Genomic DNA, 87,008 nt, shown 5'->3' on the forward strand with positions numbered 1-87,008 from the left:
ACTTGACTTGAACGATTTGAAAAATTCAGAAAAACTTCTCATGGTATGTCCTCCCGTATATACACACGATAAAGGCTGAAACAGCCTTTTAGTAAGCAGTTCTATGTTACGAAAACGAAATACACACAGCCCACACCCATCGAATTATTGTTAGTTTGATTAATAACATAAATGACAATATGATGTCAAGCATTATTTTGTTATTGTGAAGAGCGTTACTATTATGTAACATACAACAGCAATAGCATGTTGCCTATACATAACATTGATGTGAAGATATATTATCAGTAATACATTTGTAACATATGTATTTTTATAATTATTTATCAAAGCGATTATTACATTACTTTGCTGTATTATCTATGATAAATTTAGTTGCTTTTGGTGAATAATCATTGTGAATGTCAGATCATGCCTTTGGCAGGCTTAGAATGATTCTGTATTCAGGTTGATTTTTGTAATATTGACGGACTTACCTGCCGTATGTTATAATTATTCTAAGCGAGGGCGATGGATTCATGAATAAAGTGGTTTGGGCGGCGATGTTGATATTGCTATTATCTGCGATATTCCCTTCATGGGTGTGTGCGGCAGACCCGTCTTTCACCCAGCAAGACAGAGAAAGGCTGACACGCGTCGAAGTCCGGGTTGATGAAGGGTTAAAGGCTACCAATCAACGCATAGATGACACATCTAAGGCTACCAATCAGCGCATGGATGACGGTTTCAATGCATTAAATCGTCAGATGAACGACGGATTTAACGCCTTAAATCATCGGATGAACGACTTAAACACAAGAATGAGTGACCTATACGGGCTGATGTATGTACTGATAGGCGGAATGCTTACTTTAGTTGGTTTTGTCTTATGGGACAGACGTACCACGCTTGCCCCTGTTATTAGAACAAACAGAGAACTGCAAGAGAGGGGAGATAAGATCGAAAAGGTATTAAAGGAACTCGCCCTAAAAGACCCCAATATGGCCGAGACAATAAAACACATCGGCCTTTAGCGGTAACTATTTATGGCAGGAAGTAGTGTTAAATACCTGTTAGAAAATAGTTAGTCCGGTGTTGATTAATAATATTGCCCATAATCATGTAAAAGATTCACATAAAAACACTTGATAAAATGCCCCTCAGTCATGTATCCTTTATGACGATGGCAGCGTGTTTTCAGCGATTGCAGCGGCAGCGGCTGGCTTGAGATGCAGTTTGCCGGGGGTGCAGTTTGGGCATTGGGCAGGATGCACCGTTTTGGCATAAGGAAGAAGGGGATGTCATACTCTAAACGATGAATACACTGATAAGGTTGACGATTTTTTTCGTTTTATTTATCGCCATATCGGTGCTGGCTGGGTATGCGACATTCGCACTCCTGACAACTAGTAAGAGTATTGAGGTACCTGATTTGAAATCAAAAAGTCTTATAGAAGCAAACGAGGCGTTAAACGGCGTTAAGCTCTACTTAAGGGTTGAAGGCGAGGACTATGACCATTCAGTACCAGCCGGTCATATACTCAGACAAAATATCCCGACCGGTAATAAGATAAAAGAGGGCCGTACTATCTCAGTCCTGATGAGCAAGGGGCCGCGCTATCAGTTCATGGGCGACCTGAGGGGAATTCCACTGGGCAAGGCTGAAGACACAGTGGCCCAAAGCAAGGTAAAGATAAACAAGGTCATAGAGGTACACTCTGACACCATAGGGCCGGGCATTGTAATATCACAGAGGCCAGGGCCGGAGGAAAAAAGCGGCAACGACATTACACTGATTGTAAGTAAAGGGACAGTTGCCACAACTTACTATTGTCCTAATTTTATTGGGAAAAACCCAGGGCAGGCTGAACAACTGGCCGCTTCTCTGGGCCTTAAAATAGACGCCGCAGGCGCAGAAGGACGCATTACCAGCCAATCCCCCGCCCCTGGTACAATCGTAAAACAGGGTGAACGAATCCATGTGGTGATGCTTGCCCCTGAAAATCAAACAGAGCAGCCAGAACAAAAGGAGCAATAACTATGATATTGACAGCGCCGTCTATATTGTCGGCAAATTTTTTGGAACTTGGCAGAGAGATAAAAGACACCGAAGAGGCCGGGGCAGATTACTTTCATATTGACGTTATGGACGGCAGTTTTGTTCCCAATATCACAATCGGGTATTTTATTGTTGAACAGGTAAAGAAGGCCGCCACGCTGCCGCTTGATGTACATTTGATGATTGAACGGCCAGACAGATATGTAAAGAATTTTATTGACGCCGGTGCAGATATTCTCACCATTCATTACGAAGCAGACAGACATCTTAACAGCACGGTCAATCTTATCAAATCTCTTGGGGCAAAGGCCGGGGTCTCCATAAATCCATCCACACCCGTCTCAGCGCTTGAGGACATTGTCTGCGACGCTGATCTCATCCTGGTAATGTCTGTAAATCCTGGATTTGGCGGGCAGCGTTTTATTCCCCATTCGCTGGAGAAAATCGCTGCACTGAAGGCCATGTTAACGCAAAAAGGTCTCACCTCTGTGAAGATTGAAGTAGACGGCGGCGTAACGGTTGATAATGTCGCACATGTTGCCAATGCAGGCGCCGGTATGGTAGTCATGGGCTCTGCCTTTTACAATTCAAAAAACTACAAGGAAACAATTAAGGCAGTCAGGGAAAAGACGATATAACACTATGGACACTCAGACTCTCATAGCAAAGGCACAGTACCAGAGCGGTAAATCCAACTACGCCGGGGCAGCCAAAACACTAAGGGCCGCACTAAAAACCGTTTCAAAGGCCGCTGACCCTCATCTCTATATCCAATGCCTTACATCACTAGCAGATACGCAGCGAATGACAGGAAATTTTAAAACTGCCGCAGACAATTACAGCAAGGCCGCAGAAGCGGCGCATGGGGCATCAACAGAGGACGCCGCCCTAGATGCCAAACTTGGCAGGGCACTCTCACTGCGCGCACTTGGTAATTGGCAGGCAGCGCTCAACGACATAACACAGATAAAAGCTCGTTACACGGACTTAGGCGACCACGCCGGCGCTGCCTTCAGCACATGGGCGCTTGCCGGTGTCCTTCGCGTAAAAGGCGATATAAACGGTGCGATAGAGGCGTTTACATTGTCAGAGGGACAGTTTACCGCCCTCGATGACACCTCTGGGGTTGGATACTGCCAGTGTGGACTAGGCGGGGCATACCGCATGAAGGGTCTGTATGACGAATCGCTTCAATGCTATACCAATGCTGGCACAATATTCTCAAAGATTAATGACCGCTTTGGCACGGCATATTCTCACTGCGGCATAGGCAATGCCCTGCGCATGAAAGGTCAGTATGCCGGGGCGTACACTCATCTTAAGACAGCCCTTGATATGTATGCCAGGATTGGCGATACGGTGAGTTCTGCATACACGCTCTGGAGCATAGGGATGTTGAAGCTGATGGTATCAGAGGTGGTCAGCGGCGATAGTTTTTTCAAGGCAGCCGCGGCACGCTTTAATAAGACGCTGGATGTACGCGGGTTGGTATATGCCGACCTCGGCACATGTCAGGCCAGATACTTATACAGACATATGGGGCAGTATAAGCTGCCGCTTCAGAGGGCAATCAAAGCAGCAGAGGGGTATTCTTTTCAGTTAGAGGGCTGCCATGCCCTTAAACTCCGCGCTATTATTATGGAGTCCGGCTCTGCCGATTGTTATAATACACTTGGGATTGCCGAATTACAGGGAAAGACAATACCATTAAACATACCCTGAATTTTAATTCGGGAATTTTACGGGTATTTAAATTCGGGGAAATTGGGGAATATTAACTTGGGCGTACTAAATATACCAAACACGCTGACACTGTTACGAATAGTGGCAATACCGTTTTTTGTCTCTACGCTGATTTACAGGCGGTATGAAATAGCCCTGGCGATATTCATCCTGGCCTCTGTCACAGACGCCCTTGATGGTCTGATTGCACGTGTGACAAAAAAACAGACTAAGCTGGGGCAATTCCTTGACCCGCTGGCCGATAAAATCCTGGTAATAACATCATTCATAATGTTTTCTATATATGAATGGGTCCCCGCGTGGCTGACAATTTCCATAATAAGCCGTGACCTGATTGTAGTTGTGGGCTGGATGTTGTTTTACATGATACACCATGTGATATTCATTAAACCAAGCATACTGGGGAAATCTGCCATAGCCGCACAGATGATACTGCTGGCTTATATCTTATTAAGAATAAACTTTCCCGGGCTGCTGCCAGACCAGACAGTGCTTATTTGGATTACGACACTGCTGACAGTTGCCTCAGGGCTAAACTACATAATAAAGGGGCTTATGTACACTGATGGTTAAAAAAAATGGAAACACAATAGAGGCAGTCTCAGAAGGCTCACTGGCGTATGAGGCCGGGGTCAGACCAGCAGATGAGCTGATCTCTATAAACGGGCACTCTATCGCAGATGAAATAGACCTCCTGTTCTATTCAAACGAACAGGAATTCTCCATGCTGTTAAGCAGACGTGGAAAGCTGTATGAAAGGACAATAAATAAGGTCGGCGGCAACTATTTGGGCATAGAGCTCAAGCCTTTTAAGATAACGACATGCAGGAACCGCTGCACATTTTGTTTTGTCAATCAACTCCCAAAAGGGCTGAGAAAGACCCTCTATATCAAAGACGAAGACTACCGCATGTCCTTTCTCTATGGAAGCTATATTACGCTTACAAATTTGAGCGATGCCGACAAACAGCGCATCGTTGAACAAAGGCTCAGTCCACTTTATATATCAGTTCATTCCACAAACGAAGAAATCCGAAAAAAGCTGCTTGGCAGCCCAAAGGCCGGTGAGATATTAAAGGAAATCCAGTTTTTAATAAAACACAAGATAAAACTGCACGCACAGATAGTCCTCTGCCCCGGTTTTAACGACGGCAGCGACCTTGAACACACCATAACAGACCTAAGAAAGTTCTATCCATACCTGTCATCGATAGCCGTTGTGCCCGTTGGCTTAACCGCCCATGGGAATAAAAAGATGACCCCCGTGACTAAAGAAGACGCCCTGTCTGCTATTGCAACAATTGAGGCGTTTCAGAAGAAATTCATGAAAAAATATGGAGAGCAGATAGTCTATGGCGCCGATGAGCTGTACTTAAAAGGTGAACACCCCTTCCCTCCCCTGAAAGACTACGGCGAGCTGCATCAAAAAGAAAACGGCGTGGGGCTGGTGCCGGAGTTTTTACACAGGGCAGAGAGGTTTAAGAAACTTAAGCGCATACCCAAAACCCCCATATCGCTGTTTACCGGGATGTCCTTCTATCCATATCTTAAGCAATTTGCAAACAAACTGAACAAAAAGACCGGCATGGACTTAAGGGTATTCCCAGTAGAAAATCTGTTTTTCGGCACAACTGTAACCGTAACCGGGCTCTTGACAGGCAGGGACATTATGCGTACCTTCATGGGGCAGATAAGACCGGAGGAGGTATTATTTATCCCCGATGTAACCCTGCGTGACGGTCAGAATATGTTCCTTGATGACACTACGACGGATTTCATAGGGGAGGCCCTCGATGTAAAGATAAAAATAATAGAGTCTTCGTTTGAAGGTCTAATAAAGGCTATAGAGGAGCTGGATTAATGATTACGTCAAAGACCAAACTGGCCGGGCTGATAGGCAATCCCGTAGGGCACAGCCTGTCTCCTGCCATGCACAATGCGGGGTTTAAGCACTTGTTTAAGCAGGGGGGGCTGGACTGCCGCTATTTCGCCCTCCCAGTTGCCCCTGAGAGGCTTGGAGATGCAATCCGCGGGATTTCCGCATTGAACTTTCTTGGCGCGAATATTACAATTCCATACAAGGAAAAGGCGCTCCCATTCCTTGATGACATCCACGAAGAGGCAAGGTTTATCGGGGCAGTAAATACAATAGTAAACGATAACGGCAAACTTATAGGCCATAATACGGATGGACGGGGATTTATGAAATCCATGGAAGAGGCAGGCGTAAGCTTAAAAGACAAGAGGGTATTGATGTCCGGGGCTGGAGGCGCAGCGCGTGCTATCACATATTACATAGCAAAAGAAGCGCGTTCATTAAGGATTTTTGATCCCGATACGCCAAAACTAAACGCCCTTGTGCGGGACTTAAAAAAAGTAAACCCTGAAGTCCACGCCAAAAACTCAGTCAATCCCTCCCAAGTCTCAGACATATTTATAAACGCCACTCCGCTAGGGCTTAGCCAGGGCGACCAACTTCCTATCGATAAAACGTTCTTAAAAGAAGGTCTTATAGTTTGCGACGTTATTTACAAAGACACACCCCTTCTTATCGAGGCAAAAAGACTTGGCTGCACCACCGTAAACGGCCTGGGTATGCTTTTTTGGCAGGGTGTGTTGGCGTTTGAACTTTGGACACACGCGGCTGCCCCTGTTGAGATTATGCGGGAGGCCCTCATGACCGAATATAACCGCATATGATATTTATCATGGTATTATCTCATACGAACTGATAGTATAGATTAAAAGAAAATAATACTACGGAGGTATGACAGGATGGATAGTTATGTAAAGAATTTTATAATTGCAAGCGTTGTGTATTTAGGTCTGTCGTCGTTGTTTGGCATAATGATGATGGCAGCCCCCGCCCATTTGACATTGAAATTTGTCCATTCGCACCTGATGTTGTTAGGCTGGGTAACGATGATGATATACGGCGTGGGGTATCATGTGCTGCCAAGATTTGCCGGGCGCCTGATAAAAAGCCGCAAGGCAGCAGAGGCGCAGTTCTGGCTTGCAAACATAGGGCTAATCGGGATGGTAATATGCTACACAATCTCCACATACAGCGGGGCAGAGGGCGGGCTAAGGATACTTGGCGCTGTGTTTGGCCTTATGGAGGCAGCATCGATAATGCTGTTTGTATATAATATGCTGGCAACGCTGGTTCCGAAACCTGAGCATCCGGCCTGATTATTCATTCAACAGGCTCTTAATGACAGAACAGGCCTAGTCCGTCAAGGTCTTTTATGACGAACAGGCCTTTATTCTCTGATATAAGGCCAAGCCTCTTAAATTTGCTGATAGTACGAATAGATGTCTCAACCGTAGTGCCGGCCATGTCAGCTATGTCCTGCTTCGTCAGTTTGAAATCAATATGAAGGGCATCGGGTGAGGATTTAAGCGCAAGTTTTAGTAATAGTGAGGCAATCCGGCTCTCAACACGCTCAAGGGCGATATTTTTTAGTGTATCGTGTGAATTTCTCATCCTGTCACCAAGCATAGATGCAATCGAAAACATTACACTAGGAAACCTGTCAATGATCTTAAGAAGGTCCTTGCGTGCAATCTTAAACACAGTTGATGATTCCATTGCTACGGCATTGGCTGGATAGGGAAATCCTTTAAAGGCAGCAACCGCCCCGAATAGCTCATTTGGTTGAATGATTTCAAGAATGAGTTCCTTGCCGTCCTGCGACTGTCTGGTGATCTTTACCTTACCCGTTGAGACGATATAAAGCCAGTCAGAGCGGTCACCCTCAGAAAACACCATATCCTTCTTACTGTGTGTTACACTTTGGAAATAAGGTTTTATCTCCTCAATGTCTTCGTCACTAAGGACGCTGAAAAAATCGACATCTTTAAGATTCATAGCAACCAGTTCAACTGCGAGGTGTACTACTAGTCACGACTGTTGTAAGAGCACTTCTTACACAATAACACATACAGGGCATTAAGTGACTCAAGTGAATCCCTGAGTACATTGTATAAATCATCACTCATCTCAAGCCCGTGTGTCTGGACATTAGCCAGCAGCGCCTCCCAGTCGCCTTGTTTCCAAACACCATCATGTTCCAGGATAAAATCTAATATTTCATGGCTCAATATCGGGATAATCTTGTCTACATTGGCGTCAACAGGAAGGGCTGATACGTATAGTTTTTTCAGCGACTCAAGCAGCGCGCCGACATACCGTGTTATGTCTGTTGAAAATGGTACGCCGCGCCGTTTTATATCAATCAGCAAATCTACCCAGCCGTCCTGGTCCCAGACGCCTTTTCGTGCTATGACAAAGCTGACCAGCTTATCAAGTAAGAACCCGATGTCTTTGTTTATCATCTCACATGTTTCATTAAAGAATCTGTACCGGTTCTTTCCGCATTCTTTGGCGCGGTACATCGCCGTATCTGCCTCTTTTAACAGCGTTTTCAACGAATCGCCATCGGCAGGATATATTGATATGCCTATACTGACACCCAAAGAACAGTTAGTCGAGTTAATATAAAACGGCTTTCCAACAGAAAGAATTATCTTTGTGGCTACATCACAGGCATCATTAGGATCTTTAATCCCTGTAAGCATTATTATGAACTCATCGTCCCCGAGGCGTGCTACCGTATCAGATTCTCTTATACAGTCTCTCAGCCTGCTGGCCACATCAACCAGCAGTTGGTCTCCGACTTCATGGCCCATAGTCTCGTTTATACTGGCAAAAGCGTTTATATCTATCATCATAAGGGCCATAGACTGCTGGCTTCGCTTTGCCTGCTTCAGGGCCTGCTCAAACCGGTCAAAAAACAGCGAGCGGTTGGGAAGACCGGTCAATGTATCATAAAATGCCGACACGTGCAGGTCTTTCTCAGTTCGATGCTTATACAGCGCCATTTCTATATTGGAGTGCAGCTCTTTACTATTAAACGGTTTTAGGACATAACCATAGGGTTGTGTTATCCTTGCCCGATCTAAAATGGCCTTGTCTGAATGAGCGGTAAGGTAGACTATTGGAACGCTCATTCGCTTTTGTATCTCACCAGCGGCTTCAATGCCGTCCATTCGTCCCTGAAGCCTGATATCCATAAGGATTAAGTCCGGCTCAGTTGTCATCGCGCTTTCTATGGCGTCCTCTCCAGAAAACTCATGAGCGACTACGACATACCCCACACTCTCAAGTATATCCTGAATGTAAGCAGCAGTCAGCCCCTCATCCTCTACTATCATTATTTTATTCTTAGGCATCTGTCCTCACTGCTTCTACTATACCCTATCTACAGCCTTTAGAGCAATCACGATTTCATAAATCTCAAAATATATCTCGTCCCATCTGCCCTGTCTATTTCTATTGTACCCCTGAGCTGCTTAGTCAGGATTGTTACCACCTTCAGGCCCAGGCTCCTGGTCTTGCCTATCTCTATGCCTTCAGGCATCCCCACGCCGTTGTCACCTACGATTAGCTCAAGCTCATCTGAATCTGTTAACACGCGAAGCTCAATTGTAATCTCTCCACCGTCTCTGCCAGTAAAGGCATACTTAATAATATTTGTAAACAGCTCGTTTATTATCAATCCGCATGGTATTGCAGTCCCTATCCCAACATGTACGTCCGCCACATTCAAATTAATGCCTATCTTACTCTTATCAACAGTGAAAAATATAAACAGGTCTTTGACAAGACTATGTATATATTCTTTAATATTAATCTCAGAGAGCTTTTCTGTTTTATAAAGCCTTTCATGCACCAACGCAATCGACTGTATCCTGCTCTGGGTATCCCTGAGGGCTTCTTTGGATTTTTCATCGCTGAGATAGCTGAGCTGAAGCCCCACAAGCCCGGCTATTACCTGAAGGTTGTTCTTGACGCGATGGTGCAGCTCCCTCAGGAGCAGCTCCTGTTCGGCAACAGATTTCTTTAACTGCTCATCCATCTCTTTGCGCTTGGTAATATCTGTGATGACGCCAAAAGACCCTGTGCGGTTTCCTTGCGCATCAATAAAGGGGACAGCAGAGACATATATATGGACTTTACTGCCATTCTTATGACGGAGGACATTTTCCAGCCGGTCACCTTCCCCTTCCGCCAGTTTTACATCTACACTATGTCTTGCTGCAGCCTTCGACTCATCGTCCACAAACTCAAGAAACGACACCCCTACTATCTCCTCAACCGTATAGCCAATCATATCCGCCACCGCCCTATTAACAAGCGTTGTAATGTTATTCTTATCGACAAGCCACACACCCTCCTGAGAAAGCTCTATCAGTTGGCGATATTTCTTTTCACTGTCTTGAAGTGTTTGCTCCAACACCGTCATCTTTTCTATAGTTCCCCTTAACTCACTGGTTTTGTCCTCAACTATGGCCTTGATTCTCTGCGCTTGCCTTGACATATAAAATATAATACTGCAAACCAAACCCACAATTATAAAAGTGCCAACCGCAAATGAAAGTGGTACAAACCCACGCCTTTTATGAAAATAACCCCTGACTGGTGTGGCCTTGATCTCGAGAGTTCGCCCTGCCATATCTATTGTCTTTACGAAGCTCCGTTTAGAAAGCTCAACAATACCTTTAGGGTTGTGGCGGTAAACCAGGCCCTCACCCACTGGCAGCATCTTGTCACTTATCTCAAATACCACTTGCTCTTTTAAATCAGTGTTGGCATCCTTACGCAGAAAACTCTTGTCAATAATGCCTTTATATCTAAATACACCAAGAGTAAAACCCCTTAAGTTTTGGCGTCTGTCCTGCAGTGTCTCAGGCTGCCCATAGTAAACCGGCATGAATAACAAAAATGACTTGACGTCTTTTTCTTGTTCCTGCACAAGCACAACCGGAGCGGTAGCCGTCAACGCCCCTGTATCGCGTGCCTGTTCGAGGGACTTTAACCTCACAGGATTAGAGGCGAGATCAAAACCTATTGCCTTTAGTACATTGTCTTTGGGATAACCATAATAAACAGGAAAGTATTCGTCTCTCACATTGACGGGAATTTGTGCATCCCCTGACTTTTCGTAGATATAAAAATCCCCTGCCGCCATGACGCCATCCTGTCTGGCTCTGCGTTCAAATTCTGTTTTTTGAGAATACGGCACACGCGGAATCCACTCAATGGCATACTGAGAGCTGTGCCCCTGCGTGATACCCTGCACAAAGTCAGAAAATTGTGTAGCGCTTACATTTTCAATAGAACGGTAAAAAGCGGCCAGGTCGGTTACCATATCAAAGTTCTCATCAAATCGTTTTTCGATAATACCTGCGTGTGTATCGAAGGCGTGCCTGAATTGTAGGAGATTTTGCTCATCCACCTTATAAACAACCGCATGATAAACCGTGAAAGCCGCACCGGTGCTTACCAGTGCTATTAACAACAGGGTAACCCACAGTTGATTTAGTTGTTTCGTATTCATTTTGCAGCAGGCTCAGTCACTTCTGATCTTTTAAACCTCAAAATAAATCTCGTTCCCCCTCCCCTGTCTATTTCTACTGTGCCCCTGAGCTGCTTACTCAGGATTGTTACCACCTTCAGACCAAGGCTCTTGGTTTTGCCTATATCTATGCCTTCAGGCATCCCAACGCCGTTGTCCCCAATGATTAGCTCAAGCATGTCAAGCCCTGTCTCACTAAGCCTGATTGAAATCTCGCCTCTGTCTCTGCCTTTAAAGGCATATTTAATAATATTTGTAAACAGCTCGTTTATTATTAATCCACAAGGAATCGCAGTGTCTATACCAACGTGGATGTCCGGCACTTCAAAATTAACATTAATCTTATCTCTGTCAACTGTGAAAAATATAAACAGGTCTTTGACAAGACTGTATATATATTCTTTGATATTGACCTGTGAGAGTTTTTCTGTGTTATAGAGTTTTTCATGTACCAGCGAAATAGATTGTATCCTGCTTTGCGTGTCTTTAAGTATGTTTTTATAGCCTTCGTCTGAGACGTGGCTTATTTGAAGCCCCACTAGTCCGGCTATTATCTGCAGGTTGTTTTTTACGCGGTGATGCAGTTCCCGAAGGAGCAGCTCCTGTTCTGAGATGGCCTCCATTAATTTTTCCTCTGTCTGCTTTCGCTTAGTAATATCTGATATAACGGCAAAAGACCCCGTGTAATTTCCTTGTTCGTCAGTAAGGGCAACCGTTGATATGGATACATATACAGAGCTGCCATCCTTGTGCAAAAGCGTAGTTTCCAGACGGTCTGCCTTCCCTGCCCCTTGTTCGTAATTTACAACGTTAGCCGCTCTTTCTTTGGCGTCATCGGCCATAAACGCTGCAAACCGCACACCTGTCATCTCCCCGACTGTAAACCCCAGCATATCGGCAACTGCATGGTTCACGTATGTGGTAACACCAACTTTATTAACAACCCATATGCCCTCCTGTGAAAGCTCTACGAGCTGACGGTATTTTGTTTCACTTTCATGCAGGGATTTGTCCGCTAATACCAGTTTATCTACCGTTGTTTGTAACTCCTGAGTTCTTTTCTTTACTTCAAGCTCAAGCCCTTCATTTATTGATTTTATCGACTTTTCGTATTCAGCACGCCTTTTTAAATCCAACGCCATACGTGAAATAAGTATGAGGACAAGAAAGATTACGGTCACTATCAATATCGCGTAGAGGCAGTTAAAGATGATTTTATTATATACTTTTGTCAATCCGGCAAGCATGTATATATGCCAATCGTCATCTTTTTCATGAGCAGTTTCTAAAAGGTATTTTTCATGCTTATCTGTCAACCGAAGGATTACAAGGGTTAAATTATCCTTAGTCTTTGTGTCAATTATTGGCAGGGGGGGTAAAGGCTCTGAAGCATACTGATTGGCTTCTTTAATCTGCTGCCTGATTTGCTCCGGCAATTTTCTGATAGTGTTAAACCTGTATCTTTCGTGGTTTGAGGCAAAGATCACACTGTTGTTATCTGTCAGCAGCATTATCCCGTCCATTATCCCGTCAAGATTAGGGTCATCGTCCTGAAAAATATCCAAAAAATATTTGATCGCTACTACGCCGACAATATCTCCACCACCAGACCTGACTGGATAAGACGTATAATATCCTGGGGTGTTTTGTGTAACGCCGATAGTAATATATACGTCTGGCTTCCCTTTAAGGGCATTCCTGAAGTATTCCCTGAATCCATAGTTCTTGCCAAGAAAACTTTTGGGGGATTTATAGTTGCTTGAGGCTATTGTAAGCCCATCTTTATTCAATACATAGGTTACGTTGGCCCCTATTGAGTCATTAAATTCCAATAGGTAGTCATTCATATTATTGTCTTCAGCCGGATGCATTAAAAATCCGGCTATTATAGGATTTTGAGATAATATTTTAGCATGAACGTTGTAGTAGCCTGTTTTAGCTGTCACATATCGATCGAATAACATTAAACGTTCCATTGTCGATTTGTGTAAGGCCTGGATTTCTACATCCTCTGTCCTAACATAGGTAATCCCTGCTGTTAGCAGGCAAACCGCTGCATAGGCAAGGGCAACACGAAGACTAAAAAATCGTCTATTGGTATTTTTCATTTACAGTGTATTTTACCGCCTTATGCTTGACATAATGTACAATATCTACAGTAAAATGTCAATACGTATGACGCCGATGCCAGATAATGCTGCCAGATAATTTTATATGAGATTACTCGAATATATCCTTAAGATTAACCTGAAGTCCTTCGATGATTTTAGAGCTAACCGTGCCTTCAATTACTGCAATTGAGTGCAGTTTGTACTTGGCGTCTTCGATGGTCAATATCCGAATCTCCTTAAGTTCCGGCATGACTATCCAGTACTCCGGCACCCTGTATTTCTCGTAGACTGCCATCTTTACTTCTGTATCCCGTTCATAACTCCAGGGAGATACTATCTCACATACCATATCCGGCACTCCGCGTACCCAGCCCCTGACAATTCCCATGTTCTCTTTTCTGATAAACAATATGTCGGGCTGAAACCGGTTGATTCCTTCTTCAAAGATAACGTCAAAAGGAGAATAATAAACTCGTCCTAACCCTTTCGTTTTAACATAATGGTGAATAATATAATTCAGATTACTGCTGGTCATCTGATGTTTATCAAACGGGCTTGGCCCCACGACTTCCTCCCCATTAATTATCTCCGTTAAGTCTACATCTCTTTCTAACGTGTCCATTGCACTAGTATATCACAAGTCATGCGGCTGCGTCGATGTTGGTGGGCAGGGCAAACACACAGGTGAGCGCTGAACTTATCAGTCCTTAAACAATTCCTTTATCAAAGAATCTCTATCACACTTAAGACCTTCTGCAAGATCACGAAGTATGTTTCCCAAGGTGCCTATCTTTAAGGGTGAGTGGACGGGAATGGTTATATGATGCTCTATTGTTCCATGTGTCAGTGTCAACCGAATGTGACTGCCGCTTTGTCTTGTTATCTTATATCCATATTTTCTTAGAAGCACCGCAAGATCTCTACCAGATAAATCCCTTGGAATCTTAGGCATAGGAAAACACTTCCTCAATAACCATGTGTAACCTGATTATTTTTGGGGTTTCTTCTTCAGTGTTGAAATGACATCGAATAGCGTCTTTTATGTTTATTTTTAGATCATCTAAGTTGTTGGCTTCTGTAATTATAGAGTGATTAAGGGCATGAGCACAAAAGCCGCCTTCGATATCCTTCTCCACAATAAATATAATTTCATTCATAGCTTCCTCCAGTGACTATTATTGTCCCAATGATAATCTAACATATTTGGGTGGGATTAAACATATCGGGGAAATCACAGGGCATTTTCAGCGTATTTCTTCAAATGCTTTTGCCCTGTATTGGTGGAGACTCAGGCAGATTAGTCGAATATATCCTTAAGATTAACTTGAAGTCCTTCGATGACTTTAGAGCTAACCGTGCCTTCACCTTCGGCATAGGAATATGTCTTATACTTGCCTTCTTCTATAGCTAAGACTTCGATGATTTTGAGTTCCGGGATGGCTACCCAATACTCCGGTACACCGTATTTCTCATATATTTCCTTCTTTGTCGCAGTATCCAGCCGGTATGTCCCCTGCGAGACTATCTCACATACCATATCCGGTACGCCTCGAACATAGTCCTGAAATATGACCATGTTGTCCTTCCTGATAAACAGTATGTCGGGTTGAAAGCGGTTAATCCCTTCTTCAAAGATAACCTCAAGTGGAGAGTAAAACACATCGCCTAAGTCGTTATTTTTGACATGAGATAAGACTATCCATAGTATTCTTTGGCTGATTTTCTGATGTTTTCCAAACGGGCTTGGCCCCACGACTTCCTCCCCATTAATTATCTGCGTTAAGTCAAAATCTCTCTCTAACGTGTCCATACATTATTGTATCACGGGCTATGAGACTTTGTCGATGCGTGTTGCACTTGACGCCTTAATAGTGATAGAATCACTGCAACTGAACAATTGCGGGAGGTATTTTTATTTGGAATTATACAAACTAACTATAGTGGAGGCGTTAGGGCTTATTTCAAAGCATGAGCTAACCCCGACAGACCTCTTAGAATCAGTTTTTAACCGAATAACGGCGCTTGATACCAGCGTCAAGGCATACGTAACCGTCACAAAGGATATCGCAGCGGAGCAGGCTGGGCGGCTTTCGATGCTCAACCGCACCCCCCTCTATGGCATCCCGATGGCCATTAAAGACAACATGTGTATCAAGGGTGTGCGTACAACTTGCTCTTCGAAAATACTTGAGAATTTCATCCCGCCTTATGAAAGTACCGTAACGGGTAAACTTCAGGAGGCAGGATATTGCCTGACCGGCAAGACCAATCTTGATGAGTTTGCTATGGGCTCCTCCACAGAAAACTCCGGGTTTTTTACAACGAAAAACCCGTGGGACTTAAGCCGTGCCCCCGGAGGAAGCAGCGGCGGTTCGGCAGCAGTCGTGGCGGCTGATATGTGCGTGGCGGCAATTGGTTCGGACACCGGCGGTTCAATCCGACAGCCAGCGTCATTTTGCGGCGTCGTAGGGCTTAAACCCACATACGGCCTTGTATCAAGATTCGGTCTCGTGGCCTTTGCCTCATCACTTGACCAGATTGGCCCAATCACTAAGACTGTAGAAGACGCGGCAATCGTGTTAAATGTCATAGCAGGCGGCGACAGGAGAGACTCCACATCTGCCCATATCGCAATCCCGGACTACACGGCCTCCTTGTCCAGCGATTTAAAGGGAATGAAGATAGGCATCCCCGAGGAATACTTTATTGACGGCATGGACAAAGAAGTAGAGACGGCAGTAAGGGCTGCAATATCTGAGATAGAGCGGCTTGGCGCCGAGGTCATATCTATAAAACTGCCCCATACGGCTTATGCAGTGGCCGCTTACTATATCATCGCCACAAGTGAGGCAAGCTCTAATCTGGCACGTTATGACGGCGTTAAGTATGGCCTGCGTGTCAGCGGCAGCGACCTTATCGATACATATATGGAGACGCGTGCCAAGGGGTTTGGGCAGGAGGTCAAACGGCGGATAATGCTGGGGACATATGCCCTGTCCTCCGGCTATTACGACGCATATTACAAGAAGGCACAGCAGGTACGCACGCTTATAAAGAGGGACTTTGATGAGGCGTTTAAAGTAGTCGATGTCATCGCCACGCCGACATCACCGACAACGGCCTTTAAGATTGGTGAAAAGGCTGATGACCCGCTCCAGATGTACCTCAGTGATATATTCACCATATCAGTAAACCTCGCAGGCATACCTGCAATATCCATCCCGTGCGGTTTCGACTCCGGGGGGCTGCCAGTCGGCCTTCAACTGATAGGCAGACACTTTGGTGAGGCTGAGATTTTAAAGGCCGCCCACGCCTATGAACGCGCTGCGGGCTGGTATCAAAGGAGGCCATCCATATGAAAATTGATACCACTACGTATGAAACGGTCATAGGGCTTGAGATTCATGCCCAGATGAAGACACAATCAAAGATGTTCTGCGGCTGCCCGACACAATTCGGGGCAGACCCCAATACGCAGACCTGCCCAGTATGTATAGGGATGCCCGGAGTACTGCCGGTTATAAACAAACTGGCACTTGAGTTTACTATAAAAACGGGGCTTGCCCTGGGGTGCCGCATATCGCCGTTTAGTCGCTTTGCCCGCAAGAACTATTTTTATCCTGATTTGCCCAAGGGCTATCAGATAAGCCAGTATGAGCTTCCAATCTGTGAAGGCGGCTTTGTTATGCTCAATGTAGACGGTAATGTGAGGCGCATCAATCTGACAAGGATTCACATGGAAGAGGACGCGGGGAAAAACATCCACGAGGGGGCGGGCAGCTTTAGCTTTGTTGACCTGAACCGCGCCGGGGTGCCGCTGATGGAGATAGTGTCAGAGCCAGACATCAGGACGCCAAAAGAGGCGGCTGCATATGTGCGAAAACTCAGGACGATACTAAGATACCTCGATGTTTGTGACGGCAATATGGAGGAAGGCTCTCTGCGCTGCGATGCCAATATCTCAATCAGGCCGCAGGGCACAGAGGCGCTTGGCGTAAAGACAGAGATAAAAAATATCAACTCCTTTAAGTTCATAGAAAAGGCACTTGAGTACGAGATAGAACGCCAGAGGCACGTACTTAGTGAAGGTGGGCGCATTATTCAGGAAACACGGCTCTGGAATACATCGGCGGGCATTACAGAGTCCATGCGCTCAAAAGAAGAGGCGCACGACTACAGATATTTCCCTGAGCCTGACCTCGTACCACTGATTGTAGATGAGTCATGGACAGCAGAGATAAGAAAAGAAATACCGGAGCTGCCCGATGACAAGATTCTAAAATTCACAGGCGAATATAAACTACCCGCCTATGACGCCGACTTGCTGGCATCTGAAAAACAAACGGCACAGTGGTTTGAAGAGGCTGTCAGCCTGGGCGCTAACGCCAAAGACGTCAGCAACTGGATGATGGGCGAGCTGATGAGACTGTTAAACGAAAAGGCTGTATCTATTGAAAAATCCACGCTCAAACCTGCACATCTTTGTGAGCTGATAAAACTGGTATCAGACGGTACGATAAATTTAAAAACCGCAAAGACCGTCTTTGAGGACATGTTTAATACAGGTAAGACGGCAGCAGCACTGGTAAAGGAAAAAGGCCTCGTGCAGATTTCTGATGTCGGCGAACTTGAAAAGACCGTTGCGGCAGTCATTGCAGAAAACCCCGGGGAGATGTCAAGGTACAAGGCCGGTGAGACAAAGCTGACAGGGTTTTTCGTTGGCGAGGTGATGAAAAAGACAAAGGGAAAGGCTAATCCAAAGGCCGTCAACGAGATATTAAGAAGGTTAATGGGATGATTGATGTTATTAATTATAACAGTGGAGAATTACTTGATATAGTTACACCGGAAGGTGAGATTATCGGGCAGGCCAGACGAAGCGAGGCACACGGCAATAATAAATTGCTCCATCGCGTAGTACATGTGTTCGTATTTGATACTGGGGGAAGGCTCCTGCTTCAGAAGCGTTCGATGAAAAAGGATGTAGCCCCTGGCAAGTGGGATACCTCTGTCGGCGGACACGTTGACCAGGGGGAGACTATTGAATCGGCAGTACTGCGGGAGATGGAGGAGGAACTGGGTATCACAATGCCAGTTCCAGAGTGGGGAAGCGAGGGGCCGCCTTGCAGCTGTGCAGCGCCGCGCTTCATGTATAAGTATATTCACTCAAACAATATCGAATCTGAGCTTGTGCATTCATACTCCTACATACACAACGCTGAGATTAGATTTAACACTGAGGAGATAGACGCAGTCCGGTTCTGGGAACTGTCAGAGATAAAAGAGACACTTGGCAAAGGCATACTAAGCGATAACTTTGAACACGAGTTCGCTAATTATCTAAGCTGGTCAGGGAAATAACCTCCAGATGCGAAGACTGCTTGTCCTGTGTGCTGTGCTCATCTGCCTTTACCTCTTGCACTATCGTGGCAAGGACAAGGCGCCCGAAGATACCCCAAATGAGCAGCCCTCTCAGGTGCAGCAGCAGCCGCCCCCGACACAACAACAACGCCCGCCCCAGCTCATCTCAAACTTAAGTGACTCAACACTCGACAAACTAAGACAACAGCAGTTGGCACAGATTAACAAGTCCCGAACCTCTCACGGTCTGTCGTCTGTTAGTCTTGATGACAAGGCATCAAAGGCAGCCCAACGCCACTGTGAGGCAATGGTTGCAGGGGATTTCTTTGGACATACCGGGCTGAACGGTGCACGCCCATTTCACCGTTATAATCTGGATGAGGGCGGCGATGGTCATGTCGCTGAGAACATCTGTCTCTTTAAGAGTTCTCAAGCCCATACCACCGACGATAAGACTATGGCTGAACTAGCAGCAAAGGGACACGGCATGTTCATGGCCGAGGTGCCGCCAGAGGACGGCCACCGTCAAAATATTCTTGAAAAATGGCACAACTACGTGGGGCTTGGCGTATCTGTCAAAGGCGGCAGCTATACGTACTGTGAAGAGTTTTTGGACAAATATATAGATATATCAGGCCCGCTGTCAAAGACAATTCCATATGGGCAGAAAATCGAGTTCACCGGTGCAGTCATAAGCCCGGGTGAGTTTGGCCTATACATGATTGCCGTAACATATGACGCGGCGTTAGTCCCACCAGCAAAACCCCAACCCTCATCATACAAAGACGCTGGTGCGCAAAAGGCTGCCGTCCTGCCCCCCTGGGATTTCAACAAAGACGGCAGGCGGTACGACAAAAGGAGCGGCAAATTTTCCATATCTATGAAAATGGAGAAAAAGGGATACTACTACGTTGTATTCTACTTAAAAGAAAACCCGTCGTCTATACCATATGAAGGCGCAAGGTCAAACTCATCAGCAGCCGTATCCACGAATGACGGCTTTGTCGGCGGCGCACAGGTTATCAGGGTAATTTAGGGCTCGTAATACAATAATGTTAGCATCCTATTTATTATGATACACTCAAAATTATTCAAACAATAGAGGAGGTTTCATGATATACTTTATTGATGAAAGCGGTACCGATGACGATTCATCTCGTATGGTGTTAGCAGCTATTGCTATATCTGAAGATAAGTTATGGGATTTTATTGTAGAAATAATTAGCCATAAAAAAGATATATTAGGTATGACAACGTTAAACGAGTGGGAACCAAAAGGAAATAACCTTTTAAAGCCAAAAAAGTTCAAGCTGGCAAAACAATGAGACAATATTGATGATGCGTTGCGTATAAGCTTATTGAAGAGTGGTTATGAGAAAAATAAGCTTAAATCGCCAACTCCTCTTTCAAGAAATGAGCTGACAGCAATAGGCCAGGCCTCTCTTTTATATGTTAAAAAAGTATTGGATACTTGTAAAAGTTTTGATATTAAAGTATTTGCTTCTATAGTTCCTAAGACTGTTAAACATACACAAGGGACATTACTAAGAAAAGACTATTCTTATCTATTTCAAAGATTTAATTTATACCTTAATGAAAAAAATGAAAAAGGAATCATTGTTTTTGATATGATTGAGAATCAACAGCATAAAAGGTTAATTGGTAATATGAGAAGATATTTTACAGAAACATATAGTGGGCAACGTAGAAGTCGGAATATAATTCCTGAACCTTTCTTTGTATCTTCTGACCTTACAACTGCGACTCAGGTAGTTGATATAATTGCATACATACTAAATAAAGGTTTAAACAAAAGAAAAACAGAACATTTAATAAGAAAAAAAGAATCTCCCTCTCAAAATATTTATTTATATTTACCGGAGACAACACGAGAAGAATTACATGATTTTGGAGACAAAGTGTTAGCGCTTCAGTTTGAATGTACTGCGCCTGATAGTAAAAAACAACAAAGAAAACATAATGGCATAATATACATGCCAGACCTTAGCACCAGATACGAAAAAAAGGGACTAAACGCTGACGACATATAAAAAAAGACTACGCTATTACTCTTTCGAGCCGGATTCCCGTATATAGCGAAGCCTCCGATTATTTATAACAGTTTTTATTAGATAATGTCAATATAATTTTTTGTGGACTAAAAAATATTTTACAATACAACACCTACCTCTAAACCATGATATTTGGATAAAACGATGGGGCTTACATCTGCATTTTAGCTTGAACAGCTGGAATCATCCTGAGCCTGTCGAAGAATGACAGCAAATTTCATGGTTATAATGGTCATAAGTGTAAGTCAAGCCCCACATTAATGAAGCGGTTGAGCCTTACTGCTGTCAGCTCCCCTGCCGCCTTTTCTTAGTATAAGCACCAGCGGCAATATACATAACATGATTATAAACGACACAAACGCCACATCGTTAAAAGAAAGCATGGCAGACTGCTTTAACAACTGGGCATACATCAACCCCTCAGCCGCTCGCGTTGAAAGATAATCTCCAATATATCCTTTAGATACAATGGCTTGTGATAGTTTTTGTGAAGCTATCTGGTAATTTAAATCAAACGGGTTCAAGTGTTCTACAAGCTGAACCTGCCGCACCTGTGCGCGGCTTACAAGCATAGTCGTGGCAAAGGCAATCCCCATGCTTCCACCAACGTTTCTCACAAGGTTATTAATACCGGCAGCGTTTCCAATCTCCTCTTTTTTAATGTGGGACATCGATATTGTCATAAGCGGGATCATCAAAAACCCCATCCCTACGCCAAGCAGCATTCGCGTTATGAGGACGCTCTGAAAGTCACTGTAGAGATTCAGTTTTGATATAGTATATATGGCCAAAGCGCCCATAAGTATCCCAAAGGTAAGCGGATAGCGCGGGTCTGTCTTTTGAATCAGCACGCCTGTTACAGGCATCACTAAGACCGTCACTATGCCCCCAAGCCCGATGACCATTCCCGCAAGCGTAGCAGTATATCCCATCAGCGTTTGCAGATACAAGGGCAGCATAACTATGCTTGACATAAGATTGAAAAATGAGAAAAACATGACCACAGTACCAGCGCTAAACGACGGGTCTTTAAATATCCTCAGATTGACAACAGGCTGCTCTGAAAAAAACTCCACAATTACAAATAGCACCAGAGAAACCACTGCAACGACAAAAAAGCTCAGGATAAAATACGACGAAAACCAGTCCTCACGCTGACCCTTTTCAATTACCAGTTGGAGCGACCCCAACCCAACGATAAGCAGGGCAAGCCCAACATAATCTATCCTCATCTTTGTCTTTTGTACGTAAGGAGGGTCCTTGATAACTATCATATTCATAAAGATAGAGAATATCCCAATAGGAATGTTTATAAAGAATATCCACTGCCACGACCAGTTATCAGAAATCCAACCGCCTAAAAGCGGGCCAATAATCGGCCCGAACAATATGCCAATCCCAAATACGGCCATCGCCATGCCGTGCTGCTTTTTTGGGAAACTCTCAAGCAAGATGGCCTGCGACAGCGGCTGCAAGCCCCCGCCCCCTACCCCTTGCAAAATCCTGAAAAATATCAGGCTCTCAAGGCTCCATGCTATACCGCAAAGAAAAGAACTCGCCGTAAACACCGCTATCGAGAGCATAAGATAGTTCTTCCTGCCAAGCAGCCTGCTCAACCATCCCGTCATCGGAATAACAATCGCGTTTGAAACAAGATAAGAGGTCAATATCCACGTTACCTCATCCACGCCCGCTGAGAATGTCCCCCTGATGTGGTCAAGGGACACCATTACGATTGTCGTGTCAACTATCTCAATAAACGTAGGCAGTATTACACTAAAGGCGATAAGCCACTTGTTCATAGGGTATTATTCCACAAACACAGTAGGCACGACAGACATCCCCACCCTTAAGACGTTTGCCTTTTCCGTAGTGTTGTCAAGGACGATTTTTACGGGTATGCGCTGGACTACCTTTACGTAGTGACCGCTGGCGTTTTCGGGGGGAAATAGGGAAAACACGGTACCGGTGCCGGACATGATGCTGTCAACCTTTGCAGAAAGTATCCTCCCAGGGTATGCATCTACCTTGATTTCAACGCGCTGACCGGGTCTGATTTTCGACAGTTGTGTCTCCTTGTAATTTGCTACTACCCATAGGTCATCAAGGGCTACAATTGCCATAAGCGGCTGCCCTGCCTGAATGCGGTTACCCACTTCAACGCTCTTTTTGCTTACATTGCCGCTTGAGGCTGCGTATATTTTCGTATACCCAATGTTCAGATTGGCGGCTTCCAGCATCGCCTCTTTTTGTTTTATCGCGGCAAGCTGTGACACTCGCATTGAATCGGCCTGTTTTATAACGGAGCCCTGGGTAATGATTGAAAGTTCTACCTGTTTAAGCTGCTCTTGCGCAGACTTTTTAGCCGCAGTGTGGACGTTATAATTAGTTTGCGCCTTTTCGAGTTTCTCTTTTGATATTGCATCGTTTTTGAAAAGGCTTTCAGCGCGTTTGAGGTCAAGGAGCGCCTGAGCAAGGTTTGCATTAGCAAGCTCGACATTTGCCTTAGCTGCCGCGGTCTTGGCGTGGAATTCGTTAAGCGCCCGTGAGGCTGCCTCAAGGCGTGAGCCTGCTTCGTTGAGCCTCGATGTTTCAGCGCTCAGTGCGGCCTCTGCCTCTTTTACTCTTATGGCAAAGTCTGAAGGGTCAAGCTCGGCAAGCAGCTCTCCCTCTTTTACAAACTGATTGTCTTTTACATAGACGGCCTTTACCGTGCCCGCCACCTTAGCAGACACAGAGTAAATAGAACCCTCAACAAATGCATCATCTGTTGAGATATGCACGGCCATATACTTAAAGTACGACAGTGTAATAAACGCCCCAATAATTATGACAACAACAAAGACCGCTATGGCGATTTTCTTTTTATGATTGTTTGAGTTATTTTCCATATATCTCCGTAATTACATTTCAGTGTTACTTAAACTGTTCCTTTAAGTCTGCACCGCTTGAGTAGAGAAGCCCTGCATAGGCACGCCTCTGTTCGTAAAGTGCACTTAAGTAATTCACCTGCGTATGCGTTAAGAGCGTGATAGCATCCATAACGTCAGTGGCGGTGCCCTGTCCGTGTTCGTAGCGCGTTTTGTTTATTTTTAAGTTTTCCTCCGCCTGGGCAATTGAATCTTTTGCAACGAGGAGTTTCTCTGCGGCAATTTTCAGAGTCAGATAGTAGCGTTCAACCTCAAGCGCGATGTTGTCTATTAATTTTTTTCTCTCCTCTGATAGCCTTTCTTTCTTATATCTTAACTTTAATAAATCTGCCTTGGTAGAACCCCCACTAAAGAGATTTATCTTTGCACCAAGGACAACAGACCAGTTACCCTCATAGACCTGGTAGTCGTTCTCTATATAGTTATAGCCGCCCTGGGCGTAAAACGTGGGGAGATATTCTGCATATTTTATCCTCTCCTGAAGTATCAATCTCTGAAGTTCGTGGTCAAGAATCTTTATCTCAGGACGCACCCTTTCTGCCAATTCCAGAAACTGTGAGATTTCAAGCTGTGCCGGGACTGCCTCAACCGGTTCAGCAATACGGACATCTGCCATCAACGGCCTGAGCAGTATATTGTTCAACTTAGATGCTGAAATCATACGAAGGTTTTTGACAGATAAGAGGCGCTGCTTCACATCAGCAAGGCGCACCTCGGCCTGCAGCAGGTCGTTTTTTGTTATAGCGCCATCCTTATATAGTTCATGTGCCACTTTAAGATGCAGCCCAATTCTCTTGATTTCTAATTGAGCTACTTCAATAAATTTATCGTACTCAAGCACCTCATAGCATCCCAGAATGAACTCCAGGGCTGTCAGATTTTTTATTCGTTCATAGTCAAGCTTTGTGGCCTCAAGCGACTCAAGTGAAGCCTTATAGCTGCTGCTATTAGCGCCGAAATTAAAAAGTATATTTTTAATATTTACACCGTAAGCAATTGACGTTTGGTTAGCCATTGGTACACGCTGGGTACTAAACTTTACCATTGGCTTGTGTTGGAGAAAAGTCTCTGCAATTTCAGCATTTATCGTAGGAAAGAGTACAGCCATTGCAGCTTCTGCTTCTTTCTCTGATATATTTATGTTCTGGGCTGCAATCTTCATGACACGGCTTTCAGAAGTTGCAATAGCAAGTCCTTCAGAGATGGTTAAAACACTGCCCTCTGGCATCTCATCGGCATAGCCCCAAACACCAAATAAAACCACAATTGCCGCAGCAGCACAGCAGAGCCAGTTTAAACGAGGCAATATTTTCAGCATATCTTCAGCACCACTATCATACCCAATCCCCCTGATTTGTGCAAGGGGAAGTATAGTTGGGAAAGCAGTGATGTCAATCTAAAAAAATCCCTGTTTTAATGGCTGCACATGCCAGCGCGTCGGCACGTTCATTCTCTGGGTTGCCGTTGTGACCGCGTATCCAATTGAAAGTGACTATGTGTTCTTTACACAAGGCAGATAGTTTTTCCCACAAGTCTATGTTTTTAACCTTGGCCCTGGCACTGGTTATCCAGTTATTGGCCTGCCAGTTTTTAAGCCATCCCTTTGTCATAGCGTTTACGATCAACTGTGAGTCTGTATAAACTGAGACCTCACATCTGGTCTTTAACTCACTTAATCCGGCGATAACTGCCGAAAGCTCCATACGGTTATTTGTAGTCAAGCGCGATGCCCCAGAGAGTTCCTTTCTTTTTGTGGCTGTCATCATGACAACACCATAGCCTCCTGGGCCTGGATTGCCGCTACATGCGCCGTCTGTATACATCGTAACTTTCGGGGGGGTACTCAATTTGCCACCGCCTCTATATCCATAAGTGCAACAGAAAGGCCGCCCGCATCAACCCTGACTAGTTCACCGCCCAGACTTTCGCATATGAGTCTGTTATATCTCTGATTGTTTGGATTAATCTCATAGCCCGGGACATGGACAAGGAGTATCTTTGTCTTTAGATGGAGACGGCGAAGCCTTTGAGCTGTTTTCAGCGTAACGGAGAGATATTTTGCGTCCTCGACACCGGCACGTTGCGGGTAGCCATCGGTAATAATATATAGTTCCTGATTGACACTGCCTGTGCGCGAGAAATAGCTGTATACGAAATCAAGAAGTTCAGCCGTGTGGGTCATGCCCACAGGTTTTAATGTGAGGACATCAAGGGGGGCGATCTTCTCAATCTTTTCGTTAAAGGAGATGAACTCCACCTTATCGTCCTGGCTGTTGCGGTAATAGTGAAACGACAGGCAGGCCTTCTTTGCAAATTGCAGTTTACCGCCCTGCTCCATCGATGTGCTTGAGTCGATGGCAACGAGGATGTCTGCCCTTTCCCTGGAGTGTCTCTTTAGATTTACCACATCATCTTCCCGAATAATCACATCATCGTGGTGAACCTTTTGCCTTATAATACCGCGGCGCGTAGTTTCCGGTATGTGTATTGCAGCCATTGAGCGTGCCTTTTCTGTAAGAAATGATTTCTTTTTGCGCTTTTGTGCCTTAGTTCTTTTTAACCCCTTTTTCATCTCGAAATAGTAGTTTTTCCCGACATAATGAAGGAGTTCCTTCTTTTTTATCTTTATCCTGCCCTCGGATTTATACGAAAATCTCACAAATACATCCCTAAAATAGTCGCTGAGTTGTTCGTCTGTGAGGTCTTTAAGGCATTCTAAATCGACTAGATCACCGGGACTATTTTCAACCAGATAAAACGGGTCCTCAAAATCTTTGTTATCAAAAGGAAACACCGGCGGGTTAAACGGCACATAGAGGTTCTTCGGCGTAGGGTCAATTTTTGCCTTAGCCATGTCTATAAACTCCTCCTCGGAGTCAAATTCCTCATCGAGCATCATACCGAATATCGCAGGTGGCAGAAAGCAGCTCAACTTGTCATACTGAAACACGCCCGTACACCACGCCCTTATGTCAGTCATTAACATGGGGGCAGTCTCACACTCCGCATGTCACGGCATAGGCATCAAGGTATGCCTTAATGGTCTCCGGTCTGCTGTCATCCTCCGAAAGATATGCCACAATATCATCTATTAACTGCATATCCATATTCAAAAATGCCGTGTCTGCGTCTTTATAATTATCAATAACGGCAAAGGCAGTTTCTATAGCAGGCACCCTCTGTTTTATAAACTCAACGACTGAAGGAAAATCCTTCGACAACATTTCATTTATCTCATCAAAGGATTCCTCATCCCCCTGACCGGCTATCTCCGTATGAAGACCTTCTTTTACATCACAAAATGATACCGTAGTGCGTCCTTCGATAAACGCTGAGACACAGGCTATTCGTGCAGCCCGAATAGAGGAACGAGGCCCCAGATAAACAGCAATATTGTTCAATTCCCGAATTGTACTAACGATAAACTCAAGAAATAGTTTAGGTAATCTAACCCCCAGACCATTCTTAGCAAGCTCCTTTTGCACTATCAGAATCTCATCCCCAAACCCTACCCTGCCAACGGGGATACCTACGAGGCGGTTAGCCACTGCCTTGTGAATCCTGAAGTCATTTGTATTATTTGTCGTTGATACAAAAAGCAAATCCACTGGGAATGTCATCCTGCTGTTAGACGGAGTAAAACGCCTCTCCTGAAGGGCTTGGATAAGGGCATATTGCGCCTCGTTGTTCATAAGCCCAAGTTCATCGACAAATAGGACACCACCCGACGCCTGGGCAATCTTCCCACCCTCAAGCACACGCGGGTCAAAGGGGTCGCCTATTTCGGCAAATCGTAACAGATGGTACATGCCTAATATTTTCTCCGGTTCAATGTCCTCGTTACCCTGAAGCCGGGCAAACCCGCTTCCTTCAGTAATATATATCCTCTCGATGGGTATCAGTTTAGCCGGGCTTGCCGCATACTTATGCCTGCACACCGGACAGACGTTGTCTAATGCCGAATGGTCGTTCTCAACGATATAGTTGTACAGATGGATGGAGTTTTCCCTTACCGGACATCCCACATTCGTATAAACAGGATGTGTAAGATAGTACCCCTGTAAGACAGTAAACACGGCGTTACTCAGATGGGTCTTACCAACGCCGAAATCACCCTTTATGAGAGCCCCGCTGCCTGTTGCAAGCACTTCAACAAGACGGCGTTTCACATGCCCCAGACCGAATATCAGGGGAAAGGCGTCCTCATCAGTGGCAACCATCTCCCTGATTCTATGAATAAAACGCCCGCTGACACTGAGTGTACAGGGGGGCATCTCATATAAATCTATAAGATGTTTATTTTCTCTTTGCATCGCAGCTCACCGTTTTTTATACAGATATTATTGGTAATAATAGTTACAACTGGTTTGGATTATAACATTTTTGGTCTTAAATTACCAGCATACCTTAAACGGCAGCAAAGTGTAAATGCACTTGCTGTCATAGGGTATAAAAAGGCGTAGTTGATACTTTTCATAACTACTTATAAATGTTGACAAAAAAGAATGTTTTGGTATGAGCTAATAATTGCTTATTGATTTTATCCTAATTGTTATGGTATCTCACGTACACTATACGATTTGTTTCCTTTTGTCTATTGGCAATGTTTATTAATGTTTGAGATTGATGTTTGATGATGTTTGATAAGGTATGGTATGAAAAATGGCTTACGGTGCCAAAATAGAAAGGTTATCTTACCGCTTAGGAAGAAGCAGTCACACGTAGTGTATCACTTGCGACATTGCAGAACAGGGATGAGACAAGGAAGCTTAGACCTTACCGTAGCCATAGTTATTGTCTTTACAATCGCCATGAATTGGAAGTTTTTTTGCAGAAAGTGAGAGCCGACTGATGACGCACTCTTTAGACGCTACGGAATCATTTTCTCTTGGTTATACCACTAAAGTTTTCACGTATGGTCGAATCATTCACGCGGATTGTTTCGAGTGGCTTTCCCGTCTGCCTGAAAACTCGCTTCATGCTGTTGTTACAGACCCTCCTTATGGGGTTCGAGAATATGATGCTAACGAACTTGAAAAGCGCTCTAAAGGTAAAGGAGGGGTCTGGAGAATACCCCCCACTTTTGATGGTTCGGTACGTGCTCCGTTACCACGCTTCACAGCCCTTGACGCCAAAGACCGCAAACGGCTGTCTAAGTTTTTTTCTGAATGGTCACGTCTAACCGTCCATGCACTTAGACCTGGTGGTCATGTAATAATTGCTACAAATGCCTTTATTGCAGCGTTGCTCTATGAAGCTCTTGTGGAAGGTGGACTTGAATTTCGAGGTCAATTAATTCGCCAAGTCCGCACACTTCGTGGCGGTGACCGTCCGAAGAATGCAGAAGAAGAGTTTCCCGACGTGTCGTCGATGCCGCGTGGTTGTTATGAGCCGTGGGGTTTGTTTCGTAAGCCTTTGCCGGAAAAAATGACCGTTAGTGAATGTCTTCGTCAGTTTCAAACGGGAGGATTACGCCGCTCACCAAATGGGAACCCTTTTGAAGATATAATTCCGAGTGAACGCACCCCACGATTGGAGCGCGATATAGCCGATCACCCCAGCTTGAAACCACAGTCTTTTATGCGGCAAGTTGTTTACGCATCGTTGCCTTTGGGTGAAGGCATACTTGCTGACCCGTTTATGGGTTCTGGTTCTACCATTGCCGCAGCAGAAGCAATAGGACTTTACGCCATAGGTGTTGAAAGATATTTGGACTATTTTAATATAGCGTCTAAAGCCATTCCTGAACTAGCATCGCTCAATAAGCATCTGACAAAAACTCCGTTACTCGCTGACGTAACAAACAGGTCTGAACAGCTCAGTTTATACATGTAACGTTTAAGAGAGAGGTAAAGTTTAATTGATATGCTTTAATTCCGCGATTCGGCACAAAAACTGCGAATGAGCCCTCCGGTTGCAGAAGATGAAGCTAAGGCGTGTCAAGCCGTGCCATTGCAAGCCAATGGCTTTAATCAGAAAGCTCAAATTCCATTTGGGTTGAAGACCGAGCATATTCGAACAGCGATGCAAGACTTTCTCGATTTTCTCACTTTTGTAAATACAGCGTTGCATTCAAAACAAATCCCACGCCTCGAATCCTATTGGAAGATAATTTACCAATTCCTGATTCTACTTCTTTTGCGGAATACATTGCCGTTCATTGAAAAATTTAGACATATTAAGGGTCTCACAATAGAACCAACTTGAAGAATGAGGGCTCTGCCCTCAAACTCCCGGCAGGGAACTTGTCCCCTGCACCCCATCTATGGGGCTTCGCCCCTTTGAATCTTATGAGACCGTTAATATGTCAAATGGGAAGCCTACGGCAACTTCTAAAACAATAACAATTATAGATATTGACATATAATATTATATGTGTTATCATATCTCTATGTCACCTGTGGGTATCCCACGCAAACAATCATTATACATCGAGGAGGTCATGCCATGACATTTTATTTTATCACAAGGGTCAGAGACAGGTGGATTCCCGGCTCAATCTCAGCCTCAAGCGCCGACGATGCCAGGCTCAGTATCGAAAACACTAAATATCCTGTCGTCGTCATAGAAAATTTCTCATCAAATTAAGCATCATCAAATTAAGCATCAATGAGGAGGTGTAGCTCTTGTATAAAATAACCTGTAAACGATGCAGGAACATCGTTACTACGTGGAATAACAGAGGCGGCAGAGGGAGCTGCTTTTGTCGCTGCGGCTCACCGCTCTACTACGCCGATGCAGTGCGTGCGGACTTACCTTAGCCCAATTACATGCTCAACAAAGTAGTACGGCCTCTCTCCCGGACTGTAATCATTTAGCGCACGTTTAAAGGCATCTGCGGCGTCAGGGGTGGCAAGTGACTGAAGGGTTTGCCTCACCCCTGAAGTTTCTAAGTAATCGCACACGGCTCCGACGTATTCCATCAGCAGGTCTCTCATGTGGTCGTGGTTGAGTTTCTTTGCCTTTTCGTTTAACACCACGCTTATGGATTCAATGGCGTGATAGATAACCCGCAGGGCTGCCCTTACCTCCTTTATTGCCCTCGGGTCATAGACAGAGACAGACGGTACGACAATCCCCCTGCCCTCTAATTCCCTCAGTATTACGCCGGTATATATGTCGAGAAAGTCCATCAGGACAGATGAGCTAAACGGGGTGTTTTCGTCATCAATATAACGCCATACGAATTCAATATGTGCCGCTGCGGCCCTGTCTTCAATAATATTAGAGGCAATCGTGCTGTAGGGGTCAGCGTTGTACGAAGTATGTTCGTCTGACATGATTATTTATCTCCTGATGGCGCTGCGGCCATAAGCTGCCGCCCAAGGCCCGCTAAGAATTTATTCTTATACTCGCCTTTTTTTGACTTTGAGGTCTCAAGTACATCTATCATAATATTATTTTTAAGAAATAATACCCTTGAGGCGAATAGCCCATTTGGAGTTGGCGGAAAATCCCAGCGCAGCTTCTTTACGCTTGATACAAAGACTTGATAACCGTCAGAAGCGGCAACCTTATCATAACGATTTTTCTTGATAGCCAGGACATAATCGTCGTAATTTTTCTGTGCCTTCTCGCGTGATTTATACATTGTAATCTTTATAGTGATTTTATAGTATTTATCCACATCCTCATATGTTCTCATGCTCCAGTTAAAGGACTCCCCGCAAAATTTCAACTTGCAGTCATCCATTGCTGAAGGAGTGATATTGTCTATAATGGGATTAAAATCAATCATTTCGTAGGCACGTTGAGTACCTGATGCAATAATAGGCGTTATATCGGCCTTTTGTTCCGTATAATCGAAATATGGCACATAATTAAAGACAAAGGACGATAACACTGTAAACATCACAAAAGATGTTGCGATGAATATGAGCCTCTGCCGCTTCATCGGACATACTCCTTTGCCGGTCCGAAATTCGGGTCAACTGCCAGCGCCTTCCTGAAATAGACCAGTGCCTCTTCACGTCTGCCAGCGTTCATCAACGATAATCCCATTCCATAGTATGAGGCAGGGCTGTCTGGGTCAAGCTCTGATGCCTTTGCAAAGTACAATGACGCCTCGTGTGCCTTGTTCTTGTTAAGCAGGATAAAACCGGCGTTAACGTATGGTTTTTCGAATGACGGTTTTATTGCAATAGATTTCTTGTAATTACTGAGGGCCTCATCCTCATTTCCTTTAGCCAAATATGCAGAGCCTAAGTTGAAATATGCTATGAAGTTATCCTGAGTCACACTTGCCGCACGGCTAAACAGACTGATGTCATCCCGCCAGTGCGCCGTCTGCCTTATTGATAAAAATGATAAACAGGTACAGGTTGTTAATATAACTGCCACATTTATATATAGAATAATCCCGCGCCCGGCAGTCTTCTGAAGCCCGTCACCAGCAGCCTGGCTGATAATGATAAATATACCGATTAACGGTAAATACGCATACCTGTCTGCCATAGCCTGATACCCCACCTGAGCAAGCCCGGCAACCGGCATAAGCACAATCAAATACCAAAACCACCCGACAAAAAAATATGGCGCCCGTTTTATCAATATAATTGAAGCCGCTGACACACCGGTTATAAACGCAGCGGCAAGTATGCCATGAGCCATGTTAACCGTATCGTGAACTATGTAAATAGGAGACAACGACAGCGGAACAAGTGTTTTATACAGGTACATAACATAAGAGATAAAGGCATTACTGAGCCTCTCTGTAAATGGAAGCACATTAAAAAACTCGTCCACATTCCACGCCCTCTGCACCCGGTAAGTAAAAATCCCTGCAGCAACAGAAAGCAGAAATAACGGGATTTTCTCCATTTGCTTATTAATCTTTCTTTTTAACGGCCAGTAATCAATAAGCACTAACACTACCGGCAGCACTATGGCAATAGGTTTAGACAACAACGAGGCGCTAAAACAAACAATAACAGATATATACTTCCAAACCGACGGTTTTTTCACATAATACACATAACACCACATCGTGCTTAACCAGAAAAATGCGCTCAACAGCCCCTTTCTCTCTGATACCCACGCCACCGCCTCCACGTGAAGCGGGTGGACTGAAAACAGCGCGGCAACAAAGGCGCTCCGCCACGGCAACCCCGTCATCAGCTCAAGCACAATAAACACTAAGACCGTATTCGCAGCGTGAATCAGGACATTTGTCATGTGATGACCGGCAGGTTTAAGGCCGTACAGGGTAATGTCCAGCATGTGAGAAAGCCACGCCAGAGGCATTACGGCAGTTCCGGTATAGGGGGTGGTAAAGGCCCATGTGACGCTTTTTCTTGTCAGACCATCGCGCACATAGGGGTTTTCTGTGATGAAAAGATTGTCGTCATAATTTACAAAGTTAAATGTCCTCACCTGAGAAAACATGGCAAGCGTCATAAGAAATAATGCGGTTGAAATTACAATTGACCTGGCCATTACGGAATATCAGGTTCCATCTTTGGATTTTGTTCCAGATATGCCTTAATCTCCTCTATGAAGTCATCGCCGTAGCGGTCAATTTTATACTGCCCGACGCCGGCAATATTCAACAACTGATTAATTGATGTCGGATAGTGCCTGCACATCTCATGAAGGGTCCTGTCAGAAAATACAATAAACGGGGCAACATTCTGCTCATCGGCAAGTCTGCGCCGCAGCGCGCGCAGGCACTCAAACAGCGCCTTGTCATAATCTTCAAATTGACTGCCCGCCTCGGTGCGGGATACCTTTTTAATAACCTCTGCCTTTATCTCCGGGCGCATGTTCGCCATAACGGTCTCATTGTCAAATAAGACATTTGTCCCATGTTGCGTAAGTTTGATAACAGGATATTTATCGCCTTCCTGAACGAGGAGCTCCTGGACAATCAGCTCATCAAAAATCGCGCGCCAGTAGTCTTTGTCCTTGTGCTTACCTGCCCCAAAGGTCTTTACCTTGTCGTGTTTAAGCTCCAGCACGCGCTTTGTCCCTTTGCCAAGCACAACATCTGTGACATGGAGGCGCCCATAGCGCTGGCCTGTCCTCGATACGGCAGACATGACAATCTGAGCGTCCTCTGTAATATCCCGCAGTTCATATGCACCTACGCATACGTCGCATGTGCCGCAGTTTTGCGGTTCATATTTCTCGCCTAAGTAGTCAAGCAGCTGCCTCCTCCTGCATATATTCACAGAGGCATAGCGAATCATTCTGGTGAGTTTTGCCTCCGCAGTGGCGCGCTCCTGTTCTTCCTCTATTTTATCAATAAAAAATCTGATCTTAAACGCATCCCCTGCAGAGTAATAAAGCACACACTCGGAGGGTTCACCGTCACGCCCTGCCCTGCCCGTCTCCTGATAATACCCCTCTATGTTTTTTGGCAGGTCGGCGTGTATCACAAACCGCACGTTTGATTTATCTATCCCCATGCCGAAGGCGATTGTGGCTGCTATTACGCTGACCTCGTCCTTACTGAAGGCATTTTGATTTTTGGTTCTCTCCTCGGCTGATAATCCGGCATGGTAAGGTAAGGCGCGAACACCGTTTTTCGTTAGATAATTTGACAATGTAACAGTAGAATCCCGCGTAGCCCGATATATTATGCCAGGACTTGAGGCGTGTTCCCTTATGAATTTCATGACCTGCTTTTCTATATCTATTTTTTTCTCCACGCGATAGAACAAGTTCCTTCTATCAAACGACGCCCGCACTACATACGGGTCGCGCAGCCCCAGTTTCCTTATTATATCCTCCTGCACCTGGGCCGTTGCCGTTGCCGTAAATGCCGCTATTGGAACCTCTCTAAAATTCATGGCAATCGATGACAGGCTCAAATAATCAGGCCTGAAATCATGCCCCCATTCAGAGATACAGTGTGCCTCGTCAATGGCAAATAAGGCGATGGGAACTGCCCGCAGGGTTTCATAGAAATGTGTCATCGCAAACCTCTCCGGCGCTATATACAAAAGCTCAAGGCTGTGGGCATGAATCCTCCTGTAAATAGAGTAAACCTCATCTACAGACAGGGAACTATTGAGATAAGCCGCAGAAAAACCGTTTTCCATCGCCGCATCCACCTGGTCTTTCATCAGAGAGATTAATGGGCTTATGACAACCACTGTCCCATTCAACAGCTTTGAGGGCAGTTGGTAACACAGGGATTTCCCCCCGCCTGTGGGCATCACCGCAAAGACATCCTTCTTTTGAAGGATATTCTTTATGATTGCCTCCTGATTTTCACGAAAATCATGGAATCCAAAATGCTCTCTTAATACGTTTCTCACACTGTTAGTTCCTTTTTACAAGTCATAGACCAAAGTGTCACAAGTCTATACTATAATATTATCAATCAACCTCAATATTATCAATCAGCCTCGTGCTGCCTATCTTGAGCGCCACTGCGATTAACACCCGCTGCCCTTCGGTTATTCCGCCAGTTTTTATCTCATCAAGCGTATTGGGGTCATAGGCCGAGGCATATTGAATCTCTGTAAGGGTCTTCATTTCTGAAAGTGATTCTTTAAGTATTTGGGCAATTGCATTTGTCTTCAGTGAGTTATCATTTACGGATTTCGCGGCCTCAGTTAATGCCTTATAGATGAGCGGGGCCTCAAGGCGCTCCTCTGTTGACAGGTAGGCGTTTCTTGAACTCATTGCAAGACCGTCATGCTCTCTTATAGTTGGGCATAGCACGATTTCCAAATCAAGATTCAGGTCGGCTGTCATTTTCTTTATCACCACGCACTGCTGGTAGTCCTTAAGGCCAAAATACGCCCTTGTCGGCATAACCGCATTAAAGAGTTTTAACACCACAGTTGCCACACCTGCAAAATGACCGGGCCTGAACTGGCCGCAGAGTTTCTCTGACAGACCCCTGACCTCTACATATGTCTTATATCCATCGGGATAGACGCTGTCAACTCCGGGCAAAAACACCGCGTCCACTGAAAGACCGCTGAGTTTCTCTATGTCCCCGTCATAGTCTCTGGGGTAGCGGTTGAAGTCTTCGCCCGCTGAAAATTGTGTGGGGTTTACGAATATGCTCACTACGGTAACGTCGTTTGCTTTAACAGAGTCTCTGACTATACTTAAGTGTCCATCATGAAGGGCGCCCATAGTGGGTACAAAACCTATAGTCTTGCCTGAGAGCTTGCAGCCCTTTGAGAATTGTTGCATCTCAGAAATCGTGCGGATTAGCTGCATAGTCTATTTATAATCCGAATTCAGGCCAATCTTTTCCTGATTACCGACTATGACCAACCGGTAGTTAGTATTGCTGAGCAGATATTTTTGTGCCGCACGCCTTACGTCTTCTTTTGTTATGGCATTTATAATACCAGGGTATTTCTTGTCAAAATCAGTGCCGAGGCCATAGAACTCAACCTGTGCCATGAACATAGAAATCTTATCCATCGTATCAAGTTTACGCGGGAAACTGCCTGTTAAATAAGCCTTTGCCCCGCTTAGTTCCTCGTCTGTGACCACACCTTCTTTCATATTTTTTATCTGTTTTAGTATCTCTTCAACAGCAACATTGGTAAACTCATTTTTAGTCTGAATGACGACCTGAAAATCCCCGGCATATTTAAATGAGGCAAAGTGGCTGTGAATATCATAGGCCAGCCCAAGGTTGTCACGTATTGACTTGACCATTCTGGAGGCAAACCCACCGCCGCCGAGGATATAGTTCATCACAGCGACGGAGTAAAAGTCAGGGTTATCTCTTTTTATTCCCGCACCACCAAGTATAATATTTGCCTGCTGCGTGTCTCTGTTAATGAGGACGGCCTTTTTAGCGACGTGTTTTGGCAGCTCTGCAACTGCCCTCTTTTTCACCGGCTTGTTTGACCAACCTGCCCGTTCTGATAAATATTTGTCAATCAGTGCCATCAGTTCCTCATAACTAATATCCCCTGCTACAGATAAAATGCTCCCTGAAGGGACATAGAAGTCGCTGTGAAAGTTTACTAAATCGTCCCGTTTTATCATATCTATTGTCTCAGGGGCTCCCTCGCTTACACGCCCGTAGGGGAATTTACCAAACACCTCGCTAAGAAATGCCTTATTAGCGGTATACGCCGGGGATTCCTCTTTATGCATAATGCCGCCCTTTACGAGTTCTTTCTTCTGCCTTAGCTCTGCCTCTGTGAATGCTGGGTTTAAGACACAGTCTGCCAGGATTTCAAACATAGCGTGGAGGTCTTTCCTGAGTACTGAAAGGCCAACTGCCGTATAGTCAGAGGTCAAGGTCGCCTCTATCGAAGCCCCGGTGAATTCTATCTCTTCGTGGATTTCCTTTGATGTCCTTTTCTTAGTGCCTTCGGTGAGCATCTGCGCGGTCAGATTCGCAAGCCCCGCCAGACGTGTTGGCTCATCAAGTTTCGAGGCATTTATTAACAGCGACATCCTCACAACCGGAAGGTTATGCCTCTGCGCATAAAGTACAACAAGCCCGTTAGGCATTACCACCCTGCGCATGTCTATGGCAAAGGCGTTGACAGAAAACAGGGATACCGTAACCGCCAAAAGTGCTGCCAGTGCTATTATTTTAATTCTGCCGATTGTCAATTTTACCTCCGTAGTCATAGTTATTCTTCTGGTATCAATATGCCAACTGTCGAATTCTGGGGGGTGAAGTACTTTTTTGCCACTGCCTGTACGTCTGCAGGGGTCACTTTTGCCACACCATCGAGGTATTTGTCCTTAAGGCGCCAGCTGCCAAGTAACTCGAACATGCCGAGGAGTTCGCCCTGAAAGAACAGAGAATCCTGTCCCATGACAAATGTTGCCTCTATCTGATTTTTTGCCTTTTTTACTTCTCGCTCCGTTGGCGGCGCTGCTGTAATCCCCTCTATCTCCTTAAACATAGCTGTCTCAAGTTTGTTTATGTCGGCAGCTGGCGTCCCCCCCCAATAAAATAAATAAGCGTCTTTGTGTATTCCGCTATAATTGGCGAAGGCGTTTATGGCCAGCTTTTCCTTCTTTACTATTGACTGATAGAGCCTGCCGCTTTTGCCTGAGAATATCTGCGACAACACGTCAAGGGCATAGGCGTCAGTATGGGGAACAGACGGGACGTGGTATGCGATGATGATTAAGGGCAGTTTAGCCTGTTTTTTTACAGTCAGACGCCTTTGTTCTTTTTGAACCGGCTCAGTAGGCACAGAAAGCGCCTTAACCGGAGCAGACGGTATACCCCCGAAGTGTTTGGTTACCAATTTCATTATTTCATCGGAATTTACGTCTCCTGTAACTACTATGACGGCATTGTTTGGCGCATAGTATGTCTTATAGTATCTCATCAGGTCTTCCCTGCTTAATGAGGCAATATCCCCCATCCAGCCAATCACAGGATTGTGATAGGGATGAGTGGTGAATGCCTTTGCCGTTACCTGCTCTAAGAGAAAGTCCTCGGGGTCGTCTTCTATTCTCATCCTGCGCTCTTCCATCACAACCTTCTTTTCTGATTCCACATCTTCGGACTTCAGAAACAGATTTATCATCCTGTCTGCCTCCATCTCCACTGACAGATTTATCCTGTCCGATGCAAGGTTTTGATAATAGACCGTAAAGTCTCTCGTAGTACCGGCATTGTCCACGCCGCCATTTTTCTGCACAAGGTTTGAGAAGACCTTTGAGCCATACTTTTGCGTACCCTTAAACATCATATGTTCAAGAAAATGGCTCAACCCCGTCTTTCCCTGTGTCTCGTTTATTGACCCTACGTTGTACCAAATCTGAAAGGATGCAACCGGTGCCTTATGGTCCTCTGATATCAATACCTTAAGACCGTTGTTAAGCCGGTAGTCTTTTATGCCTGATACAGCCTGAGAACTATCCTTCTGAACGGTTACCGGCTGTGTACACGACGCCGGTACAAGCACACATATTAGTATCAATAAGATTCTCTTCATTACCTTACTCCTTTTCCCCGTTTATGGCGTTTTCCACCATTATTAGATTCTCCTGCTCAAGTATCTCAACCTTCACCTTTGCCACACGCGTATGAACCATCTCAAGAATGGTTATCTTCATCCCATCAAGCTCAATTATTTCACCGCCTTCGGGGATTTTCTGCAAATGCGTCACAACAAACCCGCCCAGCGTGTCGTACTGCGGTGACTCAGGGATTTCAATGTTAAAGTCTTCCTTTAAGTCCCTGATATTTATCGAGGCATAGATGATATAAACACCCAGGCCTATGCTTATAACAGGCCTTTCTGTGTCGTGTTCGTCCCTGATTTCACCAACGATTTCCTCAAGCAGGTCTTCTATTGTCACAATCCCCGTTACCGTGCCGTGTTCGTTTACTGCAATGGCCATGTGTGTGTGTTTTTTCTGCATTTCGCTCAATAAATGGCTTATCATCATCGTCTCCGGCACGTAAAAAGGCGGTCTCAGGACTTTCCTGATAATTATCTCCCTGTTTTGAGTGAGCAGCTTAAACACGTCCTTTGCGTGAAGGATTCCCTTTATGTTGTTTAACTCCTTGTTATAGACGGGATAGCGTGAGTACTGTTCCTCGGAAATCAGCCGAAGCACATCCTCAAGCGGCTCGTCTAATGAAATGGTAACAACACGGCCAGTTGGAACCATAACCTCTTTGACAGATATATCGGTAAACTCAAACACGCTGTGAATTAGTTCCTGCTCTGCAGGCTCAAATATCCCCCTGTCTTTGCCTTCTTTAATCAGCAGTTTAATCTCCTCATGCGAGATATATGCCCGCTGCGTAAAGGCAGTCTTACCGAAGGGTCTTAAGATTACATTCGCGCTCTTTGTCAGAATCCCTACGATAACAGAACTGATTCTTGAAAAATATGTTATCGGCCTGGCAGCCAGAAGCGCGATTCTCTCAGGGTACATCAGTGCAATGGTCTTTGGCACAAGCTCGCCAAGTATTAATGAAAAATACCCTATGACAGCTACAACTAACGCTATCGCTATCGGCTCTGCCGACACGGAAATATATTTAAATGGTATGGACGCAATTAGAGGCTTAAACACCTCCACAGCCATAGCACCGCCAAGGGTAGATGAGACCGCCGAGCCGATTGTAACGCCGATTTGCACCGTAGCAAGAAATCTGTCAGGGTTTTCCTTAAGCTCCAGCAGCGCCTTTGCATTTGTGCTGCCCTCTTTGAGGAAGGTCTCAATTATAGACTTACGGGCAGTTATGACGGCTATCTCGGAGGCCGCAAATAAGCCGCTGAAAAAGATAAACGCCAGTATCAGTATAAGATTAAGCCACATTAGTTATATTCCCGGGTTATATTCCCGGGTTATATTACCGGTTATCATCACATAAGCCGGAATATTTATGTCTACCGGCATGTTTACCACAACGCCTAAAGCAGCCTGGCAGCTCATCTCTTAATTTCATTAAAGGCTTTTTTATCAGAGACATCTTTATTAACAGCATTTACTTACACTGTATCAGCATATGATTATACCAAAGTCAAAGAGTTTAGTCTATAACATTTTTTATATACATCTTATCTACATTAGGCAGCGCCTCAACGCCCTATCGCAGGAGGAGGCATCATAGCTGTGGATTGTTTTGCTCCAGGATTCTGAGGGGCAGCCGGAGGAGGCATGGGAAGTGCCGGTGGGGAGGGTAACTGAGCCGTTTGAGGGGGGGATGGCATATGAGCCGTTTGAGGATTAGACACCGGCGGCATAGGCATAAGTGGATGGCCTGGCGGCTGCGGTGTGGCAGTGGCAGTTTTTGTCGATTCGCCTGACTGCCTTACCTTTTTCTTCACAAAGTCAAATACCTTTACAATCAGTTTACTACCGTCTTTTGTGAATTCCACGTATTCAGGTGTAATAGCATTGACCGTATAACCGCTTAGGCTATCCCCTTCATGGACCAGACGCTGCCTTTGCCCCCTGCCTGTTGTAGTGTATGGAGTTTTCTTATCTTCTACGAATGCGGTATTTGCAGCCCCGGTTATTGTGCCATAGACGATGAATTCGGGCACAGGGAGCTCTGCCTGTTGTTTTACTGGTTTTCTATCCGGATGAAAGAGATTTTTCTCTGTTACTACCATATAATCGCCCCGTGCGAGCAGTTTTTTTGCATCGTCGAGCTTTACTTCTTCTGTATTGAGTCTCATTTTTTTATTTGTCGATATCTTTAGGTTGTCCTTTTCTTTAAATTTATAATATTCATAACCACCCATAAGCAAAATGATGAGAATGAGCGATATATTTAATACATTAAACTGCTCCATGTATTTCATATTAACAAAACATCCCACATAAATTATTTCTCCCTCTTATTGTCAAGTTCGTACTCGATAAAAGCAAGTTTTTGCGTAAGCTCTTTAATTCGGCTCTTTAACTCGGAAATCAGCATAGAAAAATACATAAGAGATACAATTAAGATCAAGATTAGAAAAATAATTATCACAATAGGTGGATACCCGATGCCCAAAAAACGTGCCAGCGCGTTTATAAACGTATCCGCAAACGCCCCTGCAATTATTATCAGACTCACAACAAACCATAAAATAGAAAGGTCCTCTCTGAACCTCCTCCTCCTTACCAGCTCAAATATTATAAAAAATATCAAAAGCCCCGTCACTATTATAAATATGCGCGCCCCTAATGACATATCAAACCTCTCTGCGGCATTTTGTCAATCTCTCCTTAGTACTACCATAATTATCGCAAGAAACATCCTTATCATATATATCAGCGGCTTGATCCCGCTGTGCATCGATACACCGTCTAACCTGTTAAACATCTTAACGGGCGTCTCTACTACAATAAATTTTTTCTTATGCAGAAGCATAATCATATTGGCATCAGGGTAGTCCAGTGGAAAGTTATCCCCATGCGACAGGTAAGACAGCACAGAGCTGTCCATGAGCTGAAACCCGGAGGTCGGGTCTGTTATCCTCTTGCCCGTATATATACGTATTATAGCAGAGAACAGAGAAATCCCCGCCCTTTTCAAAATCCCTGCCTTGTAATCACTCTCAAGAAAGCGGGTTCCAATGACTACGTTTGCACTGTGCTGCGCCCTTGCCGTAAGAAGATTTTCTATATAGGCAGGGTCATGCTGACCATCGGCGTCCATCGTTATAACAATGTCATAGTTCTTCTTTAATGCAAACCTGAAGCCAGACTGAAGTGCGCCGCCGTATCCAAGATTAAAGGCATGATTGATGACATGGGCGCCAAGCCCCCTGGAAATCTCCACAGTGTTGTCGCCCGAGCCATCACTCACTACAAGAATATCTGCTTCAGGCGAGGTACGGCGAATCTTTTCTATTACCGTCCCTATAGATTTCTCCTCATTATAGGCCGGTATGATTATCAATATTTTACTCATCTCAGTAAACAAGCCTCAGTGCCTTCTCAACAATATCCACTTCCAGAGGCGTCCTGCCAAGGTAATCCCCATCGACATGGACATGAAATGAACCGGTGTCTACTATCATTTTACTAAACTCAACTTGCTCCACATATTTAGATTTACCAGAGGCGTGTCTGCCAAGAAATACATCAGCCACTGCCGTAAGCAGCTCTAATCTGTCCGAATAACGAAATATCGTGGCATAGAGGCTGGGCCTTCTAATGTCAGCCCTTGGGGCCATGAGAAGGTTGCCCCCATAACACGCACCATTGCTTATTATAACCGTATTACAGGCAATAACACCACTATCTATTGACATGTTCATTTTATCGAATTTTTCGTTAACTATGCAGTTTACACCACTCAGTATATAAGCGCCAATACCGGCGTATGCCTTCAGCCGTCTGTTAAGGCCGTAGACTGCCGCCGCGTCAAGCCCGGCACCGGCCATTTCAATAAAATATCTTATCTGCCCCTGCATCTTTATCCTGCCAAGTGCAACATCATGCGTTGTGCCGTTAATCAGCCTCCTGACAGCGTCCCTGATGCCGCCCTTTAGCCCAAGGTCATTACACAGCACACTAGAAGTACCAAAAGGCAGCACCCCAACCCGCGTCTGTGAATATGCCGCCGCGTTAGCCACCTCGTTAATAGTGCCGTCACCACCGGCTGAGACTATCATAGAGTATGCCTCTTTTACCGCCTGTCTTGTTCTGGATTCTGCATCACCGGTTTTTTTCGTAAAGTATACATCGACACTGAATCCACCCTCTTTAAACGTGTCTACGGCTGTCTGGAGCCTTTCTGGTTTAAACGTCCCCGCTTTTGGATTAACTATTATCAGTACCGGTAAGCTCATGTAACTCCTTTATACCATTAATACCGCCGAACTTATCAATCATCACCGGCGTATGCCGTAGATAGTCTGTCAGGGCGTTAATATCTGCCCCCCTTTCAATAAATAATACGCGCCCGCCTTTAGCGTCCCCTTCCCTTTTAATATGTGGGATTCTTATGTAGCCCATCTCGCGGCTGCTCACGTATCCCGTCGTATAGTCTGGATTGTCAGAGATACAGAGCTCTGCTGATACGCCCTCACATGAGGCGGTCTTAGAGGCAAGAACAACGGCCTCAAGCACGCGCGTCTGCCGCACGAGCCCGGCGTCTGCGGCAATAAACTCTGCAATGGCCTTGTCTTCTATTCCAAAGCGGCTTACCCTGATGCCGCCTGGGGATTCGAGATCGAGCCTTTCTCCAGTAGTGGACTCAACAAGGGCTGCACCGCCAAGCTGCGAAGCGCCTTCGATTATATTCAGGGCAGCAGAGACTGCTTCAGCGCTGATACCCGCACAGGTTAATAGCGCGTGGACGGCGCCGCGAGCGGCCATTTCGTCTGAAATCCTGCATGTAGTAATTGGCAGTGTTGATATTTTCATCACAACGCAATCGATTTTTTCGATTGTCACAGTAATGCTGTCGGGCTTACCGCGCGAGTGATTAAGCGCCCTGTGAATAAGGGCGATTGTATTGTCGCCGATTAGTCCTTCGTTATAGATACCCTCGGCCCCGGATATGTGCCGCCCGCCGCAAGATGCCCTCATGCGAATGCTGTATTGTGTTGTCATGAATATCTCAGCCCCAGTGTGTCTATTAAGTTGAGGTCGTCTGCCTCTGCCCGTCCCATTGTGGTAAGATAATTACCGATGAGAAGGCCATCGGCACCGGCCATAAATATAAGTGAATTCAACTGGCCGAGGGTTTGAAGCCTGCCGCCGCATATTCGTATTTCTTTATCGGGAAGAATGAACCTGTAAATGGCAATAATTTTCAGCGCTTCAAGGGGGTCAAGCGTGGGTTTACCTCCCATTTTCGTACCCTCAATCGGCGTAAGAAAATTAACAGGCACTGAGTCCACCTCCAAATCCCTGAGTAAGAATGCCATATCAAGCCTGTCCGCCCACTGCTCACCCATGCCAAATATCCCCCCGCTGCAAAGCGAACACCCAGCGGCCTTTACCGTCTCGATAGTGCGTAGTTTATCATTAAATGAATGAGTGGTACAAATCTCGGGGAAAAAAGCGGGCGATGTCTCAAGATTGTGATGATAGCGGTTAAGACCCGCGTCAATGAGGGCGTCAAGCTGTTCGCCTTCGATAAAGCCCAGAGTGGCACAGGGCAAAAGTCCGGCTTCTTTGATGGCTGAGACCATAGCGGCAAGCTTACCGACGTCTTTGTCAGAGACGGCGCGGCCGCCTGTGACAACGCAGAAGCGTTTTGATTTGTGATTACCGGCCTCAATAGCCGCCTTTTTTACAATAGCCGGAGGTTTTAAGGGGTATCTGCCGATTGGGGCAGCACTGATTGATGACTGGGCGCAAAAGGCACAGTCCTCAGAGCAGCCACCTGCTCTGGCGTTTAATATTGAACAAAGGTCTATGGTATCGCCCCTGAAGTGGTCTCGAATGGAGTTAGCCGCGGCGAGAAGCTCAAACAATGCAGTGCCGTGGGCGGCAGTAAGCCCTGATGCCTCGTCTTTGTTAATCCTCCCGCCTTCGATAACCTTATCTCTGAGCGCTGAAATGACCGTTCGCTTACTGTGCGCTTCCTGTAATTTCACAACCGTAAGTATAGCAATAATTTTGTTCAAATTCTACAAATATTTTCTATGTCCTACTAATATCGTAGATTTTCACAAAGCCTCTGTCGAGACTAAAGGTTCTCTCGATAACTTTTGTGGGAAAGCCAACTGTGGAAGGCAACCAAATCATGATGAAAACCTGCCAGACGATAGAGGAAGGCATGAAAATACAAAAGGAGATGAGAGAGAAGATAAAAAAGTGGAGGGATGAAAATGCAAAGAAGAAATAGAGAGCGATAGTCTATCGTGTCAGATGAAACCGTTAACCTCAGCTTGTGTTGGGGCTAACAGTTTTACTTTTTTATATACCATTGATTATGCGATATTATATAATATAATAGTGAGGCAATAGAAATATGAACAGAACCATTAATATAGCTTTCTTGTATATACCAATCTCAAATTATGTACTATTACATTTTTTATGTATAGGACAATGTTATGGAGAAGATGAAAATCTTAAAAAACGTCTGTTAAATGATACTCTACTTTTTGTTTCTGATACAAAGTAACCGATGCTTATAAAGAAACTGTAGGTAAAGCTACCAATAATATTTTGATATGTGAGATATTATGACACATTGTGGCGTAGGCGTCCACTTCAGAAGATACCGCCGTTATTTCTTACCGGGTTCATCAGCAGGTGGCCCCCCGGAGCTTCCCTTCTGGGCCTTTTTATCTGGAATTAAATCATTCTTATCTTTTGACAGCATTTTTTTCAAACCGATGAGTTTCTCTTTGAAGTCCTCTGTCATCATGGCAGCATCGGCAAGGTTTTTTACCACATGAGGGGTAATTATTATCATTAGTTCTGTTCTGTTGTGTGACTTTTCCTTATAGCCGAACAGCCCGCCTATTAATGGAATCTTGCTCAGGAGCGGGATTCCCTGCTGAGTGTTAGTGATTTTATCCTGTATCAACCCTCCGATTGCTATGCTTGCCCCATCCTGTACAACAAGGTTTGTGGTTACGCTTCTTACGTTAATAGTGGGGGAGTCAACGCCCGGCGTTGTCACTGTATCTTTTACGTCTGAGACCTCCTGCGTTACATCAAGCTTTACAAGACCGCTGTCATTTATTTGCGGCTTTACCTTCAGGATTACGCCGGTATCCTGATATTGATACTGGTTCTGTATGCTTGTAGTTCCTGTCACATTTGATTGTGATGTTACTATTGGAACTTTGTCGCCCACCTGTATTTTTGCCTCGTTATTGTCTGATACCAGGATGGTGGGGTTTGACAAGACACTGATGTCGGTTTCAGTCGCAAGGGTCTGAATCATTGCCGATAATAACCCTGCACCATTGAATACGGCATATGTCAATCCCGTTGTCTTCGAAAACAACGGAGCGGTAAGTCCTATTTTGCTGCCCTCTTCTACCATCGCCGCACCGGTGTATTTGTGATTATTTACAGTTATGTTGTTAGCCAAAAACCACTGGACTCCATACTTCAGAGAATCGGTAAGGTTCACCTCAATAATAAGGGCCTCTATTAACACCTGCCTGGGAACAGAGTCGAGCTTTTTTATCAGCTCCTCAATATATAGATAATCCTTCGGCAGGGCCAGAATAATAAGTGAGTTGAGTTTCTCGTCGTAATAAATCTTCGTCTCTGAGGAAACAAGGATAGAATTCGCTGCGTTTATTGCGCTTGCAGTGGTCGATTTTTTCGTGTCCTTTGTGCTGTCAGTCTTCGTTGTCGATGTCGGAGAGGTCAGCGTTGATGTCAGTGTTGATTTTGAGGAGGAGGACTTATCAGATGTCGAAGTAGTTGCCGTGGTCAGCGACTTATCCTGTGAGGACTTGGATGCCCCTGAATCGGTAAATATCTGTGAAAGTATAGACATAATATGTTCGGCCTGACTGTTTTGCAGTGGATACACATAGATTCTCGGCTTCGCGCCTTCAAATACGTTATCTATGATGTCCACCCATTTTTTGAAATGTTTGAGAAACTGTTCGTCCGGGGCTACTACCAGGATAGCGTTTAATTTCTCGATTGGCAGATATTTCATTTTCAAGCTATCTTTCGTAGTGGCAGTAAACAGCGGGAATGTGCCCTTGAGGTCATCGATGACGTCTTTGATGCTGAGATTTTTGAATACGAACAGTTCAACCTTTACATCTTTAAACGCATCGTCGTCAAAGATATTTACAATCTTCAGGAGCCTTTGAATGTTTTCATCTGTGTCCGAGATTATCAGGCAGTTCTTACCGGGCACTTCTTTAATAATCGCCCCTGTGCTTAGAAAAGGCGTAAGGATTTCCAGCATATCCTTGGAGTTCATAAAATTCAGAGGGATTATCTGAACCATTGAAAAACCTTTGACCTGCATCCCCTGTGCGTCCTTTCCATACTTGACCCCTACCGGTTCTTTGCTAATATCGGCAAGGGGGACAAGTCTGTAGAGGCCGTTCTCCTCCATGATGCTTACCCCGTTGAGTCTGAAAATAGTTGACATAATGGGCAGTACATCAGAGTTAGAGACCGGCCTTACGGTTTTAAAGGTAATCCTGCCCTTAACGCGCGCGTCGATAAGATAGTTCACCTTGAGGATTTCACCAAAAACCGTATGGGCTATCTCAAATATGTCGGCGTCGTCGAAGGAGAGGCCAATGTTATTCGGGCCTGACTGCTGAACCACCTGAGGCAGCGGGGCTGAGACAAGAGGAGGGGGTGGTTGAGCCGACGTCTGATTTGTAGTCTTATTATCTGGCGGTGGCGGCGTACTCTGGCCGGTGTTTGAGGTAGTGACCTTTGCCGGTGGCGGCATCATAGGGGGTGTTGAGGGCGGTACCGGGAACAGTATCGATATATTATCCACAATACCGGGCGGCAATGGCTGGCGCGGTGGCGGCGGTAACTGAAACCCTTGCGGTGGTACGTTTGGCGGCGGCTGAATCTGTTCCTGTCCCTGAGTTGTAGAAAGGAACGACAACAGTATCAGGGCTGATGTGACAAACACCACTGACAGATATTTTTTGCCTTGCTGCGCTTTTTTCATAATAGTTAGACGTAATAAGATACACTTAATTATACGTAATTATCAAGCAATATATTGCCCTAAGACATATAAACGGCGTCACGGACTGAAATTTTTGACAATAAGGCGGTCTCATCGGGTAAAAGACTATGCGGCGGCTATTGTTTTATCTTCCTAAATTTTGTTATGTTGTCATGTGATGCCGATTCGGAGATAGCATTTAAGGGCTGGTTGTCAGCAGTGATGAGGTATCACTTAGAATAAGAACTACAGGAGGATTTCAGGTATGGGTTTTGTTGAGGGTTTGAAGTGCCGGGAGTGTGGCCGGGAGTATAAGGTTGACCCGATTTATGTATGTGAGTTTTGCTTTGGCCCGCTTGAGGCCGTTTATGATTATAAAAAAATAAAAAAATCTCTTAATCGAAAGAAAATCCTTCAGCGTGAAAAAAATCTCTGGCGCTACAAAGAACTTCTCCCTATAGACGGCGAGCCTCAGGTAGGGCTTAACTCAGGGTTTACCCCATTGGTCGAGACAAAAAACCTTGCACGGGAACTGGGAGTGAAAACACTCTACGTAAAGGACGACACGGTTGTGCATCCTACACTTTCATTCAAGGACAGAGTAGTGGCTGTTGCCCTGACAAAGGCAAAGGAATTCGGATTTGACACGGTTGCCTGCGCCTCGACTGGTAATCTGGCACACTCCGTCTCTGCACACGGCGCTAAGGCCGGACTTAAGAGATTTATTTTTATACCTGCAACCCTTGAAGCCAGCAAAATAACCGCAGCCCTCATCTATGAGCCAAACCTTATTGCCGTTGACGGTAACTATGACGACGTTAACCGTCTGTGCAGCGAGATAGCCAATAAGTACAAGTGGGCATTTGTAAACATAAACATTCGGCCATTCTACGCCGAGGGGTCAAAGACCCTTGGCTTTGAGATTGTTGAGCAGTTGGGCTGGAACGCCCCTGACAACGTAGTCGTGCCGTGCGCCAGCGGGTCTCTGCTGACAAAGGTATGGAAGAGTTTTAAGGAGTTCCACGAGATTGGCGTAATAAAGAAACTAGAGACAAAGGTCTTTGCAGCCCAGGCGCAGGGGTGTAACCCAATCGCAGCGGCGCTGAAAAGCCACACCGACGTTATAAGGCCGATGAAGCCTAATACGATAGCAAAATCCCTCGCAATCGGCAATCCCGCCGACGGTTATTATGCCGTCAAGGTAGTTCAGGAAACAGGCGGCTGCGGCGAGGAAGTCACAGACCAGGAGATCATTGACGGCATAAAACTCCTTGCAAGGACAGAGGGGATATTTGCTGAGACTGCCGGAGGCGTTACAGTAGCAGTCACAAAGAAACTCATAGAAAATGGCTGCATAGGGAAAAATGACACCACCGTTATCTGCGTAACAGGCAATGGGCTGAAAACACAGGAGGCCCTTAACGGTCAAATGCTGAAGGCGCACTACATACCACCGAACATGGAATCTTTTGAAGAGGTTTTATCAAACATAAAGTAGATATTAAGGAGGATATATGGCTGTAAAAGTGAGAATACCAACCCCGTTACAGAAACTTACGGAGGGCAAAGAAGAGGTGGAGGCATCTGCCGGGACAGTTATAGATATGATAAAAGACCTTGACGCTCGTTACGCCGGTATTTCCGAGAGGATAACTGACGGCGGGAAGGTCAGGCGTTTTGTAAATATCTACATCAACGAAGAGGACATCAGGTTTTTACAAGGAGAGTTGACGCCGGTGAAGGATGGTGACATTGTGTCGATAGTACCGGCAATAGCCGGTGGACGCATATAATGTCCTAATGGAGGTTATATATGAAAAAACGCATAAGGCTGACCTTCCCGCAGGACTTAATAAAAGAGCCTGTGATATACACGGTTGCCAGAAAATATGATATTATACCGAACATACGAAGGGCGCGGGTAACAGAGAGCGTTGGCGAGATGATCTTAGAACTCGACGGACAAGAGGACAACTTGAACCTGAGCATAGAGGCCCTTAAAGAGACAGGTGTCGATGTAGAGCTGGTCGAAGGCGATATAATTCAATAAACTCAGACAGTAGAGATATAAGCGGCGCACCGCTGGAGGATAAATGGCAAGGGAAGAGTACCGATGTAATGCCCGAGATAATGCCCAAGATAAAGCCCAAGATAAAGCATGGAAGGGAATAATAACCCACTACAGGGATTTCTTACCGGTTACGGAAGTTACTCCCGTTATAACGCTTAACGAAGGCAATACACCGTTAATAGCGGCAAGAAATCTGTGTAAGAAACTCGGATTTAACGGTCAGATATATTTTAAATTCGACGGGCTAAACCCAACGGGTTCATTCAAAGACAGAGGGATGACAATGGCCATATCAAAGGCTGTGGAGGCGGGGGCGCGGGCTGTGATATGTGCTTCTACCGGAAACACCTCAGCCTCGGCTGCGGCCTATGCAGCAAGGGCGGGAATCAAGTCTGTAGTCATCATCCCAGAAGGTAAAATTGCACTTGGTAAACTCGCCCAGGCCATCATACACGGAGCATCGGTACTGCAAATAGAGGGTAATTTCGATGAGGCACTCTCAATAGTGAGAAAAATTGTGGAGCGCTATCCAATCACCCTTGTAAACTCAATAAATCCATTCAGATTAGAAGGCCAAAAGACGGCAGCCTTTGAGGTCTGTGACCAGTTGGGCGCTGCCCCGGATTATCATTCCCTTCCGGTTGGAAATGCAGGAAATATCACGGCATACTGGAAGGGCTACAATGAATATAAGACAGCGGGAAAGATTGATGCACTACCTAAAATGATTGGATTTCAGGCAGCCGGTGCCGCCCCAATAGTCCTCGGCAGGCCAGTAGAAAAACCTGATACAATAGCTACAGCCATAAGAATAGGCAATCCGGCAAGCTGGTGCCTTGCCGTAGAGGCAAAAACCCAGTCTGGCGGCGTGATAGACTCGGTAACGGACGATGAGATACTTGCGGCCTACTCTATGATGGCCAAAACTGAGGGCATATTTTGTGAACCGGCCTCGGCGGCCTCAGTAGCCGGCGTGATTAAACTCAATGCCGCCGGGTACTTTGCCAACGGCAGCACCATAGTATGCACCCTGACAGGCGCCGGACTGAAGGACCCGGACTCCGTATTTAAGGTAACAAAAGACCCCCTTAAGGTATGGTCAGACTTAAATGCCGTAGAAGAGTATATAAAGAATCTGCTTTAGCTATTTTCATGACATCAGACGCCGTAGAAGTATTTGTAACGTTTACGGTAGTAGTTACGAATAGATTGAACAATGTTTTCTGTAATAACATTAATATCAGTGCCTTGCTTTCCGGTGAGGATTTCATAGGCGGCAGCGGTCAGAAACTCTTTTGACATCCTTTCGATAAGATTTCTAAACGTGCGGGATTTAAAAAAGTTATTATGTGAGTAATCATCGTCAACTTTGTTCTCACACTGGATTATCTCCCGTAAAATCGATACCTCTATAGAATAAATATCATTTAATAATTTATTATTCTGCAATATTTCACCGTTGTCTTTAATCTCTGGATAAACTTTACCGGCAATATATACAAGCGCCAAGTCCGCGTGCTGCAAGAATATGTCTCCGTTATTCCATTGTTCACGGCTCTCTTTTGCCTTGTGCTCAAGAAAGGATAGCAGCTTAAAACTGATTAAGAGCTGATTAGGGAGTTCTTTGTCATCGATAACAAATACATCATCAAAATATTTTTCGAATATCTTGCTTTTACATGATTTTGCCTCGTGGGGCATCTCTTTATATAAAGAGATATACGCCTGAAAAACACGCTCGTTATTTGCAATCTTAGCCTTATCGATCTTCTTATCCATGTACTCGTTTCGATGTGTTTCATAGTGGAAACCTTTTTCAAGAAAATAATCTTTCACTAGTTTCTGAACAGGGGCATTTGCCTTTAAATCACGTTCAAATATTGGATTCTGAGTATTAGTGCCTACGGTTATCTTATCAATTAACGCTTCGTTGCGTGTCTCGTAAAGCCGTAACAACAGATGTATATCCTGAAGTTGTTTATTGGGAAATGTTTTTCTCTCAGCATATAAATCATATAGTGATTTTGTTGTTTGAGCGCCATTAATTATTTTTGGATTAGTAACCTCAATTATTTTATTGCCAAGTGCGTCATCGGTAAATGAGAACTGATCACATGAAATTGTAACACCGTTATTTAAAAACCAGAAATACTTAGAATCCTTAGGAGAAGAAGCTGTCTCCTTAATCTCTCTGTTAATTTTGTTATTACCCAGATAATATCTTATATTTCTGCTTAGAACCTTATCATGCCCTGCTGATTCGTATATATGTACAAGTTCCTCTGCCGATATGGTAGCGACCATTCCTCTGACATCTCCAAGTTTCTTATCGGTACCGAGGTAAAGAATATCTTTGTAGGTTATGATATTGATAGTATGGACTCGTTGCTTTGAATTGTCTATCGCCTGTAATATGTCATTACCGTCGTGAAAGGAAACATGATAGTTGCCTTTAGCCTCAAGCATCTTTGCGCGTTCTTTTTCTGATTCTTCTGGTTTATGAGTATTTACCACAAAATAAATACGTTTCTCTGGCGGTTTTAGCCTGCCCTTATCTTTAATTATATCTCTGATTTCTTCAATCCTTGTTTTCATTATCTCAGACTGATTATCAACTTTATGGCCCTGAAAAATCTCTTCGACCTTTGCAATGGTTAAATCGATTTCATTTTTACCAATTCCTTTTGCCAGATTAGTTCGATACTTGGACTGGAAAATGTTGATAATTATGTTATCTCCAGTTTCATCAATGTATATTGCATCAATCCCGCCATCGCCGCTTCCATCGGTGGCAGAAAAAATCGCTTCATTGATCGTTATGCCAAGCAGGGACATCATCGCGAAAATCAAAAACGCGTAGGGGTCATCATCCTGCCTTTTCTCAGGCAAGCTGCCTCGAATGTTATCTAAATTTGCCTCTATAACCGCCTGTAATATTGACATCTATTACTACCTCTTATGCTATTATAACCTGTTCCCATCTAAAAGGCAACGCCAGCGTTAGATAAACGAGCAGATGAAGAGGAGACAATGACAACTGGGAAATTCTATAGATACACGTCCATTTTAGCGCTCATTAGTCTGTTTGGGTTTCTCAGCTATAACGTGATGGAGCCTTTTCTTCCGGCTATTGCGTGGGCCGTGGTGCTTGGCATTGTGTTTTATCCCCTGTTTGCCTTTATCAGCAAATACACTAAATGGAAGAGCGCGGCAGCAGCGCTAACCACCCTTGTTATCCTGTTTATAATCATAATGCCGTCTTTTTATATCTCAAGACAACTGGCAAATGAGGTTACGCACCTGATTCAATACACCGAGTTCACCCAACTGTTAGACTTCTCCCAGTACCCTGTAATTAACCGGGCTATTAACCGGCCAGTGAACTGGCTGACAGGGCAGATGCGAAACATGGGCATAGCCGTCGATTACAGGGCGCTGATTACTGAAAACATCTCCGAAATCGGTAAAAACATTATACCTAAGCTGACCTATGGCGTGAAAAACATCATAGATATGGCGTCGACATTCGCGCTGATGATGTTTACGCTGTTTTTTATCCTTGTGGACGGCCCGGCGTTCGTTGAAAAAATCAGGATTATGCTCCCATTTTCCGAAGGGCAAAAAGACCGCCTGGTAAAGGACATAAAGGACATGGTGGTTACGGCAATTTATGGCGGACTGGCGGTTGGACTGGCTCAGGGGATGGTCTCCGGGGTTATATTCTATCTCCTTGACCTCTGGTCACCGGTGCTGCTTGGGGCGTTGACCGGCCTGATGTCCTTTGTCCCGCTGATGGGCGCAGTGTCGGTATGGGCAACGGTAGATGCCGTGTTGTTCTTAACCGGCTCGTACAAGGAGGCCGTTATACTGCTTATTTTGGGGGCAACAGTTATCAGCACAATAGATAATATCCTGAGACCGGTTATTGTCAAAGGACGCACTAATGTCCCAATACTAATTGTATTTTTTACGATTATCGGCGGGATTAACTTCTTTGGCTTTATCGGCATTGTACTCGGGCCGCTCGTGTTTGTACTTTTTATCTTACTTATCGATATATTTATGACTTTTGAAGAGACTGCTGGTATAATAGGAGGGCTTAACGATGAGGCATGGAAATATGGAAAATAAATCGATCACAAATAACAAGTTCTATGTGATAACCCTGCTGCTGCTGTTGCTGCTGTTTGGGTATCTCATGTACAACGTCATCAGACCCTTTCTTACCCCGATTGCGTGGGCTGTAGTGTTAGGGATTGTGTTTTATCCGGTTTACCAGTTTATAGGCAGGTATGTGGCATGGAAAAGTGCTGCATCACTTCTAACGGTCTTGATCATTGTGTTTATCATTATCGGGCCTTTCACTTACATAATAGTAATGATGGGATGGGAACTGTACAGCCTTGTTGAACACTTAGAAAAAGGGGTATTTGATCAGCAATTCACTGGAGACCTCGCCTCTTTTGCACCGCTGAAGTGGCTTGATGAGCGGCTGCACATATATGAGTACATAGGGACAGAGGAAGTCAAGAAAAAGATCATGGACAGCATATCGTCGGTTGCACAGGGCATTATGCCGCGCCTGACAATCGGCTTTAAAAATCTCCTCGGGGTCTTCTCTGATTTTTCAATAATGGTAATGACGCTTTATTTTTTCTTCCTTGACGGGCCAGCCTTTGTGAAAAAGGTGCGGGACTATCTGCCCTTTACCGATGTTCAAAAGGACAGGCTTGTAAGCCAGACTAAGGACATGGTGGTATCAGCAATTTATGGAGGTGTGGCCGTAGCGCTGTCTCAGGGAATCGCTGCTGGTCTTGTGTTTTATTTCCTCGGTGTACGCGCGCCGCTTCTGCTTGGTGCGGCAACTTATCTGATGTCCTTTATCCCCTTTGGGGCGGTGATTATATGGGGAGGGGTTGATATATATCTATTTCTGAGCGGGTCATATATCAAAGGAGGGATACTACTGTTTGTCGGTCTCTTTGGCATAAGCATGATAGACAATGTCTTAAGACCCATCATTGTAAGCGGACGAACGAACATCTCGTTTTTACTGATATTTTTCACCGTAGTCGGAGGGCTTGGATATTTTGGACTTATTGGCCTGATACTCGGCCCGCTTGTAGTGGTTATATTTTTATCATTATTTGAAATTTTCAGGACAATAGATGAGGAAGAGATTAACGGCAGCGCTGAGTTATAACCAGCACATTATCCTCATCTGGGTATTCATCACCGCGGTGATATGCTCTTGTAATACCAAAAGCGGTGCACCAGAGGGCTATGTCTGCATCAGGTTAGCTGCAAACCCCACAACCCTTGATCCGGCGTTCATCGTAGACGTTCAGGGCGGGGCAATAGCGGCGAAGATATATAACGGCTTAATCCGCCTCGATGCCGACATGAATGTAGTTCCCGATGTTGCCGTGAGTTGGCAGATTAGTCCTGATGCCCTGAAATACACGTTTCAATTAAGGCGCGATGTCCGGTTTCATAACGGTAAGCCGTTAACGGCAGCCGACGCCGCATTCTCCTTCACACGCATACTCTCTCCAGAAACAAATTCCCCCAACGCATGGGCGCTGAAAAAATTAGACGGCGCAGAGGAATTCCTAAAGGGTAAAACACCTGCCCTTCATGCCATAAACACCCCCGACAACTACACTATTGAGATAACCCTTAAGGAACCGTTTGAGCCGTTTTTAAAGATGCTCTCAATGCCTGCGGCATATATCATCCCAGCCCGCACGCGCGGTGAACCCGCCAAAAACATCATAGGCACAGGCCCGTTCATTGTCAGCTCATGGGAGCCGGACAGGGAACTTGTCCTGAGAAAAAACGACGCATACTTCGACCGCCCTGCAAAAATACAAGGCATTTACTATAAGGTAATCCCCGAAGACCTTACTGCCGTAACTGAATTCATGCTTGGCAATGTCGATGTACTTGACATTACAGCGGCATCTTTTTCCATGTTTACAAAGGATACAAAATACAAGGCAATGCTTCACAGCGGCCCATCGCTGAATGTCTATTATCTTGGGTTTAACACATCAAGGCCGCCGCTTTCTAATCCGCTTCTGCGCAGGGCAATTGCCCACGCAATAGACAGGCGCAAAATCCTTGCTACTTACTTTCAAAACAGGGGCAGCTATGCCGTATCCCCTATCCCTGATGCCCTAAAAAAGTATACACTGGCAGACAGCTACCCGTTTGACAGGGAAAAGGCAAAGGAACTCCTGAAGGAATCCCTCCAATCAGGCCCGCCAACAAAATTACAGTTTTATGTTACAGCAGCCCAGGACGCCGTCGATATGGCCGAGATAATAGTATCCTATTTAAAAGATGCAGGAATAGAGGCAGAGATAAGGACCCTTGAGTGGAGTGCCTATAAAGCGGCGATAAACAAAGGCGATACGGACATGTTCTGGCTAGGCTGGCTGGCCGATTACCCCGATGGTGAGAATTTCCTCTACCCGCTCTATCACTCGTCCAACTTCGGGGCAGGCGGCAACAGGACAAGATATAAAAATGCCGAAGTTGATAAATTAATCGAAACAGCCAGAGTGACAACAAACGGGACAGAAAGAGAGGCGCTTTATAAAACAGCAGAGGAACAAATCCTAAAAGACGCCCCAGCGGTGTACTTCTGGCAAAACCGCTCCTTTACAGCAGTTGCGCCGCGAGTAAAGAATTTCCATGTCTATCCGATATATAACATTGACAAGGGGAATTTAATGGAGATACAAAACCCATAGTATCGTTGCCTTAGCGGGTTTAAGTAACAGACCCCAACAGTCCCTTAATTTTCTTAAAATATTTTGCAAAAACCTATCTTGCCCAGGCAAACGATCAATTCCCTGCCAAAAACCCCTTTAAATCATCTATCGAAACTGCTTTTTTAATCAACTCCTTAAACTCCTCAAGCCTTTCTACTGCATCAATTCTCCTCACAATGTTCATCAGCTCAAGTCCAATAGGTCCGTATTTTATTTCAAGCATCCCTTCTATCCCTTCGTTTAATCCTTCAAGTTTCCCCCTCTGTTCCCCGTTCAAATACAACTCATCTTTGGTGATATCAATTGTCACTGGCATCTTCTCTACCTCCCTTTTTACTGTTGTCGTTAAATTCCTAAGCCTGGAGAGATTTAACAATTTCAGGATATACCCCTCTCTATAGCTTTCTGGTAATTCTACCAACCTCGTAAGTATTCCCTTAATGGAAATGTCGGCATCTTCCATCTTGCATAATATTGATAACACAACATCTCCAGGGTCATTACTCTCCATTAAGTAGTTGCAGTCCATCTCTCGAACATCGATAGTTTTAAATGAAAAAACTAAATCTTGCAGCTTAACTTCATTTCTCATGTTCATTTTACTGTTACCCACATATAAAACCACCTGTCGGATGTTTTTTCTTAACTTACAATATATCATGCAGCAGTAGTCTAGTTCCCTGCAATCCATGTTGTTGTCGTTATCGGATTGTAATTCTACATGAAAAATCGAGTTATCAGGAAGTTCTAATACTAGGTCAGGTTGCCTGTATTTAATCTCAGGAAACTGCACATCTATTTGATTTACAGTCTCAAATCCCGTCAGTAACTTCATAAATCTCTTCGGTACGTCTTTAAGGATACTTTTTAAGGTTATGTCGTGATAATGTGGCATCCACACTCCCCTTCTCCTGAGATATACCTTGACTATAACATATATGGATGATATTTATCTTTGTCTACAAAACATTATGAAGGCATCCCCCCTCAAACCAAATCACTTAACCTCTCCCCAATCACCTTGCAATATACATCATCAACATCCAGCGCGATAAAGTACCTCCTTTATTGAGCATATTTCTGATGATCTGATTAAGATGTTCAGCCTCCTCGTATATGGATAGAAGCAGTTCATGCTTCTGTCCCGAATCTAAGGCCATGTTTCTTTCAAGAAGGGTTGAGGCTGACCCGGTGATGACTGCCAGCGGGGTATACCCTACCCTTTAACTCTTAAGGATACCAGTTTTATAAACCTTAATCATATCCGTCTGAATCCATTTAAGAGAGTCTTCCGGTTCGATATGCCAATCTGTTGGACATGGAGACAAAATCTCCAAAAAACTAAAACCTCTGCAGTTTATTTGATTTTCAAACACCTTTTTTACCAGTTTCTTTGTTTCCATTAAATTTTTCACAGTGTCCAAAGATGTGCGTGCTACGAATACAGCACCATCAATGCTTGAAATTAGTTCGGCAACTTTTAATGGATATCCTTCTACAGTGGCTTTTTTTCCTCTTGGACTGGTAGTAGTCTGCTGGTTCAGAAGTGTCGTTGGTGCCATTTGCCCGCCGGTCATTCCATAAGTGGCGTTATTGATAAAAAATATCGACAGATTTTCTCCTCTGTTTGCAGCATGAATTATCTCTGCTGTACCAATAGCCGCTAGATCACCATCGCCTTGATAAGAAAAGACTATAGAATTTGGATGTATCCTTTTTAACGCAGTGGCTACTGCTGGTGGTCGTCCGTGAGCGCATTCTATTAAATCGAAATTAAAGTAGTCGTAAGCAAACACCGCACAACCTACAGGTGCTATGCCGATTGCTCGTTCTCTTATTTTGAGTTCGTCTATTGTCTCGGCTATAATCCTACAATGTAGTTTTAAGTATATTAGAGTTATCAATGTTTTTATAAGCATCAAATATTTCCTCAGCAGGTCCACATGCTATGCTCGCAATATTTACTTCATTTCCATTTGATGATTCTATCAATGATTTAATTTCTTCAACGAGTATTATTCTCCTATTTCTAACAGCATGTGCAGCAGGCCAATTTAAAACACAATTATCCAGCATAGTACCTAGTGGAGTTTTACCTGATGGTTTATTATCATACATTTCTTTTATTGTCAAATAATCACCGGCATATCCCAGCGGCTTAACATACATTCTCTCTAAAGTATTTGTTAATAAAATGTAAGGAAAAAGTTCCTTTTGACAATTAAATCCTATTGTTTCTTTAATATGAACGTTAAGATGTGAATCTTCTCCAATAACTGTGTTTAATAAAACGTGAAAATTATCAAAATATGAGCACAAGTATTCCTTTTTATCTTGCGTTATATCATTATTTAATAACTCCTTATTAACGTTTGATAATATTTCTTTTAAATCAGAAATATTTTCTGAAATAGTATTCCAAGCATTGTTATATTCTTTAACTTTCCCATGCTGAAGCAAGTGAGTTAGATGTCCTACCGAATCTCTCAATCTATGTGATATTGAAATTGCAATTGTTTTATAAAATCTATTTGCAAAATCAGATTTTGAACTGAGTTTTGAATTCAGACTGTCTCTTGGTAGGATGATTATATGTACTTCATTCTCTGCTATTGCTGAAAATGAAAAAGGTTCCCCTTCTAAATATGAACGTTCTCCTAACAGTTCGCCTGGCCCTAAAGTCGATATTTGCCTGTCTGATTCAACATATAATCCAACAAAACCATCTATGATGACATAAATACAATCAATAAGTTCTCCTTTTTGAATAATTACAACTCCGGTTGCAAACATCCTTTCTATTCCATTGTTAAGAATCCATTGTATATCATCCTCATGTAACTCTTCGTAGAAAGGGATTCTTTTATCCAGTACCATCAAACATCCTCCACTCTATGAACACATAGTGATTTTTTGTAATGAAAAATAATATTCTTATGTTGACCTATGAATCCAATAACAACGATTGTATCCAACTGTTTGAATAATCTGCCTAACAATTCCCATGCAACCCCTCTTTCACACAAGAAGACAATTCTTATAGCAATGACTGTCTCTTTCATGTATTTAATAAATTGAAAGATACTCGTCTTTTCCAACTTTTTATCAATCATATCTCCCCTCAGATACGGGATAGACAGGGAGTGTTTGCCATCAAGCAATGCTGCCGCAGCAAGCATCCTGAATGCCGTTACACCACCATGTCCACCCAAGCTATATAATATCAACTTTAACGTATAGTCCTCTAAATCGAGAAATAAATCCCACTAATGAAGAATTTACCTTTCATGTGCAATTTTACCCATTATTGTAAGGTTCATAAGCATTGTCAGGATACCATTCTCCTCTAAAAAGGGAAGCCTGACGTATTATGGAACACCTTTGCACATGTACAGCATCTATAAAATTGTGATGAATGGTCGGGTTACCCCAATCTCCCCCCCATATAAGACCGTGTTGGTGAGCCAAGCGTCCAAGTAAGGAAAAACCTCCTTTCCATGAGGGGTCTCCACCAATACTTTTTACGATGTCACAGGCAAGCCCATAATGATGCACGCCAACAATACGAAGTTTAGTAGCGCCTTGTTTAAATAGTTCATCCTGGCGTGCCTGACTTCTGTATGTCTCAAAAACCATCAGATCAACTCCGTGAGCTTTTGCATCAGAAATGATTGCTTGTACTTTCCCGCGTGTGATAGGTTCTAAAAGATTTAAATCACCAACTCGATTAACACTCTCGAATCGTGAATCCTTAACAATAACGTCTGTGTAGAAATTAGCCATCTCTTCTCCTCCATAGATAAATTAACAAATACCTTAACAATGTTAAGATACCTGATATTCAGATAATTCATGGGGACAGGCAAAATGACCTATCCCCTTCACCTCTACAATTTTAGCGTTTACCTGCATCAGTAGCTGATTTAGCTCCTTCGGGTGCCTTACCTTTATCCGATAAGTCTGTAGTCACATTATCAGTATTAGGTTTAGTTTTATCAGTAGCATCAGATGGCGCCACTTTAACATCGTAACCAAGCTTTTTCATGGTTTCCTGAAACTGTGTAAGCCCAGCATCTTTGCTTAGTTGGATGGTTTTTTGAGCGTAATCTAACCCTGTATCTATTTTACAAGCGCCATGATATATAATTACATCTGCAATTGCTCCCTGAACTGTATAAGTATCCAATTTATCATTACGTTTCTTCAGGATACCTTGCCAAATTTCTTCCCGTTTTTTCTCGATACCAGGAACTATAACCGATGTAGTAATCGAGGAAAATAATGATTGAGATAATTCCTCTTTGACACCGCTGGATATTCCTGCCATTCCTGATAGAAGTCTCGATGCGTTGCCGGTTACTATCGCCCCTACTCCACCAAATATCGTGGACAATACACCAAAAGAGGCATTATAATACGTGCTTATTCGTTTCAGATAACTATTATATAGGTTACATCTTTGATCCGATGCAATTTTTAGCTGATCTTGAATTTGTGAACGATGCTTTTCTTCATAAAATTTGTTGGCATTAAAGAATGCGAGGTTTATGAATTTAGCTTTGTCGGGTTCAGTCAAGGTTGAAAAAGATTTATCTTGAAGATTAGATTTGTTCTCAGGGTCTAATAAAGAGAACAATTTTTCATCATCATAAAACTCAAAACCTTCACTCATTATTTGATTTGCCGATGAGGATGTCACTCTACCTCCGCCGGTTACACTTGTCTCTGGATTCAATAAGCTCTGTCCAGATGTTGCGCAGCCAGTGAACATAATTCCAATCAATACAACACATAACACTTTATAAATTTTCTTCATGGTGGTCTCCTTCCCTATACTGTCTAAATTATTTCAGATAACCTACCCAAAGGTAGAGGTTTATAAAATAAATATATATACATACTTATGTGTTTATTAGTAATGCGACCATTCACTTCCACACTCCGTATGAGCGCTTTCATGTAAAAAACGCACACTTATATGTTTAAAAAGATTATGATTAGATACCCAAGCGAAATGGTTACAGCTCAATGTGTATTTAAAAAAAGAAACTATCTGATATGTAAAAAAATATTTCTTTTCTACTAAGGATGAGTTACACTCTTTTGACTGACTGACTGACTGACTGCAAAAATCGTGCAAGGGACCACTTTCTGAGAATCGCAACACGACTTATGTAATCCACCTAATCCTCCTCGGTAATTCCGAACTTTCCTTCGATTGGAAGTTACCATAAGAGAAAAATAAAAGTCAAGCGAAATTTATCTTGTGAAATATATTTCACCATAATAAGTCATGAGAAATAAATTGATGTTACATAAAAGTAACATTAATGAAATAGAATACCAGCAGGTTTTCTATAAAATTTCAGCTATTTACTTGATGACTCCCAAAATTTGTAAAATAGACACAACAAAGGAACTGGTTTCATTTCTACGGCGTTACAAGGCTACGGTCTATTCGTAAGCATGATACCTGCGACGGTCATGTGGTGTCTCATATGCTTTGAGAATCACGGCCCTAAACCTAAATATTTAGCTAATAAGTATTGTGTCAGATGAATACCATCATCGACAAACCTTCAACCCAAATGATATACTACATCATCTATGCAGACCAGAGATTTTGACTTAACAGAAATCATCAATGGAGAGGAAGTCATTGGTCAGAGTCCGTTTGGGAAACATCAGGATATTAGTAGCAATTTAAACTACATAATTCACCATTATGTAAAAACAAATAAACTAGGAAAAGTATATTATTCACCATTGGATATAATCTTTGAGGAAGGGGTTAATCGTCTTCAACCCGATATAATATTCATTAAGAAAGAGAATATGGCTATCTTTCAGGACTGGATAAGAGGAGTTCCCGATATGGTATGCGAAATAGTATCTTCTGGTAGTTATGAAAAGGATATTGAAGTCAAGAAGGCAATTTATGAGAAGTACAGAGTACCTGAGTACTGGATTGTTATACCTGAACTACAAACCATAGATATATTAATTATAGAAGACAACAAATATAAGTTACATTCAGTGGCTGGCATAGATGGAACAGTTACGTCTAAAGTCATAGAAGGCTTACAAGTTCATATTAAGGATATCTTCGAGTAGGGTTCTTTTTAAACTCAGGATCAGGACGATTCTGGAACACGATATAAAATTCTGGACATAGAAATAAATGCATTGTTCTGATTAGCCAGAAAAACTATTTACTACAGCATCAGTTGTTGTTATAATAATAGCTGTCTAATATATCAACAAAGGGGTAAGCAATGACTGTGAAAGCGCTGCTTGTGACGGTAGTTTCAGTTATAATATTGGCATTGTCTGTGTCGGGGGGATATGCTGCCAAAACGCTGCCCATAGCTGGGGGCAAGGGATATATCCAATGCAAGGAGGGAAAGACTGTGCTGACCAAAAAAGGTGAAGTGCTACAGTGCATTCTCGCCGTACCTCTTACGTATAATGTATATGGGGGCACGGATGTATGCCCCGAAAATGCCACCATCATGTTTGATTATGACGGGAGTGTCATAGGCTGCACAGTTGGGAAAAAAAGCAGATATTGAGCTGTTAATTCAGGGGGTTAACTTGGGATTTTTTTTTACGAAAAAAGACGACAGCGATAAGGAATCACTCACAGAAAAGCTCGACGAGTGTGCCGGACAGAGACAACTGTTTCAACAAGCGCTCAAGTCCCTGCTGGTGTTGATTAAGGACTTTTCTTTCGATATTAAAGAACTCGACGCCGACAAGTTCAAAAAACAGATGGACACCCTCAGTGGAGAGTTCTCGCTAAGCAATAAAATAAGCAGGATAGAAGCCGCATTCGACAGCGGCAAAGATGCGATAATAAATTATATTAATAACAAAAAGAGCTATTTTAAGGAACGAGAAAACGAACTCAAAAGTATCATAGACCTCCTGACAAAGGGCCTTTCTGTTATCAACGAAGAAAATATCGAGTTTAATCAAAAAATCTATGACAAAAGCATAGCCATAGGCAACATCACGCTCCTTGACGATATAAAGAAAATCAAGGACAGCATCAAAAGCGAAGTAGAGCATATGCAGGTAGTTATAAGAGAAAAACAGACCTCCGGCCAGAGACAAATAGAGATTCTGACCAGAGAACTAAATGCCCTCAAGTGCGACCTTGAAAAGGCTCAAACCGCCTCAATGACAGATGGATTGACAGGGGCATACAATCGCCTGGCCATGGACAATTACCTGGAGAAACTCGTTGACAAGAGCGTAATATCCAATGCCCCGTTTGCATTACTGATGATGGATGTGGATAATTTTAAAAAAATCAACGATTCCTATGGTCATCAAATAGGCGACAGCGTCCTTGTGGCATTGATAAGACAGTGCAAGGAGCTGATAAGAAAAGAGGACTTTCTGGCCAGATACGGCGGAGAGGAGTTCACATTGATACTGCCTAATGCATCGCTGAAAAACGCCGTGAAAAAGGGAACCGAAATATGCAGGGCAATCGAACTATCCTGTTATGTGTTGGGTGAAAAGTTTGGCGACCAAAAACTATCATTTACTATCAGCGTAGGAATAAGCACGTTTCAAAAGGGAGATACGGTGAAAACTGTGACAGAAAGGGCAGATAATGCCCTGTACTTAGCAAAAAAGACTGGGAAAAACAAGGTTGTCACAGAAAAGGAACTAAAATGACACAAAGAATCGGAATTGTACTGATATTAAGCATAGTGTTTTTTCACAGCGCCGTTGGGACGGTCGTGTCTGACTGCATATCCGGGGATTGTACAAACGGACAAGGTGTGTATGTCTACCCTGATGGAGGCAAATATGCGGGCGGCATGAAGGACTCCAAAAGAGACGGCTATGGTACGTATCTGTTTCCCGACGGCAGGAAATACGAAGGTGAATATAAGAACAACATGATGACCGGAGCCGGGATCCTCACATGGCCGGACAACTCCAGATATGAGGGGATATTAACTGATGGGAAGTTTGTAAAAGGCGCCTATACATGGCCTAACGGCAACAGATATGAAGGACAGTTCAAAGACGACAAGCCAGACGGTTTCGGCGCCCTGCACACACCAGACGGTCAGACGTACTCAGGGGAGTTTAAAAACGGCATGAAAGAAGGCGGCGGCACATTAACCGACAAAGACGGCAGCACATATACGGGTAAATTCAGAAACGATAAGAAACACGGCCCAGGCATGATGAGCTATCCAAACGGGCAGACAAAACAGCTCGTCTGGGAAGACGACAAGCTCATAAGAGACAGTTCAAAACACTGACACATCACACTAAATGCAGACGCTCAACATAAATCAGACTAAACGCTTGACATTCTCTCCTGTCAAGTTATACAATCCCGATAGTTCAATTCTAAGCAGTGATTCATAGAGATGTTAAGACAGAGGAGAATTGTTGGTGCTTACTACTAAGTTCGTAAACAGACTGGTGAAAACTCTCAGTGCTTCGAAAAAGCAGCAAGCCGAATTATCACTAACTAAATTTGGAGAATTAAAACCAATAATACAAGAATATCAAAACAGAAAACTTGTAGATATCACAAACCTAGTAAGCATTATCGACATAGTGAAGGAGCAGCAGGAAACCAGTTTACTCCTTACTTTTAAAGATTTAAAACCAAAGATACAAGAATATATGGAGGAAGAGGCAATCCATCGGCGTGAACATGCACCGGAGTGGAACTCCTTCAGGGTATTAGGCATAGAGACCAAAGAGGCTGAATTTCATACCCCATTTCTATATGGGCTGTTAAGCCCGTATGGCAGTCATGGGCAGGGAAGGCTTTTTTTAGACAGTTTTCTTAGGATGATAGGTGAGAAGGTGCCTGGGTTTTATAAGGGCGATATACCTAACCCAAACTGGCATGTTGAGCGTGAAGCTGAACAGATAGACCTGAGAATCTGCAATGATCGCTTGAATATTGGTTTTTTCATTGAAAATAAGATATACACAGGGATACGCAGCGGTCAGTTGAGCAGGCATTTTAAGTTATGGCAAGAGCGGTATGAAGACATAAACAGGGATGGCGGGGTGTTTTATCTAACGATTCGTGGAGATGAGCCATCAGAGGCCGCATTTGATTCAGAGGGTGAGTTTACTCGTTCTGAGATTGAACTGAAACTGGGGAAGACAAGGTTATTGTCATATAAGCGTGACGTAAAAAACTGGTTAGAAGGGACAGTGGCGACCATAACTCCTCAGAAATTAAAGCAGTCAATTATCCAGTATATCGAAATCATAAACGAACTATAAAGGGGGAATATAATCATGGAGAATCCGCGTAAAAAGATGATAGAGGATTTAGCAACCTCGGACAATTATTTTGCTATCAGGGAGTTAGTAGGTCTATTTCCAGAAATATCCTTCGAACATCACAAGAGATTATTTCAGGATGCATTTGACGCTGAAAAATGTGCCGCCAACTACGGTATTTCAAAGATACCAAACAAGGACCACTACAAGGCACAGCGCATAGAGATAGTCAATCCATCATATCAGGGGGATAATTTCTTTCGGTTTGCAATATGCGTTATGGGCGGCGTTGGGGATAATGTTGAAAACTGGTATTTTGGGATAATTGGGCCGTGGAACCTTTCGACACAGCACAAGGAAATTCAAGAACTTAAGGACAATTGCACTAAGCTGGGGCTGAAGCCATCGGCAAATTGGATGTATAAGTACTTTAAGTCTCAGCGCTCTGATGTATTTGCCTCGTTAATGCAGGGTGCAGACGTTAAACCCATTATCCTTTCGATGGTCAGGGAGTTTAACGACAAGTGTCAGCAGCTTGTAGAGTTAGTTGACCAGATAAATGCCATTTTATAGAAGAACTAACTGGTAATTCTGCTTATGGGGCCAGCCTTTACAGGCCAGCTTAAGAGTATGACAATTTAAGGTCAGCGCCCATGTTTGCACATATTGCTCAATTGCCACTTAGCCTTCTCAAAGAGAGGCACACCCTTAAATTGTTCTATGAGTGCCGAAGGGCGAAAACCCGCAGGGAACCTTGGCTCGACTAATTCGGCATTTTGCAACAAAGTGGACTTATGTATCTTTTTTTTACCAGCAAATACAATGGTATTTTTTGAACCCTTACAATCCAACGTAGATATACTTCCAAACACCCCGTGAAGAAGCCTGAGTTTGTTCCTGAATAACGCCTTATTGCCGGTAATTATATTCACTGCCACAATACCTCTGTCTGTGAGGCGGTGTGATACACCGGAATAAAACGCCTCAGAACAGACTGAGTCAGATATGTGTGCCCCCGTGTAGGCATCTAAGATTATGACATCATAGAGCGCTTTCGATTCCTGAACGAAGACAGCTCCGTCACCAAGAAAGAGCCTGAGACGGTTGGACGGTCTGAAGTGAAAAAATCTCTCCGCTATGGCAGCAACCTCAGTGTCTATTTCGACGACATCTATGACTGCCCCTTCAGCTGCGGCACAAAGGGCAGTGGGAATAGTCCCCCCGCCAAGCCCAATTACCAGAATACGCTCCGGCACCGGTACAAAAAACAGGAGGCACAGTATATGCCTAGCATACTCAAGCATCGGCAAATATGGATTATTAAGGTCGGTCTCGCTTTGCTTTGTGTTTAGCGGGCACCACAAGGTGACGACACTTTCATGCCTTGTGACCATCATGGTGTTAATCTCACGCTTTAAGTAATATAGGACTTCCTGTTTGTTCATCACCGGTAATAGTATGCCAAATTAGTACGTTACGTCAAATGGTTTCAAATGTCTTGTCAAATGTCTGGCATATTCTATCGGGAATAGCCTCACGCACTGTTGAAAATAATCGAGTGAACTTGTCACCCCAAAAAAAATTCTAAAAAATTTTATTACATAAATGAACTCATTGTTGTATAATAAGCGCATGTTTGAATTTAATAGAATAAAAAGACTACCGCCCTATGTCTTTGCGATTGTGAACAATCTGAAGATGGAGGCAAGGCGGCGCGGTGAGGACATCATCGACCTGGGGATGGGCAATCCCGATATGCCTACACCGCCACATATCATCGACAAGCTGCGCGAGGCATCGAAGAACTCGAAAAATCACATGTACTCGGCCTCCCGCGGAATCACTCAGCTAAGAATGGCTATCTGCGAGTGGTACGACAGGCGCTATGGCGTCAGCCTTAACCCGGATGAAAATGCAGTTGTTACGATAGGCTCTAAAGAGGGCCTGAGCCACCTGATACTTGCCATGATTGAACCGCAGGATGTTGCCCTTACGCCGACACCTGCTTATCCTATTCACCCATACAGCGTAATAATCGCCGGAGGGCAGGTAAGGAATATCCCAATCGGCCCCGGCATAAATTTCTTTGACGAGATGGAAAAGGCATATAAAAACACATGGCCAAGACCAAAAGTCCTCATAATCAACTTCCCTCACAATCCAACAACAGAGGTAGTAGGTGTAGATTTTTTTCAGAAGGTAGTGGATTTTGCAAAAGAAAACGACCTCATGGTAATCCATGACCTTGCGTATGCCGACCTTGTGTTTGATGACTACAAGGCGCCAAGTTTCCTTCAGGCAAAAGGTGCGCTTGACGTAGGCGTGGAGTTTTTCTCGATGACAAAGAGCTACTCGATGGCAGGGTGGCGCGTAGGGTATTGCTGCGGTAACCGCGAAATAGTCGGCGCACTGACGAAGATTAAAAGCTATCTTGATTACGGCATGTTCCAGCCTATTCAAATAGCCTCCATTGTGGCCCTCAGGGGAGACCAGACAGTCGTAGAGGATATTCGCAAGACCTATGAAAGCCGCAGGGATGTACTCATAGACGGCCTCAACCGCGCCGGATGGCATATACCTGCACCGAAGGCAACCATGTTTGTGTGGGCTGAAATCCCTGAAGAGTTCAAGTCACTGGGTTCTCTGGACTTTTGTAAACTGATGATAAAAGAGGCCAAAGTAGCAGTATCACCGGGCATAGGGTTCGGAGACAGCGGCAACGGTTATGTTAGATTTGCGATAGTGGAAAACGAACACAGGATAAAGCAGGCCCTGAAGGGCATCAAAAGGCTGCTGGCAAAATGAGTCAAGCCGTCCAGTCCGTAAATGTCGGGATCATAGGGTTTGGCACCGTAGGAAGCGGCACTGCAAGGATAATCCTTCAGAACGCCGGGTTGATAGAAAGACGCACAGGCAAAAAAATCATCCTCAGACGCATAGCCGACCTTGATACAGAACGTGACCGCGGCGTTGCAATCCCACAGGGAGTGCTGACAACTGACGCCTTTGAGATCATAAACGACCCCGCCATTGATGTCGTAGTTGAGCTAATCGGGGGCATAGAACCGGCAAAGAAATTCATGCTTGCAGCGCTAAAAAATGGTAAGCATGTCGTAACGGCCAACAAGGCACTGCTGGCAACACATGGCACTGAGATATTCACTGAGGCAGATGCTCAACACAGGAGTATTGGGTTTGAGGCAGCCGTAGCCGGTGGAATCCCCATCATAAAGGTAATGCGTGAGGGGCTTGCGGCAAACAATATCCTGTCCATTTATGGAATAATAAACGGTACGTCAAATTATATCCTGACGCGCATGACAAAAGAAGGCGCACCGTTTGATATGGTACTAAAAGACGCCCAGCGGTTGGGCTATGCAGAGGCTGACCCAACGTTTGATATTGAGGGTATAGATACAGCCCATAAGCTGACGCTGCTTGCATCGCTGTCATACGGCATTGGACTGTCATTTGATAAGGTATACAAAGAAGGCATAACGGCTATAACGCCGGAGGATATTGCTTATGCCTCTGAGCTTGGCTATAAGATAAAGCTGCTTGCAATAGCAAAGGTTGTGGACTCGGAGATAGAGCTGCGTGTGCATCCAACGATGCTGCCGGAGGACTATCTTATATCAAAGGTAGACGATGTGCTTAATGCCGTTTATGTTGTCGGGGATGCCGTAGGTGAGACGATGTACTACGGGCGCGGCGCCGGGGATATGCCAACAGGCAGTGCCGTAGTCAGCGATATAATTGATATTGCCAGCAGGGGTGAAACCAGTTGTGAAAGAAGGGGCTGCTCATTTTTAAATGCTGCTCAAAACGCTGGTACAGGGTTTAAAATAAAGGACATATCAGACATAGAGACTATGTACTATTTCAGATTCACAGTTGTTGACAAGCCGGGCGTACTGTCGAAGATTTCCGGCGTGTTAGGGGAACACAATATCAGCATATCAGCCGTCATACAAAAAGGAAGAAGAGAGGGAGAAGCAGTCCCGCTGGTAGTCCTGACCCACAAGGCAAAAGAACGGGACATAGTAAACGCAGTAAGAGAGATAGACAAGACTCCGGTAGTTGCCGCTAAGACAAGGTTCATTCGAGTAGAAGATAAAGAATATAATTAGCAGCACAGGAGGCGTGACAAGGCATGGAAGAGATAATACCTGACAAGAGGATAGACATAAGGGGGCTGAAATGCCCGTATACGTTTGTAAGGTCAAAACTGTCAATCGAATCGATGAACACGGGCGAAGTGCTGGAGATACTGCTGAATTATCCGGAAGCGGCAGCGAGCATTCCAAGGTCAATGCAGGACCACGGTCAGCGTGTACTGTCAGTTGATAAAGTAAACGATACAGATTGGATAATATTGATAAGGAAAGAGAGGGATTAGCAGGTCGTGGGGTTTACTGAAGACCAGTTTACAGACGACCAGATGATACGCTACAGTCGGCATATCATATTGCCGGAGGTAGGAGGAAAGGGACAGGCAAAGATTTCAGCGGCGAAGGTGTTTTTAATTGGTGCAGGAGGGCTTGGCTGTCCGATTAGTTATTATCTGACTGCGGCGGGCGTGGGCAGGATTGCCATAGTCGATGACGACATGGTGGATTTGAGCAATCTTCAGCGCCAGATACTTCACAGCACAAAGACCGTAGGAATCCCGAAGGTGGAATCGGCAAAGGGCGTCCTTGAGGCATTAAACCCCGATGTAGAGATAGTCGCGATAAAAGAGCGCCTGACACCTGAGAACATCATTGGCTATATAAAAGACTACGACATAGTGATAGATGGAAGCGACAACTTTCCTACGAGATACCTTGTAAACGACGCATGTGTGTTAGCGGGAAAGCCGCTGTCAAGCGGAGCTGTATTGAGATTTGAGGGGCAGGTGACAACGATAATCCCCGGAGAGGGGCACTGTTACAGATGCCTATTTGAGGAGATGCCGCCAGAGGGGCTTGTGCCATCGTGTCAGGAGGGGGGAGTGCTTGGTGTACTGCCGGGAATAATCGGCACACTACAGGCGATGGAAGTCCTAAAGCTAATCCTCGGCAAAGGCGATGTCCTAAAGAACACGCTCCTGATATACGACGCCCTAAAGACAAACTTCAGAAAAGTAAAAGTCCCCAGAAACCCCGAATGCCCTATCTGCGGCACAAACCCGGCGATAAAGGAGCTGGGCTGCTACGAGGCAAACTACTGCCGGGCGTAAGACAGCAGCCATTTCCTAATATCCTCCTATCTCCTCATACTTGTCAAGTACCCTTGCGAATGTTTTATAAGGAATTCCAATCAATATTCAAATTACTTCGTGAGGCTCATAATGAACTCGAATATGGTAACGATTTTATATAATTTTCCATAAAATCAAAATCAGGATTGCCTTCAATAGTTACGGGAAGCTTTATTTCTGATATTTCCATCCGGCCTATGTGCCATTTACGACCATAATTAAAACGATATTTTTCTAATTTTATTAGTGTTACTAAAAATAAGGCAGCGAATGGATTCATTGCAAATTTTGGATAGAGTACATTCACGTCATCTGATGCCCAAAATGGCTCAGGCTGATAAAATGCCTCTGCTACAGAACCATTATAATTTACAGTGATAGTATTACCCTTATGAATTGGCTCTTGACCAATATATTCTCTGTATCCATTATTTGAGTCGATAGACCCAACAAAAGGGGTAGTGCCTTGTGTCATATCAGCTTTTATCAATCGTTTTCCCTTCTTAACATCAAAAAGTTGTTGTAGTTGAAACCACTGCCATTTTTCAGTTTGTAATTCAATGTGTTTTTTGAATAGCTTTTCATCCGAAGGAATCAGAATTGTATTCAGTAAAATATTTTTAAATTGTATTGGCATTTCGGCAGGAACAAGAATATCTTTTAATGTTTTATTTGCTGCTCTGCCATAATTATACCTATATTTATTGAGTTTTATACAATAAGCATAAAATAGCATTTCCTCTTTACTCATTTTTTTTTTCGGACTAAGGTAATATAAATCTCTTCCGCTATAATATTCTTCATCCTGATAAAAAGACGCTAACACCGAACCACTAACAGCAACTGAAATTGTATGTGCCGGATTGGGTTTAATTTCATCTGTTTTTTTTACATAAGCAGAAATACCGTTGTTTTGCTCTGTTCTAGAAATAAATCTTATACTATCCAAATCTTCCTTATTACATTCTTCAAGATTTATGAATTCGAGATTAACTCCATATACAGGAGTAAATAGCGCCTTTATGGGAATGAGCCTATTCATTTTTTAAAAATAATTCATTAAATAAAACATACATCCTGACAGTTTTATAAAAATCATCCCTTGTTAATTTCGAATAATCTGTCTCCATATATGCTTCAGCACACCATTCATCTTTAGCTGTTACTACCTTATTGACACTAAATCCTGGTTCAGATTTTCTGTTTATATAATATGTTGTCCATTTTTCTTTTATCTCATTCCACTTTCCGTAAGCATCGATTCGTCCTTGTATTTTACGCTTTACAAAACCGTCATCCTTGTAATACCCAAAATAAGTTTCTTTATTTTTTAGATGGGGTATATGTGCAGTAAATATCATGATACAAGAGACTACTCCAACCTTTGAATTAAAAAATAATTCATTTGGCATTGATAAAACTGCCTCTAACGTATGATTCTCTATTAGTTTCTTTTTTAGTTCATATACCTTACCACTTTGCGCTAATGCACTTTGCATAGGGACAATACTTATGCACTTTGCGCCATCGGCTAAACATTCCATATTATTTAAAACAAATTCTAGTTCTTCTGTTTCGTACTTACGAGTTTTGTAGGGTGGATTTAGTAACCCAATTGTCGGCTTTTTGCTTCTTATTACTTTGATAATATCAGAATCAAAGCAGTCTCCATTTATGATATTAGTCTTTCCATCCTGATGAATATACATATTTGATACAGCCAATGCAAAGATATCTGCGGCATATTCCACACCTATCAACTGTTCTTTCTTTATTCTATAGATTGTTTCACTATCCCCCTTTACATCTTCAATCATTTTTTTCATTGCACTAATTAAAAAGCCTCCTGTGCCAGTACAGTTATCATAAACTATACTATTTTTATTTACCTGTGCTAATTCGGCAAATAGTTCTGTAATATGAGGAGGGGTGAGGACTATTCCCAATCCTTTATCGCTATTGGCATATCGGAGAAATTCAATATATAGCTGACCAAGAACATCAATGTATTTATGAGTTTTAATAAATGAGTTTATATTTTTATCAATATCTGAGATCAATTCTTTAAGCACGTCTTTTTTTGTAGAAAGTGAAGTGTCAGTTTTAATAAAACCAAACTGAACCTTTAGGTTATCAAGATAATCACTTCTAATGTCTGAATTTTTTAATTCCCTGACTACTGTATCCACAAGATTCTCAGCTAATTCTTTTGTATCTGATGGTCCATACGATTGATAAGTAGTTTTAAATCTCCTATTCTCTAATGCCATCAAAATACAGCTTATTAATAGACTACGATATTTTTCTGATATTTTATAGGAATGTAATCTATCGTTTAACTTCTTTGTAAATTCTAAAAGAATATTGTAGTCCTGACTAAGCTTTTCATCGCTTATTAAATATCCACTTAAGTAATCATTTACTGAAAGCAGGTTGCCGCTAAAAATCGGAGTAACCTTTTTACTGCCTTTTAATTGTAAGAAATGAGAGACTTTAAGTTGCTGAATCGTCTGTCCACTAACAGCTATAGCCAAGACATCGAAATCTTTTGAAAGATATGATGCATAAAGCAATGCCCCGTCAACTGCGTATTCAGAATACTTATCTCTATTTGGGCTTTCATGCTTTGATGTGTCAGCTTTACATTCGACAACTATAAGTAAATCATGGTTTTCTTTCAGTGTAATTATAAATTCAGGGTACCCATGTCCACTTCCTTTTTTCGATGCTGTTTTTAATAGTTTATTTATTTTAGGATTTTCTGAACGCTGCTCTTCTATGTCAACATAGCCTTTGTAGTTATCAAAGTGAGAACGAACAATAACCTCTGTCTTCCTTTCGTTTGCCAATGCTGATATCTTCCTCCAAAAAAACGGTAAGTCACTTCCTACATGTCATTATAACATAACTCAATGACATCCTCAATATCCTCACATTGAGGCATAATATGGTTAGCCCAAAACCTATGGGTGTATTGTTACATACCCCTCCTGCCCAAGCTGAATCAATCTGGATACCGCGCCGCCGTTTACCTTAATCCCCGGAAGCAGGTCTGAGTTTACCCAGCCGTGTGCCATCATTGAGACCATGCACTCCTCAAGCTCTATCCCCATGGCTACCATGTCTGCTATCAGTTTCTTGTAGGGATTGCCTGTATTTATTTTTCTGAACTTGTTGTATGCCTCATCTGTAAGCGTCATATAGGCCGCATCGCCGTGAAATATGCCAATTATTCTAGTTGTCTTTGTCTCCTTCATACGTTCTCTCATAAGCAGCATGTATTTAATACCTACTGGTTTATCCCCGTCAAAGGCAAGGTGGTCCATATTAAATACGACTTTAGCGTCCTTAAACACTACAGGGATGTCCACCTTAATCCCTTCTGCCGCATACGCGCTGCTCACTGCAAAAATTACCACCGCACACACTAATACATAATAAACTTTCTTCATGTTATTCCTGCCTCCTGATTTATTTAAGATACTGGTTCTAATAAGTCATTATACGGCCATGCCTTTATGCCGCCTTTGAGACTTACTGCGTTTATGTTCAACTGCTTTAGCTTAAATGCTGCAACGGCACTCCTCCTGCCACTGCGGCAGTAGACCACATATTGTTTGCCTGTATCAAACTCTGCCCTGCGTTTCATCAGATCAAATAACGGTATATTTACGCAGCCCACAATGTGAGCCTCATCGTACTCCTCTACAAACCGCACATCGATAAACGCGATGCCACTTTTGTACATCGCCACTGCTACTTCATGGGCAACCTCAGCCAGAAGCGGCTTCTGAAGAATTTCCCTGAACATCTGCACGTCCATCGCATATACACAGCCGTCCTCAAGCATTTTCACTGTGCAGGGGCTTTTGGCTGCCATTATTATGGCCTCCTCGCCTATCTCATCACCCGGGCCAAGTTCCTCGGTCTTTTCTATTTCGCCGCTCTCTGGGTTTAGCCTCAACACCTCTGCCCTACCCTCTGCCAGCACATAAAACGCCTTTATGTCCTTTCCATCAGAGATTATCTCTTCCCCCGCCTTCACATCAACCTCAGTAATGCTCTTAACCGCGTCTTCTATATACTCAATCGGCAGCCGCCTGAAGGCCGTACTCAACCTCATCTTATCCAACAGCGCTGCATCGTACTTAGCGCCGCGCCTTATATCGTCAAAGGTCTCTTCTAATCCCGACAGATACGAAAATGTGTCAACATCGAGATGGCAAAGCCATGAGTCCTCAATCGCAGTTATTGTTAATAACTTGGGCAGCTCAGGAAGCAGCAGCGGTTTGTTTAATGTATCGCCCGGGGTCAACTCTTTCTTACCGCCATCTACCCCTACCCTTCCAATCACTACAAACAGCAGGTCGCCGTGAAACCCGCCAATACTGGCCGATTCCCCCTCCCTCAGTTCAAACGTCCTGAACACTTGCAGGGATTCCATAAGTGCCCGTTCGCTTATGGCGTGAAACATTGAATGACACTGCTTAAGCTCTTTTATGAATTCTTTTATAACCACAGTATCGGCCTCCTCAGATTAACTATTAATCTGCTACTTTAGCATGGGGCGCGGATTTAAGCAAATGTTTTTTGAGGTCAAAGTCGGGGCGGTCTTTTGAATTGACATAGGCTGCAACATCGATGGCATCTTTTTCACTGAGATTAGCAGCGGCATAGGGCATGGAGGACTTAATAAAAGAGGCAGCTGTTTGTAATTTATACATGCCAGCGCCTTTGTTGTATGAGTTAGCGCCCCAGAGGGGTGGGCAGCCGCCCGGCGATGCATCAGGGAATTGTATGGTCTTAACACCCTGACCGTCTTCGGCGTGGCAGGAGGCGCACTGCGCATCATAGACTTTCTTACCATTTACTAAGTCAACAGTGTTGGGGTTGACGTTCAGTCGTCTCATCGCATTTGGCCCATTTGGCTCAACAGGGTTCATCTTAATGGCAGTCCCCTCAGAAAGCCATGTGATATATGCGGCGATTGCCGTAACAAGCGTACTGTCAGGGGGAGGTTGAAGTCCGTTCATACTTCGCATGAAGCAAAAGGCGATTCTATCGGCAAGCGTGACAACAGCGTTTTCTCGTGAAGAGAACGCTGGATAAGCAGCGGCAACTCCGACATATGTCAGGTTCTTTAAGTCTGTGCCGTTTTTCAGGTGGCAGCTTGAGCAGTTTAATACATTACCGGTGTATTGTTTTGATAGCGTGTGCGCAGCAGTATTTAATGAAATCTCCCGTCCAAGCACAACAGTTTCGCCAAGTTTACCGGCAGGTATTGCCCTCTCAGCACAATACACTGAAGGCAGTGATAGACAAAACAGCACCGTTAATAGCAGAGATGATACAATATGTTTCACTAAATACCCCATCCGTAATATTCAACCATAAACTCCACTCTTTTTTCTACTGTGATTTTTTTCAGTTGCCGTTGTTGTCCTGTTCAGTCTCATGCCTCTCTATTATGTCCGGATTTTTTCTTATAAGGTCTTCCATCTGTTTACGCTGCGTAATGTCCTGAAACGAGCCGATTATGCGTACTATATTGCCATTCTCGCGTTCAGGTATGGCATTTATACTTACCCACAGGTGATTGCCCTTAGCTGTAGTAAACGGTAATTCTATATTTATGGTTTTGCCCGTAGTTAAACACTCCTGCAGCTTATCGATTAATAAGAAACGAACCTCTTCAGGGTAATACCCCATCGCTTTAACGAATTCGGGTGGCTGTGTAACCGGGAGTTCATGTATATGGTAAACCTCGTCAGTCCATGTTACTTCCATCGTGCCCGGCGTCAATGTCCAACCGCCAATCTTTGCGATATGATTGGTGGTGTTTAACATGGTAAGGAGTTTTTTCATATCTTCCTGATGTCTCTTAAGTTCAGATATTATCTTTTTTTGTTCGGTAATGTCTCTGAAAATTCCAATTATTAACTTCCCTGTCCTGAGTTCGATTACCCCAGCGCTAATGCTTACATCCAGGATAGTCCCATCCTTACGAATTATCTTTTCTTCCTCCACTGCATGTGTGTTGATTACATGGCGCGTAAAAGATTTTGAAAACTCTCCTTTTTCATCCAATACCTCAGCCGGATGGAGCTGTCTCTGATGCATTCCAATGATTTCTTCCCTGCTGTAGCCCGTCAACTCTTGTGCCTTTAGGTTTGCATCTATGATAATCCCAGTTTCTATATCTGCTACGAATACGGCATCGTTTGCAAACTCGATTACAGCCTTGTACCTTGCTGCCAATATCTTATGCTCAACGCTTACTAACTGCAGTTGACTTAATTCCTCTATGAGCTGGCCTTTTGTCTTTCTGATGTCATCTTTCATTTCCACCCTCCCATTCTCAGCGACATCAGTGATAGATCAATGTTACCTTATGGTAATTATAATATCACATCAGTTGTTATATATCAGTTACAGATTCAGGCTGTGGGTGAATAATAACTTCAGTTGAAAACCAACAAGTGCAACCCAGAAAGTTACTGCATAATACACTCATACCAAGTGGCAATCCAACGTTGCGATGACTAATAATACCATAAAACTACACAATAGTCAATAATTATTATTACTTACTGTAAATAATGTTTGACATTTGTTTGGAGAGCGCCAGAGTAAATACCTCATCATAAAAGCCAGCGTCAATAGTGAAATCTATGCAAAGCGCCAGCGCGTCTGACATAATTTTGGGCAGCTTTAACAGGTCTTTTTCTGTGGTTAGTATTAATTCTGCACGGTACGCCTCTGCAGTTTTGCGTATCTTTAGTGCATCGGCATCTGTGTAGTAGTGGTGGTCTCTGAATGCCGTCATTTGAACTATCTCAGCGCCCAAGGAGGAGCCCAAAGAGAAGAGAGTTTGGCTAAACCCGGCTGGATTCCCAATAGCGCAAAACGCCAGTACCCGTCTGCCTGAAATATGCGACAGCGGGTATGTTGTGCCATCAAGTCCAAGCAGCTGCGACGGCGTGTGCGCTGCCCCATATATAAACCCTGATGAGGCCGGTGGCGGAATGGCAGTGCCGTTTATCAAATACCCGGGTGTGTATGGCTCCTTCGTTGAAATCAGCATCTTGGTTTTCACTATGAAATCAGCCCTTTTGAGCGCTTCAATTGGTTGTCTGAGGCGTCCTGTGGGCAGAAGCCCACCGCTTCCAAAGGGGTTGATTCCATCAATGAGGACAATATCAACATCACGGTGCAAGCCCCAGTGCTGAAACCCGTCGTCGAGGATAAAGAAATCACCGCGTTCAGACAGCAGACCGGCCTCATATCTGTTCGAGCCTTTGATGATTTCAACGCCTGGCAGCCTGTTGGCCATCAGCACGGGCTCATCACCGCCTTCTTTGGCGGTCAGGATTGGGCCATTGCCTCGTGATACAAAACACGGGCCTTTGATAGTGCCCTTATAGCCGCGAGTAAGAATCACGGGGGTTAGGCCGCGCCTTTGGGCCTCTTTTGCAAGCACAACAGCAGCCGGGGTCTTCCCCGTTCCCCCTACTGTGAGATTGCCTATGCTTACGACCGGATGCGGGAGCCGCCCGCGCCTTTTTAAGGCACGTTGTTTTTTCCACCTGAAGGCCGAATAGTAGATATATTGCAGTGCGTTCATAGTAAACCTTGCTGATGAAAGTGTATACGTTTCCAACAAAAAAAGAAAAGACCAGTGCCCTGCCGCCATGATTAATTTATATTGAAAAAAAAACTTACCTATTATGCTATACTATCGCAATAATCTGAAAGTTAAAAAAAGGAGTACATAGAATGAAGTTGACAAAGATAATTCTCAAAGAGGAAGTTGCTAACCTTGGCGACATGGGGGCAATTGTAAACGTTGCAAGAGGATATGCAAGAAACTATCTCCTGCCAAAAAATCTGGCAGTTGAGGCAAATACCCGTAATCTTAAAATGCTGGAACATGAAAAGCGTATAATCGCTGAGAAGCTGAAAAAACTCAAAGTGAGCGCAGACACCATGGCCGCAAGATTGTCTGCTCATAGAATCCAACTAACGGCAAAGGCCGGTGAAGAGGGAAAACTCTTCGGTTCTATTACGACAAAGGACATATCCGAGGCGCTTACAGCAGCGGGCTTTGACATCGACAAAAAGAAAATCCTCCTTGATACGCATATCAAGAGAGTCGGGGAACACGCGGTCAAAGTTAAGATACACCCGCAGGTACACGCCCAAGTAATTGTAGAAGTTACGCCCGAATAGCCGGAACAGCTATAATAGCCGATTCCCATGATAATGCTGGACCTATATAGGCGGGGCAACCCGCCTACACCCGCCCATATTAGTGCAACTGCGGGAGTGAGCTGCTTATAAACAGTGACTTTCATGGCCTGCGCGGGGTACAGCAAGACATGCCAGAGAGAGAAACATGAGAGATATAGACTATGCCATAGATAAGCTCCCCCCTCAGAATATTGACGCCGAGCAATTTGTACTTGGTGCCATACTCCTTGAAAGCGAGGCCATCTACAAGGCCCTTGAGGTAATTACCCCCGCAGATTTTTATAAAACATCTCACAGATGCATATTCTCTGCCATGCTCAGTCTCCTTGACAACAGCGAACCAATAGATATAATCACCTTAGTAGACCAACTGAGAAAACAAGATGATATTGAAAAGGCTGGCGGCGTATCATATCTTTCAACTATACAAAATGCTGTCCCTACATCTGCCAATATCGTATTTCACTGCAAGATAATCAGAGAGAAGGCCATCCTGAGAGGACTTATTGGGGCAGCTAATAGCATCGTCTCAAATATTTATGAAGAGTCTCAGGATGCCGACGAGATGATGGACTTTGCCGAGAAAACTATTTTTGCCTTGTCTGAGCAGCGAATGCGCCGTCCATTTTCGACACTAAAAGAGGTCGTAAAGGAAAGCATCGCGATGATAGAGCGCCTTTATAACAACAAGGAGGCCATTACAGGCGTGGCGTCGGGCTTTAAAGACCTCGACGAACTGACAACGGGGTTTCAGCAAGGAGACCTGATAATCATAGGCGGGCGGCCATCAATGGGAAAGACAGCCCTGTGTCTTAACATCGCCCAGCATGTGGGCATGAATGTCAAACAACCTGTGGCCATATTCAGTCTCGAGATGTCAAAGAGGCAGCTCGCCATGAGAATGTTGTGTTCTGAGGCGATGGTCGATTCAAACCGGGTAAGAAAGGGTTTTCTACGGAAAGAAGACTGGCCTAAACTTACATCAGCCGCAGGAAAGCTGGCCGAGGCGCCGATTTACATAGACGATGCCTCTGACATAGGGGTGCTTGAGATGAGGTCAAAGTCACGGCGGCTAAAAATGGAACACGGCCTCGGTATGGTAATTGTCGATTACCTGCAGCTTGTGCGCGGGCGTTCGGGTGTGGAGCGGCGCGAGCAGGAGATATCAGAGATATCCCGTTCACTTAAGGGACTTGCAAAGGAGCTTAACATACCCGTCATAGCCCTAAGCCAATTAAATCGATTAGTGGAGCAGCGTCGGCCTCCAATTCCTACGATTGCGGACTTGAGAGAATCCGGTGCTATTGAGCAAGACGCCGACGTCATATTGTTTTTATACAGAGACGAGGTTTATAATAGAGATGACCCTGCCTCAAAGGGCAAGGCGGAACTCCATGTAGCAAAGCAGAGAAACGGCCCTGCCGGGGTCAAAGTGAATTTGTCTTTTTTGTCCGAGGTTACAAGGTTTATGGACTATACCGAAGGAGGAAGCTATATCGAAGACTCCGAAGAGGTCTTTTAGAGGACTCTCAGCAGTAACAACCCCCATAACCAGCCATAACAAGGGAGATTAAAATGAAAAGACCAGCGGCAGTAGCAGGGCAATTTTATAGTGGTACAGAGGCCGCCCTTACCGCTGAGGTCGGGGCCTGCATGACAGGGGTTGAACACCACCCCTTGCAAAAGGTCATTGGCATAATAAGCCCGCACGCCGGGTTTATCTATTCCGGGGTGGTGGCTGCGGCGGTATATTCAACAATTGAATTTCCAGATACGTTTATTTTGATAGGTCCAAATCATACGGGCTTAGGCGGGAAGTTTTCGATAATGTCAAGCGGTCAGTGGGAAGTCCCTACGCACACGTTTGACATAGACGAAGAACTTGGCAATGCACTCCTCAACACTGGTATATTCAAAGAAGAACACAGCGCACACAGGTTTGAGCATTCACTGGAAGTACAGCTTCCATTTATCGCGTATTTCTCCAAGACCGTAAAAATAGTCCCGATAACGGTAATGGGGCTGGACGCTCAGGAGTGCAAGGCGGCGGGCGAGGCCATTGCGAAGGTAATCACGTCTGCTGAGAAGTCTATTGTAATAGCGGTAAGCTCAGACATGAGCCACTACCTGCCTGAACCGCAGGCAAGGCAAAAAGACAAGCTGGCGCTTGATATGATCTTAAGGCTTGACCCGGACGGCTTATATAATGTTGTGCAAAAGGAGCGCATAACGATGTGCGGCGTCCTGCCAGCGGCTATTATGTTACACGCAGCTAACGCACTGGGCGCAAAGAAGGCCGAGATAATAAAATATACCACATCGGCAGAGGCCAGCGGCGACTATGGCCGCGTCGTAGGATATGCAGGGGTTATTGTAACCTAAAGGTGAGGTGGTACAGGACAGAAGCAGCAAAATATAATTTGTTAGATTGAGACAGATTGTTGTACTATAAATCATTAACAAGTAACTGGTCATATCCGGTGGACGCCAGGGCAAACGCATTAGAAAAATAAAGCAGATATTACCCATGAAATTAGCGCCGGTAGAGAGTTTCATGGATTCCTGCTTTCGCAGGAATGACAAAATGAGGGCTGAAATGACAAACTTAGGTGTTAATTTGTTCTACCTTGTCTGTCATTCCCGCGAAAGCGGGAATCCAAAAGAGGAAATCTATGTTGTACTTTTCTAATGCGTTTGCCCTGCGGTGGACGCTTATTTGACATTGGCCGGTAAGAGGAGGTGCAAAATGTTAACAATAAATAAAAGCGATATTGTAGACGGTCTGCTTCTGGGGTTGATGGCAGATATGCATGTAGTTAAAGACAAGCTTGTTTATTTCGAGAATAAATACCATGTATCCTATGAAGTGTTTGAACAGACCGTAAAAAATCAGGAAGAGGACTATAAGCAGTGGGATGATTATATAGAATGGAAGGCATACAGGCATTTGTTTGAAGATATCAGCCGGAAAATTAGTGATGTAAAAAATGCTGATTTTGAAGTTACTTAGTGACGCTGACTTCATAGTGTCATATGAAGTCCATGATTACAGGCAGTGGGACAGGGGTTTTTATTACAACATAAGAATCGTTTTTATTGACAGTTCTATGCTGATTGCAAGAGAATATATTGATGAACCTCAACGTGACTACTCTTTTCATTGGCAAAATTCAGATAATAAATTGCTCAAAAGATGGGATAACGCTCCCCATTACAGAGAACTGATGACTTTCCCTTATCACATGCACATGGAATCATGGGTAATTGAAAGCATGGTTGTGTCTTTGGAAGACGTATTAACACAAATTGAAGGAATATTGAAGGATAAGAAGTCATGATGCTTCAGTTATCTCAAAACATATACGCATCATCCGGTTATTAAGCAAGTAATTCAAGCATGAATGCTGTTTAATTTAACAATACAAGGAGGATAACATCATGAGAAGACGAGATTTCTTAAAAGCTGGGGCAGTCGTTGCTGCGGCATCGGCCTTGATTTCACCGGCGGCAAGTGCGGCAGAGGAAACCGCGGGGTCAGTCAAACGATATACAGAGATCGGCAAGACCGGTCTTAAGATGAGCGATATATCATGCGGCTGCGGCGGCCTGCCATCGGCCTCCCTTGTGCTGAGGGCTATAGACAAGGGAATTAATTATTTCGACACCGCGCCGGACTACGGCAAGTCTGAATCCTACATCGGCGAGGCCATGAAAAGTATCAAGCGCGATAAAGTCATCATCGCCTCTAAGTTCTGCACTCCCATGCCATATCCCGGTCATTTACCCGTCGGCAGCACCAAAGAGCAGTACATCGCCTCTGTCGATGGAAGCCTCTCCCGCATGAAGACCGACTACCTTGATTTTGTATTCGTCCACGCCATTGGCGAGGTTGACAAGGACAAGGACAAGGAACTTAAGCGCCTGCTTGATGAAAACATGCTTGCCGCCTATCAGTCCCTCAAAAAGGCCGGTAAGGTGAAATTCCTCGCCGTTTCCTCACACGGGCCATCGAACATGGAAGACCTCCTCCTGGCAGCCGTTAACAGCGGTCACTATGATATGATAATGCCCGCGTTTAACTTTATGAAGTTCCCCAAATGCCCCGATGTCCTCAAAGAGGCTAAAAAGAAAGGCGTCGGCGTTGTGGCGATGAAAACAATGGCCGGGGCAAAGGACATGAATCTGGATTTCAAGGGCGCTGATTTTGCCCAGTCTACCTTTAAGTGGACACTAAAACACCCAGAAGTAAACGGCCTTGTGGTAACAATGAAAAGTGTCGCGGACATTGATAAATATCTTCCTGCCTCTGGACAACAGTACACTTCTGCTGATGAGCGTATTCTCAATCAGTATGCCAGCGCGTATGGCAGTTCATATTGCCGTACAGGGTGCGGGCTTTGCGAGGGTGTATGTGCTAATGGGGTAGAGATAGCGGCCTCACTAAGGTATCAGATGTATTTCAAAGACTATGGGATGGAAAAGCGGGCGATGACCTCATATGCCATGCTCAACAATAAAGCGGATGTGTGTCTGACCTGTAAGAATACCGCGTGTACTGGAGCGTGCCCGTATGGACTGCCGGTAGCACAGATGCTTCAGGAGACCCATCAGACGCTTACGTTTAACGTATGAAAGATGGCTCTCTCAGATGGCCGCCCTATCTGCTCATAGGACTGCTGCCTGTAATTGCGGCAGTCATATACATGACAGGGCAGAGGTATGACGCGGCAGCAGTAAATTTCACATTTCAAAAAGGCGGCGCTGAGTCGATTCAGCTTCCCGAGGATGTTGAGGGATACAAGAAAGTTGGCCGCCCGCGTCAGTTCACAAAAGACAATCTCTACGAATATAACAACGGTCACGCCGAGTACTTTATAGCAAAAGGATTTTCAAGCCTGACAGTGTACGAATACGCAAAGGCCGACACACAGGCTGACACACTTGTTGAAATCTACGACATGGGCAAACCTATTCAGGCATTTGCCGTTTTGACCGATGAGCTGCCAGCAGACTCAACCGCTGCTTCAGTGGGCACAATGGGTTACACACTGTCTCGCGGTGTGCTTTTTTTTGCTGGCAGGTACTATGTCAAGATTGTAACATTTAATGACAGTGTTCCTGCCGGTAAGATTGCCTCTGTTGTGGAGAAATCTATAGGTGCCGATGCAGAGCCTTTTACGCTGTTTGACAGGTTTCCAAAGTTTGGCAAAGTCGTTGCGACACAGTTTATAAAGGAAAACTATCGGGGGCTCGACTTTGTTCATGACGCACTTGAAAGGGAATATGAACTTGACGGTGAAAAGGTCGCTGTTTGCCTCATTCAACAGCCAGAGAAGACACTTGCGGCGTATCTCAATTTCTTCAAAACCAGTAACACGAAATACTCTATAGTTGAGCACGGCGGCAAGCAGCTTTATAAAGTTGACGACAAATACGAGGGGCAGTGGGTATTAATCCCCCTTGAGGACACGCTCATAGGGGTATTTGGCAAGCTTAGTGACGATAAATTAATGGAGATTATTTCGCTTAACAGTCCTCGCGGCTAAAGTTGGAGAATATGTAATCCTTAAACCCTGACAGGACATTCGCAGCCTTGTCCTTATCGCCAGATGAGTATACCGTAATCTGGGCATCGTCAAAAACCAACTCAACCGAATAAATGTGCTGCGCTGCACCGAAGCCCGGTATGACTGTGCCGTGCTGAAGGGCGATTTTCTCTACAAAGGCTACACCATCGGGATTTCCTGTCTCTATTTCCCTGTGTGTTACTCTAATATCCTTAAGCTGGCTAAGAGCCTTAAAAATCTTTTTCTTACGAAATGTGCCCTTTATGGCAATAGCCGCAATGTCGTTGTCATTATCAAGAAAAACGGCAATGGCCGCCTTTCTAAAAATATACAGCCAGCTTAGTGGATAAATGACGGCAAATAAAACAGCCGTAATTGCATAGTGAATATAACTCAGCCAGCCCGAAAGGGCAGCCACAACGAAATAAGAAAACGCAGCGCCTGCTGCAACAAACGTCGAGGCCATTTCCCTGTTATAAATACCGCTATGTAAGACGCTGCCCTTTTCGGACTTAAATGCTGATGTCGTAAATAATAAGGACTTGCTAACGGGTTCAAATTTGTAATCCTGCAGTGAATTATTCATAATCATATGGCACTGTTTTCCTTAGGTTTTTCTGTAACGCTGGCTATCGAGTCTTCGATTCGGCTCAACATTGCCGTTAGATTTTCTTCAGATATGCTCAGGGGTGGCATTATCACTATGCAATCCCCTAGCGGCCTCAAAAACACACCCTTGTCTCTGACATCAAGGACAACCCTCCAGCCTGTTTTGTCTTCAACGGGGTATGCCTCCCTGGTCTCCTTATTTTTAACTAGCTCCACTCCAGCCATGGAACCAGCGCTCCTGGTATCGCCGACATGCTTGAGGCGTAAGAGTCGTTTCAGCCATCTATCGAGGATTTCGATTTTGGGCATCAAATGGTTTAATGTGTCTTCTTTGTCAAACAGGTCCAGCACGGCAATGGCTGCAGCACAGCCAATTGCATTACCCGTATAGGAATGACCGTGAAAGAATTGCTTCATCTGTCCGTATTCGCCAAGGAAGGCATTGTATATCTCATCTGTTGCAACTGTGACGGCTAAGGGGAGGTAACCGCCCGTTATTCCCTTCGACAGACATATGATGTCCGGCACTACACCTTCTAAAGCACACGCAAACATCACACCCGTTCTTCCAAACCCGGTTGCAATCTCATCGGCGATGAGAAGAACCCCGTATTTAGTACATAAGCGCTGAACCCCAATTAAAAATCCCTCCGGTGCGGCTATCATCCCTCCGGCTGCCTGCATCTTCGGCTCTATTATCACGGCGGCTATCTCATGGCTGTGTTCTTCTAATTGTCTTTCCATCTCGCTGAGACACGCCATCGCGCACGACGCCCTGTCAAGCCCAAGTTCACACCTGTAACAATATGGCGCAGGACTTTTAAATGATTTAAACAACAGGGGATTAAACGCAGCGTGGAATATGTCTATGCCCCCAACGCTTACCGCCCCCAGTGTATCGCCGTGGTAGGCCCTGTTAAGCGACAGGAAGGTGTTTTTCCCAGTAACACCCTTGTGCAGCCAGTACTGAAATGCCATCTTAAGGGCTACCTCCACAGCAGTTGAGCCGTTGTCAGAGTAAAATACCCTTAAAAGCGGCGGTCTGCTTTCAGCTATAAGAGATTTTCTGAGGAGTCTTATAAGCCTCTCAGCAAGCAAGATAGACGGTTCCCCGGCAAGTCCCAACAGTGTGCTGTGTGCTATACGGTCAAGCTGCCCTTTTATGGCATCGTCTATCTCTTTTTTCCTATGACCAAAGATATTAACCCACAGCGATGACACCCCGTCTATGTACCATCTGCCGCTGATGTCTTTGATAAAACACCCGCTGCCCTCTGTGATTATCACAGGGGAGACCTCTGCCCATTCCTTCATCTGGGTAAATGGATGCCAGACGTATTTCCTGTCAAGTTCGCCAAGGTGGTGGTAATCCAATCAGTCCCTCTCAATAATTAACTCTAACCGATTTTAAGTAATGCACTGCGGCAATGTCAATGTCACTGGAATATCATGCAAGGAATCCCTAAAACCGAAATAGAGATTGAAAAAAGGGTGAAAGCCCCCGTGCTTAAAGGGTAGCAGATGGTATAAAATATCACCTGCAAGG

The 87,008-nt window shown here is 44.3% G+C and carries 87 protein-coding genes; 40 read left to right on the forward strand and 47 right to left on the reverse strand.

Going from position 1 to position 87,008, the window contains the following annotated elements; translation table 11 throughout:
- Positions 1–518 precede the first annotated feature (518 nt).
- The 8 genes from ASN18_RS07245 (at position 519) to ASN18_RS07280 (ending at position 6,973) form a co-directional block, all read left to right on the forward strand.
- Positions 519–1,013 carry a hypothetical protein gene (locus ASN18_RS07245; RefSeq protein WP_085052072.1) on the forward strand — a complete coding sequence of 165 codons (495 nt, stop codon included), beginning with the start codon at positions 519–521 and terminating at the stop codon, positions 1,011–1,013.
- A 281-nt stretch (positions 1,014–1,294) separates the two neighbouring features.
- Positions 1,295–2,017 (forward strand): PASTA domain-containing protein, encoded by a 723-nt coding sequence (locus ASN18_RS07250; RefSeq protein ID WP_085052073.1) that lies wholly within the window; start codon positions 1,295–1,297, stop codon positions 2,015–2,017.
- Positions 2,018–2,019: 2 nt separating this feature from the next.
- Positions 2,020–2,676: a ribulose-phosphate 3-epimerase gene (gene rpe, locus ASN18_RS07255; RefSeq protein ID WP_085052074.1), complete on the forward strand. Its 657-nt coding sequence runs from the start codon at positions 2,020–2,022 to the stop codon at positions 2,674–2,676.
- A gap of 4 nt (positions 2,677–2,680) precedes the next feature.
- Positions 2,681–3,760 carry a tetratricopeptide repeat protein gene (locus tag ASN18_RS07260; protein WP_085052075.1) on the forward strand — a complete coding sequence of 360 codons (1,080 nt, stop codon included), beginning with the start codon at positions 2,681–2,683 and terminating at the stop codon, positions 3,758–3,760.
- A 57-nt stretch (positions 3,761–3,817) separates the two neighbouring features.
- Complete coding sequence (locus ASN18_RS07265) at positions 3,818–4,354, forward strand: CDP-alcohol phosphatidyltransferase family protein (protein WP_236861589.1); 537 nt, start codon at positions 3,818–3,820, stop codon at positions 4,352–4,354.
- Positions 4,347–5,642, forward strand: coding sequence for a DUF512 domain-containing protein (locus tag ASN18_RS07270; protein WP_085052077.1), 1,296 nt, complete (start codon positions 4,347–4,349; stop codon positions 5,640–5,642). Before ASN18_RS07265 ends, ASN18_RS07270 begins: the two co-directional genes overlap by 8 nt.
- Entirely contained in the window at positions 5,642–6,481 is an 840-nt protein-coding gene (locus ASN18_RS07275; RefSeq protein WP_085052078.1) for a shikimate dehydrogenase, read from the forward strand. The genes ASN18_RS07270 and ASN18_RS07275 overlap by 1 nt, the downstream gene beginning before the upstream one ends.
- A gap of 75 nt (positions 6,482–6,556) precedes the next feature.
- Positions 6,557–6,973, forward strand: coding sequence for a cbb3-type cytochrome c oxidase subunit I (locus ASN18_RS07280; protein ID WP_085052079.1), 417 nt, complete (start codon positions 6,557–6,559; stop codon positions 6,971–6,973).
- Between the two features lie 19 nt (positions 6,974–6,992).
- Here ASN18_RS07280 and ASN18_RS07285 read toward each other — a convergent pair whose 3' ends face one another.
- From ASN18_RS07285 to ASN18_RS07320, 8 genes are all read right to left on the reverse strand, one after another.
- Positions 6,993–7,652, reverse strand: a complete 660-nt coding sequence (locus tag ASN18_RS07285) for a Crp/Fnr family transcriptional regulator (RefSeq protein ID WP_085052080.1) — start codon at positions 7,650–7,652, stop codon at positions 6,993–6,995.
- 29 nt (positions 7,653–7,681) lie between these two features.
- On the reverse strand, positions 7,682–9,016 hold the full coding sequence (locus tag ASN18_RS07290; RefSeq protein WP_085052081.1) for a diguanylate cyclase domain-containing protein: 1,335 nt from the start codon (positions 9,014–9,016) through the stop codon (positions 7,682–7,684).
- A 47-nt stretch (positions 9,017–9,063) separates the two neighbouring features.
- Positions 9,064–11,184, reverse strand: a complete 2,121-nt coding sequence (locus tag ASN18_RS07295) for a CHASE domain-containing protein (RefSeq protein WP_085052082.1) — start codon at positions 11,182–11,184, stop codon at positions 9,064–9,066.
- Positions 11,181–13,310: a sensor histidine kinase gene (locus ASN18_RS07300; RefSeq protein ID WP_085052083.1), complete on the reverse strand. Its 2,130-nt coding sequence runs from the start codon at positions 13,308–13,310 to the stop codon at positions 11,181–11,183. The genes ASN18_RS07295 and ASN18_RS07300 overlap by 4 nt, the downstream gene beginning before the upstream one ends.
- Before the next feature lie 112 nt (positions 13,311–13,422).
- Positions 13,423–13,935: a Uma2 family endonuclease gene (locus ASN18_RS07305; protein WP_085052084.1), complete on the reverse strand. Its 513-nt coding sequence runs from the start codon at positions 13,933–13,935 to the stop codon at positions 13,423–13,425.
- A gap of 78 nt (positions 13,936–14,013) precedes the next feature.
- A complete protein-coding gene (locus ASN18_RS07310) occupies positions 14,014–14,265 on the reverse strand; it encodes a type II toxin-antitoxin system HicA family toxin (RefSeq protein WP_085052085.1) in 252 nt (83 codons plus the stop codon).
- Complete coding sequence (locus tag ASN18_RS07315; RefSeq protein ID WP_085052086.1) at positions 14,258–14,470, reverse strand: 2-oxoisovalerate dehydrogenase; 213 nt, start codon at positions 14,468–14,470, stop codon at positions 14,258–14,260. The genes ASN18_RS07310 and ASN18_RS07315 overlap by 8 nt, the downstream gene beginning before the upstream one ends.
- A 140-nt stretch (positions 14,471–14,610) precedes the next feature.
- Positions 14,611–15,123 (reverse strand): Uma2 family endonuclease, encoded by a 513-nt coding sequence (locus ASN18_RS07320; protein WP_085052087.1) that lies wholly within the window; start codon positions 15,121–15,123, stop codon positions 14,611–14,613.
- Positions 15,124–15,229: 106 nt separating this feature from the next.
- On the opposite strand from ASN18_RS07320, the gene gatA reads away from it, so the two are divergent.
- The 6 genes from gatA to ASN18_RS07350 all read left to right on the forward strand — a co-directional run bounded on the left by gatA (position 15,230) and on the right by ASN18_RS07350 (position 20,725).
- Positions 15,230–16,672 (forward strand): Asp-tRNA(Asn)/Glu-tRNA(Gln) amidotransferase subunit GatA, encoded by a 1,443-nt coding sequence (gene gatA, locus ASN18_RS07325; RefSeq protein WP_085052156.1) that lies wholly within the window; start codon positions 15,230–15,232, stop codon positions 16,670–16,672.
- Positions 16,669–18,111, forward strand: coding sequence for an Asp-tRNA(Asn)/Glu-tRNA(Gln) amidotransferase subunit GatB (gatB, locus tag ASN18_RS07330; protein ID WP_085052088.1), 1,443 nt, complete (start codon positions 16,669–16,671; stop codon positions 18,109–18,111). Before gatA ends, gatB begins: the two co-directional genes overlap by 4 nt.
- The gene (locus ASN18_RS07335; RefSeq protein WP_085052089.1) at positions 18,108–18,674 is read left to right on the forward strand and encodes an NUDIX hydrolase; all 567 of its coding nucleotides are present in this window, start codon (positions 18,108–18,110) and stop codon (positions 18,672–18,674) included. Before gatB ends, ASN18_RS07335 begins: the two co-directional genes overlap by 4 nt.
- 7 nt (positions 18,675–18,681) lie before the next feature.
- On the forward strand, positions 18,682–19,710 hold the full coding sequence (locus ASN18_RS07340) for a CAP domain-containing protein (RefSeq protein ID WP_085052090.1): 1,029 nt from the start codon (positions 18,682–18,684) through the stop codon (positions 19,708–19,710).
- 76 nt (positions 19,711–19,786) lie between these two features.
- The gene (locus ASN18_RS07345; RefSeq protein WP_085052091.1) at positions 19,787–19,999 is read left to right on the forward strand and encodes a DUF3800 domain-containing protein; all 213 of its coding nucleotides are present in this window, start codon (positions 19,787–19,789) and stop codon (positions 19,997–19,999) included.
- Positions 20,000–20,017: 18 nt separating this feature from the next.
- The gene (locus ASN18_RS07350; RefSeq protein WP_236861591.1) at positions 20,018–20,725 is read left to right on the forward strand and encodes a DUF3800 domain-containing protein; all 708 of its coding nucleotides are present in this window, start codon (positions 20,018–20,020) and stop codon (positions 20,723–20,725) included.
- Between the two features lie 278 nt (positions 20,726–21,003).
- On the opposite strand, the gene ASN18_RS07355 is transcribed toward ASN18_RS07350, so the two are convergent.
- The 6 genes from ASN18_RS07355 to ASN18_RS07380 all read right to left on the reverse strand — a co-directional run bounded on the left by ASN18_RS07355 (position 21,004) and on the right by ASN18_RS07380 (position 27,989).
- Positions 21,004–22,548, reverse strand: a complete 1,545-nt coding sequence (locus ASN18_RS07355; protein WP_085052093.1) for a DHA2 family efflux MFS transporter permease subunit — start codon at positions 22,546–22,548, stop codon at positions 21,004–21,006.
- A gap of 6 nt (positions 22,549–22,554) precedes the next feature.
- Positions 22,555–23,637: an HlyD family secretion protein gene (locus ASN18_RS07360; RefSeq protein ID WP_085052094.1), complete on the reverse strand. Its 1,083-nt coding sequence runs from the start codon at positions 23,635–23,637 to the stop codon at positions 22,555–22,557.
- A gap of 25 nt (positions 23,638–23,662) precedes the next feature.
- Entirely contained in the window at positions 23,663–24,994 is a 1,332-nt protein-coding gene (locus ASN18_RS07365; protein ID WP_085052095.1) for a TolC family protein, read from the reverse strand.
- Between the two features lie 73 nt (positions 24,995–25,067).
- Positions 25,068–25,499: a ribonuclease HI gene (gene rnhA, locus ASN18_RS07370; RefSeq protein WP_085052096.1), complete on the reverse strand. Its 432-nt coding sequence runs from the start codon at positions 25,497–25,499 to the stop codon at positions 25,068–25,070.
- A 20-nt stretch (positions 25,500–25,519) separates the two neighbouring features.
- Positions 25,520–26,656, reverse strand: a complete 1,137-nt coding sequence (locus tag ASN18_RS07375; protein WP_157072876.1) for a vWA domain-containing protein — start codon at positions 26,654–26,656, stop codon at positions 25,520–25,522.
- A 16-nt stretch (positions 26,657–26,672) separates the two neighbouring features.
- A complete protein-coding gene (locus ASN18_RS07380; RefSeq protein WP_085052098.1) occupies positions 26,673–27,989 on the reverse strand; it encodes a sigma 54-interacting transcriptional regulator in 1,317 nt (438 codons plus the stop codon).
- Between the two features lie 538 nt (positions 27,990–28,527).
- On the opposite strand from ASN18_RS07380, the gene ASN18_RS07385 reads away from it, so the two are divergent.
- Together ASN18_RS07385 and ASN18_RS17130 are read left to right on the forward strand one after the other, a co-directional pair.
- The gene (locus tag ASN18_RS07385; RefSeq protein WP_085052099.1) at positions 28,528–29,511 is read left to right on the forward strand and encodes a DNA-methyltransferase; all 984 of its coding nucleotides are present in this window, start codon (positions 28,528–28,530) and stop codon (positions 29,509–29,511) included.
- A 612-nt stretch (positions 29,512–30,123) separates the two neighbouring features.
- Positions 30,124–30,264, forward strand: a complete 141-nt coding sequence (locus ASN18_RS17130; protein ID WP_157072877.1) for a hypothetical protein — start codon at positions 30,124–30,126, stop codon at positions 30,262–30,264.
- Between the two features lie 164 nt (positions 30,265–30,428).
- Here ASN18_RS17130 and ASN18_RS07395 read toward each other — a convergent pair whose 3' ends face one another.
- From ASN18_RS07395 to gspD, 15 genes are all read right to left on the reverse strand, one after another.
- On the reverse strand, positions 30,429–30,956 hold the full coding sequence (locus tag ASN18_RS07395; protein ID WP_085052101.1) for a hypothetical protein: 528 nt from the start codon (positions 30,954–30,956) through the stop codon (positions 30,429–30,431).
- Between the two features lie 2 nt (positions 30,957–30,958).
- Positions 30,959–31,570 carry a hypothetical protein gene (locus ASN18_RS07400; RefSeq protein WP_085052102.1) on the reverse strand — a complete coding sequence of 204 codons (612 nt, stop codon included), beginning with the start codon at positions 31,568–31,570 and terminating at the stop codon, positions 30,959–30,961.
- Positions 31,567–33,111: a tetratricopeptide repeat protein gene (locus ASN18_RS07405; RefSeq protein ID WP_085052103.1), complete on the reverse strand. Its 1,545-nt coding sequence runs from the start codon at positions 33,109–33,111 to the stop codon at positions 31,567–31,569. The genes ASN18_RS07400 and ASN18_RS07405 overlap by 4 nt, the downstream gene beginning before the upstream one ends.
- A complete protein-coding gene (gene recQ, locus ASN18_RS07410; protein ID WP_085052104.1) occupies positions 33,111–34,937 on the reverse strand; it encodes a DNA helicase RecQ in 1,827 nt (608 codons plus the stop codon). Before recQ ends, ASN18_RS07405 begins: the two co-directional genes overlap by 1 nt.
- A gap of 61 nt (positions 34,938–34,998) precedes the next feature.
- A complete protein-coding gene (gene panC / locus ASN18_RS07415) occupies positions 34,999–35,856 on the reverse strand; it encodes a pantoate--beta-alanine ligase (protein WP_085052105.1) in 858 nt (285 codons plus the stop codon).
- Between the two features lie 3 nt (positions 35,857–35,859).
- Positions 35,860–37,239 carry a M16 family metallopeptidase gene (locus ASN18_RS07420; protein WP_085052106.1) on the reverse strand — a complete coding sequence of 460 codons (1,380 nt, stop codon included), beginning with the start codon at positions 37,237–37,239 and terminating at the stop codon, positions 35,860–35,862.
- A 2-nt stretch (positions 37,240–37,241) separates the two neighbouring features.
- On the reverse strand, positions 37,242–38,567 hold the full coding sequence (locus ASN18_RS07425) for a M16 family metallopeptidase (RefSeq protein WP_085052107.1): 1,326 nt from the start codon (positions 38,565–38,567) through the stop codon (positions 37,242–37,244).
- Between the two features lie 4 nt (positions 38,568–38,571).
- Positions 38,572–39,906 carry a hemolysin family protein gene (locus ASN18_RS07430; protein WP_085052108.1) on the reverse strand — a complete coding sequence of 445 codons (1,335 nt, stop codon included), beginning with the start codon at positions 39,904–39,906 and terminating at the stop codon, positions 38,572–38,574.
- Positions 39,907–40,169: 263 nt separating this feature from the next.
- Entirely contained in the window at positions 40,170–40,898 is a 729-nt protein-coding gene (locus ASN18_RS07435) for a hypothetical protein (protein ID WP_085052109.1), read from the reverse strand.
- A gap of 23 nt (positions 40,899–40,921) precedes the next feature.
- Positions 40,922–41,272 (reverse strand): DUF2304 domain-containing protein, encoded by a 351-nt coding sequence (locus tag ASN18_RS07440; protein WP_085052110.1) that lies wholly within the window; start codon positions 41,270–41,272, stop codon positions 40,922–40,924.
- A 24-nt stretch (positions 41,273–41,296) separates the two neighbouring features.
- Positions 41,297–41,995: a glycosyltransferase family 2 protein gene (locus tag ASN18_RS07445; protein ID WP_085052111.1), complete on the reverse strand. Its 699-nt coding sequence runs from the start codon at positions 41,993–41,995 to the stop codon at positions 41,297–41,299.
- Between the two features lies 1 nt (position 41,996).
- A complete protein-coding gene (locus tag ASN18_RS07450) occupies positions 41,997–42,878 on the reverse strand; it encodes a diacylglycerol/lipid kinase family protein (protein ID WP_085052112.1) in 882 nt (293 codons plus the stop codon).
- Positions 42,850–43,644: a 6-carboxyhexanoate--CoA ligase gene (locus tag ASN18_RS07455; RefSeq protein ID WP_085052113.1), complete on the reverse strand. Its 795-nt coding sequence runs from the start codon at positions 43,642–43,644 to the stop codon at positions 42,850–42,852. Before ASN18_RS07455 ends, ASN18_RS07450 begins: the two co-directional genes overlap by 29 nt.
- Complete coding sequence (gene bioB, locus ASN18_RS07460) at positions 43,641–44,666, reverse strand: biotin synthase BioB (protein WP_085052114.1); 1,026 nt, start codon at positions 44,664–44,666, stop codon at positions 43,641–43,643. The genes ASN18_RS07455 and bioB overlap by 4 nt, the downstream gene beginning before the upstream one ends.
- A 608-nt stretch (positions 44,667–45,274) precedes the next feature.
- Positions 45,275–47,665, reverse strand: coding sequence for a type II secretion system secretin GspD (gspD, locus tag ASN18_RS07465; RefSeq protein WP_085052115.1), 2,391 nt, complete (start codon positions 47,663–47,665; stop codon positions 45,275–45,277).
- Positions 47,666–47,930: 265 nt separating this feature from the next.
- Here gspD and ASN18_RS07470 point away from each other — a divergent pair, with 265 nt between their 5' ends.
- The 4 genes from ASN18_RS07470 to thrC are packed head-to-tail and all read left to right on the forward strand — an operon-like array spanning position 47,931 to position 50,880.
- The gene (locus ASN18_RS07470; protein ID WP_085052116.1) at positions 47,931–49,163 is read left to right on the forward strand and encodes a threonine synthase; all 1,233 of its coding nucleotides are present in this window, start codon (positions 47,931–47,933) and stop codon (positions 49,161–49,163) included.
- Positions 49,164–49,179: 16 nt separating this feature from the next.
- Complete coding sequence (locus tag ASN18_RS07475; RefSeq protein ID WP_085052117.1) at positions 49,180–49,458, forward strand: MoaD/ThiS family protein; 279 nt, start codon at positions 49,180–49,182, stop codon at positions 49,456–49,458.
- Positions 49,459–49,478: 20 nt separating this feature from the next.
- Positions 49,479–49,715 carry an NIL domain-containing protein gene (locus tag ASN18_RS07480; protein ID WP_085052118.1) on the forward strand — a complete coding sequence of 79 codons (237 nt, stop codon included), beginning with the start codon at positions 49,479–49,481 and terminating at the stop codon, positions 49,713–49,715.
- A gap of 43 nt (positions 49,716–49,758) precedes the next feature.
- Positions 49,759–50,880, forward strand: coding sequence for a threonine synthase (thrC, locus tag ASN18_RS07485; RefSeq protein ID WP_085052119.1), 1,122 nt, complete (start codon positions 49,759–49,761; stop codon positions 50,878–50,880).
- A 14-nt stretch (positions 50,881–50,894) separates the two neighbouring features.
- Here the strand turns inward: thrC and ASN18_RS07490 are convergent, their stop codons facing one another.
- Positions 50,895–52,679, reverse strand: coding sequence for an AIPR family protein (locus ASN18_RS07490; RefSeq protein WP_085052120.1), 1,785 nt, complete (start codon positions 52,677–52,679; stop codon positions 50,895–50,897).
- An 87-nt stretch (positions 52,680–52,766) separates the two neighbouring features.
- On the opposite strand from ASN18_RS07490, the gene ASN18_RS07495 reads away from it, so the two are divergent.
- From ASN18_RS07495 to ASN18_RS07505, 3 genes are read left to right on the forward strand one after another with little or no spacing between them, the layout of a single operon-like run.
- Positions 52,767–53,867: an AI-2E family transporter gene (locus ASN18_RS07495; RefSeq protein WP_085052121.1), complete on the forward strand. Its 1,101-nt coding sequence runs from the start codon at positions 52,767–52,769 to the stop codon at positions 53,865–53,867.
- On the forward strand, positions 53,857–54,939 hold the full coding sequence (locus ASN18_RS07500; protein ID WP_236861593.1) for an AI-2E family transporter: 1,083 nt from the start codon (positions 53,857–53,859) through the stop codon (positions 54,937–54,939). The genes ASN18_RS07495 and ASN18_RS07500 overlap by 11 nt, the downstream gene beginning before the upstream one ends.
- Positions 54,905–56,494 carry an ABC transporter substrate-binding protein gene (locus tag ASN18_RS07505; RefSeq protein ID WP_085052123.1) on the forward strand — a complete coding sequence of 530 codons (1,590 nt, stop codon included), beginning with the start codon at positions 54,905–54,907 and terminating at the stop codon, positions 56,492–56,494. The genes ASN18_RS07500 and ASN18_RS07505 overlap by 35 nt, the downstream gene beginning before the upstream one ends.
- A gap of 94 nt (positions 56,495–56,588) precedes the next feature.
- Here ASN18_RS07505 and ASN18_RS07510 read toward each other — a convergent pair whose 3' ends face one another.
- The 7 genes from ASN18_RS07510 to ASN18_RS07535 all read right to left on the reverse strand — a co-directional run bounded on the left by ASN18_RS07510 (position 56,589) and on the right by ASN18_RS07535 (position 61,331).
- A complete protein-coding gene (locus tag ASN18_RS07510; protein WP_157072878.1) occupies positions 56,589–57,350 on the reverse strand; it encodes an RpnC/YadD family protein in 762 nt (253 codons plus the stop codon).
- Between the two features lie 181 nt (positions 57,351–57,531).
- The gene (locus ASN18_RS17935) at positions 57,532–57,720 is read right to left on the reverse strand and encodes a hypothetical protein (protein ID WP_353740366.1); all 189 of its coding nucleotides are present in this window, start codon (positions 57,718–57,720) and stop codon (positions 57,532–57,534) included.
- A gap of 18 nt (positions 57,721–57,738) precedes the next feature.
- A complete protein-coding gene (locus tag ASN18_RS07515) occupies positions 57,739–58,434 on the reverse strand; it encodes a thiamine pyrophosphate-dependent enzyme (RefSeq protein ID WP_085052125.1) in 696 nt (231 codons plus the stop codon).
- Entirely contained in the window at positions 58,385–59,392 is a 1,008-nt protein-coding gene (locus ASN18_RS07520; protein WP_085052126.1) for a cyclic nucleotide-binding domain-containing protein, read from the reverse strand. Before ASN18_RS07520 ends, ASN18_RS07515 begins: the two co-directional genes overlap by 50 nt.
- Entirely contained in the window at positions 59,392–59,742 is a 351-nt protein-coding gene (locus tag ASN18_RS07525; protein WP_157072879.1) for a hypothetical protein, read from the reverse strand. Before ASN18_RS07525 ends, ASN18_RS07520 begins: the two co-directional genes overlap by 1 nt.
- Before the next feature lie 70 nt (positions 59,743–59,812).
- Positions 59,813–60,298, reverse strand: coding sequence for a M15 family metallopeptidase (locus tag ASN18_RS07530; protein ID WP_085052128.1), 486 nt, complete (start codon positions 60,296–60,298; stop codon positions 59,813–59,815).
- Positions 60,299–60,410: 112 nt separating this feature from the next.
- Positions 60,411–61,331, reverse strand: a complete 921-nt coding sequence (locus tag ASN18_RS07535) for a hypothetical protein (RefSeq protein ID WP_085052129.1) — start codon at positions 61,329–61,331, stop codon at positions 60,411–60,413.
- 791 nt (positions 61,332–62,122) lie between these two features.
- Here ASN18_RS07535 and ASN18_RS07540 point away from each other — a divergent pair.
- The 6 genes from ASN18_RS07540 (at position 62,123) to ASN18_RS07565 (ending at position 66,367) form a co-directional block, all read left to right on the forward strand.
- Complete coding sequence (locus tag ASN18_RS07540) at positions 62,123–62,629, forward strand: Uma2 family endonuclease (protein WP_085052130.1); 507 nt, start codon at positions 62,123–62,125, stop codon at positions 62,627–62,629.
- 161 nt (positions 62,630–62,790) lie between these two features.
- Positions 62,791–63,087: a hypothetical protein gene (locus tag ASN18_RS07545; RefSeq protein ID WP_085052131.1), complete on the forward strand. Its 297-nt coding sequence runs from the start codon at positions 62,791–62,793 to the stop codon at positions 63,085–63,087.
- The gene (locus ASN18_RS07550; protein WP_085052132.1) at positions 63,065–64,204 is read left to right on the forward strand and encodes a GGDEF domain-containing protein; all 1,140 of its coding nucleotides are present in this window, start codon (positions 63,065–63,067) and stop codon (positions 64,202–64,204) included. Before ASN18_RS07545 ends, ASN18_RS07550 begins: the two co-directional genes overlap by 23 nt.
- Entirely contained in the window at positions 64,201–64,803 is a 603-nt protein-coding gene (locus ASN18_RS07555) for an MORN repeat-containing protein (protein ID WP_085052133.1), read from the forward strand. The genes ASN18_RS07550 and ASN18_RS07555 overlap by 4 nt, the downstream gene beginning before the upstream one ends.
- 136 nt (positions 64,804–64,939) lie before the next feature.
- Complete coding sequence (locus ASN18_RS07560; RefSeq protein ID WP_085052134.1) at positions 64,940–65,794, forward strand: PD-(D/E)XK nuclease family protein; 855 nt, start codon at positions 64,940–64,942, stop codon at positions 65,792–65,794.
- A 15-nt stretch (positions 65,795–65,809) separates the two neighbouring features.
- Positions 65,810–66,367, forward strand: a complete 558-nt coding sequence (locus ASN18_RS07565) for a hypothetical protein (RefSeq protein WP_085052135.1) — start codon at positions 65,810–65,812, stop codon at positions 66,365–66,367.
- 71 nt (positions 66,368–66,438) lie between these two features.
- Here ASN18_RS07565 and ASN18_RS07570 read toward each other — a convergent pair whose 3' ends face one another.
- Entirely contained in the window at positions 66,439–67,239 is an 801-nt protein-coding gene (locus tag ASN18_RS07570; protein ID WP_085052136.1) for a spermidine synthase, read from the reverse strand.
- Between the two features lie 187 nt (positions 67,240–67,426).
- Here ASN18_RS07570 and ASN18_RS07575 point away from each other — a divergent pair, with 187 nt between their 5' ends.
- The 4 genes from ASN18_RS07575 to ASN18_RS07590 are packed head-to-tail and all read left to right on the forward strand — an operon-like array spanning position 67,427 to position 71,015.
- Complete coding sequence (locus ASN18_RS07575; protein ID WP_085052137.1) at positions 67,427–68,599, forward strand: aminotransferase class I/II-fold pyridoxal phosphate-dependent enzyme; 1,173 nt, start codon at positions 67,427–67,429, stop codon at positions 68,597–68,599.
- Positions 68,596–69,924 carry a homoserine dehydrogenase gene (locus ASN18_RS07580; RefSeq protein WP_085052138.1) on the forward strand — a complete coding sequence of 443 codons (1,329 nt, stop codon included), beginning with the start codon at positions 68,596–68,598 and terminating at the stop codon, positions 69,922–69,924. The genes ASN18_RS07575 and ASN18_RS07580 overlap by 4 nt, the downstream gene beginning before the upstream one ends.
- Positions 69,925–69,947: 23 nt before the next feature.
- Entirely contained in the window at positions 69,948–70,193 is a 246-nt protein-coding gene (locus ASN18_RS07585) for a sulfurtransferase TusA family protein (RefSeq protein ID WP_085052139.1), read from the forward strand.
- A 6-nt stretch (positions 70,194–70,199) separates the two neighbouring features.
- Positions 70,200–71,015 (forward strand): HesA/MoeB/ThiF family protein, encoded by an 816-nt coding sequence (locus ASN18_RS07590; protein ID WP_236861594.1) that lies wholly within the window; start codon positions 70,200–70,202, stop codon positions 71,013–71,015.
- Positions 71,016–71,121: 106 nt separating this feature from the next.
- On the opposite strand, the gene ASN18_RS07595 is transcribed toward ASN18_RS07590, so the two are convergent.
- The 7 genes from ASN18_RS07595 to lpxK all read right to left on the reverse strand — a co-directional run bounded on the left by ASN18_RS07595 (position 71,122) and on the right by lpxK (position 78,660).
- A complete protein-coding gene (locus ASN18_RS07595; protein WP_236861595.1) occupies positions 71,122–71,985 on the reverse strand; it encodes a restriction endonuclease subunit S in 864 nt (287 codons plus the stop codon).
- Between the two features lie 85 nt (positions 71,986–72,070).
- Positions 72,071–73,885, reverse strand: a complete 1,815-nt coding sequence (locus ASN18_RS07600; protein ID WP_085052141.1) for an HsdM family class I SAM-dependent methyltransferase — start codon at positions 73,883–73,885, stop codon at positions 72,071–72,073.
- Between the two features lie 114 nt (positions 73,886–73,999).
- Positions 74,000–74,488 (reverse strand): DsrE family protein, encoded by a 489-nt coding sequence (locus ASN18_RS07605; RefSeq protein ID WP_085052142.1) that lies wholly within the window; start codon positions 74,486–74,488, stop codon positions 74,000–74,002.
- A gap of 23 nt (positions 74,489–74,511) precedes the next feature.
- Positions 74,512–75,555 carry a cyclic nucleotide-binding domain-containing protein gene (locus tag ASN18_RS07610; RefSeq protein ID WP_085052143.1) on the reverse strand — a complete coding sequence of 348 codons (1,044 nt, stop codon included), beginning with the start codon at positions 75,553–75,555 and terminating at the stop codon, positions 74,512–74,514.
- Between the two features lie 25 nt (positions 75,556–75,580).
- The gene (locus ASN18_RS07615) at positions 75,581–76,399 is read right to left on the reverse strand and encodes a c-type cytochrome (protein ID WP_236861596.1); all 819 of its coding nucleotides are present in this window, start codon (positions 76,397–76,399) and stop codon (positions 75,581–75,583) included.
- A gap of 61 nt (positions 76,400–76,460) precedes the next feature.
- Positions 76,461–77,378, reverse strand: a complete 918-nt coding sequence (locus ASN18_RS07620) for a PAS domain-containing protein (protein ID WP_085052145.1) — start codon at positions 77,376–77,378, stop codon at positions 76,461–76,463.
- A gap of 241 nt (positions 77,379–77,619) precedes the next feature.
- Entirely contained in the window at positions 77,620–78,660 is a 1,041-nt protein-coding gene (gene lpxK / locus ASN18_RS07625) for a tetraacyldisaccharide 4'-kinase (protein ID WP_236861597.1), read from the reverse strand.
- A gap of 152 nt (positions 78,661–78,812) precedes the next feature.
- On the opposite strand from lpxK, the gene rplI reads away from it, so the two are divergent.
- From rplI to ASN18_RS07660, 7 genes are all read left to right on the forward strand, one after another.
- Positions 78,813–79,265, forward strand: a complete 453-nt coding sequence (gene rplI / locus ASN18_RS07630) for a 50S ribosomal protein L9 (protein WP_085052147.1) — start codon at positions 78,813–78,815, stop codon at positions 79,263–79,265.
- 166 nt (positions 79,266–79,431) lie between these two features.
- The gene (dnaB, locus tag ASN18_RS07635; protein WP_085052148.1) at positions 79,432–80,808 is read left to right on the forward strand and encodes a replicative DNA helicase; all 1,377 of its coding nucleotides are present in this window, start codon (positions 79,432–79,434) and stop codon (positions 80,806–80,808) included.
- Between the two features lie 53 nt (positions 80,809–80,861).
- A complete protein-coding gene (amrB, locus tag ASN18_RS07640) occupies positions 80,862–81,668 on the forward strand; it encodes an AmmeMemoRadiSam system protein B (protein ID WP_085052149.1) in 807 nt (268 codons plus the stop codon).
- A 364-nt stretch (positions 81,669–82,032) separates the two neighbouring features.
- Positions 82,033–82,296 (forward strand): hypothetical protein, encoded by a 264-nt coding sequence (locus ASN18_RS07645; RefSeq protein ID WP_085052150.1) that lies wholly within the window; start codon positions 82,033–82,035, stop codon positions 82,294–82,296.
- Positions 82,274–82,624, forward strand: coding sequence for a toxin-antitoxin system TumE family protein (locus ASN18_RS07650; protein ID WP_085052151.1), 351 nt, complete (start codon positions 82,274–82,276; stop codon positions 82,622–82,624). Before ASN18_RS07645 ends, ASN18_RS07650 begins: the two co-directional genes overlap by 23 nt.
- Before the next feature lie 100 nt (positions 82,625–82,724).
- Complete coding sequence (locus tag ASN18_RS07655) at positions 82,725–83,918, forward strand: aldo/keto reductase (protein WP_085052152.1); 1,194 nt, start codon at positions 82,725–82,727, stop codon at positions 83,916–83,918.
- Positions 83,915–84,832, forward strand: coding sequence for a DUF6599 family protein (locus ASN18_RS07660; RefSeq protein WP_085052153.1), 918 nt, complete (start codon positions 83,915–83,917; stop codon positions 84,830–84,832). Before ASN18_RS07655 ends, ASN18_RS07660 begins: the two co-directional genes overlap by 4 nt.
- Here the strand turns inward: ASN18_RS07660 and ASN18_RS07665 are convergent.
- Both ASN18_RS07665 and bioA read right to left on the reverse strand, forming a co-directional pair.
- Positions 84,813–85,439, reverse strand: a complete 627-nt coding sequence (locus tag ASN18_RS07665) for a hypothetical protein (protein WP_157072881.1) — start codon at positions 85,437–85,439, stop codon at positions 84,813–84,815. The two genes, ASN18_RS07660 and ASN18_RS07665, sit on opposite strands and share 20 nt — an antisense overlap.
- A gap of 2 nt (positions 85,440–85,441) precedes the next feature.
- Positions 85,442–86,836 carry an adenosylmethionine--8-amino-7-oxononanoate transaminase gene (gene bioA / locus ASN18_RS07670; RefSeq protein WP_085052155.1) on the reverse strand — a complete coding sequence of 465 codons (1,395 nt, stop codon included), beginning with the start codon at positions 86,834–86,836 and terminating at the stop codon, positions 85,442–85,444.
- Positions 86,837–87,008: the final 172 nt, after the last annotated feature.

This window comes from Candidatus Magnetominusculus xianensis (assembly GCA_001541255.1).
GTDB lineage: Bacteria > Nitrospirota > Thermodesulfovibrionia > Thermodesulfovibrionales > Magnetobacteriaceae > Magnetominusculus > Magnetominusculus xianensis.

Excerpts from the sequence above, each read along its gene's own strand:
- ASN18_RS07245 (WP_085052072.1), top strand. The coding sequence starts at position 519 with ATGAATAAAGTGGTTTGGGCGGCGATGTTGATATTGCTATTATCTGCG.
- ASN18_RS07250 (WP_085052073.1), top strand. The coding sequence starts at position 1,295 with ATGAATACACTGATAAGGTTGACGATTTTTTTCGTTTTATTTATCGCC.
- rpe (WP_085052074.1), top strand. The coding sequence starts at position 2,020 with ATGATATTGACAGCGCCGTCTATATTGTCGGCAAATTTTTTGGAACTT.
- ASN18_RS07260 (WP_085052075.1), top strand. The coding sequence starts at position 2,681 with ATGGACACTCAGACTCTCATAGCAAAGGCACAGTACCAGAGCGGTAAA.
- ASN18_RS07270 (WP_085052077.1), top strand. The coding sequence starts at position 4,347 with ATGGTTAAAAAAAATGGAAACACAATAGAGGCAGTCTCAGAAGGCTCA.
- ASN18_RS07275 (WP_085052078.1), top strand. The coding sequence starts at position 5,642 with ATGATTACGTCAAAGACCAAACTGGCCGGGCTGATAGGCAATCCCGTA.
- ASN18_RS07280 (WP_085052079.1), top strand. The coding sequence starts at position 6,557 with ATGGATAGTTATGTAAAGAATTTTATAATTGCAAGCGTTGTGTATTTA.
- ASN18_RS07285 (WP_085052080.1), bottom strand. The coding sequence starts at position 7,652 with ATGAATCTTAAAGATGTCGATTTTTTCAGCGTCCTTAGTGACGAAGAC.
- ASN18_RS07290 (WP_085052081.1), bottom strand. The coding sequence starts at position 9,016 with ATGCCTAAGAATAAAATAATGATAGTAGAGGATGAGGGGCTGACTGCT.
- ASN18_RS07295 (WP_085052082.1), bottom strand. The coding sequence starts at position 11,184 with ATGAATACGAAACAACTAAATCAACTGTGGGTTACCCTGTTGTTAATA.
- ASN18_RS07300 (WP_085052083.1), bottom strand. The coding sequence starts at position 13,310 with ATGAAAAATACCAATAGACGATTTTTTAGTCTTCGTGTTGCCCTTGCC.
- ASN18_RS07305 (WP_085052084.1), bottom strand. The coding sequence starts at position 13,935 with ATGGACACGTTAGAAAGAGATGTAGACTTAACGGAGATAATTAATGGG.
- ASN18_RS07310 (WP_085052085.1), bottom strand. The coding sequence starts at position 14,265 with ATGCCTAAGATTCCAAGGGATTTATCTGGTAGAGATCTTGCGGTGCTT.
- ASN18_RS07315 (WP_085052086.1), bottom strand. The coding sequence starts at position 14,470 with ATGAATGAAATTATATTTATTGTGGAGAAGGATATCGAAGGCGGCTTT.
- ASN18_RS07320 (WP_085052087.1), bottom strand. The coding sequence starts at position 15,123 with ATGGACACGTTAGAGAGAGATTTTGACTTAACGCAGATAATTAATGGG.
- gatB (WP_085052088.1), top strand. The coding sequence starts at position 16,669 with ATGAAAATTGATACCACTACGTATGAAACGGTCATAGGGCTTGAGATT.
- ASN18_RS07335 (WP_085052089.1), top strand. The coding sequence starts at position 18,108 with ATGATTGATGTTATTAATTATAACAGTGGAGAATTACTTGATATAGTT.
- ASN18_RS07340 (WP_085052090.1), top strand. The coding sequence starts at position 18,682 with ATGCGAAGACTGCTTGTCCTGTGTGCTGTGCTCATCTGCCTTTACCTC.
- ASN18_RS07345 (WP_085052091.1), top strand. The coding sequence starts at position 19,787 with ATGATATACTTTATTGATGAAAGCGGTACCGATGACGATTCATCTCGT.
- ASN18_RS07355 (WP_085052093.1), bottom strand. The coding sequence starts at position 22,548 with ATGAACAAGTGGCTTATCGCCTTTAGTGTAATACTGCCTACGTTTATT.
- ASN18_RS07360 (WP_085052094.1), bottom strand. The coding sequence starts at position 23,637 with ATGGAAAATAACTCAAACAATCATAAAAAGAAAATCGCCATAGCGGTC.
- ASN18_RS07365 (WP_085052095.1), bottom strand. The coding sequence starts at position 24,994 with ATGCTGAAAATATTGCCTCGTTTAAACTGGCTCTGCTGTGCTGCTGCG.
- rnhA (WP_085052096.1), bottom strand. The coding sequence starts at position 25,499 with ATGTATACAGACGGCGCATGTAGCGGCAATCCAGGCCCAGGAGGCTAT.
- ASN18_RS07375 (WP_157072876.1), bottom strand. The coding sequence starts at position 26,656 with ATGACTGACATAAGGGCGTGGTGTACGGGCGTGTTTCAGTATGACAAG.
- ASN18_RS07380 (WP_085052098.1), bottom strand. The coding sequence starts at position 27,989 with ATGCAAAGAGAAAATAAACATCTTATAGATTTATATGAGATGCCCCCC.
- ASN18_RS07385 (WP_085052099.1), top strand. The coding sequence starts at position 28,528 with ATGACGCACTCTTTAGACGCTACGGAATCATTTTCTCTTGGTTATACC.
- ASN18_RS17130 (WP_157072877.1), top strand. The coding sequence starts at position 30,124 with ATGACATTTTATTTTATCACAAGGGTCAGAGACAGGTGGATTCCCGGC.
- ASN18_RS07395 (WP_085052101.1), bottom strand. The coding sequence starts at position 30,956 with ATGTCAGACGAACATACTTCGTACAACGCTGACCCCTACAGCACGATT.
- ASN18_RS07400 (WP_085052102.1), bottom strand. The coding sequence starts at position 31,570 with ATGAAGCGGCAGAGGCTCATATTCATCGCAACATCTTTTGTGATGTTT.
- ASN18_RS07405 (WP_085052103.1), bottom strand. The coding sequence starts at position 33,111 with ATGGCCAGGTCAATTGTAATTTCAACCGCATTATTTCTTATGACGCTT.
- panC (WP_085052105.1), bottom strand. The coding sequence starts at position 35,856 with ATGCAGCTAATCCGCACGATTTCTGAGATGCAACAATTCTCAAAGGGC.
- ASN18_RS07420 (WP_085052106.1), bottom strand. The coding sequence starts at position 37,239 with ATGACTACGGAGGTAAAATTGACAATCGGCAGAATTAAAATAATAGCA.
- ASN18_RS07425 (WP_085052107.1), bottom strand. The coding sequence starts at position 38,567 with ATGAAGAGAATCTTATTGATACTAATATGTGTGCTTGTACCGGCGTCG.
- ASN18_RS07430 (WP_085052108.1), bottom strand. The coding sequence starts at position 39,906 with ATGTGGCTTAATCTTATACTGATACTGGCGTTTATCTTTTTCAGCGGC.
- ASN18_RS07435 (WP_085052109.1), bottom strand. The coding sequence starts at position 40,898 with ATGAAATACATGGAGCAGTTTAATGTATTAAATATATCGCTCATTCTC.
- ASN18_RS07440 (WP_085052110.1), bottom strand. The coding sequence starts at position 41,272 with ATGTCATTAGGGGCGCGCATATTTATAATAGTGACGGGGCTTTTGATA.
- ASN18_RS07445 (WP_085052111.1), bottom strand. The coding sequence starts at position 41,995 with ATGAGTAAAATATTGATAATCATACCGGCCTATAATGAGGAGAAATCT.
- ASN18_RS07450 (WP_085052112.1), bottom strand. The coding sequence starts at position 42,878 with ATGAGCTTACCGGTACTGATAATAGTTAATCCAAAAGCGGGGACGTTT.
- ASN18_RS07455 (WP_085052113.1), bottom strand. The coding sequence starts at position 43,644 with ATGACAACACAATACAGCATTCGCATGAGGGCATCTTGCGGCGGGCGG.
- gspD (WP_085052115.1), bottom strand. The coding sequence starts at position 47,665 with ATGAAAAAAGCGCAGCAAGGCAAAAAATATCTGTCAGTGGTGTTTGTC.
- ASN18_RS07470 (WP_085052116.1), top strand. The coding sequence starts at position 47,931 with ATGGGTTTTGTTGAGGGTTTGAAGTGCCGGGAGTGTGGCCGGGAGTAT.
- ASN18_RS07475 (WP_085052117.1), top strand. The coding sequence starts at position 49,180 with ATGGCTGTAAAAGTGAGAATACCAACCCCGTTACAGAAACTTACGGAG.
- ASN18_RS07480 (WP_085052118.1), top strand. The coding sequence starts at position 49,479 with ATGAAAAAACGCATAAGGCTGACCTTCCCGCAGGACTTAATAAAAGAG.
- thrC (WP_085052119.1), top strand. The coding sequence starts at position 49,759 with ATGGCAAGGGAAGAGTACCGATGTAATGCCCGAGATAATGCCCAAGAT.
- ASN18_RS07490 (WP_085052120.1), bottom strand. The coding sequence starts at position 52,679 with ATGTCAATATTACAGGCGGTTATAGAGGCAAATTTAGATAACATTCGA.
- ASN18_RS07495 (WP_085052121.1), top strand. The coding sequence starts at position 52,767 with ATGACAACTGGGAAATTCTATAGATACACGTCCATTTTAGCGCTCATT.
- ASN18_RS07500 (WP_236861593.1), top strand. The coding sequence starts at position 53,857 with ATGGAAAATAAATCGATCACAAATAACAAGTTCTATGTGATAACCCTG.
- ASN18_RS07505 (WP_085052123.1), top strand. The coding sequence starts at position 54,905 with ATGAGGAAGAGATTAACGGCAGCGCTGAGTTATAACCAGCACATTATC.
- ASN18_RS07510 (WP_157072878.1), bottom strand. The coding sequence starts at position 57,350 with ATGAAGTTACTGACGGGATTTGAGACTGTAAATCAAATAGATGTGCAG.
- ASN18_RS07515 (WP_085052125.1), bottom strand. The coding sequence starts at position 58,434 with ATGCTTATAAAAACATTGATAACTCTAATATACTTAAAACTACATTGT.
- ASN18_RS07520 (WP_085052126.1), bottom strand. The coding sequence starts at position 59,392 with ATGGTACTGGATAAAAGAATCCCTTTCTACGAAGAGTTACATGAGGAT.
- ASN18_RS07530 (WP_085052128.1), bottom strand. The coding sequence starts at position 60,298 with ATGGCTAATTTCTACACAGACGTTATTGTTAAGGATTCACGATTCGAG.
- ASN18_RS07535 (WP_085052129.1), bottom strand. The coding sequence starts at position 61,331 with ATGAAGAAAATTTATAAAGTGTTATGTGTTGTATTGATTGGAATTATG.
- ASN18_RS07540 (WP_085052130.1), top strand. The coding sequence starts at position 62,123 with ATGCAGACCAGAGATTTTGACTTAACAGAAATCATCAATGGAGAGGAA.
- ASN18_RS07545 (WP_085052131.1), top strand. The coding sequence starts at position 62,791 with ATGACTGTGAAAGCGCTGCTTGTGACGGTAGTTTCAGTTATAATATTG.
- ASN18_RS07555 (WP_085052133.1), top strand. The coding sequence starts at position 64,201 with ATGACACAAAGAATCGGAATTGTACTGATATTAAGCATAGTGTTTTTT.
- ASN18_RS07565 (WP_085052135.1), top strand. The coding sequence starts at position 65,810 with ATGGAGAATCCGCGTAAAAAGATGATAGAGGATTTAGCAACCTCGGAC.
- ASN18_RS07570 (WP_085052136.1), bottom strand. The coding sequence starts at position 67,239 with ATGAACAAACAGGAAGTCCTATATTACTTAAAGCGTGAGATTAACACC.
- ASN18_RS07575 (WP_085052137.1), top strand. The coding sequence starts at position 67,427 with ATGTTTGAATTTAATAGAATAAAAAGACTACCGCCCTATGTCTTTGCG.
- ASN18_RS07580 (WP_085052138.1), top strand. The coding sequence starts at position 68,596 with ATGAGTCAAGCCGTCCAGTCCGTAAATGTCGGGATCATAGGGTTTGGC.
- ASN18_RS07585 (WP_085052139.1), top strand. The coding sequence starts at position 69,948 with ATGGAAGAGATAATACCTGACAAGAGGATAGACATAAGGGGGCTGAAA.
- ASN18_RS07605 (WP_085052142.1), bottom strand. The coding sequence starts at position 74,488 with ATGAAGAAAGTTTATTATGTATTAGTGTGTGCGGTGGTAATTTTTGCA.
- ASN18_RS07620 (WP_085052145.1), bottom strand. The coding sequence starts at position 77,378 with ATGAAAGATGACATCAGAAAGACAAAAGGCCAGCTCATAGAGGAATTA.
- lpxK (WP_236861597.1), bottom strand. The coding sequence starts at position 78,660 with ATGAACGCACTGCAATATATCTACTATTCGGCCTTCAGGTGGAAAAAA.
- rplI (WP_085052147.1), top strand. The coding sequence starts at position 78,813 with ATGAAGTTGACAAAGATAATTCTCAAAGAGGAAGTTGCTAACCTTGGC.
- dnaB (WP_085052148.1), top strand. The coding sequence starts at position 79,432 with ATGAGAGATATAGACTATGCCATAGATAAGCTCCCCCCTCAGAATATT.
- amrB (WP_085052149.1), top strand. The coding sequence starts at position 80,862 with ATGAAAAGACCAGCGGCAGTAGCAGGGCAATTTTATAGTGGTACAGAG.
- ASN18_RS07645 (WP_085052150.1), top strand. The coding sequence starts at position 82,033 with ATGTTAACAATAAATAAAAGCGATATTGTAGACGGTCTGCTTCTGGGG.
- ASN18_RS07650 (WP_085052151.1), top strand. The coding sequence starts at position 82,274 with ATGCTGATTTTGAAGTTACTTAGTGACGCTGACTTCATAGTGTCATAT.
- ASN18_RS07655 (WP_085052152.1), top strand. The coding sequence starts at position 82,725 with ATGAGAAGACGAGATTTCTTAAAAGCTGGGGCAGTCGTTGCTGCGGCA.
- ASN18_RS07660 (WP_085052153.1), top strand. The coding sequence starts at position 83,915 with ATGAAAGATGGCTCTCTCAGATGGCCGCCCTATCTGCTCATAGGACTG.
- ASN18_RS07665 (WP_157072881.1), bottom strand. The coding sequence starts at position 85,439 with ATGAATAATTCACTGCAGGATTACAAATTTGAACCCGTTAGCAAGTCC.